This window comes from uncultured Parasphingorhabdus sp. (assembly GCF_963677535.2).
In the GTDB taxonomy this organism is placed as follows: Bacteria; Pseudomonadota; Alphaproteobacteria; order Sphingomonadales; family Sphingomonadaceae; genus Parasphingorhabdus.
Window position 1 is genome coordinate 1257722 of sequence record NZ_CAXXUT010000001.1, and the last position, 111236, is coordinate 1368957.

At 57.9% G+C, this 111236-nt stretch carries 118 protein-coding genes, 1 tRNA gene, 1 other RNA gene and 2 pseudogenes (2 of these 122 running past the window's edge); 36 read left to right on the top strand and 86 right to left on the bottom strand.

The annotated features are described in order from the left end of the window. Positions 1 to 1788, bottom strand: partial view of a bifunctional proline dehydrogenase/L-glutamate gamma-semialdehyde dehydrogenase PutA gene (gene putA / locus ACHZCJ_RS05980; protein WP_321324727.1) — the 5' portion only. The gene continues 1692 nt to the left of window position 1, outside the view; only the first 1788 of its 3480 coding nucleotides appear in the window; it begins with the start codon at positions 1786 to 1788; its stop codon lies off the left edge, out of view. Positions 1789 to 2340: 552 nt separating this feature from the next. Then, entirely contained in the window at positions 2341 to 3114 is a 774-nt protein-coding gene (locus ACHZCJ_RS05985; RefSeq protein WP_321324729.1) for an SDR family oxidoreductase, read from the bottom strand. Positions 3115 to 3197: 83 nt separating this feature from the next. Here ACHZCJ_RS05985 and ACHZCJ_RS05990 point away from each other — a divergent pair, with 83 nt between their 5' ends. Continuing rightward, positions 3198 to 3689, top strand: a complete 492-nt coding sequence (locus ACHZCJ_RS05990) for a nuclear transport factor 2 family protein (RefSeq protein ID WP_321324731.1) — start codon at positions 3198 to 3200, stop codon at positions 3687 to 3689. Between the two features lie 10 nt (positions 3690 to 3699). Here the strand turns inward: ACHZCJ_RS05990 and ACHZCJ_RS05995 are convergent, their stop codons facing one another. The 6 genes from ACHZCJ_RS05995 to ACHZCJ_RS06020 all read right to left on the bottom strand — a co-directional run bounded on the left by ACHZCJ_RS05995 (position 3700) and on the right by ACHZCJ_RS06020 (position 10554). After that, on the bottom strand, positions 3700 to 4692 hold the full coding sequence (locus tag ACHZCJ_RS05995; RefSeq protein WP_321324733.1) for a 5'/3'-nucleotidase SurE: 993 nt from the start codon (positions 4690 to 4692) through the stop codon (positions 3700 to 3702). A gap of 29 nt (positions 4693 to 4721) precedes the next feature. Beyond that, on the bottom strand, positions 4722 to 7346 hold the full coding sequence (locus tag ACHZCJ_RS06000) for a TonB-dependent receptor (RefSeq protein ID WP_321324736.1): 2625 nt from the start codon (positions 7344 to 7346) through the stop codon (positions 4722 to 4724). Positions 7347 to 7534: 188 nt separating this feature from the next. Further along, positions 7535 to 7957 carry a nucleoside-diphosphate kinase gene (gene ndk / locus ACHZCJ_RS06005; RefSeq protein ID WP_100095272.1) on the bottom strand — a complete coding sequence of 141 codons (423 nt, stop codon included), beginning with the start codon at positions 7955 to 7957 and terminating at the stop codon, positions 7535 to 7537. A gap of 85 nt (positions 7958 to 8042) precedes the next feature. Next, a complete protein-coding gene (locus ACHZCJ_RS06010) occupies positions 8043 to 8549 on the bottom strand; it encodes a hypothetical protein (protein WP_321324740.1) in 507 nt (168 codons plus the stop codon). A gap of 66 nt (positions 8550 to 8615) precedes the next feature. Next, positions 8616 to 9053: a DNA polymerase III subunit chi gene (locus tag ACHZCJ_RS06015; protein ID WP_321324742.1), complete on the bottom strand. Its 438-nt coding sequence runs from the start codon at positions 9051 to 9053 to the stop codon at positions 8616 to 8618. Positions 9054 to 9096: 43 nt separating this feature from the next. Beyond that, positions 9097 to 10554: a leucyl aminopeptidase gene (locus ACHZCJ_RS06020; RefSeq protein WP_321324744.1), complete on the bottom strand. Its 1458-nt coding sequence runs from the start codon at positions 10552 to 10554 to the stop codon at positions 9097 to 9099. A gap of 269 nt (positions 10555 to 10823) precedes the next feature. Here ACHZCJ_RS06020 and ACHZCJ_RS06025 point away from each other — a divergent pair, with 269 nt between their 5' ends. The 4 genes from ACHZCJ_RS06025 (at position 10824) to rsmA (ending at position 16331) form a co-directional block, all read left to right on the top strand. Beyond that, positions 10824 to 13037 carry an LPS assembly protein LptD gene (locus tag ACHZCJ_RS06025; RefSeq protein WP_321324746.1) on the top strand — a complete coding sequence of 738 codons (2214 nt, stop codon included), beginning with the start codon at positions 10824 to 10826 and terminating at the stop codon, positions 13035 to 13037. Between the two features lie 98 nt (positions 13038 to 13135). Then, positions 13136 to 14500, top strand: a complete 1365-nt coding sequence (locus ACHZCJ_RS06030) for a peptidylprolyl isomerase (protein ID WP_159640839.1) — start codon at positions 13136 to 13138, stop codon at positions 14498 to 14500. Beyond that, a complete protein-coding gene (pdxA, locus tag ACHZCJ_RS06035; protein ID WP_321324749.1) occupies positions 14500 to 15507 on the top strand; it encodes a 4-hydroxythreonine-4-phosphate dehydrogenase PdxA in 1008 nt (335 codons plus the stop codon). Before ACHZCJ_RS06030 ends, pdxA begins: the two co-directional genes overlap by 1 nt. Further along, positions 15504 to 16331, top strand: coding sequence for a 16S rRNA (adenine(1518)-N(6)/adenine(1519)-N(6))-dimethyltransferase RsmA (gene rsmA, locus ACHZCJ_RS06040; RefSeq protein WP_321324752.1), 828 nt, complete (start codon positions 15504 to 15506; stop codon positions 16329 to 16331). The genes pdxA and rsmA overlap by 4 nt, the downstream gene beginning before the upstream one ends. Here rsmA and ACHZCJ_RS06045 read toward each other — a convergent pair. Further along, the gene (locus tag ACHZCJ_RS06045) at positions 16328 to 18433 is read right to left on the bottom strand and encodes a malate synthase G (protein ID WP_321324753.1); all 2106 of its coding nucleotides are present in this window, start codon (positions 18431 to 18433) and stop codon (positions 16328 to 16330) included. The two genes, rsmA and ACHZCJ_RS06045, sit on opposite strands and share 4 nt — an antisense overlap. Before the next feature lie 456 nt (positions 18434 to 18889). Here ACHZCJ_RS06045 and ACHZCJ_RS06050 point away from each other — a divergent pair, with 456 nt between their 5' ends. The 4 genes from ACHZCJ_RS06050 to ACHZCJ_RS06065 all read left to right on the top strand — a co-directional run bounded on the left by ACHZCJ_RS06050 (position 18890) and on the right by ACHZCJ_RS06065 (position 22695). After that, entirely contained in the window at positions 18890 to 20098 is a 1209-nt protein-coding gene (locus ACHZCJ_RS06050; protein ID WP_321324755.1) for a hydrolase, read from the top strand. Continuing rightward, the gene (locus ACHZCJ_RS06055; protein WP_321324757.1) at positions 20095 to 21105 is read left to right on the top strand and encodes an arginine N-succinyltransferase; all 1011 of its coding nucleotides are present in this window, start codon (positions 20095 to 20097) and stop codon (positions 21103 to 21105) included. The genes ACHZCJ_RS06050 and ACHZCJ_RS06055 overlap by 4 nt, the downstream gene beginning before the upstream one ends. Then, positions 21102 to 22364: an N-succinylarginine dihydrolase gene (locus ACHZCJ_RS06060; RefSeq protein WP_321324759.1), complete on the top strand. Its 1263-nt coding sequence runs from the start codon at positions 21102 to 21104 to the stop codon at positions 22362 to 22364. The genes ACHZCJ_RS06055 and ACHZCJ_RS06060 overlap by 4 nt, the downstream gene beginning before the upstream one ends. A 100-nt stretch (positions 22365 to 22464) precedes the next feature. Further along, positions 22465 to 22695 carry a hypothetical protein gene (locus ACHZCJ_RS06065; protein ID WP_321324761.1) on the top strand — a complete coding sequence of 77 codons (231 nt, stop codon included), beginning with the start codon at positions 22465 to 22467 and terminating at the stop codon, positions 22693 to 22695. A gap of 70 nt (positions 22696 to 22765) precedes the next feature. On the opposite strand, the gene ssrA is transcribed toward ACHZCJ_RS06065, so the two are convergent. The 4 genes from ssrA to mscL form a co-directional block, all read right to left on the bottom strand. After that, positions 22766 to 23156: a transfer-messenger RNA gene (ssrA, locus tag ACHZCJ_RS06070) on the bottom strand. Positions 23157 to 23237: 81 nt separating this feature from the next. Beyond that, positions 23238 to 23504 carry a hypothetical protein gene (locus ACHZCJ_RS06075; protein WP_159640815.1) on the bottom strand — a complete coding sequence of 89 codons (267 nt, stop codon included), beginning with the start codon at positions 23502 to 23504 and terminating at the stop codon, positions 23238 to 23240. Positions 23505 to 23669: 165 nt separating this feature from the next. Beyond that, a complete protein-coding gene (locus ACHZCJ_RS06080; protein WP_159640812.1) occupies positions 23670 to 23900 on the bottom strand; it encodes a hypothetical protein in 231 nt (76 codons plus the stop codon). A 272-nt stretch (positions 23901 to 24172) separates the two neighbouring features. Then, a complete protein-coding gene (gene mscL, locus ACHZCJ_RS06085; RefSeq protein WP_159640809.1) occupies positions 24173 to 24598 on the bottom strand; it encodes a large conductance mechanosensitive channel protein MscL in 426 nt (141 codons plus the stop codon). Between the two features lie 145 nt (positions 24599 to 24743). Here mscL and ACHZCJ_RS06090 point away from each other — a divergent pair, with 145 nt between their 5' ends. The 4 genes from ACHZCJ_RS06090 to ACHZCJ_RS06105 all read left to right on the top strand — a co-directional run bounded on the left by ACHZCJ_RS06090 (position 24744) and on the right by ACHZCJ_RS06105 (position 27420). After that, positions 24744 to 25334: a LemA family protein gene (locus ACHZCJ_RS06090; RefSeq protein WP_159647838.1), complete on the top strand. Its 591-nt coding sequence runs from the start codon at positions 24744 to 24746 to the stop codon at positions 25332 to 25334. 65 nt (positions 25335 to 25399) lie between these two features. Continuing rightward, complete coding sequence (locus ACHZCJ_RS06095; RefSeq protein WP_321325014.1) at positions 25400 to 26149, top strand: TPM domain-containing protein; 750 nt, start codon at positions 25400 to 25402, stop codon at positions 26147 to 26149. Beyond that, entirely contained in the window at positions 26149 to 26826 is a 678-nt protein-coding gene (locus ACHZCJ_RS06100) for a TPM domain-containing protein (protein ID WP_159640806.1), read from the top strand. The genes ACHZCJ_RS06095 and ACHZCJ_RS06100 overlap by 1 nt, the downstream gene beginning before the upstream one ends. Before the next feature lie 81 nt (positions 26827 to 26907). Next, a complete protein-coding gene (locus ACHZCJ_RS06105) occupies positions 26908 to 27420 on the top strand; it encodes an NUDIX hydrolase (RefSeq protein ID WP_321324764.1) in 513 nt (170 codons plus the stop codon). A 40-nt stretch (positions 27421 to 27460) separates the two neighbouring features. Here the strand turns inward: ACHZCJ_RS06105 and ACHZCJ_RS06110 are convergent, their stop codons facing one another. After that, entirely contained in the window at positions 27461 to 27739 is a 279-nt protein-coding gene (locus ACHZCJ_RS06110) for an ETC complex I subunit (RefSeq protein WP_159640803.1), read from the bottom strand. 24 nt (positions 27740 to 27763) lie between these two features. Beyond that, a complete protein-coding gene (locus ACHZCJ_RS06115; RefSeq protein WP_159640800.1) occupies positions 27764 to 28777 on the bottom strand; it encodes a polyprenyl synthetase family protein in 1014 nt (337 codons plus the stop codon). A 116-nt stretch (positions 28778 to 28893) separates the two neighbouring features. Between ACHZCJ_RS06115 and ACHZCJ_RS06120 the strand changes: the two genes are divergently transcribed. Beyond that, positions 28894 to 29175 (top strand): chorismate mutase, encoded by a 282-nt coding sequence (locus tag ACHZCJ_RS06120; RefSeq protein ID WP_159640797.1) that lies wholly within the window; start codon positions 28894 to 28896, stop codon positions 29173 to 29175. On the opposite strand, the gene ACHZCJ_RS06125 is transcribed toward ACHZCJ_RS06120, so the two are convergent. The 5 genes from ACHZCJ_RS06125 to ACHZCJ_RS06145 form a co-directional block, all read right to left on the bottom strand. Next, on the bottom strand, positions 29172 to 30491 hold the full coding sequence (locus ACHZCJ_RS06125) for a HAMP domain-containing sensor histidine kinase (RefSeq protein ID WP_159640794.1): 1320 nt from the start codon (positions 30489 to 30491) through the stop codon (positions 29172 to 29174). The two genes, ACHZCJ_RS06120 and ACHZCJ_RS06125, sit on opposite strands and share 4 nt — an antisense overlap. Before the next feature lie 95 nt (positions 30492 to 30586). Beyond that, positions 30587 to 31252, bottom strand: a complete 666-nt coding sequence (locus ACHZCJ_RS06130; protein ID WP_159640791.1) for a response regulator transcription factor — start codon at positions 31250 to 31252, stop codon at positions 30587 to 30589. A 98-nt stretch (positions 31253 to 31350) separates the two neighbouring features. After that, a complete protein-coding gene (locus tag ACHZCJ_RS06135) occupies positions 31351 to 31656 on the bottom strand; it encodes a hypothetical protein (RefSeq protein ID WP_159640788.1) in 306 nt (101 codons plus the stop codon). A gap of 65 nt (positions 31657 to 31721) precedes the next feature. Further along, positions 31722 to 32435: an SIMPL domain-containing protein gene (locus tag ACHZCJ_RS06140; RefSeq protein ID WP_159640783.1), complete on the bottom strand. Its 714-nt coding sequence runs from the start codon at positions 32433 to 32435 to the stop codon at positions 31722 to 31724. A gap of 16 nt (positions 32436 to 32451) precedes the next feature. Then, positions 32452 to 33309 carry an aminotransferase class IV gene (locus ACHZCJ_RS06145; RefSeq protein ID WP_321324767.1) on the bottom strand — a complete coding sequence of 286 codons (858 nt, stop codon included), beginning with the start codon at positions 33307 to 33309 and terminating at the stop codon, positions 32452 to 32454. Between the two features lie 125 nt (positions 33310 to 33434). Between ACHZCJ_RS06145 and ACHZCJ_RS06150 the strand changes: the two genes are divergently transcribed. Further along, positions 33435 to 35249, top strand: coding sequence for an ABC-F family ATP-binding cassette domain-containing protein (locus ACHZCJ_RS06150; RefSeq protein WP_321324769.1), 1815 nt, complete (start codon positions 33435 to 33437; stop codon positions 35247 to 35249). On the opposite strand, the gene ACHZCJ_RS06155 is transcribed toward ACHZCJ_RS06150, so the two are convergent. Continuing rightward, complete coding sequence (locus tag ACHZCJ_RS06155; protein ID WP_321324771.1) at positions 35250 to 35780, bottom strand: DUF6456 domain-containing protein; 531 nt, start codon at positions 35778 to 35780, stop codon at positions 35250 to 35252. 85 nt (positions 35781 to 35865) lie between these two features. Between ACHZCJ_RS06155 and ACHZCJ_RS06160 the strand changes: the two genes are divergently transcribed. After that, positions 35866 to 36429: a helix-turn-helix domain-containing protein gene (locus ACHZCJ_RS06160; RefSeq protein ID WP_159640771.1), complete on the top strand. Its 564-nt coding sequence runs from the start codon at positions 35866 to 35868 to the stop codon at positions 36427 to 36429. 24 nt (positions 36430 to 36453) lie between these two features. After that, on the top strand, positions 36454 to 37632 hold the full coding sequence (locus ACHZCJ_RS06165) for a glycosyltransferase (protein WP_321324774.1): 1179 nt from the start codon (positions 36454 to 36456) through the stop codon (positions 37630 to 37632). Here the strand turns inward: ACHZCJ_RS06165 and ACHZCJ_RS06170 are convergent. The 4 genes from ACHZCJ_RS06170 to yajC are packed head-to-tail and all read right to left on the bottom strand — an operon-like array spanning position 37629 to position 40957. Then, positions 37629 to 38009, bottom strand: a complete 381-nt coding sequence (locus ACHZCJ_RS06170) for an Mth938-like domain-containing protein (RefSeq protein WP_236553764.1) — start codon at positions 38007 to 38009, stop codon at positions 37629 to 37631. The two genes, ACHZCJ_RS06165 and ACHZCJ_RS06170, sit on opposite strands and share 4 nt — an antisense overlap. A 3-nt stretch (positions 38010 to 38012) precedes the next feature. After that, a complete protein-coding gene (gene secF / locus ACHZCJ_RS06175) occupies positions 38013 to 38996 on the bottom strand; it encodes a protein translocase subunit SecF (RefSeq protein WP_321324777.1) in 984 nt (327 codons plus the stop codon). Continuing rightward, positions 38993 to 40597, bottom strand: coding sequence for a protein translocase subunit SecD (secD, locus tag ACHZCJ_RS06180; RefSeq protein WP_321324779.1), 1605 nt, complete (start codon positions 40595 to 40597; stop codon positions 38993 to 38995). Before secD ends, secF begins: the two co-directional genes overlap by 4 nt. A gap of 27 nt (positions 40598 to 40624) precedes the next feature. Continuing rightward, on the bottom strand, positions 40625 to 40957 hold the full coding sequence (gene yajC, locus ACHZCJ_RS06185) for a preprotein translocase subunit YajC (RefSeq protein ID WP_159640759.1): 333 nt from the start codon (positions 40955 to 40957) through the stop codon (positions 40625 to 40627). Positions 40958 to 41157: 200 nt separating this feature from the next. On the opposite strand from yajC, the gene ACHZCJ_RS06190 reads away from it, so the two are divergent. Together ACHZCJ_RS06190 and ACHZCJ_RS06195 are read left to right on the top strand one after the other, a co-directional pair. Further along, positions 41158 to 41234 (top strand) — tRNA-Pro (locus tag ACHZCJ_RS06190). A 453-nt stretch (positions 41235 to 41687) separates the two neighbouring features. Further along, positions 41688 to 42467 carry an SDR family oxidoreductase gene (locus ACHZCJ_RS06195; RefSeq protein ID WP_159640756.1) on the top strand — a complete coding sequence of 260 codons (780 nt, stop codon included), beginning with the start codon at positions 41688 to 41690 and terminating at the stop codon, positions 42465 to 42467. Positions 42468 to 42882: 415 nt separating this feature from the next. Here ACHZCJ_RS06195 and ACHZCJ_RS06200 read toward each other — a convergent pair whose 3' ends face one another. The 6 genes from ACHZCJ_RS06200 to ACHZCJ_RS06225 all read right to left on the bottom strand — a co-directional run bounded on the left by ACHZCJ_RS06200 (position 42883) and on the right by ACHZCJ_RS06225 (position 49871). Then, positions 42883 to 44784, bottom strand: a complete 1902-nt coding sequence (locus ACHZCJ_RS06200) for an EAL domain-containing protein (RefSeq protein WP_321324782.1) — start codon at positions 44782 to 44784, stop codon at positions 42883 to 42885. A gap of 186 nt (positions 44785 to 44970) precedes the next feature. Next, positions 44971 to 45417: a hypothetical protein gene (locus ACHZCJ_RS06205; RefSeq protein WP_321324784.1), complete on the bottom strand. Its 447-nt coding sequence runs from the start codon at positions 45415 to 45417 to the stop codon at positions 44971 to 44973. Between the two features lie 74 nt (positions 45418 to 45491). Further along, the gene (locus ACHZCJ_RS06210) at positions 45492 to 46652 is read right to left on the bottom strand and encodes a Xaa-Pro peptidase family protein (protein ID WP_321324786.1); all 1161 of its coding nucleotides are present in this window, start codon (positions 46650 to 46652) and stop codon (positions 45492 to 45494) included. Between the two features lie 75 nt (positions 46653 to 46727). After that, complete coding sequence (locus tag ACHZCJ_RS06215) at positions 46728 to 47879, bottom strand: serine hydrolase domain-containing protein (RefSeq protein WP_321324788.1); 1152 nt, start codon at positions 47877 to 47879, stop codon at positions 46728 to 46730. Positions 47880 to 47925: 46 nt separating this feature from the next. Then, a complete protein-coding gene (gene fghA, locus ACHZCJ_RS06220) occupies positions 47926 to 48762 on the bottom strand; it encodes an S-formylglutathione hydrolase (RefSeq protein WP_321324790.1) in 837 nt (278 codons plus the stop codon). After that, positions 48762 to 49871, bottom strand: coding sequence for an S-(hydroxymethyl)glutathione dehydrogenase/class III alcohol dehydrogenase (locus ACHZCJ_RS06225; RefSeq protein ID WP_321324793.1), 1110 nt, complete (start codon positions 49869 to 49871; stop codon positions 48762 to 48764). Before ACHZCJ_RS06225 ends, fghA begins: the two co-directional genes overlap by 1 nt. Before the next feature lie 301 nt (positions 49872 to 50172). Here ACHZCJ_RS06225 and purU point away from each other — a divergent pair, with 301 nt between their 5' ends. From purU to ACHZCJ_RS06240, 3 genes are all read left to right on the top strand, one after another. Continuing rightward, positions 50173 to 51033 (top strand): formyltetrahydrofolate deformylase, encoded by an 861-nt coding sequence (purU, locus tag ACHZCJ_RS06230; protein WP_321324795.1) that lies wholly within the window; start codon positions 50173 to 50175, stop codon positions 51031 to 51033. A gap of 260 nt (positions 51034 to 51293) precedes the next feature. Then, a complete protein-coding gene (locus ACHZCJ_RS06235) occupies positions 51294 to 52442 on the top strand; it encodes an acyl-CoA dehydrogenase family protein (RefSeq protein WP_321324798.1) in 1149 nt (382 codons plus the stop codon). Beyond that, positions 52442 to 53269: a MaoC family dehydratase N-terminal domain-containing protein gene (locus ACHZCJ_RS06240; protein WP_321324800.1), complete on the top strand. Its 828-nt coding sequence runs from the start codon at positions 52442 to 52444 to the stop codon at positions 53267 to 53269. Before ACHZCJ_RS06235 ends, ACHZCJ_RS06240 begins: the two co-directional genes overlap by 1 nt. Before the next feature lie 114 nt (positions 53270 to 53383). Here the strand turns inward: ACHZCJ_RS06240 and katG are convergent, their stop codons facing one another. Beyond that, positions 53384 to 55621, bottom strand: a complete 2238-nt coding sequence (gene katG, locus ACHZCJ_RS06245; RefSeq protein ID WP_321324802.1) for a catalase/peroxidase HPI — start codon at positions 55619 to 55621, stop codon at positions 53384 to 53386. A 1171-nt stretch (positions 55622 to 56792) separates the two neighbouring features. Here katG and ACHZCJ_RS06250 point away from each other — a divergent pair. Next, positions 56793 to 56999: a hypothetical protein gene (locus ACHZCJ_RS06250; RefSeq protein ID WP_321324804.1), complete on the top strand. Its 207-nt coding sequence runs from the start codon at positions 56793 to 56795 to the stop codon at positions 56997 to 56999. Between the two features lie 128 nt (positions 57000 to 57127). On the opposite strand, the gene ACHZCJ_RS06255 is transcribed toward ACHZCJ_RS06250, so the two are convergent. From ACHZCJ_RS06255 to ACHZCJ_RS06275, 5 genes are all read right to left on the bottom strand, one after another. After that, entirely contained in the window at positions 57128 to 57814 is a 687-nt protein-coding gene (locus ACHZCJ_RS06255; RefSeq protein ID WP_321324806.1) for a DUF4197 domain-containing protein, read from the bottom strand. A gap of 110 nt (positions 57815 to 57924) precedes the next feature. Further along, entirely contained in the window at positions 57925 to 58455 is a 531-nt protein-coding gene (locus ACHZCJ_RS06260; RefSeq protein ID WP_321324807.1) for a hypothetical protein, read from the bottom strand. A 68-nt stretch (positions 58456 to 58523) separates the two neighbouring features. Continuing rightward, entirely contained in the window at positions 58524 to 59315 is a 792-nt protein-coding gene (locus ACHZCJ_RS06265; RefSeq protein ID WP_159640721.1) for an SDR family oxidoreductase, read from the bottom strand. A gap of 11 nt (positions 59316 to 59326) precedes the next feature. Further along, positions 59327 to 60463, bottom strand: coding sequence for an acyl-CoA dehydrogenase family protein (locus ACHZCJ_RS06270; RefSeq protein WP_321324810.1), 1137 nt, complete (start codon positions 60461 to 60463; stop codon positions 59327 to 59329). A gap of 81 nt (positions 60464 to 60544) precedes the next feature. After that, positions 60545 to 61738: an acyl-CoA dehydrogenase family protein gene (locus ACHZCJ_RS06275; protein WP_321324813.1), complete on the bottom strand. Its 1194-nt coding sequence runs from the start codon at positions 61736 to 61738 to the stop codon at positions 60545 to 60547. Positions 61739 to 61969: 231 nt separating this feature from the next. Here ACHZCJ_RS06275 and ACHZCJ_RS06280 point away from each other — a divergent pair, with 231 nt between their 5' ends. The 6 genes from ACHZCJ_RS06280 to ACHZCJ_RS06305 all read left to right on the top strand — a co-directional run bounded on the left by ACHZCJ_RS06280 (position 61970) and on the right by ACHZCJ_RS06305 (position 68603). After that, entirely contained in the window at positions 61970 to 62806 is an 837-nt protein-coding gene (locus ACHZCJ_RS06280) for an SDR family NAD(P)-dependent oxidoreductase (RefSeq protein ID WP_159647832.1), read from the top strand. Further along, positions 62803 to 64233, top strand: a complete 1431-nt coding sequence (locus ACHZCJ_RS06285) for an MFS transporter (RefSeq protein ID WP_321324816.1) — start codon at positions 62803 to 62805, stop codon at positions 64231 to 64233. Before ACHZCJ_RS06280 ends, ACHZCJ_RS06285 begins: the two co-directional genes overlap by 4 nt. 102 nt (positions 64234 to 64335) lie before the next feature. Further along, positions 64336 to 65637, top strand: coding sequence for an acyl-CoA dehydrogenase family protein (locus ACHZCJ_RS06290; RefSeq protein WP_321324818.1), 1302 nt, complete (start codon positions 64336 to 64338; stop codon positions 65635 to 65637). 6 nt (positions 65638 to 65643) lie between these two features. Beyond that, positions 65644 to 66732, top strand: coding sequence for a Zn-dependent alcohol dehydrogenase (locus ACHZCJ_RS06295; RefSeq protein WP_321324821.1), 1089 nt, complete (start codon positions 65644 to 65646; stop codon positions 66730 to 66732). A 16-nt stretch (positions 66733 to 66748) separates the two neighbouring features. Then, positions 66749 to 67810: a phosphotransferase family protein gene (locus ACHZCJ_RS06300; RefSeq protein WP_321324823.1), complete on the top strand. Its 1062-nt coding sequence runs from the start codon at positions 66749 to 66751 to the stop codon at positions 67808 to 67810. Between the two features lies 1 nt (position 67811). Next, a complete protein-coding gene (locus ACHZCJ_RS06305; RefSeq protein ID WP_159640704.1) occupies positions 67812 to 68603 on the top strand; it encodes an SDR family NAD(P)-dependent oxidoreductase in 792 nt (263 codons plus the stop codon). 9 nt (positions 68604 to 68612) lie between these two features. On the opposite strand, the gene ACHZCJ_RS06310 is transcribed toward ACHZCJ_RS06305, so the two are convergent. From ACHZCJ_RS06310 to rpsM, 7 genes are all read right to left on the bottom strand, one after another. Further along, positions 68613 to 69230 carry a hypothetical protein gene (locus ACHZCJ_RS06310; protein ID WP_321324826.1) on the bottom strand — a complete coding sequence of 206 codons (618 nt, stop codon included), beginning with the start codon at positions 69228 to 69230 and terminating at the stop codon, positions 68613 to 68615. Positions 69231 to 69349: 119 nt separating this feature from the next. Continuing rightward, positions 69350 to 69850 carry a hypothetical protein gene (locus ACHZCJ_RS06315; RefSeq protein ID WP_321324828.1) on the bottom strand — a complete coding sequence of 167 codons (501 nt, stop codon included), beginning with the start codon at positions 69848 to 69850 and terminating at the stop codon, positions 69350 to 69352. A 131-nt stretch (positions 69851 to 69981) separates the two neighbouring features. Beyond that, on the bottom strand, positions 69982 to 72132 hold the full coding sequence (locus tag ACHZCJ_RS06320) for a prolyl oligopeptidase family serine peptidase (protein WP_321324830.1): 2151 nt from the start codon (positions 72130 to 72132) through the stop codon (positions 69982 to 69984). Between the two features lie 87 nt (positions 72133 to 72219). Continuing rightward, complete coding sequence (rplQ, locus tag ACHZCJ_RS06325; protein WP_159640695.1) at positions 72220 to 72642, bottom strand: 50S ribosomal protein L17; 423 nt, start codon at positions 72640 to 72642, stop codon at positions 72220 to 72222. A 116-nt stretch (positions 72643 to 72758) separates the two neighbouring features. Beyond that, positions 72759 to 73817 (bottom strand): DNA-directed RNA polymerase subunit alpha, encoded by a 1059-nt coding sequence (locus ACHZCJ_RS06330; RefSeq protein WP_159640692.1) that lies wholly within the window; start codon positions 73815 to 73817, stop codon positions 72759 to 72761. A 105-nt stretch (positions 73818 to 73922) separates the two neighbouring features. After that, positions 73923 to 74312 carry a 30S ribosomal protein S11 gene (rpsK, locus tag ACHZCJ_RS06335; protein WP_067198370.1) on the bottom strand — a complete coding sequence of 130 codons (390 nt, stop codon included), beginning with the start codon at positions 74310 to 74312 and terminating at the stop codon, positions 73923 to 73925. Between the two features lie 50 nt (positions 74313 to 74362). After that, complete coding sequence (gene rpsM / locus ACHZCJ_RS06340) at positions 74363 to 74731, bottom strand: 30S ribosomal protein S13 (protein ID WP_089132899.1); 369 nt, start codon at positions 74729 to 74731, stop codon at positions 74363 to 74365. A gap of 510 nt (positions 74732 to 75241) precedes the next feature. Here rpsM and ACHZCJ_RS06345 point away from each other — a divergent pair. After that, the gene (locus tag ACHZCJ_RS06345; RefSeq protein ID WP_236553758.1) at positions 75242 to 76294 is read left to right on the top strand and encodes a succinylglutamate desuccinylase/aspartoacylase family protein; all 1053 of its coding nucleotides are present in this window, start codon (positions 75242 to 75244) and stop codon (positions 76292 to 76294) included. 78 nt (positions 76295 to 76372) lie between these two features. On the opposite strand, the gene rimK is transcribed toward ACHZCJ_RS06345, so the two are convergent. The 36 genes and pseudogenes from rimK to ACHZCJ_RS06525 form a co-directional block, all read right to left on the bottom strand. After that, complete coding sequence (gene rimK / locus ACHZCJ_RS06350) at positions 76373 to 77278, bottom strand: 30S ribosomal protein S6--L-glutamate ligase (protein ID WP_159640686.1); 906 nt, start codon at positions 77276 to 77278, stop codon at positions 76373 to 76375. A gap of 3 nt (positions 77279 to 77281) precedes the next feature. Beyond that, positions 77282 to 77740: a RimK/LysX family protein gene (locus ACHZCJ_RS06355; protein WP_159640683.1), complete on the bottom strand. Its 459-nt coding sequence runs from the start codon at positions 77738 to 77740 to the stop codon at positions 77282 to 77284. Positions 77741 to 77810: 70 nt separating this feature from the next. Continuing rightward, positions 77811 to 79166, bottom strand: a complete 1356-nt coding sequence (gene gdhA, locus ACHZCJ_RS06360; protein ID WP_321324844.1) for an NADP-specific glutamate dehydrogenase — start codon at positions 79164 to 79166, stop codon at positions 77811 to 77813. Positions 79167 to 79297: 131 nt separating this feature from the next. Continuing rightward, positions 79298 to 79924, bottom strand: coding sequence for a hypothetical protein (locus ACHZCJ_RS06365; protein ID WP_321324845.1), 627 nt, complete (start codon positions 79922 to 79924; stop codon positions 79298 to 79300). A gap of 23 nt (positions 79925 to 79947) precedes the next feature. Beyond that, complete coding sequence (locus tag ACHZCJ_RS06370; protein ID WP_159640674.1) at positions 79948 to 80595, bottom strand: adenylate kinase; 648 nt, start codon at positions 80593 to 80595, stop codon at positions 79948 to 79950. A 44-nt stretch (positions 80596 to 80639) separates the two neighbouring features. Next, positions 80640 to 82013, bottom strand: coding sequence for a preprotein translocase subunit SecY (secY, locus tag ACHZCJ_RS06375; protein WP_159640671.1), 1374 nt, complete (start codon positions 82011 to 82013; stop codon positions 80640 to 80642). Between the two features lie 199 nt (positions 82014 to 82212). Next, complete coding sequence (gene rplO, locus ACHZCJ_RS06380) at positions 82213 to 82767, bottom strand: 50S ribosomal protein L15 (protein WP_089132906.1); 555 nt, start codon at positions 82765 to 82767, stop codon at positions 82213 to 82215. A gap of 67 nt (positions 82768 to 82834) precedes the next feature. Continuing rightward, the gene (rpmD, locus tag ACHZCJ_RS06385) at positions 82835 to 83011 is read right to left on the bottom strand and encodes a 50S ribosomal protein L30 (protein ID WP_089132907.1); all 177 of its coding nucleotides are present in this window, start codon (positions 83009 to 83011) and stop codon (positions 82835 to 82837) included. Between the two features lie 6 nt (positions 83012 to 83017). Further along, complete coding sequence (gene rpsE / locus ACHZCJ_RS06390; RefSeq protein WP_159640665.1) at positions 83018 to 83779, bottom strand: 30S ribosomal protein S5; 762 nt, start codon at positions 83777 to 83779, stop codon at positions 83018 to 83020. A gap of 1 nt (position 83780) precedes the next feature. Beyond that, positions 83781 to 84134, bottom strand: coding sequence for a 50S ribosomal protein L18 (rplR, locus tag ACHZCJ_RS06395; protein WP_159640662.1), 354 nt, complete (start codon positions 84132 to 84134; stop codon positions 83781 to 83783). Positions 84135 to 84137: 3 nt separating this feature from the next. Beyond that, on the bottom strand, positions 84138 to 84671 hold the full coding sequence (rplF, locus tag ACHZCJ_RS06400; RefSeq protein ID WP_089132909.1) for a 50S ribosomal protein L6: 534 nt from the start codon (positions 84669 to 84671) through the stop codon (positions 84138 to 84140). Positions 84672 to 84673: 2 nt separating this feature from the next. Further along, positions 84674 to 85069 carry a 30S ribosomal protein S8 gene (gene rpsH / locus ACHZCJ_RS06405; RefSeq protein ID WP_067198345.1) on the bottom strand — a complete coding sequence of 132 codons (396 nt, stop codon included), beginning with the start codon at positions 85067 to 85069 and terminating at the stop codon, positions 84674 to 84676. Positions 85070 to 85081: 12 nt separating this feature from the next. Continuing rightward, positions 85082 to 85387: a 30S ribosomal protein S14 gene (gene rpsN, locus ACHZCJ_RS06410; RefSeq protein ID WP_159640656.1), complete on the bottom strand. Its 306-nt coding sequence runs from the start codon at positions 85385 to 85387 to the stop codon at positions 85082 to 85084. A gap of 37 nt (positions 85388 to 85424) precedes the next feature. Continuing rightward, positions 85425 to 86012 (bottom strand): 50S ribosomal protein L5, encoded by a 588-nt coding sequence (rplE, locus tag ACHZCJ_RS06415; protein ID WP_159640653.1) that lies wholly within the window; start codon positions 86010 to 86012, stop codon positions 85425 to 85427. After that, the gene (gene rplX / locus ACHZCJ_RS06420) at positions 86005 to 86328 is read right to left on the bottom strand and encodes a 50S ribosomal protein L24 (RefSeq protein ID WP_089132912.1); all 324 of its coding nucleotides are present in this window, start codon (positions 86326 to 86328) and stop codon (positions 86005 to 86007) included. The genes rplE and rplX overlap by 8 nt, the downstream gene beginning before the upstream one ends. 2 nt (positions 86329 to 86330) lie before the next feature. Next, positions 86331 to 86699 (bottom strand): 50S ribosomal protein L14, encoded by a 369-nt coding sequence (gene rplN, locus ACHZCJ_RS06425; RefSeq protein ID WP_089132913.1) that lies wholly within the window; start codon positions 86697 to 86699, stop codon positions 86331 to 86333. A 185-nt stretch (positions 86700 to 86884) separates the two neighbouring features. Then, positions 86885 to 87127 (bottom strand): annotated as a pseudogene (rpsQ, locus tag ACHZCJ_RS06430) (30S ribosomal protein S17); the annotation flags it as partial. A gap of 9 nt (positions 87128 to 87136) precedes the next feature. Further along, positions 87137 to 87355, bottom strand: coding sequence for a 50S ribosomal protein L29 (rpmC, locus tag ACHZCJ_RS06435; protein ID WP_159640647.1), 219 nt, complete (start codon positions 87353 to 87355; stop codon positions 87137 to 87139). Positions 87356 to 87360: 5 nt separating this feature from the next. After that, positions 87361 to 87792 carry a 50S ribosomal protein L16 gene (rplP, locus tag ACHZCJ_RS06440; protein WP_159640644.1) on the bottom strand — a complete coding sequence of 144 codons (432 nt, stop codon included), beginning with the start codon at positions 87790 to 87792 and terminating at the stop codon, positions 87361 to 87363. Between the two features lie 24 nt (positions 87793 to 87816). Continuing rightward, positions 87817 to 88518 (bottom strand): 30S ribosomal protein S3, encoded by a 702-nt coding sequence (rpsC, locus tag ACHZCJ_RS06445; protein WP_159640641.1) that lies wholly within the window; start codon positions 88516 to 88518, stop codon positions 87817 to 87819. Between the two features lie 2 nt (positions 88519 to 88520). Then, a complete protein-coding gene (rplV, locus tag ACHZCJ_RS06450; RefSeq protein ID WP_159640638.1) occupies positions 88521 to 88904 on the bottom strand; it encodes a 50S ribosomal protein L22 in 384 nt (127 codons plus the stop codon). After that, a complete protein-coding gene (gene rpsS, locus ACHZCJ_RS06455; protein ID WP_089132919.1) occupies positions 88904 to 89179 on the bottom strand; it encodes a 30S ribosomal protein S19 in 276 nt (91 codons plus the stop codon). The genes rplV and rpsS overlap by 1 nt, the downstream gene beginning before the upstream one ends. A 2-nt stretch (positions 89180 to 89181) precedes the next feature. Further along, complete coding sequence (gene rplB, locus ACHZCJ_RS06460) at positions 89182 to 90018, bottom strand: 50S ribosomal protein L2 (protein WP_159640635.1); 837 nt, start codon at positions 90016 to 90018, stop codon at positions 89182 to 89184. Positions 90019 to 90024: 6 nt separating this feature from the next. Next, on the bottom strand, positions 90025 to 90333 hold the full coding sequence (locus tag ACHZCJ_RS06465; RefSeq protein ID WP_067198324.1) for a 50S ribosomal protein L23: 309 nt from the start codon (positions 90331 to 90333) through the stop codon (positions 90025 to 90027). Beyond that, complete coding sequence (gene rplD / locus ACHZCJ_RS06470; RefSeq protein WP_321324862.1) at positions 90326 to 90952, bottom strand: 50S ribosomal protein L4; 627 nt, start codon at positions 90950 to 90952, stop codon at positions 90326 to 90328. Before rplD ends, ACHZCJ_RS06465 begins: the two co-directional genes overlap by 8 nt. A gap of 3 nt (positions 90953 to 90955) precedes the next feature. Then, complete coding sequence (gene rplC, locus ACHZCJ_RS06475; RefSeq protein ID WP_321324864.1) at positions 90956 to 91807, bottom strand: 50S ribosomal protein L3; 852 nt, start codon at positions 91805 to 91807, stop codon at positions 90956 to 90958. A 194-nt stretch (positions 91808 to 92001) separates the two neighbouring features. Further along, positions 92002 to 92313, bottom strand: a complete 312-nt coding sequence (gene rpsJ, locus ACHZCJ_RS06480; RefSeq protein ID WP_066744965.1) for a 30S ribosomal protein S10 — start codon at positions 92311 to 92313, stop codon at positions 92002 to 92004. 122 nt (positions 92314 to 92435) lie between these two features. Then, entirely contained in the window at positions 92436 to 93626 is a 1191-nt protein-coding gene (gene tuf, locus ACHZCJ_RS06485) for an elongation factor Tu (protein ID WP_159640626.1), read from the bottom strand. Positions 93627 to 93778: 152 nt separating this feature from the next. Further along, positions 93779 to 95872, bottom strand: a complete 2094-nt coding sequence (gene fusA / locus ACHZCJ_RS06490; protein ID WP_159640623.1) for an elongation factor G — start codon at positions 95870 to 95872, stop codon at positions 93779 to 93781. A gap of 222 nt (positions 95873 to 96094) precedes the next feature. Continuing rightward, on the bottom strand, positions 96095 to 96565 hold the full coding sequence (gene rpsG, locus ACHZCJ_RS06495; protein ID WP_089132924.1) for a 30S ribosomal protein S7: 471 nt from the start codon (positions 96563 to 96565) through the stop codon (positions 96095 to 96097). A gap of 22 nt (positions 96566 to 96587) precedes the next feature. Next, positions 96588 to 96959, bottom strand: coding sequence for a 30S ribosomal protein S12 (gene rpsL / locus ACHZCJ_RS06500; RefSeq protein ID WP_067198316.1), 372 nt, complete (start codon positions 96957 to 96959; stop codon positions 96588 to 96590). A 490-nt stretch (positions 96960 to 97449) separates the two neighbouring features. After that, positions 97450 to 97818: a DCC1-like thiol-disulfide oxidoreductase family protein gene (locus ACHZCJ_RS06505; RefSeq protein ID WP_321324873.1), complete on the bottom strand. Its 369-nt coding sequence runs from the start codon at positions 97816 to 97818 to the stop codon at positions 97450 to 97452. Further along, the gene (locus ACHZCJ_RS06510) at positions 97815 to 98789 is read right to left on the bottom strand and encodes a hypothetical protein (RefSeq protein ID WP_321324876.1); all 975 of its coding nucleotides are present in this window, start codon (positions 98787 to 98789) and stop codon (positions 97815 to 97817) included. The genes ACHZCJ_RS06505 and ACHZCJ_RS06510 overlap by 4 nt, the downstream gene beginning before the upstream one ends. Then, positions 98776 to 99264, bottom strand: a complete 489-nt coding sequence (locus ACHZCJ_RS06515; protein ID WP_321324877.1) for a hypothetical protein — start codon at positions 99262 to 99264, stop codon at positions 98776 to 98778. The genes ACHZCJ_RS06510 and ACHZCJ_RS06515 overlap by 14 nt, the downstream gene beginning before the upstream one ends. A 287-nt stretch (positions 99265 to 99551) precedes the next feature. Beyond that, entirely contained in the window at positions 99552 to 99686 is a 135-nt protein-coding gene (locus ACHZCJ_RS06520) for a hypothetical protein (RefSeq protein ID WP_394700062.1), read from the bottom strand. 509 nt (positions 99687 to 100195) lie between these two features. After that, the gene (locus ACHZCJ_RS06525; protein WP_321324879.1) at positions 100196 to 100588 is read right to left on the bottom strand and encodes a host attachment family protein; all 393 of its coding nucleotides are present in this window, start codon (positions 100586 to 100588) and stop codon (positions 100196 to 100198) included. Between the two features lie 288 nt (positions 100589 to 100876). On the opposite strand from ACHZCJ_RS06525, the gene ACHZCJ_RS06530 reads away from it, so the two are divergent. The 3 genes from ACHZCJ_RS06530 (at position 100877) to ACHZCJ_RS06540 (ending at position 105504) form a co-directional block, all read left to right on the top strand. Further along, entirely contained in the window at positions 100877 to 103198 is a 2322-nt protein-coding gene (locus ACHZCJ_RS06530) for a TonB-dependent receptor domain-containing protein (protein ID WP_321325017.1), read from the top strand. A 226-nt stretch (positions 103199 to 103424) separates the two neighbouring features. Then, the gene (locus ACHZCJ_RS06535) at positions 103425 to 104603 is read left to right on the top strand and encodes a diguanylate cyclase domain-containing protein (RefSeq protein ID WP_321324881.1); all 1179 of its coding nucleotides are present in this window, start codon (positions 103425 to 103427) and stop codon (positions 104601 to 104603) included. Positions 104604 to 104769: 166 nt separating this feature from the next. Further along, complete coding sequence (locus ACHZCJ_RS06540) at positions 104770 to 105504, top strand: tryptophan-rich sensory protein (RefSeq protein ID WP_321324883.1); 735 nt, start codon at positions 104770 to 104772, stop codon at positions 105502 to 105504. 127 nt (positions 105505 to 105631) lie between these two features. Here the strand turns inward: ACHZCJ_RS06540 and ACHZCJ_RS06545 are convergent, their stop codons facing one another. From ACHZCJ_RS06545 to ACHZCJ_RS06560, 4 genes and pseudogenes are all read right to left on the bottom strand, one after another. Next, a complete protein-coding gene (locus tag ACHZCJ_RS06545) occupies positions 105632 to 106012 on the bottom strand; it encodes a DUF1304 domain-containing protein (protein WP_159640608.1) in 381 nt (126 codons plus the stop codon). Between the two features lie 346 nt (positions 106013 to 106358). Beyond that, a complete protein-coding gene (locus ACHZCJ_RS06550; protein WP_159640605.1) occupies positions 106359 to 106889 on the bottom strand; it encodes an isoprenylcysteine carboxyl methyltransferase family protein in 531 nt (176 codons plus the stop codon). Continuing rightward, on the bottom strand, positions 106886 to 107326 hold the full coding sequence (locus ACHZCJ_RS06555) for a hypothetical protein (RefSeq protein WP_321325019.1): 441 nt from the start codon (positions 107324 to 107326) through the stop codon (positions 106886 to 106888). Before ACHZCJ_RS06555 ends, ACHZCJ_RS06550 begins: the two co-directional genes overlap by 4 nt. A gap of 12 nt (positions 107327 to 107338) precedes the next feature. Further along, positions 107339 to 107944, bottom strand: a pseudogene (locus ACHZCJ_RS06560) (hypothetical protein); the annotation flags it as partial. A 247-nt stretch (positions 107945 to 108191) separates the two neighbouring features. On the opposite strand from ACHZCJ_RS06560, the gene ACHZCJ_RS06565 reads away from it, so the two are divergent. The 3 genes from ACHZCJ_RS06565 (at position 108192) to ACHZCJ_RS06575 (ending at position 110294) form a co-directional block, all read left to right on the top strand. Beyond that, entirely contained in the window at positions 108192 to 109055 is an 864-nt protein-coding gene (locus tag ACHZCJ_RS06565; protein WP_321324887.1) for a phasin family protein, read from the top strand. 220 nt (positions 109056 to 109275) lie between these two features. Continuing rightward, positions 109276 to 109614, top strand: a complete 339-nt coding sequence (gene clpS / locus ACHZCJ_RS06570) for an ATP-dependent Clp protease adapter ClpS (RefSeq protein ID WP_159640596.1) — start codon at positions 109276 to 109278, stop codon at positions 109612 to 109614. A 20-nt stretch (positions 109615 to 109634) separates the two neighbouring features. Further along, positions 109635 to 110294, top strand: a complete 660-nt coding sequence (locus tag ACHZCJ_RS06575) for a DsbA family oxidoreductase (protein ID WP_321324890.1) — start codon at positions 109635 to 109637, stop codon at positions 110292 to 110294. 3 nt (positions 110295 to 110297) lie between these two features. Here the strand turns inward: ACHZCJ_RS06575 and ACHZCJ_RS06580 are convergent, their stop codons facing one another. Together ACHZCJ_RS06580 and ACHZCJ_RS06585 are read right to left on the bottom strand one after the other, a co-directional pair. After that, positions 110298 to 110723, bottom strand: coding sequence for a VOC family protein (locus ACHZCJ_RS06580; protein WP_321324892.1), 426 nt, complete (start codon positions 110721 to 110723; stop codon positions 110298 to 110300). Continuing rightward, positions 110720 to 111236, bottom strand: the 3' portion of a protein-coding gene (locus ACHZCJ_RS06585) for a DUF1295 domain-containing protein (RefSeq protein ID WP_321324894.1). Its footprint extends 293 nt past the window's final position; 517 of the gene's 810 nt are visible here — the last part of the coding sequence; the start codon falls outside the window, past its right edge — the gene reads right to left on this strand; the stop codon is at positions 110720 to 110722. Before ACHZCJ_RS06585 ends, ACHZCJ_RS06580 begins: the two co-directional genes overlap by 4 nt.

Below are 111236 nucleotides of genomic sequence, written 5' to 3' on the forward strand. Positions count from 1 at the left end.
CACCGGAGCATCCCAGGACCGGGCGTCTTCTATCGCCTGTAGCGCCTGGCTCTCGTCCGCCTCGATCACTTCGCCGACCTGACTGTCCACACGCGCCGGATTGAATATCTTGCGCGTGGAGCCGCTGGTTACCGGGCGTACGGTGAGCGGCGAGGAGCGCCACAGTTTCTCGGCAAAGGGAGCGCGTTCGCCGACATATTCGTTCATATCGGTGCGATTGGCCAGATCCCAGCCGCGCGAGTTGACCCGTTCCGGCTGGTAGAGGTCGACCGGCTTGATGATTTTCGACCGGCTGGCCTGCTGATCGGCTTTCAGCGTCGCGAAAGGATCGGTGGCGATCATTTCGGCCGCCACCGCATGGTTGGCCAACTGGTTGACGAAAGACGAGTTCGCGCCATTCTCCAGCAACCGCCGCACGAGATAGGCGAGCAGTTCGCGATGCTTGCCGACAGGCGCATAGATTCGCGACCGCACTTTTTCATTGCGCAGCAGCGCATCGTGCAAGGTCTCGCCCATACCGTGAAGCCTCTGGAATTCGAAATTCTGCTGGTTCCCTGCCATTTCGAGAATGGCGGCGACGCTGTGCGCATTATGCGTGGCAAATTGCGGGTAGATTCGGTCGGTCATTTTCAGCAGCTGGGAGGCGCAGCAGATGTAGCTGATATCGGTCGCCGACTTGGTCGTGAACACCGGAAAATCGGGGACACCGTCCATCTGTGCGCGCTTAATCTCGCTGTCCCAATAGGCGCCCTTGACCAGGCGAACCATGATCTTGCGGTCCAGCTGCGTCGCCAGCGAATAGAGCCAGTCGATCACGAAGCTCGCGCGCTTGCCGAAAGCCTGAACGACAACGCCGAAGCCGTCCCAGCCGGTCAGGCGGGGATCGCTGAGCACCATTTCGATCATGTCGAGTGAGAGCCCCAGACGATAGGCTTCCTCGGCATCAATGTTCAGGCCGATATTGGCATCCCGTGCGGCCCGTGCCAGTTCACCGACACGATCGGCAAGCTCCGGAACTGCCTTGGCCTGCTGGCTCATCTCGTAGCGCGGATAAAGCGCTGACAATTTGATCGAAAGTCCCGGATTTTCCCGCAAGTCATCGGACACGGCTACCTTGGCAATTTCCTGAATCGCGTCGGCATAGGCGGCGAAATACTCATCCGCCCCTTCCTGCGTGATCGCGGCCTCTCCCAGCATATCATAAGAGTAAGTCGCACCCTTGGCTTTCCATTTCTCCGCCCGCTTCAGCGCCAGCTTCATGTCCTCGCCGAGCACGAACTGGTTGCCGAGTTCCTTCATCGCCTGGCGCACGGCCACCCGGATCACCGGTTCGCCGAGGCGTTTGATTGCGCCGCGCAGGGCGTCGAGCGGCCCGCGGCTTTCCGGCTTGTTGATCACGCTACGCGTCATCTCCAGCGCATAGGTCGATGCATTGACCAGCGAGCTTTCCGACTGGCCGACATGTTCGCGCCAGTTGGACGGCCCGATCTTGTCCTCGATCAGCGCGTCAATTGTCTGGTTGTCCGGTACCCGCAACAGAGCTTCTGCCAGTGTCATCAGCGCCAGACCCTCGTCGGTCGACAGCCCATATTCACCCAGAAAACTTTCCGTCAGCGTCGGCCCCGAAGCGCTCCGCACATCGCGTACGACCTGAATCGCCCGCTCCTGAATCCGCTTGCGGGTCTGCTCGTCTGGCGCATAGTTGGAAATCAGATAATCCAGCACCGCATCTTCATCGCTGCGGTGATGCGTACGGATCTTTTCCCGGTAGTCCATCAGGGTGTTCATGGGGCAACGGCTTCCTAATAAATGTGGCGACATGTTTTCGATCGGGGGAACAATGTCATTGTGAGGCCGGACAGCGAACGATCACATGATCGTGTTGATCGGTTCGGCCGGGTGGCACCGAATATCTCACTTCCGGTTGCAAACGCAACCTTTGTGAAATGGCCGGAGCGAACCTTACACAAACATCTACTTTTATTTTTTGCCAACCTTGTCCCGAAGCCCCAGATTTACTGGCTTCTCGCTCCAGCGATAGTACATCGACTGTAACCTTTCGATTTAGCGCGACAATCGGTCCCCTTCAATTCCGGGGGTGTGCGGAGGGGTTTTCGTCATATCCAGATTGTCAAAGAGCCCAGCCCGCATTTCGTGGAAAGCCGATGGAGAGGATAAACGATTGGCAAATGTGTAGGAAAGGTCTGCCTACTGCAAAACGCAAGATTGCATGGTGACAACGCGCTGGGTCCAGCCCTGAGGCACGCAGGCCGCTTGTCCGGTACGGCACAGATTCAGAAAATGCGCTTTTCGCTTAACATAAAAGCGCTCCCGAAACGGTCAGGGAACCACGCCCTCCACCACCGACTTCGCATTATCGACGCGGATGGCCGCACCGTTGATGAACTTGCTTTCGTCGGAGGCCAAGAACAGCACGGTGTTCGCAATATCATCCGGTTCGCCGAGCGCGCTTGGTGCCGGGCCTTCGCTGGAAGGGCGGAGATCGTCACGGCCCATGACCTTGGGGCCGATCCCCTCGACCATCGGTGTCAATATGCCGGCCGGATGGACGCTGTTGCAGCGGATGTTGTATTTGTTGTTTGCGCAGTGGACTGCGACGCTGCGCGTCAGACTTTCGATCGCGCCCTTGGCCATCGAATAGGCGACGACAATCGGTTCGCCGATGATCGAAGCGATAGAGCACATGTTGATGATCGCACCGCCGCCGGAAGCTTTCATCGCCGGCACCGCATATTTGCAGCCGTAGAAGGCACCGTCCGCGCTGACCGCCATCACGAAACTATATTCTTCCGCAGTCTGCGTCTCGATCGTGCCTGGTTCGACCACACCGGCGTTGTTGACCAGTATGTCAAGCCGGCCATGACGCGAGACGACATCGGCGATAAGGTCTTCCCAGCCCTGTTCATCGCGAACATCCTGCAACTGGAACTCCGCCGCGTCCCCGATTTCACCGGCAACCCGCTTTCCGTTTTCCTCGTCCATGTCGGTCAGGATGACGGTTGCGCCCTCGCGTGCGAATATTCGTGCATCGGCTTCACCCAGTCCCTTGGCCGCACCTGTTATTATTGCCACTTTGCCTTGCAGTCTGCCCATGCTTTATCTCCTCAACGACATTGCAAGGAAAGCTAGGGCCAGAGTCAAATTATAACGACTGGCAAAATTAGGAGATATCAGGAATGTACAATTTGGAACAGCTTTCGGCACGCGAAGAAATCCGGGATATCCTGCACCGCTATTGCAAGGGAATCGATCGTCGCGACTGGGCGCTGGTCCGCTCCTGCTTTGCTGATGACCATGTCCACAAACATGGTGATTATGAGGGGTCCCCGGACGAGTTTATCGGATTTGCCAGCGAGACGCTGAAAAATATTCCCGGCACCCATCATTCGATCTCGAATGTCCATATCACCCTGTCCGACGACGGCAAAAGCGCCACCACCGAAGCCAATTTTGTCGCCTATCACTATATCGAGCCCGGCAATCCGGACTTCCATGCATGCCACGGCAGCAGCAAAGCCATCGACTGGATCGTCGCCGGTCGCTATTGCGATACACTGGAAAAGCGCGATGGTGCCTGGATCATTGTCCGCCGGAGCGCGGTCCACGACTGGGAACGCTCGGAAGAGGCAACCGCCGCTGCGATCACCGAAGGGCATCACGCATTGTAATCCTAATGTCCTATTTTGCCGGTGTGGTCAGGCCTGTCAGATAGCCCGCCAGCCAGTCAGCTTTCGGGTGCGACCTATATTCATAGCCGGCCTGCATCGGGCTGACCGCAATGGCAGTCTTGTAGACAACCGATTCGTCCAACATCTGGTCCGGCGAAGGTTTGGCATCGTTGAACCCGAAAGAGATGCCCGGCAAGTCGGGCAATTCCATGCCGCGTGCCTTGGCCATCGCTGCCATCGTCGGGGACGCCTCTTTGACCATGCTCTGTACGAAGCCCATTTTGTAGGCGTTGTAGGTTCCGATCCGCGAAACTTTCCACACCGGATTGTCCAGATTGTCCGGAAAATTCACGTTGAGCGCAAAGCCGTCCGGCAGCATGGCTCCCCCGTCAGCCCGCTTGTCCAGCACCGATACCAGCTGCGCCGTCAGCGCGCCGACCTTGGCCGACTGCGGATTGTCCAGTTCATCGTCTTCCGTTGCTGGCCCGGCGCTGAGCGCGATGGCCGGCAAGCCGCTCACGGCGGCATATTGTGCCGCGCTCACCGTACCGGAACTGAGGATGATCGCGCCGACATTCTGTCCTTCATTGGGACCGGACAGCACCAGATCAGGCTCCTTGCCCCAGCGCTGTGCGGCGACGATATCCAGCCCGTAAACCAGCGCCATCACCGGTGTACCGTCGACATAGTAGAAATCCGCATCCATGCCCTTGCGAGTCATCGATCCGGCACCTGCATCACCCGCTTCGGCCGCTGCGTTCAGGCACGCATCGGCCAGCGGCGCGAGCGGACGAGCGATCAATATTGCCGCTCCCATGCCGCTCTGGTTCTTGCACGGCACAGACACGATCACGTCGTGACCGTCCTTTTTCAGCGCGTCGTAGAGCGCCACCACATTGCTGGTCAGCCCGTCATCATTGGTGATCACGATGTTGCGGGCCTGCGCGGCCGGAGCGATGCAGGTCAACGAAGCCGCGACAAGGGCGATGGTGAATCTACGCATGGAAATATCCTCTCTCAAAATCGTTGTGACTAGAAGTCGAAGCGAAGCCCGAACATGTAGCGCGCGCCAATCTGCTCAACCTCGACCGGGAAATCCGACGTGCCGTCAAAGGCGGTATAGATTTCATCGGTCAGGTTGGCCAGATCGGCATAGACGGTAAAATTGTCATTGATCTTGTACCGCAGGGTCACATCGAGATTTTCATAGGCGCCGCGGAACTCGCCATCGCCGATGCCGAGACCACCCACCGTATCGATATAGTCCGATCGCCATTGGTAGGATACCCGCGCCGATATGCCGTATTTCTCATAGAAAACCGAAGCATTCACGATCGTGTCGGAGAGGCCCGGGAAGTCTGATGTGACGACCATGCCGCCTGCATCCAGCGCGTCAAATTCGCCGTCGAGCAGGGTCAGTCCGCCCTGCACACCGAAGCCGCCCAGCGCACCCGGCAGGAAGTCGAACTGGTGCTGGACGTTGAACTCGACCCCGGATACAGTCCCACTCTGGCCATTGAAATTGGCGCTCAACAGATAGTTGGAGCGGTCTATGCCGTCACTGTCAAAGGCATCGCTGTTGACCCGCTGCGTGCCGGTATAGAGAACATCGTCAACCCAGCGGTGGAAAGCGGCAACCGAAAAGATGCCGTTGCCAGGCAGATACCATTCGAAACTGGCGTCCACGCCCCAGGTATATTCCGGCTTCAGCGCCGGATTGCCGGATTCGATCACTTCGCTTACATCGTTGATTGCCGAGCCAATCCGCACCGCCGCATAGGCCGGACGCGCCGTCCCGCGGAGGCCGGCAAGGCGCAACACGATATCGTCGCTGACATTATAGCGCAGATTTACGCTCGGGAAGAGATCGAAATAGTCATCCTCGAAGGTCAGCGGGGTCAAGATACCGCCGGTCGAGGCCGTGCCCGAATTGCGGACCTTGTAATATTCCGCCCGCGCGCCAGCGATGATCTGCAGATCACCCAGTTCGAATTCCCCCATCAGATAGGGTGCAAAAATCGTTTCCTTCTGATCGAAGAAATCCTGCGGCGGATTGAGATCGCTGAGATCAATCCCGCCCTGTTCGAGCAGGCGTTGCTGATCATCGTCGAGCGCTTCGTTATCGGTATAGGTGAACGAAACACCGAGCGGAAAGCCGGTGTCCCAAGGCGCGCTACCCGCATAATCATTCACATTCTGGCCGATAACGGCGAGCGGGACGATACCGGCGTCATTGAAAATGTTGCCGGAAATATCGCGCTGCTGGAACAGGCCGCCGAAACGAACGGTAAAATCATCCCATTGTTTGTACAGGTCGACCTTGGCCGTCATCGAATCCGATACAGTCTCGGTGACGATCGGCAGGATGAAGTTGAAACCGTTGAACGAGGTTGGGTCGAACCGGTCGATGGCGGTGCCCCGTCGAGGGTTGATCAGATCGCCGGTGATCGGGTCGACATCGAAGTCGGTCGCATACAGGCCGGTGATGACCGGGAAATTGGGATCGCTGCGGTCGTAGGTCAAGGAGACGTTATTGGCGCCGCCGGTGGTAGCAAGCGTCAACGGCAAATAGGTGCTGTTCTCGGTCCGCGTATAGCCCAATTGCGCACTCAAGCCCCAATCGTCAAATTCCAGATCCGCTCCGGTGGACAGGATCAGGTTACGGTTGCGATATTTGGCGTCATTGAAGGCACCATCAACCGGTACGTTGACCAGGTCTCCGCCGGTAGATGTGCGGGTTCCTGACGAAGCTTCGTCAAGTTCGAACTGATAGGCATTGCGCTGCTCGTCGTCCTTGAACTCGGTATAGATTCCGCGAACATGGAACACTTGGCCGTCCACCGGCTGAAACTCGATATTGCCGTACAGACCGTTGGTTTCGCGGTCGAGCAGATAGCTACGCACGTCGATATCGGTGGGCGCGATTGTGCCGTCGGTGCCGGTCGAATAGCCATATTCCCGGTTATCCGTGACCTGCTCACGCTTGTAATGCGATCCGCCGAGTACGATACCCCAAGTACCATCCGACCAGCCAAGGCGAAGCGAGCCCTGACGCTGCTCGCCATCTCCGAGATCCATCATGCCGTAGCCGACGTCACCGCTCGCGGTAAAGCCTTCGTTGCCGAGCGCGGAATAGGTCAGCAGGTCAACATTGGCGGTCACCGCCTCGGCGGTGATATTCGGGGTCAGCGACTTGTTGACGCGCAATTCCGACAAGAGCACGGCGGGGACAGCGTCGAAACGATAGGCGCGGCCAGCGCTGCCTTCGTCGGTCCCGGTCTGCGGGATGCCGTTGATGCTGACCGAGGTCCAGCGGTTGGGTGCGCCGCGCACCTGAATGTAGCGCGCCTGCCCCTGGTCGCGCTGCACCGCGACACCGGGCAGTCGGGTCAGTGCGGCTGCAATATTTTCATCGGGAAAACGGCCAACAGAATCGGCGGAAGCGACGTCGACGACATTTTTTGCTTCGCGTTTCTCTGCAATCGCGGCCTGCTGGGCTTCGAGAATGGAGCCGGTCACGACGATCACATCCCCTTCTTCGATATCATCTGTACCGGTCTGGGCAGAAGCCGGGCCCGCCAGCATCGCAGGCGATAGCAGCGCCGTTCCGATGATCAACTTGTGTTTGAAGGATAGGCCAGCAGAATTTCTTGTCATTTTCAGTCCCCGTTTCGATGCGTTGGTCGCCCCGATAGGAGTGGTCCGCGTCACCTGTCCTTCGGCTTGGTGACTGCTTTGAGAATCTTATAAAAACCTTTTGTGACAGGGCTCGGCCAAGCCAATGAAAAACGCCCGGCTGCATTTCTGCAACCGGGCGTTTGAAACGCTAGAACCAGACGAGAGGCCTAGCCGACGATTTCGTCTTCGTTGAAGAAATAGGCGATTTCAATCGCTGCATTTTCTTCGCTGTCCGAACCGTGGACGGTGTTGGCTTCGAGGCTTTCGGCCAGTTCCTTGCGGATCGTGCCCGGAGCGGCGTCTGCAGGATTGGTCGCGCCCATGATGTCGCGGTTCGCCTGCATCGCATTTTCGCCTTCGAGCACCTGGACGACGCACGGGCCGCTGATCATGAAATCGACCAGCTCGCCGAAGAAGGGACGGTCCTTGTGCACCGCGTAAAAGCCTTCGGCCTGTTCGCGAGTCATGTGGATGCGCTTGGACGCGACGACGCGCAGACCGGCTTCTTCCAGCATCTTGGTGACAGCGCCGGTGATGTTGCGACGGGTCGCATCGGGTTTGATGATCGAGAATGTCCGTGTCACGGCCATGATAAAGCTCCATAAATGTAGGGATAGTCAAAAGTTGCGCCGCCCTTAGCCGCTGCACTGCACCATGGCAAGTTTTCGATTCGGCCTAGTTTTGCGCACCCGCCACAATCGTACCGGTGACGCCGCCGTCCGGCGATTTTGTGACGGAAACATGCAAGCCCTCGCCTTTCGCCCGTTCGCCGCCAATCATCTGCATATCGCCGGACTTGATCTCTGTTTTCACCGCGATTCCCCGGGCCTCCATCTGCTTGCGATAGAATTCTATCACTTCATCCGCACTGTCCCCGGTCCGGAACACAAGCATCGCACCCGATTTGCCCTCACCCATTCCGGACATGCTGGTCTGGATATCGGCACCGGGATAAAGTTTAATATCAAAAGGCAGGTCGTTGGCTGCCTTGTCGCCCGTGGCGATGCGCACCTCATCCTCGCCAGACCTGATCACAGTCTCGCTATTTTCCTCGTCGCCACGGATCGAATAGCTGCCCTTGTTGCCATCGCCATCGTCGAAGGAACTGGCGGCTCTTTCGTTCTCATTGCTGCCGCAGGCGGCAAGAACAAGGGTCACGGACAGAATCAGAAATCTACACATGGGACAGGCTCCGGTTTGCTGGTGCGACCGGTCCGCAAAATAGCGAAGATCCATGCTATTGGCAAATCACGGCCCTTCGACCCAGCGCCCTCCGTACTGTTTCCAGTAGCGCGGGGTGACCTCTTCCCGAGCCTTCAGCTCCCGCCAGACGGTTCGGGCATGATCAATCTGATCGGGGACAAACAGGAAGAAGGCCCGCTCGAAATCCAGCGCACCGTCCCGCCACAAGCCGTCCGACAGAATGATATAGGATGCGCCGTTCGCTGCCGCGCACTGATCGGAAATCAGAATCGGTTGCTCGGCCTCCCTCCCGGAGCCGGCAAAGTCGTGCGCAAGAAAGCTGGCCGGGTCGGTGCTCCAAAGCGCATCGCTGAGCGCGCTACGACGGCTTTCGTCCTGCGCCAGCAACAGCAGCCTTTTGCCCACGTCCAGCGACTTGCTCGCCAGCATCGGTACCAGCTTGTCCGCCGGATCGCGGGTCAGGTGATAGAAATCAACCTGCACCGCGCGCCTTTCCAGCCTGGGCTTGTCGCATGGCTAAACCGCATCAGTCTTCGAAATTGTCGGCGACATACTGGTTCAGCAGCCGCACGCCGTAACCGGTCGCGCCCTTGTCCCAGACCGGGCTCGGCTTGTCCGCCCAGACCATGCCGGCAATATCGAGATGCGCCCATTTCACGCCATCCTTGACGAACCGCTTGAGGAATTGCGCCGCCGTGATCGAGCCGGCACCGCGCGGCCCGACGTTTTTCATGTCGGCGATCGGCGAGTTGATCAGCTTGTCATAGGCCGGACCAACCGGAAGCCGCCACAGCGGATCACCGGCATCCTTGCCCGCATCGATCAGATCTTCTGCGAGATCATCATCATTGCTGAAACAACCGGCATGTTCATTGCCGAGCGCGATTATCATCGCACCGGTCAGGGTCGCCAGATCGATCAGCACGTCCGGTTTGAACATTTCCTGGGTCCAGTGCATTGCGTCGCACAGCACCAGCCGCCCTTCGGCGTCGGTGTTGATCACTTCGATGGTCTGGCCGTTCATACTGGTGACAACATCACCGGGACGCTGCGCCTTGCCATCCGGCATATTCTCGACCAGTCCGCAAACACCGACGACATGCGCCTTGGCCTTGCGACCCGCCAGGGCCTTCATGGTTCCGGCCACGGCGCCAGCGCCGCCCATGTCCCATTTCATCTCTTCCATGCCGGCACCCGGTTTTAGCGAAATCCCGCCGGTGTCAAAGGTAACGCCCTTACCCACCAGCGCGAGCGGTTTCTCCTGTTCGCCATTGGTACCGTCCCAACGCATGGCCAAAAGCCGTGGAGGACGTTCGGACCCCTGCGAAACCCCGAGCAGCGCGCCCATGCCGAGCTTTTCCATTTCTTCCCAGCCGAGCACGGTGAATTCGACACCCAGTTCTTTCAGTTCTTCGCAACGAGCGACGAAACTTTCGGGGTAGATAGCGTTGGCCGGTTCGGCGACCAGTTCGCGGGTCAGCGCGACACCGTCAGCAACCGCGGACAAGTCCGTCCAGGTTTTGGCGGTCTCCAGATCCCGGTCGAGCACAGTGATTGTCTGCAGTGTAACCTTCTGCTTTTCCGGCATGGTTGTGCGGTATTTGTCATGCCGCCAGCTGCGCAATTTCGCGCCGAAGAGCAATTTGGCGAGCCGCTCCTGATCGAGACCCGACGGTTCGATGACCGCATGTTTCGCGCCGGATGTCAGGATTTTGGCAATGGCCGAACCACCGGCCGATTCGGCATTATTGGCCTTGCCCTTGCCCAGTCCGGTCAAGATGATCCGCTGGACGGTGCCCGCCTCGGTAACGAAAATCTCGAAAACCTCGCCCAGCTTGCCGGAAAATCGGGCGGCTTCTGCCCCCGCCTTGACGGTATTTGCTTGTTCAAGCCTGAGCTCGAAATCGTTCAGTCCATTCTCGGCGATAGCAAAGATAATCGCATCAGCATTCGCGGGGCGCTCGTTGGCAAAGTTGAAATTCATTGGAAAACTGTCCCTATTTTCAAGTTTTAAGGAGTGAAGCGTCTGATTGGCTCACTCGTCGATCCGACTCAAAGACGAATGGACCGACATTTATCCTGTCGTGAGCCGTTGCTGCACCGTCTGGGTTTTCCGGTCAAGCATCTGTTCATCAGATTATGGCAAAGAAAATTTGCAGACAAGGCAAACTGGTGCAATAGGCGTTCGGAAGGTGGACAGTGCAATATTCAATGCCGTCCGAAATGGGGCTAAAAAGCAGGTTGAGCCAGTCGATGAAATCTTCATTCGCCCTTGTCACCCTGGGTCTGGCTGCTGCAATTCCGTCTGCTGCCATAGGGCAGTCGCAAAATGACGAAGCGGTTGCCTCTGACCAGCAAACCAATGAAATCGCATTTAGCGCCGACAGCATCGACTATGATTTCGAGAATGATCTGGTCACGGCCAAGGGCAATGTCCTGCTCAACCGGGACGGATATCAACTGCGTGCCGATCAGGTTCTGTGGAACCGGAAGACCGGCGCCGTCGTAGCTGAGGGAAGTATAAAGTCGACCAGCCCCGATGGCGACGTCGCCTATGGCGACCGTATCGAGCTGACCGACAGCCTGCGGGATGGTGCGATCGACAATCTTCTGCTCGTTCTGGAAGACGGCAGCCGTCTGGCGGCGCAGCGCAGCGAACGGTTCACCGACGGCTCGATTGCGCTGCACAGCGCTGCCTACACCGCATGCGCCGTGACAACCGAAGAAGGATGTCCGAAAAATCCAAGCTGGCAGATCAAGGCCGTCAAGGTGCTCTACGACCCGGTTAGGAAGCGGGTCAGGTATCAGGGCGCCCGGATCGAGATTTTCGGACTGCCGGTCATTCCCCTGCCCGGTCTTTCCCATCCGGTTAGCGATGAAAACCGCAGCGGCCTTCTTGTACCGGACATTAAGTTCGACACGGTCAACGGCGTGGGAATTACCGTGCCCTATTATTTCAGCATCGCGCCCAATCAGGATGCAACGGTTACCGCCCAGGTCTTTACCGATGTAGCCCCGCTGGTCAGCGGCACTTTTCGCAGTCTGGATGACAAGGGCGCTTTCCAACTCACCGGATATGCCACCTATGGCTCCCGTATTCCGACCGGTGCAACCCAGGCGGTGCCGAACGCCGAAAAGGATTTCCGCGGCTATTTCGCGACCAGCGGCCGGTTCCGGCTGGATGACGAATGGACGATTTCGCAATCCGCCCGCATCGTGTCCGATCGTACCTTTCTGCGGCGCTATGACATTAGCGATGACGATAGCCTGCGCTCGACGATCAATGTCGAACGGATCAGCGACAGCAGCTATTTCTCTCTGGCTGGCTGGGCCTTCCAGACGTTGCGGGTGAATGACCCGCAAAATCGGGTTCCAGTGGCCCTGCCGGTAATCGATTATCGCAAGCGTTTCGACGATCCCGTTCTTGGCGGCCGGCTTGAAGTGCAGGCCAACAGCCTGGCAATCGGGCGCTCCGAGGGTCAGGACACACAGCGCGCCTTTGGTTCTGCCCGCTGGGACATGCGAAAACTGACCGACTGGGGACAGGAAATCACCTTCACCGGTCTTGTTCGTGGAGATGTCTATCATAGTGACGACAATGCCCTCAACGACACCGATATCTATCGGGGCCAGAGTGGTTGGCAGACCCGTGCCATTGCAACGGCGGCGATCGATGTAAAATGGCCACTGATCGGGGAAGCTTTTGGCGGCACCCAGACGATCACGCCAAGATTCCAGATTGTAGCGACACCTGGTCTTTCCAATCTCTCGGTTCCCAACGAGGATTCCCGCGCCGTTGATCTGGAAGATACCAATCTTTTCTCGCTCAACCGTTTCCCCGGCTATGATCGCTACGAAGATAATGTCCGCGCGACTTACGGAATGGAATGGGAAGTCAATCGGCCCAATCTACAGGTAAATATGATCGTCGGTCAGAGCTACCGGCTCGAAAACAACAATAATATCGTGCCAGAAGGTACCGGCCTGTCAGACCGTTTTTCCGATATTGTCGGACGCACCAGCGTGCGGTTCAAGGATATCGTCAAGTTCACCCACCGTTACCGGCTCGACAAGGATAATCTGGCGATCCGGCGAAACGAGATCGATGCTACCATCGGTTCAAAAGAAACTTATGCTCAGATCGGCTATCTGCGCCTGAACCGGAATATCGGCCTTGAGCTGGAAGATTTGCGGGACCGCGAGGAAGTGCGCGTCGGCGGACGCTATCAGATTGACAATTACTGGTCGGTTTTCGGGTCGGCGATCATCGACCTGACCGATCGCAGCGAAGACCCGGTCTCGGTAGCCGATGGCTTTGATCCTGTTCGGCACCGGCTCGGCATCGCCTATGACGACGGCTGCCTTTCGATGGGCGTGACATGGCGCTATGACTATGAAGATACCGGAGACGCGCGAAGTGGCAGTACCTTCCTGTTCCAGCTAGCCTTGCGCAATCTGGGTGTGTAGAGGTCTTTCCGGCGGGTCGGTCCACTCATATTCGGTTCAGCAGATATTTGCTATTTGCTTCGTAAAATTTACTCTGTGTAGTTGAGAAGAAACAAAAGATGAATGTATTGAGCATGAAAATCCAGGGCTTGAAGACCAAGGCTATCCTGACCGCAGCGCTTGTCGTCGCAGGAGCGTCTCCATCCGTCAGCCAGACGGTCGCAGATACATCGCTACCACAGAGCGGACTGGATATTCCGGACGAACTGACAATATTCGGCAATAATGATCCGAATGTTCGCCGCGCTACCGCGATCGTCAACGGAGACATCATCACCGGTACCGATGTTGGCCATCGTCTCGCCCTGATCGTTGCAGCCAATGGCGGCGAAGTTGCGGAAGAAGAAAAACAGCGGCTGCGGCTCCAGGTATTGCGTAATCTGATCGATGAAACGCTGCAGATCCAGGAAGCAGAAGCCAATGAAATCGTCATCGCGCCCGAGGAAGTGGAAGCCACGTTCCGCCAGGTTGCACAGCAGAATTTCAAACAGGATCTCGGTGCATTCGACCAGTATCTGCGCTCGCAGGGTTCGTCTTCGGACACATTGAAACGCCAGATCAAGGGCGAGCTGGCCTGGAGCCGTCTGCTACGGCGCAATATCCAGCCGTTCATCAATGTCGGCGATGAAGAGGTCAACGCCATTATCGAACGGCTGAATGCTTCAAAAGGCACCAGCGAGTTTCGCATCGGTGAAATCTACATGTCGGCAAATCAGGAAACCGCCGAGCAGGTCGCTGGCAATATGCTCAAGATTCTGGAACAGATCCGCGCCGGGGGTTCCTTCGTTGCCTATGCACGCCAGTTCTCGGAAGCTTCAACCGCTGCAACAGGCGGCGATCTGGGCTGGGTGAGGCCGGCGCAATTGCCACCGACCCTTGCCCAGGCAGCAGAGCAGATGCAGGTGGGACAGGTTGTCGGTCCGATCGAAGTCCCGGGCGGCTTCTCCATCCTTTACCTGATTGATTCGCGGCAAGTACTAACCGCGGACCCGCGCAACGCGCTGCTCAGCCTCAAACAGCTGGCGATCGAATTCCCGCCGGGCATTACCGAAGAACAGGCGTCTGCGCGAGCCGCAAAATTTGCTTCGGAGACGCAGGCGATCAAGGGCTGCGGCGCGGCCAACGAAGTGGCTGCCAAGCTCGGCGCCAGCGTGGTCGATAATGACCAGGTAAGGCTCCGCGATCTTCCGGCTGCCTTGCAGGGCACCATCGGACAGCTGCAAATCGGTCAAGCAAGCCAGCCATTCGGCTCGGTCGAAGACGGTGTCCGTGTGCTCATCCTCTGCGGACGCGATGACCCGCAGAGCGCGGCTGCACCATCCTTTGATGCAATCATGTCCCGACTGGAAAATGACCGGGTCAACAAACGCGCGCAGATTTATCTGCGCGACTTGCGACGCGACGCCATTATCGAATATAATTAATGGCAGAGTGGAACGCCAAGCCTTTCGCCGTTTCCTGCGGAGATCCGGCTGGCGTCGGTCCCGAAATTATCGGGAAGAGCTGGCAACGGCGATCGGAAGCGGGTCTCAAGCCGTTTTTTGCAATCGGAAATATCGCCGACTTTGAGAAACTTGCCGGCATTCCGGTCCGGAAAATTGAACAACCGTCGGAAACAATTGGCACATTCGGAGAAGCCTTGCCGGTGTTTCATATCCATGACGCCGCCGCCGCCATTCCGGGCAAGGCGACTTTGGACAGCGCGCAATGTTCGCTGCACGCGCTCGAGATTGCCTGCGGACTGGCGCGCTCGGGCGATGCCGGCGCGGTCATCACCGCTCCTGTATCCAAGACGCAGTTGTACGAGGTGGGCTTCCGCTATCCCGGCCAGACCGAATTTGTCTCGGAGCGTTGCGGCATCGCAAGAGAGAATGCCGTGATGATGCTGGCTGGCCCCAGCTTGCGGGTGATTCCAATGACGACCCATATCGCCCTGAAAGACGTGCCGGAGCAGTTGACGGGCCCGCTGATCATCGCCCGCGCCCGGGCGGCCGAGAAAGCGCTGATCCGCAATTTCGGCATCGAAAAACCCCGCCTCGCGGTGGCAGGACTCAATCCGCACGCTGGCGAAAACGGCAATCTCGGCGACGAAGAACAACGGATCATGCAACCGGCAATCGATACGCTGCGCAACGACGGCATGGATATCAGCGATCCTATGCCGGCCGACACGATGTTCCACGAGGAAGCGCGCCAGCAATATGATGTCGCTCTGTGCCCCTATCATGACCAGGCCCTGATACCGCTGAAGACCCTGCATTTTTTCGACGGCGTCAATATCACGCTCGGCCTTCCGATTGTCCGCACCTCGCCTGACCATGGCACAGCCTTTAACATCGCCGGCCAGGATATTGCCGACCCGCGTTCGATGATCGCGGCGATCCAGATGGCCGCAACCGCGGTTGCCAACCGACAGATGCACGACCATTGAACCAGCCTGCTGCCCTGCCCCCGCTGCGGGAGGTGATCAGGAAGCACGGCCTGACCGCGAGCAAAGCGCTGGGCCAGAATTTCCTGTTCGACATGCAGCTTCTCGACCGGATCGCTGCGGTCCCGGGCAGTCTGGACGGCCAGTCCGTCTTTGAAGTCGGCCCCGGTCCCGGCGGCCTGACCCGCGCCCTCTTGCAAGCCGGTGCCCAGGTGACCGCGGTGGAACGGGACGAACGCTGCCTGCCCGCCCTGTCCGAACTGTCCGGTCATTTCCCGGACAAGCTGACGCTGATCAACGACGATGCGCTCGCGCTGGACCATGGCAGCCTGTTCGAGGGTCCGTTCCATATCCTGTCCAATCTGCCTTATAATGTCGGTTCGGCGCTGCTCGTGAAATGGCTCTCCGCGCCGCAATGGCCACCGCAATGGCAGTCGCTGACCCTGATGTTCCAGCGCGAGGTCGCCGACCGAATCGTCGCAGAACCCGGCTCAAGCGCCTATGGCCGCCTGTCGATCCTCGCCCAGTGGCGCAGCACGGCCAAGCTCGCCATGACCGTCCACCGCTCGGCCTTCACGCCGCCGCCCAAGGTCATGTCGGCGGTCGTCCATATCACGCCCGCGGCGCAGCCCGAAGGCGTCGACTTCGCCAAGCTGGAAGTCCTGACGCAGACCGCCTTCAGCCAGCGGCGCAAGATGCTGCGGCAAAGCCTGAAGAAACTGCCCGGCGGCCTCGAAGCGCTCGAACAGGCCGGGATCGACAGCCAGCGCCGCCCCGAGACCCTTGCCGTCTCCGAGTTCGTCGAACTCGCCCGGCGGCTCTCCTAGCCCGCCGCTTTCAGCTTCCGCCGATAGGAGTGCAGCAGCGGTTCGGTATAGCCGCTCGGCTGCTCGACACCCTTGAACACCAGATCGCGCGCCGCCTGGAACGCCAGACTGTCGTCCGGATTGGGCGCCATCGGCCGGTACAGAGGATCGCCCGCATTCTGCCCGTCGACCTTGGCCGCCATGCGCAGCAGCGCGGCATCGACCTGCTCGGGCGAACAGACGCCGTGCAGCATCCAGTTGGCCATATGCTGTGAGGAAATCCGCAGCGTCGCGCGGTCTTCCATCAACCCGACATCATTGATGTCGGGAACCTTGGAGCAGCCGATGCCCTGATCGATCCAGCGGACCACATAGCCCAAAATGCCCTGCGCATTATTGTCCAGCTCATGCTCGATTTCTGCATCCGACCAGTTGTGGCCGTCGGCCAACGGAATGGTCAGCAACTTGTCGAGCGGCGCAATGCCGTCAGCCGCCACTTCTTTCTGCCGGTCGAAAACATTGACCCGGTGATAGTGGATCGCGTGCAGCGTCGCCGCCGTCGGGCTGGGCACCCAGGCGGTGTTGGCGCCGGTCATCGGATGGCCGATTTTCTGTTCCATCATGTCGGCCATCATGTCGGGCGCGGCCCACATGCCCTTGCCGATCTGCGCCTTGCCGGACATGCCGCAAGCCAGGCCGATGGCGACGTTTCGCTGTTCATAGGCGGTGATCCAGTCGCTTGTCTTGATATCGCCCTTGGCCAGCATCGCGCCCGCCTGCATCGAGGTGTGGATTTCGTCGCCGGTCCGGTCGAGGAATCCGGTGTTGATGAACACGACCCGGTCCTTCACCGCATGGATGCAGGCGGCGAGATTGGCGGATGTCCGGCGTTCTTCGTCCATCACGCCGACCTTGATCGTGTGACGGTCGAGGCCGAGCAGATCTTCGACCGCATCAAAGAGATCGTTGGTGAAGGCGCATTCTTCCGGTCCGTGCATCTTCGGCTTCACGATATAGATGGATCCGGCGCGGCTGTTGCGCAGTTCGCCCAGTCCCTTGAGATCGTGCATCGCGATCAGGCTGGTGAACACGCCGTCGAGCAGACCTTCCGGCGCTTCCGATCCGTCGGCCAGCAGGACCGCGGGGTTGCTCATCAGATGCCCGACATTGCGGACAAACATCAGGCTGCGACCCGGCAGGGTGAAAGCCTTGCCCTCGGGATCGACATAGTCGCGATCCGGATTGGCCTTGCGCTCGACCGTCTTGCCGCCCTTTTCGAAGGACGCATCGAGATCGCCGCGCATCAGGCCGAGCCAGTTTGTATAGGCCAGAACCTTGTCCTCTGCGTCGACAGCCGCGACCGAATCTTCCATGTCGATGATCGTGGTCAGCGCCGCTTCCATGAGAACATCGGCGATATGGGCCGGGTCATCCTTGCCGATCGGGTGCGCCGGATCGATGACGATTTCGGCGTGCAGCCCGTTATGCTTGAGCAGCAGCGACTGGCCGTTACGGCCAACCAGCTGCGACGGATCGGCCAAGGCAGGCTCGCCACCGGCATAATCGGTCCATGATCCGCTCGACAGAGGGAAAGCTTCATCGAGAAAGGCTTTTGCCGCCTTGATAACCGCAGCGCCGCGCTCCGGATCATAGCCGCCGGGCTTGGCCGGTGGCGCGTCGAGCGCGTCAGTGCCGTAGAAAGCGTCATAAAGGCTGCCCCAGCGCGCGTTGGCGGCATTCAGAACGAAGCGATCGTTGAGCGAAGGTACCACCAGTTGCGGTCCGGCCATGGTCGCGATTTCGGGATCGACATTTTCCGTCGTGATGGAAAAAGCCGCCGGTTCTTCAACCAGATAGCCGATGTCCTTCAGAAAGTTCTGATATTCAATCTGATCAATCGGCTGGCCCTTGTGGTCGATATGCCAAGCATCGATCTGCGCCTGCAGCGTCTCGCGCTTCGCCAGAAGCTCCGCACTGCGCGGCGCGAATTTTCCGAGGAGATCGGCAAATCCGGCCCAGAATTTAGCCCCGTCCACCCCGGTTCCCGGCAGCGCGCGATCGTTGATAAAATCGAGCAGTTCCTGCGCGATCTGGATATTGTTCTGGCTGATATATTCGGACATGATAATTCCTCGTTCACATGCATTTTCCCGCAGCATAGAAACTACACCAGGGGCGTTCAAATTGTTCCGGGGAGGACTCGCTGCCGTCTATGACGGCTCTTTTTCGCCCTGTAAATGGGATGGCCCATCGGAGCTGCGAAAAAGGATAATGCCGGAGATGAACTTGACAAACTTTACACTGTTATGAAAATTTTTCCTTTTCCTGCGATTGCTCATTAGAGGCCATTGCAAACCAACTGAATTTCCGTCCATTTTTTGCCATTGACGGAATTTGTGACAAAGGAGGAAAAGGACGAACGGGCGAGATTAAACATGGGAAAATCCTTTTGAAACGGCACGGCAAGGCCTCTGCGGACTTCGGATTGCAACCATAACGGTGCCCCGCACTGTAGGACAGCGTTTTTCCCCGTGACAGAGCGACTGGCATGGACTCACGACAAATGCTATCGGTTTCAAATGAAAGCAGATTCCTCCTCCGAGATGACAATATTGGAAAAGGCCAACGACCTGCCGCTTTTGCCGCGCACGCTCGAATGGGCGAAGGTCAATAGCGGCACCACCAATCTCGATGGCCTGGCGACCGTCGCAGCCATGCTCGCGGACGCATTTTCTGTGTTGCCGGGAGAGACCAGCCTGATCGATCCCGAACCGGTCGAGGCGGTGCGCGCGGACGGCACGGTCGACCAGATAAGGCGCGGCCGGCATCTGGTCACTTCGGTGCGACCCGAAGCGCCGGTGCGTCTGCTGCTGACCGGCCATATGGACACGGTTTTTGCGGCGGATCACCCGTTCCAGCAGATCGTCGAGCTGGAAAGCGGCATTTTGAACGGCCCGGGCCTCGCCGACATGAAGGGCGGTCTTTCCGTCATGCTCGGCGCGCTGCAATTGCTCGAGCAAAGCGAATATGCCAGCCGGATCGGCTATGACGTGATGATCAACAGCGACGAGGAAGTGGGTTCCGGATCTTCGGCAGCGCTGATCAGGCGACTGGCCAAGGGCAAGACCGCCGCCCTCACCTACGAACCCGCCCTGCCCGACGGTACGCTGGCCGGAGAACGCGGCGGCAGCGGCAATTTTTCTATCATCTTCACCGGCAAGAGCGCGCATGCCGGACGCAATCCCGACGAGGGCCGCAACGCACTGGTCGCGGCAGCGGACATGGCGGTGCGGCTGAAAGCGCTGCACCGCGAGGGGTTGAGCGTCAATCCGGCGAAGATCGACGGTGGCGGACCGAATAATTCGGTTCCCGACCATGCCATATTGCGCGTCAACTTCCGGCCGAAGACGCTGGAAGATCAGGCTGTAGCGCAAAAGGCTCTCGACCAGATGGTCTCAGATATCGCGAAACTGCATGATGTCGGCGTTCATTGCCACGGCGGCTTTGGCCGCCCGCCCAAGCCGATTGACCCGCAGGCGGAAAGGCTGTTCGGCCTTGTGAAGCAATGCGGCGCAGAGTTGGGTCTGGATATCCGCTGGCGCGGCACCGGCGGGGTTTGCGACGGCAATAATATCGCAGCCTGCGGTATCCCGGTGGTGGATACGATGGGCGTGCGCGGCGGGGCGATCCACAGCGCCGACGAATATCTGATCACGGACAGTCTGGTCGAACGGACACAATTATCGGCGCTGACGATCATGCGGATCGCCGAAAAAGGAGGATTATGAGTTTCCGGATACGCGCGGCGCGGGTCGATGATCTGCAGCATCTCTACGAAATGGCGAAACTGACCGGCGGCGGCTTTACCAACCTGCCGGCCGACCGGGATTCGCTGACCCAGAAACTGGAACGATCCGAACGCGCCTATCAGAATGACAGCAATGAACAAGGTGATGACCTGTTTGTCATGGTGCTGGAAAATGTCGAAACCGGCGCGGTGCGCGGCACCTCGCAGCTGTTCACCAAGGTCGGGCAGACCTGGCCCTTCTATTCCTATCGCCTGAGCACCCTGTCGCAGACCAGCAAGGAGCTGGACCGGACGTTCAGCGCCCAGATGCTGAGCCTGGTCACCGATCTGGAAGGCGCGAGCGAAGTCGGCGGTCTGTTCCTCCATCCCGGCGAGCGCGCCGGCGGTCTCGGCATGTTGCTGGCCCGCAGCCGCTATCTGTTCATCAAGGAACATCGCGCGCGCTTCGGTGACAAGATTTTTGCCGAACTGCGCGGGATCATCGACGAGGCGGGCGGCTCGCCCTTCTGGGACGGCCTGGCCGGCCGCTTCTTTGGCATGAGTTTTCAGGAAGCGGATTATTTCAACGCCATCCACGGCAACCAGTTCATTGCCGACCTGATGCCCAAACATCCGATCTATACCGCCATGCTGAGCGATTCCGCGCGCGCCGCGATCGGCGTGCCCCATCCCAATGGCCGGGCAGCCATGCGGATGCTGGAGAACGAGAATTTCTCCTATGACGGCTATGTCGATATTTTTGACGGTGGCCCGACAATGATCGCCCGGACCGATGATGTCACCAGCGTTCGCAAAGCAAAATCGGCAAAAATCAGCGCGCTCGGCGAAGGCGAGACGAAAGCGATCATTTCGCACGGCAAGCTCAGCGATTTTCAGGCGACCTATGCGATGCTGGGCGAGACTGACGACGGCGTGATGATCGACGAGCAGGCCGCCGCCAATATCGGCCTCTCGGTCGGCGATGAAATCCGGTATATTCCGCGATGAGCAGGCTCGTAGAAATCAATTTCGACGGGATTATCGGGCCGAGTCACAATTATGCCGGGCTGAGCCTCGGCAACATCGCCTCTTCGACCAATGCCGGCGCGACCGCCTATCCCCGTGAAGCGGCGCTGCAGGGTATCGCCAAGATGCGGCACAATCTGGAGCTGGGGCTGGCGCAGGGCTTTTTCATGCCGCTGGGCCGGCCGAACAGCGGCTGGCTGGAGTCACTCGGGACGACGATTGCGGACGCAGAGCCGCATTTGCGGGCGGCGGCTTTCTCCGCCTCCTCGATGTGGGCGGCCAATGCCGCGACCGTGTCCCCCGCACCGGATGCGCCCGACGGCAAATGCCATCTCACCGTCGCCAATCTGCAGACGATGCCGCACCGCTGCCATGAATGGCCGGGCACGTTGGCGCAATTGCAGCTGGCCTTTGCCGATCCTGAGCATTTCGCGGTGCACGCGCCCGTTCCCTCGCCATTCGGCGACGAGGGCGCGGCCAACCATATGCGGCTCTGTTCCGGGCATGACGCGCCGGGCCTCGAGATATTTGTCTATGGCAAGAGCGGCGGCCCCTTCCCCGCCCGCCAGCATATCGAGGCGAGCAAGGCGGTGGCGCGCAAGCACGGACTGGACGCGCAGCGCGTGATTTTCGCGCAGCAGGCGGAAATGGCTATCGCTGCGGGGGCCTTCCATAATGACGTCGTCGCGGTGGCCAACGAGCGGGTGCTGTTCACCCACGAACAGGCGTTCGAACAGCCCGATGCGCTTTATGAGGCGATCCGGGCCAAGCTGCCGGAGGCGGAGATCATCATCGTACCGGCCGACCGGGTCAGTCTGGCCGACGCGATAACATCCTATCTGTTCAACGCCCAGCTGGTGAGCCTGCCGGACGGCGGCGGCATGGCGCTGATCCTGCCGAGCGAGGCGCGCGAAAATGCGGCCGTCTGGACCTATCTGACCAACCTGGTGGCGGGCAATGGCCCGATCCGCCGGCTCTGCCCGGTCGATGTCCGGCAGTCGATGGCCAATGGCGGCGGCCCCGCCTGTCTGCGGCTCCGGGTGGTTGCGGATCCGGCTACGGTCGATCCGCGCTTCATGGCAACGCCGGAGAAGCTGGATATGATCGCGCGGGTGGTGAGCGAATATTGGCCGGAAGCGATCGATCCCGATCAATTGCGAGATCCGGCGCTGACCGAAAAGATCAGGCAGGCCAGAAGCCGCCTACTCGACGCTTGCCGTCGGGCCGAACTCGAAGACTGATCTTACCGCGCGACTGTCGGGTTAACTTACAGTTTACCATATTTCACAATAGAAAGCGCCGGTTTTCTGGGCTTGGCACAATGTTTGCTATACAATCGTCATGTGGAAAAAATTCAGACGGCTGTTCATTATCAAGACCAAGTTCGAGGCTTTCCTGATCATCTATGCGCTTGCGACCGGTGCGGTCCAGCGCGGCCAGCATTATCTGGTTGAATATCCCGGATGGGGCGGCAAGTTGCTGTTTCTGGCGGTGACCGGAGCGGTGTTCATGGCCGGGGCCAAGATGATCGAGGCCATCGACCTCAACCGGATCTACAGCTCCGAATATTGAATGCGCCGCGCAGCAGAGCCGTTTTCGCGGCGCCACTGGACTGAGGCTATGCTTCCATCTTTGCGAATGAAGTGGAAGGCTTCTGTTGCCCGGTGCCTTCCAAACCGCTGAATTCCCTTCTGTTGCCCGGTGGGTTCAACCGCGCGTAGCTTTCTAACTTATGACCGTGAGGTCAATGGGTTAGGCAGCAATAGCGAGTGCTTCGTTATCGTTTGCACTTATAGGTTTTGAGCAATCACGGCATACTCAGGCCGGGTAAAAATAACGCCTTTGAACACCCGTCGATCCTGGTTCGGCCCCATCAGCAAAAGCGCTTCGCATCGCTGCAAATCGCCTGAAATGGTGGAGCCGCCGGGTACTGCCCCCGGGTCCGTAGTGTCTATTACACATCACAATTTATCACCATAGTCCGTCGAAACGGACGCTTCCTATATAGGGATATAATTCTGAATGAACAGTGCACAGACAAGAAAAAGGGCCAACCGGCCTCCCGGTTGACCCTCCTCTAGTTCCCCAAGGGGAATTCGTAATGGCTGGGCGAATTACTGGGCGAGAACGCCTTCTTCGGCATCAGCCTTGTCTTCCAGCACATCAGCCTTGTCTTCCATCGCGTCCGCCTTGTTTTCCAGCGATTCTTCAGCCGACTCGGTCATCGCATTGTCAGCAGCTTCGTCGAGACGGTCTGCTTCCATTTCGGCTTCCTGAGCCTGCACTTCGGTTTCGGTTTCCGCACCGCTAGTGTCTTCCTGTGCACAGGCGCTGAGTGCCAGAGCTGCAGTAGAAGCGGTCAAAATCATCAATTTACGCATATTAATCCCTCGTCAATTGGAAGGAGCGAAAAAGGCTCCTCGGTCCCATCAACCCGTCGACCATCAATTGGTTCCCGCGTTTCAAAAAAATATAAAAAAAGGGCCAACCGGTTGCCCGGTTGACCCTTCTCTAGTTCCCCAGAGGGAATTTCGGTTGTTGCGAGCTTACTCGGCAACAGCTTCTTCAGCTGGTGCAGCAGCTTCGTCTGCAGGAGCAGCTTCAGCGGTTGCTTCTTCAGCGACCGGAGCAACTTCTTCAGCAGCCATGGCATCTTCAGCAGGTGCTACTTCTTCGGTAGCAACTTCGTCGGTGACAACAGCATCTTCAGCTGGAGCATTGCAAGCAGACAAAGCGAATACAGCTGCGGATGCAGCCAAAACAGCGAATTTACGCATAATAATTAGTCCCCATATCGTCGTTCAAATTGGCTGAGAATCAATCCAGCCGAGCGAGCCTATAGGATTGAAAATTCCGAATGTATCTCAAAAAATGCAGATGCCCATTATAACATTGTAATATAACGACTATTATTACAAATTTGCGGCATTTCGAATGATTTCAACCGGCCGTTTTCCGGCTACAGACATAAAAATCGTCCCTTTTGCCATGCCTGTTGTGCATCGCACAAACCAAGCTGCAAAAGGGACGATATCGCCAATCGCGAGCGTTACTTCTTCAGGCTGTCCCGGATTTCCTTCAGCAGGTCAATTTCGCTCGGACCCGGATCTGCCGCTTCTTCTTCGGCCTTCTTCATCACCTTGTTGGCGTAGCGGACAATCATGAAGATGATGAACGCCAATATGACAAAGTTGATCACCACGGTCAGGAACTGGCCCCAGCCGAGCATCGGTACGCCGGCTTCCTTCAGCGCTGCATAGTCGGTCATCGCACCGCTATAATCGGCAGGCGGCGAGCCGAGCAGGATGAACATTCCCGAGAAATCAGGCATCCCGAACAGGGCGCTGACAACCGGCATGATCACATCTTCGGTCAATGACGTGGTAATCGTTGCAAAGGCGGCGCCAATGATGACAGCGACCGCCAGATCGAGCACATTGCCCTTCAGAATAAATGCCTTGAACTCGTTTAACATAAAAATTCCCTTCCCGTTTCTAAAGCCGTGTAAATGTATGAAAAATCCAAAATTGTCGAGGGAAGTCGTTGCAAAGGCGACCATTGATACCTATTTTTACAACGTGGTGCGGCGTTTCGCCGTGTGGATGGAGGGTTTCAAAAAAATGCTGAACAAGTTGATCAAAATTCTGGTGGTGCCGGCCGTGGCCCTGTCGCTGAGCGCCTGTGGAATCAACAGCGTGCCGACAGCGGAAGAAAATGCCAAAGCCAAATGGGCTGATGTTGAAAGCACCTATCAGCGCCGCGCCGATCTTATCCCCAATCTCGTTGAGACCGTCAAAGGCTTTGCTACGCAGGAACAGGACACGCTGACCGCCGTGGTGGAAGCCCGGGCTAAAGCAACCTCGATTCAGCTCAGCGCCGATGATCTCGGCGATGCCGCGAAGGTTCAGGAATTTGCCGCCGCACAGGGTGCCCTCTCGCAAGGGCTTGGACGTTTGATGGCAACGGTGGAAGCCTATCCCGAGCTCAAATCCAACCAGAATTTCCTTGCCCTGCAAAGCCAGCTCGAAGGCACGGAAAACCGCATCAACGTAGCGCGGCGCGATTATAATGAAGCGGTCCGCGAATATAATACGACGATCCGCACCTTCCCCGATATCATCGGTGCAAAAATCATCCATGGTGCCGAACCGATGGAGCCCTTTGCTGCCACGACAGAAGGCGCGGACGAAGCGCCTGAAGTCAGCTTTTAAGAGTGACAGCTCTTCGGCCCCTTTCGCCGCTAAAGACTATCATCTTCGGCTTGGTTATCGCCTTCATGGCGGTAACCAGCCCGGCTTTTTCCCAGAGCTTTCCCGAACTCACCGGCCGCGTTGTCGATCAGGCGGATCTGCTCAATCCTGCGCAGGAAGCCGAGCTCACAGCGAAACTTGCGGCGCTGGAAAGCCAGTCCAATCGCCAGCTGGTTGTTGCGACGGTCAACAGTCTCGAAGGCTATGATATCGCCGACTATGGCTATCAGCTTGGCCGGACATGGGGTATCGGACAGGATGGAGAAGGCGAAGCGGAAAAGGATAACGGCCTGATCCTGCTGGTCGCGCCCAATGAGCGCAAGGTGCGCGTCGAAGTCGGCTATGGCCTTGAAGGCATCATGACCGACGCCCTGTCGAGCATCATCATCCAGAATGATATCCTTCCCCAGTTCCGTAATGGCGATATGGCCGGCGGCATCATTGCCGGCGTCGACCGTATTTCGAACCAACTGGTGCTGCCGGAGGAAGAAGCGCTCGCGGTCGTGCAGCAGGCCAGTCAGCAAGCCAGCAAAGGCGATGGCGAGAATATTGGCCTGATCATTTTCTGGATATTCGTCCTGATTTTCTTCGTCATCATCCCGATGTTTTCGAACCGTGGCGGCAAACGCTACCGGCGTGGTGCCGGCCCGGTCGTTATCTGGGGCGGCGGAGGCGGCTGGGGTGGCGGCAGCGGCGGTTCCGGCTTCGGCGGAGGCGGCGGCTTTAGCGGAGGCGGCGGCAGCTTTGGCGGCGGCGGCGCTTCGGGAGGATGGTGATGGCCAAAGTCAATCAGTTCACCCCGGACGATCACAAGATCGTCACGTCCGCAGTCTCGCAGGCGGAGAAATCGACCGATGGCGAAATCGTCACCATCGTCACCGGCGAGTCCGATCATTATGGAGACGTTGCCTGGGCGATATCCGGTCTGGTGGCGCTGACCGCCCTGCTGGTGATCAGCCTGTTTCCGGAAATCTATCTGGGCATCGTCGACTGGCTGGCCGGCGGCTGGAGCGGTATCACCGCCCTGCCCTATTGGGCGCTGTTCATCTTTGCGGCGCTGAAATTTTTCGGTACGCGGCTGATCCTGATCTGGAAGCCTCTGCTTTTCCTGCTCATTCCGCCACCGATCAAGAAATCACGGGTGCGCAAGCGGGCGATATCCCTGTTCCGTGTGTCCACGGATCATCGTACGGTCGGACGGACCGGCATCCTGCTCTATCTGTCGATGCGTGAACATCGCGCGGAAATCGTGGCTGATGAGGCTATTGTCGCCAAGGTGGAACCGGACGTCTGGGGCAACGCAATGGTCGGCATGATCGACCTGGTACGCGCGGGCACGCCGGGCGAAGGCATGGCCGAAGCGGTCCGCCAGATGGGCATCGTCCTGGCCGAACATTTTCCCAAATCCGACCAGAATCCCAACGAATTGCCCGACCGGCTGATTGAACTTTGACTTTCCCTTCGCCCTGAGCTTGCCGACCGGCCGTTTTTGCGGCAGGCACATGTCCAGACGCACAACAGGCACAGGATCAATATGTCCGACAATATCGAGATCATGTGGGAAGGCCGTTTCATCACGGCCAAGCGCGAGGGCAAATGGGAATATGTCTCCCGCAGCCGCGGCATCAAGGCCGCGGTCATTCTCGCCGTCGACGATGGCCATGTGCTGCTGGTCGAGCAATTTCGCGTACCGCTGGGCAAAAACTGTATCGAACTGCCCGCCGGACTGGTCGGCGATCATGATGATAATGCCGAGGAAAACAGCGCTATCGCGGCGATCCGCGAACTGGAGGAAGAAACCGGATATCGCGCGGAAGTGATGACGGATCTTGGCGAATTTTATTCATCTCCCGGCATGGTTTCCGAAAGCTTCTCGCTGTTCAGAGCCGAAGGATTGACCAGGACCGGCGTAGGCGGTGGCGTGGATGGAGAGGATATCACCGTTCATCGTGTCGCATTGCACGCGTTGAGTGATTTCATCGACAGGAAGCGACAAGAGGGCGCCGGCATCGACGTCAGGCTGATGATGTTTCTAAAGCTGGCCTGAACAGCCGCCTGCACCGGTAGCCGTCGGCGGGGCCAGAATATTAGCGAAAATTATCCGCGTAAGCCTGGATCTTCAGGGTTTTGTGCGGTGTTGGAATGACCGCATAGGCAATACCATATTTTTCGGCATAGGCCTTTGCCGCATCGCAGCTGTCAAAGGTCAGCTTTACCTGCCGCTGGGTATCGCCGGATCCGGCCCAGCCGGTCAGGGGGTCGGGTTTTCGGGCTTCTGCCGGTTCGAATTCCAATACCCATTTGTCGGTCAGTGCCCTGCCCGACTGCATCGCATTTCTGGGCGTTTGATAAATTCGTGCGGCCATATTCTGTTCCTGTGTTGAACCGGTTCAATAAGCGCGCGAAATGGCAAATTCAACCGCTTCGGTCATCGCCTCCTTCGCTTTGCCCGCAGCGAATATACCGAGTGCGTCAATTGCCCGCTGACCATAGTGGCGGGCCCGCGACATCGTGTCGTCCATGGCTCCGGTTGCGTGGATCAACGCAGTCGCCCGGGCGAGATCGTCATCGGACGATTTATGCCCGATGATCGCGTCTTTCCAGAATTTGCGCTCTTCGTCATTGCCGCGGGCATAGGCCAGTATGACCGGCAGCGTCACCTTGCCTTCGCGGAAATCGTCGCCGGCATCCTTGCCCATGGTTTCGCGATCGGATGAATAGTCGATCGCGTCATCGACCAGCTGAAAGGCTATGCCCAGATTGCGGCCATAGCTGTCCAGCGCCAGTTCGACTTCGTCGTCGCATTCCGCGACCACGGCGGAAATCCGGCTGGCCGCTGCGAACAGGGCAGCTGTCTTGGCGCCAATGATATCGAGATAGCGGTCTTCATTGGTTTCGATCTTGCGCTGCGCGGTCAACTGGTTGACTTCGCCTTCGGCGATGACAGCAGAAGCATTGGACAATATCTTCAGCACTTTGAGCGAGCCGTCCTCGACCATCAGCTCGAACGAGCGGCTGAACAGGAAGTCACCGACCAGAACGGTCGCCGGATTACCGAAAATGAGATTGGCGGCGGTTTTTCCGCGCCGCATATCGGAGCCGTCGACCACATCATCATGCAACAGGGTCGCCGTGTGAATGAACTCGACCGCTGCCGCGAGCTTGAAATGGCGGTCTCCAGGATAGCCGATCAGCTTCGCCGCGGCCAGCGTCAGCATCGGCCGCATCCGCTTGCCGCCACCGGCGATCAGATGCCCCGCCAGTTCGGGAATAAGCGGAATTTCCGACTGCATCCGGTCCAGAATCACGCTGTTGACTTGGTTCATGTCGCTGGCGACCAGAGACATGATGGGTTCTAGTGAAGGCGCGTTATCCCGCCCGATATGATGGACCGTTGCTGACATGTTGCACCGGATGTGGCAATTCACTAGGGATAAGGCAAGTGAAATCAGGCCATATTCGGTTGCACCTCGTGCATGAGATGCCGAAATCGAAACAGGTGCAATTGGGGCAGCGTAAAATGGACGAAAAGCTTAAGCAATATCGCGAAAGCATCAACAATATCGACGCGGCGCTGGTGTTCATGCTGGCCGAACGGTTCAAGGTGACCCAGGCCGTCGGTGAATATAAAGCGAAAAACAGCCTGCCGCCTGCCGATGGCGCCCGCGAAAAGGAACAGATCGCCCGGCTCCGCCAGCTCGCCATCGACGCCAATCTCGATCCGGAATTTTCGGAAAAATTCCTGCGTTTCATCATCGACGAAGTGATTCGGCACCACGAGCGAATCCGCAGCGAGGCTTAGGACTCGACAATCTCGCTCTTCGGCAGTCTGAGCCGCACCAGCAGACCGCCCAGATCCTCGCTTTCTTCCAGCGATACCGAGCCTTCGTAGATTTCCGCGACGTCACGGACAATGGCAAGCCCCAGACCGGTGCCCGGCTTGCCGCTGTCGAGCCGGACGCCGCGGTCGAATATCCGCTGGCGCTCTGCTTCGGGAATGCCGCGACCGTCATCCTCGATCAGCAGTTCCACAAAGTCGCCGTCGCTTTCGACCGTGATGAAGACGCTGCCGCCGCCATATTTAGCGGCATTTTCAACCAGATTGCCGATCATTTCATCGAGATCCTGGCGCTCGACCGAAGCGACCGCATCCTTGTCGCCGTCAATATCGATCCGGACATGCGGATAAAGCCGGCCGACCGCCCGTTCGACCGCCTGCAGGCTTTGCCACACTCTCGCCCGGCTGTGCGCGTTGCCGCGCCGGCCGACGGCCCGGGCGCGGGCGAGATGATGGTCAACCTGCCGTCGCATCACGCCGGCCTCGCGAATCACCGTATCGGCGAGATCGTCGGCCTTGGCGGTGGCGCTGTTCATGATGACGGTAAGCGGGGTTTTCAGCGCATGGGCGAGATTGCCCGCATGGCGGCGCGCTTCCTCTGCCTGCTTCTCATTATGGTCGAGCAAGGCATTGAGTTCGTCAACCATCGGCGTGACCTCGATCGGCATCGGTTCGACCACCCGGCGCTGCTGGCCGGTCCGCATCGCGGCGATGGCGCTGCGGATCTTGCGCAATGGCCAGAGACCGTAAAGCGTTTGCAGCGCCGCCATGCCGATCAGACCAAGCGCGAGTATCAGGAAACTGTTGATCAATATCGAACGGATCGTGGCGATCTGGGCATCGAGACCGTCGCGGCTTTGCGCCACCTGAAACAGCCATCTGGTGTCGCTATCGGGCAGAATGATCGTACGCTCGAGCACCCGCAGCGGTTCGTCCTCAAACTGGTTGCTGTCGTAAATATGGATTTCACGGTCGTCATGGGTGATGTTGGAGACCAGCGTCCGGTCCCACAGCGATCGTGAGGGGAAATCGTCATGCCCCTTGCCGCTGATTTGCCAGTAGAGACCGCTGTTTGGCTCGAGAAAGCGCTGGTCGCCAAGCGGCCGGTTCAGGAACACCTCGCCATCCGGACCGATTTCCGCCGACGCGATCATCGCGGTCAGCACATATTCCAGCTGATTGTCGAAATTGCGGGTAACCGCATCGTTGAGCACCCGGTCCAGCGCAAAGCCGCCACCGAACAGCAGGATCATGATCCACGCCGCAGCAATACCGATCATCCGGCGACTGAGCGATCCGGTGGTCTGCGTGCCTAGCCGAGATTGGGTTGCCGGTGCCTTTTCTTCGAGCGGACGATCTATCTGGGCCGGTTCATTCAGGCTTCGGGATCCTCTAGACTATAGCCAAGTCCCCGGATGGTGGAAATGACATCGGCCCCCAATTTCTTGCGGATGCGAGTGACAAAGACTTCGATCGTGTTGGAATCGCGGTCGAAATCCTGATCGTAAATATGCTCGATCAATTCGGTCCGCGACACGACTTTGCCCTTGTGGTGCATCAGATAGGACAGAAGCTTATATTCCTGGGCGGTGAGCTTGACCGGACTGCCGTCGAGCGTGACCTTGCCCGATCTTGTATCTAGACGCACATTGCCGGCGGTCAGCTCCGACGAGGCATTGCCCGAGGCACGGCGGATGAGCGCGCGCAACCGGGCAATCAGTTCTTCGGTCTGGAACGGCTTGGCCAGATAGTCATCGGCACCGGCGTCGAGCCCGGCAACCTTGTCGGACCAGCTGTCCCGGGCGGTCAGCACCAGCACCGGAAAATTGCGCTCTTCCTTGCGCCAGCGATCGAGCACGGTCAGGCCGTCGATTTCGGGCAGGCCGAGATCCAGGATGACCGCGTCATAATCTTCGGTCGAGCCCATGAAATGGCCATCTTCACCGTCGGTCGACAGGTCGATCGCATAGCCATTGGCCTCCAGTGTCGATTTGAGCTGCTGACCCAGCGTAGGTTCGTCTTCAACGATCAAGACGCGCATGCTTGTCCTCCGAAATAAAGCCTGATTTTCTGGAACAGCCTATATCACCATCCCCCACAGGCACAATGCTATTAGAAAATCGCGACAAGTGCAGTGAATCAGCGGGACTGGCGCAGGATCGAGCCGGTGCGGCCATCGACATCGACAAATATTACCCGGCCATCGCGAATGAACTTCAGCCGGTAGACCTGCGCACCGGGATCGAATTCGGGGCCGATATATTCGCTGTCCCTCATGCGCGGCAGAATCCGGTTCTCGATCGAACGGATCGATTTCACCTTGCCCGCCATCATCTGGGCCCTCGCCTCATTCTGCTCACCGCGACGGTCCGCAGCCGAAGCCTGCGGTGCGACAACGGACACACCGAGCACCAGGAGGGGGAAAAAGGCTGTTAATTTCAACATCAATACCCTCCTAGCCCCGGTGGTTTTAACATCACGTGAATAAGATTTCAGCGAACATGCAGTGATTATCGCGTCATTTCATAGGTAATATTGAGCGAAACGACGGTTCCGACCTGTCCCGGCGCTACCGGAGGCGCTGAGGGGGATGCCGATGCTTCCATCCGCATCATTGGCGCTTCGGACTGACGGGACATGCCCTCGCTGATCGAAAGCACCCGGACGCCGCTATATCCCTCGGCCCGGGCATAGCTCATGGCGCGCGCCTTGGCGTTGGCCAGCGCCCGCTCGCGCGCAACATCCTTCAGCTTGCTGTCATCGCTGATCGAGAATGACGGGCCGTTCAGATTGGTTGCGCCGCTGCTGACAATCGCATCGAGAATTTCGCCAAGCTTTGATATCTCGTTCACGGTCGCCGAGACCTGATTGGACACCACATAACCGACGAAGCGGTTCTGCCGGCTTTCCTGATCATAGTCATAATCCGCCCGCAGGTTGATGCCGCTGGTCTGGATATCCTTCTCGGCGATCCCGAGCGATTTGAGCCGGTCCATGACCGCCCGGGCCTGCACCGAATTCTGGCGCAACGCTTCGGTTGCGGTTTTTGCCCGCGTCTCGACACCCGTGCTGAAAGTGGCTGTGTCCGGCGCGCTATCGACCTGCTCCGATACACTCAGCTCGATCACGGGGTTTTGCGCGACAATTTCTACATTTGCGGCTTGCGCGATATTGATCGGGCTCAGAGCCAGGGCCGCACCGGCCAGTATAACTGGGAATTTCATAATCTTCTCCATTGATTCAGTTCGCTGTAGACGAAGCACTCTGAACGGCGGTTAAATAGTTCTGCCGGATTATTTCCGTTCTTGCCCCCGGCTGTCCGTTTCCGATCTTGTGGCCATCAATCTCCACGACCGGCATGACCAGCAGGGTAGAAGACGTCACAAAGGCTTCCGCCGCCCGCTTCGCTTCGTCTATGGAAAAAGCGCGCTCTTCGATCGTTAGTTCCATCGCCTTTGCCTGTTCGAGCATTTCAATTCGGGTGACGCCGGGTAAAATGCGCCGGTCAAGCTGGTGCGAGACCAGAGTGCCGTCCCGAGTGATGATATGGGCATTTTGCGATGTGCCTTCGGTGATCATATCATCGCGCGCCATCCAGACATCGTCGACACCAGCTGCCATGGCCTCCATTTTCATCAGCGATGCATAGAGCAGCTGGGTGGTCTTGATGTCGCATCTTTGCCAACGCAGATCGGGTCGTGTGATGATCTTCATACCGCGACCGGCCAACGGATTGGCGATCAATGCGCGAGACTGGGCAAAGGCAAATATTGTCGGGGCGGTATCGGGAGCAGGCCAGCGATAGTCCCGCTCTTCCATCACTCCACGCGACACTTGCAGATAGACCATGCCTTCCTGCAAATCATTTTCCGCCACCAGATTCTGCGCTATTGTCGACCAATCGGCAAAAGCGTTGATCGAAAGTTCGCCCAGGGATCGCTCCAGCCTGGCAACATGGCGCTGCATGTCGATCAACCGGCCGTCGATCACCGAAATTACCTCATATACCGCATCGGAAAACAGCAACCCCCGGTCAAATACGGAAATTCTGGCAGAGGGTCTGGAAACATATTCGCCGTTCAGATAGACTGTGTTCACGCTGTTACCGATCTCCAAAATGCCATATCCGTCCCTACAATCCGATATGGCGCGACAGGTCAATGGCCTTTGACCTGAAGAGAAGGCTTGAGCCGGAGGCCGCTTGGCCCTAACGCCCGGGAACCATGGCTCAACCCCCGATCTTTGCATATGAGAATCTCTCGCTCCATCAGGGCGAAGGCTGGCTTTTCGAAAATCTCGATCTCCACGTCGGTCCGCGTGACCGGCTGGCCCTGATCGGCCGCAATGGCGCTGGCAAAACCACACTATTGCGCCTGATCGCCGACCAGATCGAAGCGGACAAGGGCCAGCGAATGATCCAGCCCGGGACCAATATCGTCTATCTGGAACAGGAACCGGATTTTACCCGGTTCGAAACCCTGCGCGATTTTGCCGTATCGGGCGAGCAAGGCCCTGCCCTGCACGAAGTGGAGGCCATAGCGGATCAACTGGGCACCGATCTTTCCAAGGGGGCTGCGAAAGCCAGCGGTGGCGAGAAACGCCGCGCGGCGATCTGCCGCGCACTGGCGTCCGATCCCGACCTCTTGCTGCTGGATGAGCCGACCAACCATCTCGATCTCGGCGCGATTGACTGGCTGGAAGACTGGCTGGGGCGATACAAGGGCGCATTCATTACGATTTCGCACGACAGGACCTTTCTGACCCGTCTGACCAAACAGACAATCTGGCTGGATCGCGGCGCCTTGCGGCGGCAGGAAGTCGGATTCGGCGGCTATGATGCGTGGATGGAGAAAATTCACGCGGATGAAGCCCAGGCCGCCAGCAAGATCGACGCCAAGCTGAAGCTCGAAGCGCGCTGGCTCGAACGCGGCGTGACCGCACGCCGCAAGCGCAATCAGGGACGGCTTGAGAAACTGTGGGAAATGCGTGCCGCGCGCGCCGCGATGATCGGCCCTGCGGGCACCGCCAATCTCAAGATCCAGAATGACGACAGCCGGACAAAATCGGTCATCACCGCAGAGCATATTTCGAAATCCTTTGGCGACGGCGAAAACAAACGCCAGATCATCCGCGACTTCTCTCTGCGCATCCAGCGCGGGGACCGGATCGGTATCGTTGGCGCCAATGGTGCGGGCAAGACGACATTGCTGAAGATGCTGACCGGAGAACTGGAGCCGGATAGCGGCACCGTCACTCTCGCCAAGACACTCAACGGCGTGTTCATTGACCAGCAACGCAGCCTCCTCGAAGGCAACAAGTCTGTCCGCGACGTGCTCGCCGACGGCAGCGACTGGGTAGATGTGCGCGGCGACAAGAAACATGTGCAGGGCTATCTCAAGGAATTTCTCTTTGCGCCGTCACTGATCGACGCCAAAGTCGGCACCTTGTCGGGCGGCGAACAGTCGCGGCTACTGCTGGCGCGGGAATTTGCGCGAATGTCCAACCTGCTGGTGCTCGACGAACCGACCAACGATCTCGACCTCGAAACGCTCGATCTCCTGCAGGAAGTGATCGCCGATTATGAAGGCACAGTGCTGCTGGTCAGCCATGACCGCGATTTTCTCGATCGGACGGTGACCGTGACACTCGGCCTGGATGGCAGCGGAACCGTCGACATTGTCGCCGGCGGCTATGCCGAATGGGAAGCCCGGCGCAAACCCCCAACCCGGACCCCGAAATCGGCGCCGAAACCGGTCCAGAAAAGCAGCAGCGACAACGCCAGAAACGCGAGTTCCAGCAAAAAGCTGAGCTACAAGGACCAGCGGGACTATGACCTTCTGCCAGCGCGAATCGAAGCGATAGACAAACGCATGGGAGAAATTGAACAGCTGCTTGCCGATCCCGACCTCTACACCCGGGATTTTCCGCGTTTCGAGGCGTTAACCAAAGAGAATAGCGCCCTGATCGAGGAAAAAGACGAGGCCGAAATGCGGTGGCTGGAACTGGCGGAAGAAGTCGAGCGTCTGGCGGGCAACTGATCACCCCGGCAACCGATAATATCCTGCCAGCCGGTCCAGCGCGATTCTCAGCACCAGTTTGCCGGACCGCGCCGGCCAGCCGAGACGTTTCTCCGCCACCGGCACCCCCTCGCCGCCACAGATGATCCGCCAGGCGATGTCCGACAGGTCGCTTCCCAGATCGTTCATGGCCTTTTCGAAGCGCAATCTGGCTGCGAGCTGGGCTTCGGTCTCGTTCAATATTTGCGGTGCCCCACGCTTGCCGCCGGCAACCGGCGCGGCATCCCAGCGCATCGTCACGCTCGGTGCCAAATTGGCGCGTTCCCAGTCGGCCCGCAGCTTTTCTCCCGCGTCGAACTGGCGGTCGGACAAATGGCCTCTCGCGTGCAGCCAGCCCAGAGGCGATTCAGCGAGATTGACCGTGACACTTCGCACCCGCCTGCGCGGCGCTTCGAGTCCCTGTCGTTCCTCGCCATCCTGCGGCAGCGCCCGTTCGGCAAGCAGACGCGGACCGGATAATGATTTGTCTCTTCTGGTTCTGCTAGCGGACATATAATCTCCTCTTTGGCTTGCAACCTTCTTGCCATTTTGGCAATATTGTAGGAAAGGATAAAACCATATAGGTTTGGAGATTTATATGATCAGCCGTATCAGAGAGGTTCGCAAGGCCAAGGGACTGACGCTGGACGATGTTGCTGGCAGGTGTGAACCGCCGACCACGGCGCAGACCATCGGCCGGCTCGAGACCGGCACGCGGACCCTGTCGCTCGGCTGGCTGAACCGGATAGCCGATGCGCTGGGCGTCGACAGCGCCACGCTTCTGTCCCTGCCCGATCAGGAGGAACTGCCGGTGGCTGCTGTTCTGGACCACAAGGGCGCGCACGCTCTGGGCAAGGTCGAACATATCTATCAGCCCGCGATCGAACCGGCGATGGTGGCGCTGCGGGTCAAGAGCAGCGTCGGCGACTATCGCACCGGCGACGATGTCTGGCTGTCGCGACGCAGCCCGGACCAGTTTGGCGGTGCGCTCAACCGCGATGTGCTGGTCCCTCGCCCCGCCGGGCGCTATCTCTTCGGCCGTCTGATCGGTCGCCAGGACAACAAGTTGCAAATCCTGCCTCTCGGCAGCGGCGCGCGTCAGCAGATTGTCAGCGATCCGGAATGGATCGGCGTCGCGGTACGGCTGGTAAGAGAGCTTTAGGAACCGGGTGCGAGAATATTTGCCATGACCGAACCGCTCCGCATTCTGACCCTGTCGACATTATTCCCGAACGCGGCAGCACCGAATTTCGGAATATTTGTCGAACGGCAGACGGCAGAACTGGCGCGCCGACCGGAAGCCAGCGTGACGGTTGTCAATCCGGTCGGGATACCGCCATGGCCGCTGAACAGGCTTGCCCAATATCGGTCGCTGGAAAAATTGCCGGATCATGAAATGTGGCGCGGACTCGACGTGCATCGCCCCCGCTTCCGGCTGATTCCGAAGATAGGCGGCCGCTATAATCCGGGCCGTATCACCAAGGCAGTCCTGCCGCTGGTAAAAAAGCTGCACGAAAAAACCCCGTTTGACATCGTTGACGCCGAGTTTTTCTATCCCGACGGACCAGCGGCCATGCGCATTGCCCAGGCGCTCGGCATTCCCTTCACAATCAAGGCGCGCGGCGCGGATATCCACCACTGGGGAAGCGATCCGAAATGCCGCGTTCAGCTATTGCAGGCAGCGGAAAAGGCCAGCGCCTTGCTGGCGGTATCCGGGGCACTGAAGCAGGATATGCTCGCCCTTGGAATGGCTGGAGGCAAGATTTCTGTCCATTACACCGGACTGGATCAGGACAAGTTTGTACCGGTCGACAGGGTTGCTGCGAAGCGGCAGCTTGGTGTTAACGGGCCACTGTTCATCTCCACCGGCGCTCTGATCAAGCGCAAGAGCCAGGATCTGGTAATCCGCGCCCTGCGTCATATTCCCGATGCAGAGCTGCTGCTCGCCGGAGCAGGCGAAGAAGAACAAAATTACCGCGCCCTTGCCGATCAGCTCGGCGTCACCGGCCGCGTCCGTTTTCTCGGCAGCGTGCCGCACGAACAGCTGCCACAACTGACCGCCGCTGCCGATATCGCTATTCTGGTGTCAAAGTCCGAAGGGCTCGCCAATGCCTGGGTTGAGGCACTGGCCTGCGGTACGCCTGTTATCATCAGTGAAGCCGGCGGCGCGCGTGAACTGGTGACCAGCCCGGAATCCGGCCGGATCGTCGACCAGAGTGTCGAGGCCATTGTAGCGGCCGCCAGGGCCGTTCTCGCCGCTCCGCCGGCGCAGGACATCGTCCGTTCGTCGGTCAGCCGGTTCAGCTGGCAGAATAACGGCGATCAATTGCTGGAAATCCTGGGTCAGGCGGCGGGCAGGACCTAGGCGAGCGGAAGAAGCGCGCCGATGATCCAGCGTTCCTCGGCCCGCAATACGCCCCAGGTCCGCGCCGCAGCGCGGCTGTCCATGACCTCCAGCCCCATGCCGGCGGCTTCCACTTCCCGCCGGAACGCAGCCGGCGGTTGCAGCATGGCAGGGCCACTGCCCAGCAACAGGAATTCCGGTCGCGGCGACAGGTTGAGACTGGACAATATCTCTGCGAGATTGAGGCTATCGAGCGCCGATCCTTCCCAGCCAATGACCTGTTCGGGCGAGATCAGCAGGCCCTGTTCAAACCGCCGGTCACCGCTCTTGAAACCACTGGCCGTAAAGCCAGTGATGATCGGGCCGGCAAACTCGACATCCTTGCGCAGCTCTACCAAGGATCAGCCAATCTGTTCCGGACCGCGCACTTTTTCCGCTGCCGGATTATCCTGCTCGGCCGGGACAAATGTATCCGGGCCAACCTTGAGCCAGATCAGGATCGGGGCTGCCATATAGATCGAGCTGTATGTGCCGACGAACACGCCGAAGAACATCGCCACGGAAAAGCCGAAGATCACATCCGGACCCGACAGGATCAGGGCACCCAGCGCGATCAGCATGGTCAAGCTGGTCATCACGGTCCGGGCCAAGGTTTCGTTCACCGACAGGTCAAGCAGGCCGATGATGTCCATCTTGCGATATTTCTTCAGATTCTCGCGGATACGGTCGAACACCACGATCGTGTCGTTGAGCGAATAGCCGATGATTGTCAGCAGCGCGGCAACGATATTGAGGTTGAACTCCATCTGCGTCAGCGCGAACAGACCGAAGGTGAGCGCGACATCGTGCACCAGTGCAAAGAGCGCACCGACACCGAACTGCCATTCGAACCGGATCCAGATATAGATGGAAATTGCGATAATCGCGAAAAGCAGGGAATAGGCCCCGGTTTCAAACAGTTCCGACGACACCTTGCCGGACACGGACTCGACACCATCGATGCGGACATCGGGATGATCCGCCTTGATCGCAGCAACGATCTTTTCGGTCATTTCATTGGCCGCTTCCGGGCGCGATTCGGCTTCAGCGGGCAGACGCATGCGGATCGACACTTCATTGGCATCGCCAAAGCGCTGGATCGTCGCTTCGCCATAGCCAAGCGCGCCGACGTTTTCCCGCAATTCGGTGATCGGTGCCGTTTCGGTCTCGGTAAAGGTTGCCTGGATCATCTGGCCGCCGATAAAGTCGACGCCAAAGTTGAGGCCCTTGGCCGCGACCAGGCCAATCGAGGCGATGATCGTCAAAATGCTGAACGCCATCGCGATATTGCGCCATTTCAGAAACCTGAAATTGGTGTCGTCAGGTACGAGTTTCAGCAATTTCATATGACCAACTCCTGCGGCCGGGCTCTTCTGGCCCAGAGCGCCACGAACATGCGGGTGACCACCACGGCAGTGAATACGGACGAGATGATGCCGATCATCAGCACAACCGCAAAGCCTTTCACCGGTCCGGAGCCGAACATGAACAGCAGCACACCGGCAATGACGTTGGTCACGTTAGCGTCCAGAATGGCCCGCGAGGCTTCCTTGTAGCCGACTTCAATCGCCTGGATGACACGCCTGCCCCGTTTTCGCTCTTCGCGTATTCGTTCATTGATCAGCACATTCGCGTCCACCGCCGAACCGACGGTCAGCACGAAGCCGGCAATACCCGGCAGCGTCAACGTCGCGTTGAACATCGCCATAACGCCGATGATGATGAACAGGTTCAATGCCAGCGCGATATTGGCATACATGCCAAAGCGGCCATAGGTGACCACCATGAAGGTCAGCACAGCGACCGTACCGATAATCGCGGCAATCGTGCCCTTGTCGATCGAATCCTTGCCGAGGTCGGGACCGACGGTGCGCTCCTCGACGATCTTCAGCTCGACCGGCAGCGCACCGGAGCGCAGTGCAATCGCCAGCTGGTTTGCACTCTCGACTGAAAAATTGCCTGAAATCTGGGCCGAACCGCCAAGGATCGGTTCATTGATATTGGGGGCGGACAGCACCTGTCCGTCCAGAATGATGGCAAAGGGGCGGCCAACATTATTCTGCGTCAGCCGGGCAAATTTGGCGCCGCCCTCGCTGTCGAAGGTGATATTGACCACCGGCGCGTTGGTCTGCTGGTCAAAGCCCTGCCCCGCATCGGTGAGCTTGTCGCCACTGATCCCGCCGAGACGCTTGACTGCGATATTGGGCAATCCGGATGGATTATCGGGATAGGGGAAAATCTGGCTGCCAACGGGCGCGCGGCCGGCGGCGACCATATTGGGATCGGCCTCGAAATCGACCAGTTTGAATTCCAGCTTTGCCGTCTGTCCGAGCAAGGCTTTCAGCGCTTCGGGATCATCGAGACCCGGTACCTGCACCACGATCCGGTTATCACCCTGGCGAATGATCGTCGGCTCGCGCGTACCCATTTCATCGATCCGGCGGCGGATCACGTCGGTTGCCGTTTCCATCGCATTCTCGACGGCGCTTTCCAGACCCGCAGCGGTCGGCGTCAGGACAAAGCGAGTGTCGTCGCGCACCTCGATATCCCAGTCGCGCTGGCCGGTCAGACCGGCACCGGTGGTAAGCGGAACAATCGCGTCGCGCGCGGCATCGACCTGGGTGCTGTCGCGCACCATGAAGCTCAACACGCCATCGCGCCGGGAAATATCGCCGATACCGATCCGCGGCTCGGCGCGGCGCATTTCCGCGCGCACCGATTCTTCCATCGTTTCAAGCCTCGCGGTCGCGACATCGGCCGGGTCCGCTTCCAGCAGAATATGGCTGCCGCCCTGAAGATCCAGTCCCAGGTTGATCGTTTCATTCGGCAGAAAGCTCGGCCAATATTGCCGGCCATTTTCACCCAGCAGGCTGGGAATGGACATCAGCACGCCAAAGGCCAGCAACAGGGAAATGGAAATGACTTTCCAGCGCGGGAAATCGAGCATCGAAACTAACTTTCTATATCACCGCGATCAGTCGTTCGCAGGTTTGGCGCCGCCGCGTGGCATAACATCCGTCAGAGTGGCCTTGATCGCCTTGACGCGGACGCCATTGGCAATTTCGACTTCAACATATTCATCGTCAACCTTGACCGCTTTGCCGACCAGTCCGCCGCCGGTCACGACTTCGTCATTCTTCTTGACCGAACCAACCTTTTCCTGATGCTCTTTCATCTTCTTCTGCTGCGGACGAATGAGCAGAAAATAGAAAACCGCAAAAATAAGCACCAGCGGCATGATCGATATCAGAAATCCTCCGGCCCCGCCGGCGCCAGCTGCTGCAGATAATATAGTGATTGATGTCATGAATTCGTCCCGGTTGTTGCAATGTTCATGTGTGATGCCCGGGTTCTTGTTTCAAGTCCCGGAACAGCCGCCCCAGATGTTGCGCGCGCCTATCACGGGCTTGTCACAGGTGCAACGAAATCTGTAATCCGGAAAGGTGGCACGCATGACGCAAACGACTTGCCAAGCACCGCCGACCTCCATATATGCGCAGCCTCGGTCGGGACGTAGCGCAGCCTGGTAGCGCATCACACTGGGGGTGTGGGGGTCGGAGGTTCGAATCCTCTCGTCCCGACCAATTAAACATTTCTCCCAACCAATAACCACGGTCTTCCTCGACTTTGAGGACATTCCAACATGCGGTTGAGAAACCAGAATCCCCCATTGGGTCCCTACCTGCGCATTTTGATGTGCGCATTTTCCAGACACATGCGTTGCTGCCCAGGCTCGGGCGATCGGCCGCGATTGTTTGTCGGCGGGACCCAACCTGCTGGTCTTGGTGTAGCTCATGAAAATTGGACCGAGGCTGTTTCAGCGGGAATTATATTGAACGATGGCACATCGGTCCGGCTCGAAGATATCCACATTTATTGCAGGAAAAATCTCGCAGGCTATAAGCCCCCGCGAAATAGATATTTTCGCCGAAAGCCTGGTAAAAAATGCTAGCGGCAAAATTCTGAAGCGAGAATCGCGGGAAAGCTAAGAGGATACGGCTTGATCGGCATGGGCTTGCAAAGCTGGAGATTATAATATGGATATGGGAATAAAGGGCAAACGCGCCCTCGTTTGTGCATCGTCAAAAGGATTGGGCCGCGGCTGTGCAGAGGCTCTGGCGACTGAAGGCGTTGACCTGATCATCAATGCCCGGAGCGCGGACGTGCTCGGGGAAACCGCGCAAGCCATTCGCGAGACTTATGGCGTCGAGGTGGAGGCTATAGCCGCGGACGTTACAACCGAGGCAGGGCAGCAGACGTTACTGTCAGCCGCCCAAGGCGTCGATATTCTGGTGAACAATGCCGGCGGCCCCCCGCCCGGCATGTGGAGCGACTGGAACCGTGAGGACTTTATTGCAGCCCTGGACGCGAATATGCTCGCGCCCATCGCGCTGATCAAGGCTCTGTTGCCCGCGATGATCGACAAGGGCTGGGGCAGAGTGGTCAATATCACCAGCGTCAGTGTGAAATCGCCGATTCCGATTCTCGGCCTTTCCAACTCGGCCCGTGCGGGTCTCACCGGCTATGTCGCCGGCACGGCGCGCCAGGTGGCCGGTTCTGGCGTAACCATCAACAACCTGTTGCCGGGCCTGCACGCGACGGACCGTACAATCTCGCTCGACAACATGGCGGCTCAGGCACAGAACAAGGGCCTGGATGACATCCGTCAGGACCGTTTCCGGGACATCCCCGCCGGTCGCTATGGCACGTCGGAGGAATTCGGAGCAGCCTGCGCCTGGCTATGTTCGCAGCATGCCGGTTTTGTCGTCGGCCAGAATATTCTGCTTGATGGCGGCGCATTCAACAGCACCTTCTGAATCGGTCACGACATCCGGACGACAATCTTTCCTTCGACCTTGCCTTTCGCGATGTGCGTTACGGCTTTGTGCGCGGCGTCACCCCGGTGCCTGAGCTCTCCCACGGCCGCCTTCCGGAAATCTTTTTCGGTTTTGTGGTGATAGTGAATGCTCGCCTGCTTGAAACCGGGCTCAATTCTCGAAGGGCCCCATCCAAGAGCCGGCGCCGGTAAAGCAGCCAAGGAAGCGGACGACGCACTCCATGCAGCTATGCCCGGATTGTGGGAAAGGCGTATAGGCCGATTGCACAAGCGTAGAATATTGCAGCGTGAAACAGGTCAGGGATTCAGACGCAATGTCGGTTCCGAGAGCGATTCAAGGAATATCGTTGCAATTCAGGCTGTTCAGCAGCCGGCTTCTAATGTCCGCGACTGTCTCAGGAAACGGCCCTCAGCCCCTTCTTCACCTTGAGCGAATGATCCTCCCTATCCTGCCCAGCGACGGTGCGTTTTGGCATGCCAAATATCGGCGCTGGTTTCGCCCCCGCGATCTGCTGTGCATGTTCCAGCAGCAATGCGGTCGCGCTTTCGCGCGGAACGGCGGCAGAATATAGATAGCCCTGCCCCAGTGCGCAGCCGATTTCCTGCAGAAGTTCGGCCTGGCCTTCGGTCTCGATCCCTTCTGCGATCACCTTTATGTCAAGCTTTCGCGCAATATTGAGCAGCCCTTCGATGATCGCCATTCCCCTGTCCGCCAAGCGCAACTGACTGACAAAGGACCTGTCGATCTTGATGATATCGACCGGCACCGTCAGCAAATGCGTGAGCGAGGCGAAGCCGGTGCCGAAATCATCCAGTGCTATACGCAGACCATGGGCGCGCAGCGCCTTGATCTCCTGCGCGACAACCGGTTCATTCTGTCCGAGATAGACCGATTCTGTCACTTCCAGCACGACATGTTTCAATGGCACATTCTCACGACCGAAAGCCGTCTTGATGCGTTCGTAAAGCGTGCCGCTATGGAAATCGGCTGAAGAGATATTGATCCCGACATGCTGGAAGGGAATCCCGCATTCCAGCCATGTACGGACATCGGCAGCTACCAGCGCCAGCATGCCCTCGGTCAGCTTGGCGGCGACGTCGACATCCGTTGTTGCCTGATGAAAAGACCCCGCGGAAACGATATTGCCGCCGGGCCTGCGTAGCCGGCAAAGCGCTTCCATACCGACGATCTCGCCGGTGTCGATCCGGACTACCGGCTGATAATAGGCCTCGATCCGCCCTTCATCCAGCGCGACATCGACATCCTGGATTACCTCGATCCTTCGCTTGATCGCCGTACCGATACCGGGCCAGTAGCGGACAAAGCCGCCCCGCCCCGTTTCCTTGGCATGATAGAGTGCGAAATCGGCGTGGCGGTGCACTGTTTCCGCATCCTGGTCGCCGGGAGAAAGCGCCGCGCCGCCGATTGTCGCTCGCGGCTGGATCATATGTCCACTGCAGCTGGTAACAACACCTACCGCATCGAGAATGTGCGAAGCAGTTCCGCTAAGGTCAGCGACCGCCCCGGCTTCCTGCAGAATGACGGCAAATTCGTCGCCGCCCAGCCGGAATGCGTGATCGGGCAGGACACTGGTGCGGATCCGCTCTGCGACTCTTTGCAGCAACTCGTCGCCGGCCTGATGGCCGAACGTATCATTGATCATCTTGAGATTATCGACATCGACCACCAGCAAAGCCCAGCTACCCGGTTTCTCACAGGACAGGCGGCTCAGTGCCGCGTCAAATCCCGATCTGTTTGGCAACTGGGTAAGTGCGTCAATCGACGCTCGCCGTTCCCGCTCCAGCACCCGATAATGCCCTTCGAGCGCGATGGCGCAAAGGTGGATGCTGGCGCTGACCAGCTGTTTCTCGCGGGCGCGCGGCATCCGCCTTTGCCTGAAATATAATGCAAAAGTCCCGAATACCACGCCTTCGGCGTTGAAGATCGGCACCGACCAGCAAGCCTTGAAACCGTGTGGCAGAACATGTTCCCGAAACGCTGCCCACCGGGGATCATTGTCAATATCGGTTACCACCACCGCTTCGCCCAGATAGGCTGCGCTGCCACAGGAACCGACATTCGGGCCGATCATCAAGCCGTCGATCTCTTTCGACAGCTTTTCCGGCAGGCTGGGTGCGGCTAGCGGATAGAGCGTTCCGTTATCCTCTACCCGCAAGACGGAACATGCCACGCCTGGCAATAGAAGCTCGAGTTCCAGACACAACCGCTCCACCGTTACATCCAGCGAGACGCCCGTAGCTATCATCTCGAGAATCTTGTTTTGGAACAGCAGCAACCCGCAATATCCTTTTCGCTCGAGCCAAATTTCGTTCAGATTTACCTGACCCGAGTAAACAGAAGATGAAATATTTCCGAAACGGGCCTTCACAGGGACGTTTACGGCAGGAGAGCCGGCGGATTAAGATGGAGCTGCCTTTACACGCCACTGGGTGGCAGATATCCGCCGGCGGATTCCGGAAAGCTAGATCGCCCGTCGTTCTTCATAGGCGAGCACGTCGGCGCGCAGCCGCACCGCATCCTCCAGGGCATTGTGCGGCACCGCGCTGGTTTCGCCGGAGCTGACAAGTTCGGCATCAACCAATAGAAACCGAATGTTGCGCACCGGTTTCATCAGGCCCGGGCCGATGACCAGCAGCCGCGCCGCGTGGGAAATATCTTCAGGCCAGTCTGCGACCAGGACCGGTTCGGGATCATCGCCCAGATAGTCCGCGAACAGGTCCGAGACACGGTCACGCGGCACCGGTTCTATATCCAGAACCGGGATGACATGTTCGACAACCCATTGGGTCGGGTTGGTACATTCGACTGCCGCATAGAAGGCAGCCCGACCTTTCTCTTCGGGGACCAGGGCAATGGAAATGAGGTCACCGCAAAAGCCGTTGAACTCCGTATCCAGAAAATAGCGCATCTGCGATCATCCCTCCATGTTGATAGACGACACTGTCGCTCCCGCATCGCAAGGCCGGTCGCGAACCTGTCACCCTAGCCGAACGGCCGATAAACATCCGCTTGCGGCCGGGTAAACCATTGCGGCCCGGACGGCGTCATATAGAAATGGTCTTCCAGCCGTATGCCATATTGCCCGGGCACAACGATCATCGGTTCGTTGGAAAAGCACATGCCCGCCGCCAGCGGAGTCTGGTCGCCCTTCACCAGATAGGGGCCTTCGTGGATGTCCAGCCCGATGCCGTGGCCGGTGCGGTGGGGAAGCCCCGGCAGGTCATAGTCGGGGCCGAGGCCATGGCTGACCAGCATATCGCGGGCGGCCTTGTCGACGTCTTCGCAGGGCGTGCCGATGGCGGCGCGGTCGAAGGCGGCCTGCTGCGCCTCTTTCTCCACGTGCCAGAGCCGTTCGATCTCGCTGTCCAGTTTCGACAGGGCATAGGTGCGGGTGATGTCGCTATTATAGCCGTGAATCGTGCAGCCGGTGTCGATCAGGATCAGCTCGCCCTCCTGCAGCGCCGGGTCGCCCGGGACGCCGTGCGGGTGGGAGGTCGCTTCGCCGAACTGGACCGCGCAAAAGCTGTTGCCGCCATCGGCGCCGCCAGCGCGGTGCAGACGGTCGATTTCGGCGATCACTTCGCTCGCCTTCATGCCCGGTCTGATCCATTCAAAAATCTTTTGATGCACCGACAGCGTGAGCTGCATCGCATGGATCATCAGGTCGATCTCGGCCTGTGATTTTATCGCGCGCAGCGGCGCGATGACATCAGCTGCAGAGCCACAGAGGACCGGCCTTTCCAGCTGCACCAGCGCATCGAACAGGCGCGCGGCGTGGCCGTAGGAACATTCCGGATCGAGCGCGCATTGCTGGTATCCCGTTTCCGCCAATAGGGACGCGATCAGCGCGAAAGGGCATTCATGCTCCTCCCAGAAGGCCATGTCCGAAGCCATCGGAAATTTGGCGCGGATCGCGGATTCCTCGAATTTCGGGCAGATGAAGATAGTGCGGTCCGCCGTGAGCAATATCCCGACAAAGCGTTCGCTTTCATAGAAGGCCTCGGCGAAGAAATAGCGCATGTTGCTGCCCGGGGTGATCAGGATCGCATCAAGGCCGTTTGCGGACATGGTCTGGCGCAGAGTGTCCAGCCGCTGCTTGCGTTCGGCATTGCCGATCGATGGCGGTCGCGATGCTGTGGTCATGGTCAAATCTCCAAATGGGGCGGGCCGCCTCCACTATAGCGGAATTGACCGACCATCAAACCAAAGCGGAAGATATTATGTCCGCTGATAAGCCGCCGATTCCACTGCCGCCAGAACACGCAAGGCGTCCGGGTCCGCAAACGGGAGAAACTGCATCAGCACCAGGCCTGCGATATTGCTCGCGGGATCGATCCAGTAATAGCAGTTGGTCAGCCCGGCCCAGGTCAGGCTCCCGGCCGCACGGCCATTCGGCCCCTCTTCCGGGTTGATCAGAAAGCCGAGGCCCCACCCGCAATGCATGTCGGGGAAAGCGTCGAAGGAATTGGCGAGCAACGGCACCACGCTCTCCATCTGTCCGGCTTTCATCTGGCCAATCTGGTTTTGCGACATGGCCGCCACGGTCTCGGCGCTGATAATCCGGGCACCGTCGAGCGAGCCACGGTTCAGGATCATCCGCATGAAACGCATATAGTCCGCCGCCGTCGAATAGAGCCCGCCGCCGCCGGACTGATATTCCGCCGCATCACCGCCACCGATTTCGAGGGGAAAGGGAACCAGACCACCGGCCTGGCGGGAGAGCAGCGGTACCCGGCGCTCGATCTTGTCCGGCGCGACGGCAAAGCCTGTGTCCTGCATCGCCAGGGGCGCGAAAATATGCTCCTCCATATAGGCGCCGAGCGTCTGGCCGCTGGCGGCCTCGACCGCGCGACCGACCCAGTCGGTACTCACGCCGTAGAGCCAGTCGGTTCCCGGTTCGAACATCAGCGGCGTCGTAATACTGGCGATGCTGGCGGGAGCGACCTTGCCCTGCGCTTTCGCCATATCCGCTCTGGTGAACGCATAGCCCATACCGGATGTATGGGTGAGCAGATGCCGGAGCGTGATCGCGGTTTTCGCGGGTTCCACTATCGCCTTGCCGTCCCCGTCAAAGCCGGTCAGCACATCGGGATTGGCCAGTTCGGGCAGAACCGGGCCGATGGGATCGTCGAGAGACAGCAGGCCGCGTTCGACCAGTTGCATCGCAGCCACCGATGTGATCGCCTTGGTCATCGACGCGATCTGGAAGATACCATCCAGCGCCATCGGCTTGCCGGTAGCGGGGTCAGAAAAACCCGCTTCGGCCGATGCAAGCACCGTATCGGCATTGCCAATCATGGCAACCGCGCCAGCCACCTGCTGGTCGGCCAGCGCCTGATCCAGGGTTTTTTGTAATTCCAGCTGCTGCAATTCAATCATCCTTTTGTGAGAATATTTTTATGTTGGAAGGCTGCGGCTATCGGGCACCCAGCCGTTCGGCGTGCCAGCGCAGATGGCCTTCCATAAAGGTGGAGATGAAATAATAGCTGTGGTCATAGCCTTCGCGCATATTCAGGCTGAGCTTTATGCCCGCTTTGTCGCAGGCTTCCGCCAAGAGTTGCGGCTTCAGCTGTTCCGCTAGGAAATTGTCGCTCGTTCCCTGATCGACCAGGATGTCGGCAACGCGCGCACCATCTTCGATCAGGGCGCAGGCGTCATATTCGCGCCATGTCTGTTGATCGCTGCCCAGATAGCCGCCCAGCGCTTTTTCACCCCAGGGGCAGTTTAGCGGCGAAACAATCGGCGAGAAAGCGGACACGCTTTTGTAACGATCCGGATTGCGCAGCGCGATGGTCAACGCGCCATGACCGCCCATGCTGTGCCCGAATATGGCCTGGCGCTCCATGTCGACCGGAAATTCCTTGGCGATCAAGGCAGGCAATTCCGTCTCGATATAGCTGCGCATCCGGAAATGTTTCGCCCATGGCTCTTCGGTGGCGTCGACGTAGAAGCCAGCGCCCTGCCCCATGTCATAGGCCTCGTCATCGGGCACGTCTTCGCCGCGCGGCGACGTGTCCGGCGCGACGATGATCAGGCCCAGTTCGCTGGCCGCCCGGCGATATTCGCCCTTTTCCATGACATTGGCGTGGGTGCAGGTCAGGCCGGACAAATACCAGACAACCGGCAGTTTCGCGCCTTGTTCATGATCGGGAACATAGACCGCGAAGGTCATCTCCGTGCCCGTTTCGGCGGACGCATGGGTGTAAACCCCCTGCGTTCCGGCGAAACTTCTGTTGGTGGAAACGGTCTCCATCAAAAGACCACCACGCTGCGGATGCTTTCGCCGGCGTGCATCAGGTCGAAGCCCTTGTTGATCTCTTCCAGCGACAGCGTGTGGGTGATCATCGGATCGATTTCGATCTTGCCGTTCACATACCAGTCGACGATTTTCGGAACGTCGGTCCGGCCCCGCGCGCCGCCAAAGGCCGTGCCTTTCCAGACCCGTCCGGTGACCAGCTGGAACGGCCGGGTGGAGATTTCCTTGCCGGCTTCCGCGACGCCGATGATGATGCTTTCGCCCCAGCCGCGGTGGCAGGCTTCCAGCGCCTGACGCATCACGTCGGTATTGCCGGTGCAGTCGAACGTATAGTCCGCACCGCCGTCGGTCAGCGTCACCAGATGTTCGACGATGTCGCCCTTGATCTTGGTCGGGTTGACGAAATGGGTCATGCCGAATTTCTTGCCCCATTCCTCGCGGTCGTCGTTGATGTCGACGCCGATAATCTTGTCCGCGCCGACCATCCGCGCGCCCTGCAGCACGTTGAGGCCGATACCGCCGAGACCGAAGACGATGACATTGGAGCCCGGCTCCACCTTGGCCGTATTGGTCACCGCGCCGACACCGGTGGTGACGCCGCAACCGATGTAGCAGCTGGTGTTGAAAGGCGCGTCGGTGCGGATTTTCGCAACCGCGATTTCCGGCACGACGATGAAGTTGGAGAAGGTCGAGCAGCCCATATAGTGATAGATCGCTTCGCCCTTGTAGGACATGCGGCTGGTGCCGTCCGGCATCAGGCCCTGCCCCTGGGTTGCGCGGATCGCGGTGCACAGGTTGGTCTTTCCCGACAGGCAGCTTTTGCACTGGCGGCATTCCGGCGTGTAGAGCGGGATCACGTGATCGTCGGGCGCGACCGAGGTAACGCCAGCACCGACTTCGCGGACGATACCGGCGCCTTCATGGCCGAGCACGCTGGGGAATTTTCCCTCGCTGTCCAGTCCGTCGAGCGTATAGGCATCGGTGTGACAAATGCCCGTTGCCATGATCTCGACCAGCACTTCGCCCGCCTTCGGACCCTCCAGATCAAGCTCGACGATCTCGAGTCGCTTTTTGGCTTCAAAGGCTACGGCTGCGCGGGTTTTCATATATTCATTTCCTCATTATCGACCTGTTGATCACAATTGTAGTCCCCACCCGTGGCTGTTCGCAAGACAAAGCTCCCGGCAACTGGCAATTGCTGGACAGATAAAGCTTCTGGATCGGAGGGGCGCTATTTCTGGCCCTTTGCCAGAAGGAAATCACCGATTGGTCATTGGCATTTTTACCGTTGTCCGGACGCACCACGGCTGGCTAGAGGCAGTTACCATCCTTTTTCAATAAATGTCTGGCAACACCCAGCCATAAATCGCATGTACCCCGCCCAGCCCCGGGATTGAAAGAAACGCTATGTCGACCGAAAAACAGATTTTGACTTTATCCTGCCCGGACCAGCCCGGTCTCGTGGCGAGTGTCGCCAAGATACTGGCCGACAACGGCGGCAATATAGTCGATTCGCAACAGTTCAATGATAGCGAGACCGCCCATTTCTTCATGCGCGTTGTCTTTGACCTGGCCGAAGGTCCGGCGCTCGGCGCCATCTCCAACGCGATGCAGGCGTTTGCCGCGGAAAAACAGGTAGAGTGGAAACTGCGGAACAGCATGGTACGGACCAAAGTCATCGTGATGGTGTCCAAATTCGACCATTGCCTGATCGACCTGCTCTACCGGTACCGGATCGGGGAATTGCCGATGGAGATTGTAGGCATTGTCTGCAATCATCCGCGCGACGCGCTGAAAATTTCGCTGATCGAGGATGTACCCTTCTATCATCTCCCGGTCACGAAAGACACCAAGCTGGAACAAGAAGCGCAGATCAAGCAACTGGTCATCGACAGCGGAGCGGAACTGGTTGTCCTGGCGCGCTATATGCAGATTCTCTCCGATGATCTTGCCGGCTTTCTCTCCGGACGCTGCATCAATATCCACCACAGTTTCCTGCCCGGGTTCAAGGGTGCCAAGCCTTATCATCAGGCCCATGCCCGCGGCGTCAAAATGATCGGCGCCACTGCCCATTACGTAACCGCAGATCTCGATGAAGGGCCGATCATCCACCAGGATGTAGAAGCGATAAGCCATGCCGATACGCCCGAACAGCTGGTGAGCAAAGGACGCGACATCGAACGCCGGGTCCTCTCGCAAGCGGTGCATTACCATCTGGCCGACCGGGTATTCCTGAACGGTCACAAGACTGTGGTGTTCAAAAACTGAGCATCGTCACTGCTGTGACTCGCCGCATGACATGGCAGTAGGATGGAAGCGGGCGGTAATGCGCCAAGCTTGCAGACAATGGTTAGGCCGCGATGACGGATTCGACCATGCCATGATTGGCAGTTGATTCCCCAGCCAAGTTCGTTTCAATCATAACGCAAGACCGCAGCCAGAACGCTGTCCGGTGCCGCTGTCTTTTGCAGGCGCTGCCGAAGCAAAGCAGGGTTGCCATGGGGGACGAGAACTAAGGATAGAAATGCATGCAGGATTATAGTGACATAAGGGACGAAGTCGCCAAGCTTTGCCAGAAGTTTTCCGGCGAATATTGGCGCGCACGGGACAAGGCGCGCGAATATCCGAGCGATTTTGTCGCTGCTCTCGGCGAGGCCGGCTATCTGGCCGCCCTGATCCCCGAAGAATTTGGCGGCGCCGGATTGCCGATTTCGGCAGCCGCAGCAATCCTCGAGGAAATCCAGGCGCAGGGTTGCAATGGCGGCGCCGTGCACGCGCAAATGTATATCATGGGCACAATGTTGCGGCATGGATCGGACGAACAAAAGTCTCAATATCTGCCAAAGATCGCCACTGGTGAATTGCGGCTGCAGGCCTTCGGCGTGACCGAGCCGACCAGCGGCACCGATACGCTGGCCCTGAAGACCACCGCCAAGCGGGACGGCGATGATTATGTCATCAACGGGCAGAAGCTGTGGACCAGTCGCGCCGAGCATAGCGACCTGATGCTATTGCTGGCGCGCACCACACCGCGCGACCAGGTCGCCAAGCGCACCGATGGCCTGTCGGTCTTTCTCGTCGACATGAACGCGGCGCTGGGCAACGGCCTGACGATCCGGCCGATCGACACGATGATGAACCACAGCACCACCGAATTGTTCTTCGACAATATGCGCGTGCCCGCTGCCAATCTGATCGGCGAGGAGGGCAATGGTTTTCGCTATATCCTCTCCGGCATGAACGCCGAGCGGCTGCTGATCGCGGCGGAATGTATCGGCGATGCCAAATGGTTTATCGAAAAGGCGACGGCTTATGCCAAGGAGCGGGTCCTGTTCGGCCGCCCGATTGGCCAGAACCAGGGCGTGCAATTCCCGATCGCCCGCGCCTATGCGCAGATGCGCGCGGCCGAACTGCTGGTCCACGAGGGCCTGCGCAAATATGAAGCGGGCGAAAATTGCGGTGAGGAAGCCAATATGGCCAAGATGCTCGCCGCCGATGCCAGCTGGGCTGCGGGAGAGGCCTGCGTCCAGACGCACGGCGGTTTCGGCTTTGCCGCCGAATATGATGTCGAGCGCAAGTTCCGCGAGACAAGGCTCTATCAGGTTGCCCCGATCAGCACCAATATGATCCTCTCCTATGTCGCCGAACATGTGCTGGGTTTGCCGAGGAGCTATTGATGGCCGACTGGGCAGACTGGATCGGCAAGAGCGAGACGCGCCATGATGTGATCACGCCGGGACTTCTTCAACGATTCTGCGCGACCATTGACCAGCCGGTTACGGACGACATTCCACAGGGATTGCACTGGTGCCTTTGCCTGCCCGATACGCCGACTGCGGAACTGGCAGAAGATGGTCATCCCGCAAAGGGTGGTTTTCTCCCGCCCATTCCCCTACCCCGCCGGATGTGGGCTTCAAGCAGCGTCTCGTTCGACCACCCTCTGCAACGGGGCGACGAAATCACGCGCGTGTCGACCGTGGCCAGCATAGACGAGAAATCGGGCAAGTCGGGCGATCTGGTGTTCGTCGCTGTCGATCATGAAACCCGCGTTGGCGACGTTGTGGCGATCAGGGAGCGACAGAATATCGTCTATCGCGAGCCAGCTACGACCGCAGCACCGGCCAGTTTGCCCAGCAACGAAACGCCAGACCTCAGCGGCTGGGCCTGGCAGCAGACAATCCTGCCAACCGAGCCGCTGCTGTTCCGCTATTCCGCCCTGACCTTCAACAGCCACCGCATCCATTATGATCGCCCCTATGCGATGCAGGACGAAGGCTATCCCGGGCTGGTCGTGCAAGGTCCGCTGATGGCGACATTGTTGCTCAATTTCGCCGCAAGCGAACTGGGCGCAAACAGGCTCTCCAGCTTTTCCTTCCGGGGACAGGCGCCCGCTTTTGCCAATGCCGCGATCTATCTCGTCGGCAAACCGGAAGGCGAGACTATGACTCTCGCCGTGATTGGCCATGACGGCAAAGAGGTCATGAGCGCGCAGGCCCGGATATAGACGTCACATCATATTCCGTTCGCGCTGAGCCTGTCGAAACATGATCGCACCAAAAAGAAAAGCCCGGCGGCTGCGGGTCACGCGGCCACCGGGCTTGTCAGCATTGAAAGCGATCTAGAACCGGTCGGCGTTCATCACCTTGGTCCAGGCCGCAGCGAAATCTTCGACAAATTGCTGGTCGGCATCATCGGAAGCGTATACTTCCGAAACCGCCCGCAATTCCGAATTGGATCCGAAAATCAGATCCACCGGGGTCGCGGTCCAGGTCAGTTCGCCCGTCTCGCGGTCGCGGCCCTCGTACAATCCGGGATTTTTGCCCGACTTCGACCATTTGGTCTTCATGTCGAGCAGATTGACGAAAAAGTCGTTGCTCAGCTGGCCGGGACTATCGGTGAACACGCCGTGGGACGACTTGCCCGCGTTGGCGTTCAGCGTCCGCAGCCCGCCGACCAGCACCGTCATTTCCGGTACCGTCAGATTGAGCGCGTCGGCCTTGTCGACCAAAGCCGCCGCTGGCGCCAGATCCGCTCCGTCCGCATAATAGTTGCGAAAGCCGTCGGCCTTGGGCTCGAGATAGGCGAAGGACGCCGCATCGGTCTGAGCCTGCGTGGCATCGACCCGGCCTGGCGTGAACGGCAGGCTGACCTTGTGGCCAGCCTTGCTGGCCGCCTGCTCGACCGCAGCATTGCCGCCAAGAACGATCAGGTCAGCCAGCGAGACCTGCTTGCCGCCCGAAGCGCTGCGGTTGAAATCCTTCTGGATCGCTTCCAGCTTGCCCAGCACCTTGGTCAGTTCCGCCTTGTCGTTGACGGCCCAGCCGCGCTGCGGATCCAGCCGCAGCCGCGCACCATTGGCCCCGCCGCGCATATCGCTGCCCCGGAAGGTCGAGGCCGAGGCCCAGGCCGTCCGCACCAGTTCGGGCGTGGTCAGACCGGAGGCCAGAATTTTCGATTTCAGCTGCGCGACATCCGCGTCACCGATCATCGCATAGTCAGCCGCCGGCAACGGATCCTGCCAGACGAAGCTCTGGCTCGGCGCATCGGCACCGAGATAGCGGGCCGAGGGCCCGAGATCGCGATGGGTCAGCTTGAACCAGGCGCGGGCGAAGGCCGCCGCGAATTCATCAGGGTTCTGGTGCCAATGCTCGGCGATCTTGCGGAAACCGGGGTCTTCCTTGATCGCGATATCGGTCGTGAACATGATCGGCGCATGGGTCTTGCCCGGAATATGCGCGTCGGGAACCATATTGGCGGCGTTCGGATCGCTCGGGATCCACTGCGTGGCACCGGCCGGGCTCTTGGCCTTGACCCATTCGAACCCGAACAGATTGTCGAGATACTGGTTGGTAAACGCGATCGGATTGGCCGACCATGCGCCTTCGAGACCGCTGGTGATGGTATCCTCGGCATTGCCCTTGCCGCATTTGTTGGCCCAGCCGAGACCCTGCGCTTCGATACCGGCGGCAGAGGGTTCCGCATCCATGCATTCCTCGGGCTTGTGCGCGCCATGTGCCTTGCCGAACGTGTGGCCACCGGCGATCAGCGCCAGCGTTTCTTCGTCATTCATCGCCATATTGCCGAATGCGCGCCGGATATCGGCAGCGGCCGAGATCGGATCATGATTGCCGTTTGGCCCTTCCGGATTGACGTAGATCAGGCCCATCTGGGTGGCGGCAAGCGAGCCTTTGAGATCGCCTTTGCCGTCGCGACGATTGTCCTCCAGCATCTTCGCCTCGGGGCCCCAGAACACCAGATCGGGCTGCCAGGCGTCGACACGGCCGCCGGCGAAACCGATGGTCTTGAAGCCCATATCCTCGAGCGAGACATTGCCGGTCAGCACCATCAGGTCGCCCCAGGACAGTTTCCGGCCATATTTCTGCTTGATCGGCCAGACCAGACGCCGCGCCTTGTCGAGGCTGACATTGTCGGGCCAGCTGTTCAGCGGCTCGAAACGCTGTTCGCCGCCATCCGAGCCGCCGCGCCCGTCACCGACGCGATAGGTACCGGCGCTGTGCCAGGCCATGCGGATGAAGAACGGGCCATAATGGCCGTAATCTGCCGGCCACCAGTCCTGAGACGTGGTCAGGACCTTGCGGATATCTTCCTTGACCGAAGCGAGATCGAGCGTGGCGAACTCGGCCGCATAGTCAAAGTCCGGTCCATAGGGATTGGATTGCGCCTCATGCTGGCGAAGCGCCGCGAGGTCCAGACTCTGTGGCCACCAGTCCTTGTTGGACATGGCACCCGGCGGATCCTGAACGACCGTTTTTTGCGCCTGTGCCGGGCTCGCGATGGCCAGCGGCGTCATCGACGCGGCGAGCAAGGCAAAAAGTGAAACCTGTGACTTGAACATCTCTCTCTCCTGTTTTTGTCTCATCGTGACGCGGGAATTTTACGTCCAACCGGACAAATGGCGAAACCGGTAAATTTCCTGAGAGTAATTGAGGATATCGATCAAATGCGCAAAGCGAGAGGCCCGGGCCATTTGCCCGACCATCGGCAGGGATCCGAAGCATAGGGCGGCGCGGTGCTTTTCGCGCACAGCAAAAGAAGCCCGACGGCCGGGTCGCTAAACCGCCGGACTTCTCCTGTTTACCCTAAAAGGGTGGGATACGGCATCAGCTTCGTATTGAGTGAAATAGTTCATCAGATCGATGCCGCAGGATCTTGTTAACCGAGTCTTTTCATGAGCGCTGTGATCGCCATCACGGGCAACAGGAAAAGCGAAGGCTTTTTTGCCTTGCCCGTCCAGAGAATGCGTTCGCCCTTCCCTTCATCAGGCCGTCTCGGAACAGAATTTTCGCCAATGTCGAGATGACCCTGTCGGATCGTTTTCCTTGCGATTCAGGCGATTTGCGCCGCCATATCCAGATCTACGATAAGGAGACAGCGGATGAGTTATCTGACGGGACAAGAAGGCGGGGCGGGATTCCCCCGCTCATCGAACAGCCGCAACCGCCCATAAAAAACGGGAGCTTACCCGAAGATAAGCTCCCGCTGCGCCTCTGTTGGGGCAACCTTCCTCTTGCGATTCCGGTCGCCGCTTGTTTGGCGTCCGGTTTCCGGTCCAGTGCGTTAATGGTCAGTGATTATCCACGAATATGCTTGCGCTTATCCGCTTCAGTTGCCGACCCGCAATTGGTCCAGTCACCTGATGATCCTCGTCAGACTGATCCGTTCCGGCTTGCGCCTTCCCTTTTCGGACTGTCTCCGATCATCGACCGAGAGATCATTTTCCTCTTCTTGCGAAAAACAAACTGCTCGTCTCGACCATCTTCCGGTTTCCGGGCTGTCCTGCGGGTCATTGCTGACTGATCGCTGGTTCGTCCGGTTGCCTTCCGATGACCTATATATGACTCTCCAGGCCGAGTCGCACCTAGAGCATAATCACAAGTTATCCACAGCACAGGCATTCAGTGGTGGAAAACTCCTGCCGGAATGGTGGATAAAAGTGGAAAGCGGGATTTTCGCCTGTTCAGCGGAGAAATCGTCCGCTGGTCCGGCCTTTCACTCGGGAGGGGGTGGTGAAAGGACCGGACCGTTGGACCAATCCCGACGCCTTTTTGGGAGGAGGATGCGGCAGCCGGGATTGTAACTTTTTTGCCTCAGACCTGAACCGTCGAGAACAGCACGATGCTGCTGACGGAGAGGGCGGCGACAATATTGAAAAGCGTTTTCATGGATTTTCTCCTTATTACAAACGCCTATCAAACATCTCTTTTCCTGCGTAACTTACAGGCTGCAAATGGTCGCATGGCCATTAGGTTTCAATTGAAAATGGAGTAATTTCAGTTGCGCGTTTTGCAACTGACTAACCGGCTTGCATTGTCGCAAAATACCAGACAACTACCTGATTTCCTTAAAAAATACCCTTGAGCAAAGTCTTGCCCTTGTCGAGCGGATCGCTGCGGAACTTGGCTTCCTCATTGCCGATATAGGTGAATATGCCATCCATTGCCTGGTCGGTGACGCTATCGGTGAGACCATCGCGCGAAATATCAGCCCCGCCAAGTCTGGCCAGCGACGAGATCGATCCGAGCTTTTCAACCTGCTGGTACGCGCCAAGCTCCGTCAGCGCTTTTTCGACCAGCGGACGGACCTTTACCGCCAGCTCTTCGCCGGACGTGCGTCGCAAATAGTCCGAGCCAGCCTCATTGCCCCCTGTTACAATCCCGACTCCGTCCTGCAACGTGAGATTGTCGATCGCCGAACGGAACAGCGGTTTGGCTTCGAGAGCCGCCCGACCGGCCGCCTCGTTGAGCGTCTTGGTAATGTCCTTGGTCAGCCCCGCCTTGCTGGTGAAGCGCAGGATGCTCGTTGCCTTTTCCAGCGGACCGGGCAACAGCACCCGCACCGCCTTGTCGGCATAGAAAGCGCCCGGCTGCGACAGTTTGTCGAGCGCGCTGTCCGACGCATCGGCCAATAGGCTTTTCACGCCGATGGACTGCGCCATAGCCGGTGTGGCCGTAAAGGAAGCGATTGCCAGCGGCGCTGCCGCCAGCGCAAGCGCGGCGATTATTTTTGCCGAAGTTTTTCCGTGACGCATGACCATGTCTCCTGTTTTCACTCAGGCGATCATAGCATATTCCGGTGGCCGGCCCCTGAACAATCAGGACGATCGGGTAAAATCATGCAAATCCGCAGTTGTACGCTGACCTATTTCTGTTCGGAAAACTCCAGAACGCCCTTGGTCTCCTTGCCTGACAATCCGGTAAGCGCCAGCGCGAACGGATCGCCTTCGTCGGTCTGCCCCGACAGGCTGGTTCCCTCTCGTGCCACCTTGAAATCATTGCCGGTCAATTGCTTCTCATACCAGTCGGCCAGTTCGTCCGCTCCTATGGGGGATTTGAAACCGATCCTGACCTTGCCACCTTGCTCGTCCTTGTCTTCTATATCGAAGCTGGTGATGCTGCTGCCGGGATAAAGATCGACATCATTCATGTCGAAATTATCGCTGTCCAGCGTGATCGACGGCAAGTCGATCTCCATCGAGAACCCTTCCGCCTTGATCGACAATTTGCTGTCTTCGCCGTCGCCGCCGATGTTGATTTTTTCGCTGTCTGACTTGTTTTCGTCGCTGAAGTCGATCGAAACCGAGGATCCGTCAGATGATTCGTCCTCAACCTTGCTGCAGGCAGTCAGACCAAGCGGCAGGGCCGCCACCAAGATCAGATATTTCATCGACACGGGCTTTCTCCATACTGTATTAGTCGATCAATACAGTATGGAGGTTATCCGGTCAAGCGAAAGCCCGATCAGCCGTCTATAGACGCTCCGGGATTGGCGGCATTGACGATGCCGCCATCAACGGGGATGGTGGTCCCGATGACATAGTCACCGGCGGCACTCGCCAGATAGACAGCGGCGGAAGCCATGTCCTCGGGTCGTCCTATGCGCTTCGCCGGAATGCCTTTTTCGACCGCGTCTTCGTGGTCGCGGGCCGCCTTGTTCATGGTCGAGGCGAAGGCACCGGGTGCGATGCCGGTCATGATGATATCTTCCTGCACCAGCTTGGAAGCCATTTTGCGGGTCAGATGGATGACCGCCGCTTTCGAAGCCTGATAGCTATAGGTCTCCCAGGGGTTGACCTTCATACCGTCAATCGATGCGATATTGATAACCTTGGCCGGGCGCTCGAAACTCGCCGCCGCCTTCAGCTGCGGGTGCAGCGCCTGGGTCAGGAAGAACAGGCCTTTGACATTGGTGTCCATGACCTTGTCCCAGCCGGATTCGGGGAAATCGACATATTCCGCGCCCCAGGCGACGCCGGCATTGTTGACCAATATGTCCAGCTTTTCTTCGCGCGCAGCGATTTCTGCGGCCAGCGCCTTGCAGCCCTCATAGGTCGAAATATCGCCCTGGATATAGGTGCAATTTTCGCCGAATTCGGCGGCGGCCGCTTCGCCCTGATCCGCCTTGCGACCGGAAATATAGACTTTAGCGCCCTGTGCCAGAAAGCCTTCGGTAATCATTGCGCCAATACCGCGCTGTCCGCCGGTAACGAGGGCAACGCGGCCTTCGAGCGAGAAGAGTTTGTTAAAATCCATAATCCTGTCCTTTAATAGCCGTGCATTTCGGCAACGAGATTGGTGTGATAATTCGCGTCACCCATGAATTCCTGCAGCGCGCGGTCCCGCTTCATGTAGAGGCCGATGTCATATTCATCGGTCATGCCGACTCCACCATGCATCTGCACGCCTTCCTTGACCGAAAGCGCAGTTGCCCGGCCCGCCTTGGCCTTGGCCACCGACACCATCAGCTCCGCCTGGGATGATCCTTCGTCGAGCATTTGCTGGGCTTTCAAAACGGCAGCGCGGGCTATTTCCATCTCGCTGTACAGATGCGCCATGCGATGCTGCAGCGCCTGGAACGAGCCGATCAGTTCGCCGAACTGTTTGCGACCCTTGATATAATCGACGGTGATATCCATCGATCCCGCGCCCACGCCAAGTGTTTCGGCGGCGGCGCCAGCGCGGCCGGCGTTCAGCAAACGGCGCAGCACAGTGTCACCATCGTCCACCTCGCCGATCACCGCGTCGGCATCAACCGTCACGCCGTCAAATTGGACATGGGCCGCCATCGCGCTGTCGACCAGCCGCGCGCTGTCCCGTGAAACACCCGCCGCATTGGCATCAACCGCGAACAGGGTCAGGCCTTTGTCGTCACCGGCCGCGCCGCTGGTCCGTGCAGCAACGATCAGCATATCCGCAGAGCCTCCCTGCACAACAAATTGCTTTTTGCCGTCCAGCTTGAAGCCATTGCCCTCGCGGGTTGCGGCCATGCCGATCTGGTCCGGGCGATGCTTCGCACCTTCGTCAATCGCCAGACCGAGAACGGTTTCGCCTGCCAGAATGCCCGGAAAATATTTGTCGCGCAGCGCCTTGCCGCCAGCATTGAGCGCTTCCACGCCGGCAACCGCAGTGGTCAGAAAGGGCGATGGCGTCAGATTGCGACCGATTTCCTCGAGCACGGTTCCCGCTTCGATATGGCCGAGACCGAGCCCCCCCTCGTCTTCGCCAATCATTATGCCGGTAAAGCCCATTTCCGCGAACTGCTTCCACAGGGCGTGCGAGAATCCGTCCTTGCACTGCTTGTCCCGAAATTCGCGAAGATGCGCTACCGGCGCCTCGCCCTTCATGAATTCGGCTGCGCTGTCGTGGAGCATCTGCTGGTCTTCGTTCAAATAAAGCGGCATGTTCTAGTCCTTGTCTGAGATTGTACGCGGCGGGGTCGGGCACGGGCCGGGTCCGCCATCATCGCTATGGGATATGGCCTGTCAGGCGCCGGGCAGTCGCAATATCTGCTTGGATATGACGTTCAGCATCACTTCGCTGGTGCCGCCTTCGATGCTGTTCGCCTTGGTCCGCAGCCAGCTGCGTGCGGTCATCCCGCCATTGCTCGCGTCGCTTTCCCACTCCAGCACGTCGCTGCCGCCGGCCGCCATGATCAGCTCGTGGCGGCGCTTGTTGATTTCGGTGCCGGCATATTTCATCATATTGGGCTGCGCCGGGTGGCAAAGCCCCGCCTTGAACGTATCGCCAAAGCGCTCGGCCATGGCACGGAAAGCCAGGACTTCAATGTCCATTTCGGCCATTTGCGCGCGCAGCATCGGATCGTCGAGACGACCCATTTCATCGCGTCCGACCTGGTCGGCAAATTTGGCGCCCAGCGATGTCGCGCCTTCCGAACCGCCGCCGGAAATCATGCTGCGCTCGTGACCCAGCAGATATTTGGCAACGTCCCAGCCCTTGTTGACTTCATAGACGACCGAGGAAACGCCCTCGCCATATTCCTTCGGCACCTTCACATCATCGAAAAATGTTTCGCAGAAGGCCGACTGGCCGGAGATCAGAACGATTGGCTTGGTCGTCACGCCCTCGCTGGCCATGTCGAACAGCATGAAGGAAATGCCCTTGTGCTTTTCATTCTTGTCGGTCCGCGTCAGACAGAAGATCCAGTCGGCCTTGTCGGCATAGCTGGTCCAGATTTTCTGGCCGTTGATCAAAAAATGATCGCCCTTGTCGACCGCGCTGGTTTGCAGCGAGGCCAGATCGGAACCGGAACCCGGTTCGGAATAGCCCTGGCACCAGCGGATTTCGCCGCGCGCAATCGGCGGCAGAAAATGTTTCTTCTGCGCTTCGGTACCGAAATGCAGCAGAGCGGGGCCAAGCATCCAGATGCCGAAGCTCGACAACGGCGACCGGCATTTGAGCCGCGCCATTTCCTGGCCGAGGATTTTGGTTTCGGCCCGCGACAATCCGCCACCGCCATATTCTTTCGGCCAGTCCGGAACCGTCCAGCCTTTCGCCGCCATGACATCCAGCCATTCCTTCTGCCCCGGTTTGAAGGTCGCATTGCGTCCGCCCCAGACGGCATCTTCTTCGCCTGTCATCGGCTCGCGCATCTCCGGCGGGCAATTGGCTTCGAGCCATGCTGCGGTCTCCGCGCGGAATGTTTCCAGATCGGACATCACGATTTTCCTTTTAATTGAGCAATTAAAGTTGGACTATCATATTTGCGCAGATCGATTCAATGATTCCCTTGGCCTGACGGCGAAAAAAATCGGAGAATGCGGCGCAGCATTTGACACGAATAATCCGGCCTCGTGATTTCCGTAACGGAAACGGAGGGTGGCGGCACTGGCGATTGACGCTGACGGGCTTCGCAGCTTTAATGCCGGAAAAAACAGGAGCGGATGAAGATGAGATTCAAGGGCAAGACCGCCGTAATTACCGGCGGTTCGTCGGGTATAGGGCGCGCCAGCGTTGAACTGTTCCTCCGCGAAGGCGCCACCGTCATCATGGGTGATATTGACGAAGCGGAAGGCACCGCAATGATGTCGTCCCTTGGCGAGGGCTTTTTCTTCAAGACATGCGATGTCACCCGGGAAGAAGAAATCCGGGCCTTGATGGATTATGCTGCCGAAGAGACCGGCGGCATCGATATCGTCTTCAACAATGCCGGCGCCGGTGGCCCCCGTGCTCCGATAGACGAAATCAGCGGTGACGAGTGGGACTTCGCCATGGCGCTGTTGTTGAAATCGGTCGCCATGGGCATTCGCCACGCCGCACCCCATCTCAAAGAGCGCGGCGGTGGAGCGATCGTCAATACTGCGTCCATCTGTTCGTTTCAGGCAGGCTACGGCCCGATCGCCTATTCCACCGCGAAAGCGGGCGTATTGCATTTAACCAAGGTTGCGGCAGCCGAGCTGGCCCAATATAAAATCCGGGTAAACGCAATCTGCCCCGGGTTCATCCAGACCAATATTTTTGCGGCGACCGTCGGGGCCAACAAGGAAGAAACGCAGGCAATAAACACGGTGCTTGGTCAAGCCGCTGCCAGTGCGCAACCGGTAGCGCGTCCCGGCGTGCCCGACGATATTGCCGAAGCGGCAGCCTATCTCGCGTCCGACGCAGCGGGCTTTGTCACCGGCACCCATATACTGGTTGACGGCGGCATGCTGGTCGGCACCGAAGGCAGCTGGAATCCCGAGAAACCAGGCATGCTGGACGCTATTCTGCCGGAGCATTTGCGTTGATCGAAACGTCCGACGAGCTGCCGCTCCGAACCAAGATCCTCTATGGCTTCGGTGCCTCCGCCTACGGCATCAAGGATAATGGTTTCTCCGTTTTCCTGCTCTATTATTATAATCAGGTCGTCGGCATGCGCGCCGACGTCGTCAGTCTCGCGATTGCCATTGCCCTGTTCGTCGATGCCTTTATCGACCCGCTGATCGGCCAGATGACCGACCGGACCCGAACCCCGATCGGGCGTCGTCATCCCTGGCTCTACGGCGCCGCCATTCCGATCGCCATTGCCTGGCTGTTGTTATGGCACCCGCCGGAGACCAGCGCCACGCTGCAATTCTTCTATCTGCTGACCATGGCGATGCTCGTCCGGATCACCTTGTCCGCCTACGAAGTCCCCTCGCTGGCGCTGCTGCCGGAACTCAGCCGCGACTATCATGACCGCACCAGCACCCTGCGCTATCGCACCCTGTTCGGCTGGGCCAGCGGCCTTGGCATCATGGTCTTTGCTTATGGCGTATTGCTGGTGCCGAGCGAGACATATCCCGTCGGCATGCTCAACGTCGACGGCTATTCGACATTTGCCATGGTCGGTGCCTGCATCATGGCCATGGCCGTTCTGGTGTCTTCTGCCAGCACCCATAAACGGATCGTCGGGCGCTACAAGGCAGAGAGCAGCCCGCCAAAGACGGCCGAAGGCTTCGCCGAAATGCTCGCCACATATCGCTTTTCACCCTTTCTGTTGCTGATGTTCGCCGGTGTTTTCGCCTTCACCAACCAAGGCCTGCTATTTTCGATGACGCCGTATCTGCTCACGCATGTCTGGGAATTCGGCTCGGCCGAAATGACCCTCTATTCGGCCGTGCTTTTCATCGGCGTCATATTGGCATTTCTGCTGGTCACTCCAATCTCCAAGCGTACCGGCAAGCCAAAAGGCGCTGCCTTGCTGACGTTTTTTGCAGTGCTCATGGGCACGGCGCCGTACTGGCTGCGGATGATCGATCTGTTTCCGGCGCCCGGCTCACCGAATCTGATACCGCTGCTGTTCTTCTTTCTCGTCATCGGCATAGCCGCCAGCATCTCGGCAATGATCCTGACCATGTCGATGATGGCCGATGTTACCGACGCTTATGCCTTTGAAGTTGGCAAGCGCACGGAGGGCCTGTTCTCCTCCGGCATGTGGTTCATGCAGAAAATGGTCGGCGGCATGGGCATTTTGCTGTCCGGCCTGATCATTTCCTCCATCCAGTTGCCTGCACAGGCGGTACCCGGCACGGTCGACCCCGCGATTGTCGATAATCTGGCGCTGATCTTCGTCGCGATGGTGACCGTGATCGGTCTGGCCGGCACATGGGCCTATACCCTGTTCCCGCTCGGTGAGCAGGACCATAGCGACCGCATCGCGAAGCTTTCCGCTACAATGCCGAAAGTGAAATGAAGCCACATGAATAAAACTCCGCCGGCTGGTTGTTTTCACGGTGGCAAAGCCAGACGGCCTCTGATACGTTAATCGCATAGTTAAAAAGAAAAGGATTTGGGCATGGATTTCGATCTCACAGAAAAGCAGGAATATTGGCGCAACCGGGTCCGCGACCATATCGAGACTCACCTCCGTCCCCGCATGGCCGACTATCACGAGGAAGAATCGACCGGCGAGCGCTGGAAGGTTCTGCAGGTAATCGAGGAAGAGAAGAAAAAGGCCAAGGAAGCCGGCATCTGGAATCTGTTCATGCCGCCAGCCAATCCCAATCTGACCCATATTGACGACGTCTTCGAATTCGAAGGCCCCGGTCTCACCAATCTCGAATATGCGCTCTGCGCCGAAGAAATGGGCCGCGTCGGTTTTGCCTCCGAAGTGTTCAACTGCTCGGCTCCCGACACCGGCAATATGGAAGTGTTCCACCGCTACGGCACGCTGGAGCAGAAAGAACAATATCTCCGCCCGCTGATGAACGGCGAAATCCGCTCGGCGTTCCTGATGACCGAGCCAGCCGTGGCATCATCCGATGCGACCAATATCGAAACCGCGATTGTCCGCAATGGCGATGAATATGTGATCAACGGCCGCAAATGGTGGTCTTCGGGCCTCGGCGATCCGCGCTGCAAAATCGCCATCGTCATGGGCAAGACCTCGTTCGAGGGCAGCCGATACACACAGCAGTCGCAGATTCTCATGCCGACCGACGCACCGGGTGTGAACATCATCCGCCATCTGCCCGTGTTCGGTTATGACGATGCCCCGCACGGTCATATGGAAGTCGAGATGAAGGATGTCCGCGTTCCGGCATCAAACATCATTCTCGGCGAAGGCCGCGGCTTTGAAATTGCCCAGGGTCGCCTCGGGCCTGGTCGTATCCATCACTGCATGCGCACCATCGGCGTGGCCGAAGAAGCGCTTGAAAAAATGGTCAAGCGGCTGCAATCGCGTGTGGCCTTTGGCAAGCGCATCTCCGAACATAGTGTCTGGGATGAACGCGTCGCCCGCGCCCGTATCGACATCGACATGAGCCGCCTGCTCTGCCTGAAAGCGGCGGACATGATGGACAAGGTCGGCAACAAATATGCCAAGGCGGAAATTGCCATGATCAAGGTGCAGGCTCCGACCATGGCGCTGAAGATTATCGATGACGCGATCCAGGCGCATGGCGGCGGCGGTGTCACCACCGACTTTGGTCTTGCCCAGGCCTATGCCCATCAGCGGACCCTGCGCCTTGCCGACGGACCAGACGAAGTGCACAATCGCACGATCGCCAAAATGGAATATGGCAAATATGCCGAATCCGCCGATGGCAGCAAGATGAAGGAAGATTTTTCATCCGGTGATCTTGCCGTCACCCGCTAGGAGAATATGATGAAAGCCGCTGTTCTGGTCGAAGCGGGGAAACCGCTTGAAATTGAAGATGTGGTCATTTCCAAACCGGGACCGCACGAAGTGCTGATCCGGACGGCCGCCTGCGGGCTTTGCCATTCGGATCTGCATTTTATCGAAGGCGCCTATCCACACCCCCTGCCCGCCATTCCGGGACACGAGGCGGCGGGCATTGTCGAGGCTGTTGGTAGCGAGGTGCGTACCGTGGCCGTCGGCGATGCGGTGATATCCTGCCTTTCGGCTTATTGCGGACATTGCGAATTTTGCGTGTCCGGCCGGATGTCCCTGTGCCTCGGCGCAGATACAAGGCGCGGCGAAGGTGAAGCACCGCGGATCACCCGGCCAGATGGATCGGCCGTGGGCCAGATGCTCAACCTGTCGGCTTTTGCCGAACAGATGCTGATCCACGAACATGCCTGCGTTCGGATTGATCCGGACATGCCGCTGGACCGTGCTGCCGTGATCGGCTGTGCGGTGACGACCGGAGCGGGGACGATCTTCAATTCATGCAAGCTGACACCAGGCGAAACCGTTGCCGTCGTCGGTTGCGGCGGGGTCGGCCTAGCCACTATCAACGCGGCAAAAATAGCTGGCGCAGGTCGGATTATCGCCGCCGATCCGATCAAGGAAAAACGCGATCTGGCGATCAAGCTGGGCGCGACCGATGTGGTTGACGCCATGGCCGAAGATGCCGCCGGGCAGATTGTCGAAATGACCAAGGGCGGCGTCGACCATGCCATCGAAGCTGTAGGCCGTCCGGCCTCCGGCGATCTCGCGGTCGGATCGCTGAAACGCGGCGGCACCGCAACGATCCTCGGCATGATGCCGCTCGATCACAAAGTGGGGCTGAGCGCGATCGATTTGCTGTCCGGCAAGAAACTGCAGGGCGTGCTGATGGGCGAGAACCGCTTCCCGATCGATATCCCTCGGCTGGTGGATTTCTACCTGCGCGGGATGCTCGATTTGGATAGCATTGTCGCGGAAACCATTCCGCTAGAGCAGATCAACGATGGTTTTGAAAAAATGAAAAAAGGCGATGCGGCGCGGTCTGTCATCACGTTTAACTAAAGGAATAGAAACTTCGATGAATCCACAGGACGATATGACCGGCACGATGGAAGTGCCCGAGAAAGACAAGCTGGACGAAGCAAGCCTCGCCCGCTGGATGAAAGCCAATGTGGAAGGTTTCGCCGGTCCGCTGACCCTGACCAAGTTCAAGGGCGGACAATCCAACCCGACCTACAAGATCGACACGCCGACGACATCTTATGTGCTGCGCAAGAAGCCGTTCGGCAAGCTCCTGCCCTCGGCGCACGCCGTGGATCGTGAATTCCGGGTCATCGCGGGTCTCTATCCGGCCGGCTTCCCGGTCGCCAAGCCTTATGGCCTGTGCGATGACGACAGCGTCATCGGTACGATGTTCTATATCATGGGCATGGCCGATGGCCGGACACTCTGGGACGGCACCCTGCCCGACAGCGATCCCGCCGAGCGCAAGGCCATCTATCACGAGATGATCGACACGCTGGCCATGCTGCACAGCTATGACCCGGCTGAACTGGGCCTGGAAAAGCACGGCAAGCCCGGCAATTATTGCGAGCGGCAGATTTCGCGCTGGACCCAGCAATATCGCCTGTCCGAGCTGCAGGAAATTCCCGAGATGGACAAGCTGATCGAATGGCTGACCAAAACCATTCCGGAACAAAAAGGTTTCGCGATTGTCCACGGTGACTACCGGCTCGACAATATGATTTTCGCCCATGACGAACCCAAGGTGATCGCCGTTCTCGACTGGGAGCTTTCGACCCTCGGCGACCCGATTGCCGATTTCGCCTATTGGCTGATGGCCTATGAAATGGAGCCCGAAGGCCGCAGCGGCATCAAGGGCGTCGATCTGGACGCCTTGGGCATTCCCTCTCGTGAAGAAGCCATTGCCCGCTATTGCGAAAAATCGGGCATGGCGGAGCTACCACCGATGGACTGGTATCTGGCCTATAATCTCTTCCGGATTGCTGCTATTCTGCAGGGCATACAGAAGCGTGTTGTCGATGGCACCGCAAATAGTGCCACAGCCGCCGAAATGTCGGACCGCGTAACGCCATTGGCACAAGCAGGGTGGGCAGTCGCACAAAGAGCAGGAGCCTGAAATGGATCTCAAGGACAAAGTCGCCATCATTACCGGTGCCGGAAGCGGAATTGGCCGTGCCGCGGCTTTGCTCTTTGCCGAACATGGTGCCAAAGTCATCGCTAGCGATGTCACCGATGCGGTGGAAGACACCGCCAAGGGATCCGAAGGCAATATCATCGCGATCAAGGCCGATGCCGGATCGGAAGGCGATGTCGAAATGCTGGTGGAAGCCGCTGAACAGCGCTTTGGCGATCTGCATGTCTTCTTTGCCAATGCCGGTATCGGTGGCGGCTTTGAAGGCATTTTCGACAGCAGCGTTGCCGAATGGCAGGAAGTTTTGCGGGTCAATCTGATCGGGCCGTTTCTCGCCTGCAAATATGCCGGCAAGGTGATTGCGGAAAGCAAGCACGGCGGCTCCATCATCTGCACCGCCAGCGTCGCTGGCATCCGGTCGGGCGCCGGTGGTCCAGCCTATTCCGCGTCCAAGGCCGGCGTCATCAATCTGGTAAAGGTCGCCTCACAGCAATTCGCGACATCCAATGTCCGCTGCAACGCCATTTGTCCCGGCATCACCGAAACCGGCATGACCCAGTTCATTTACGACAAGGCCCGCGAAAAGGGCAAGGAAGACCGGCTTGGCTATCTCAATCCGCTGCGCCGTGGCGCGGCGCCTTCAGAGATGGCAGAAGTGGCGCTGTTTCTGGCTTCCGACCGCTCCTCCTATGTCAACGGACAGGCGATTGCGGTCGACGGTGGCCTGAGCGCATCGCACCCGGTCACCCGTCAGGATTTTGGCAGGACTGCTGTCTAGGATCGGCCGCTAGTTCGCAAAGGCCAGGTCGCCGTTGCCCAGCTGCACGAAATCGACGCGCCCCTGACTGGCACCACATAAAAAGGTGCGCTGATTGCTGTTGGTCAACGTGCCTTCGACACGCCAGCCGGCACCATCACGCGACACCGCCTGAATTTCGGAAACGCGCGTATCGCGGCCGGCTTGCCGCTCTGCCGCATCGGAACAGGCGCTGATGGCCTGGTCCATATCGCCGGTGCTGCTGTCATATCGATTGTCGGAGCGGTGGTCATCATAGCGCGGGGCGGTATCGCGATAATCGCGATCGTCATAGCGGCGGTCGCGATTGCTCTGAGAGGCTGCGCTGGCGATCGCAGCGATACCGCCAATCACCAATATGCCGGCCAGAACATCGCCGCCATCAATCCCGCTGCGATGGCGCCGGTGTCCTCGATAGCCCCGATAACCACGATAGCTGCGCCAGCCTTCTACCTTGTCATTTTCGGCACTCCAGCCGAGCGGACCGGTATCTAGCGGGGTGGCAACAGCCGCAACGCTAGACATTGGCGCAGCCATGGCTGGCGCAAATCCGGTAAAAATCAATGCAGTGGAAGCCGCAATCGCGGAAATTCTGGTCATCTTGGTCATGTCGTCACCCCGTTTTGTGCAAATCCCGCACATGGAGATCCGCCGTTCCCTCATTCATAGTTGGCCCAGCCTGTCGCCAGGCTGAACCATCATTGCCGGTCTGGACTTGCGCGCCGGTTCTAGCGGCGGGCATATTTGAGCCCGCTATATCGAATGTCGCTCACCCGGTTGCCTTCGACATAACACGTAAACTTCCCGCTATCGGAATAGCCGTTCCGGTTATAGCGACCGCGATTCTGCTCGACCAGGATCTTGCCCTTGACGCGATAGCCATTGCGGGTCCGGTCGACATCGCGAATATCGGTTACCGACGCACGGCCCCGATAGGTCGCGCCATTTTCGGCGGCGCGGACGCAGCGGTTTACGGCCTGGCGCTGGTTGATCTGGCGATAGCGGTTATTGGCATATCGGTCGCCGCGATAATCCGTATCACGATAGTACCGATCCTTGTTGCTTGAACTCGCAATCGCGGCGATCGCGCCGATGATCGCGACACCGGCGATGACCTCACCGGCACTCGGTCCGCCATTGCCGTTATCCTTGGCCATTGCGGGGGTAGCAGAAACGGCCATTGCAGCAGCAGCAGCGGTTCCGACAAGAGCCTTGTTCAACTTGTTCATGTCCACTTTCCTTTCTCACTGCCCGAAACCTTTTCCCGAGCTTGCAATGCCCTTTTAGGAGATTCGGCTTGAGTGAAGGCTGAACTGGCCTGACAGGCCTTGTTCATATAAAGTGGTATTTTTATGAACGATTATTTATCGAGATGCAATCCGGTCGCGTGCGCCAGAAACCCATATATATCCGAATATTCCTCGATCACCTTGTCGGTCGGCTTGCCGCTGCCGTGCCCCGCCCGGGTCTCGATCCGGATCAGATGCGGAGCATCCCCCGTATCCAGAGCCTGCAAGCGCGCGGTATATTTGAAGCTGTGGCCCGGCACCACCCGGTCATCGGTATCGGCGGTCGAAACGATCAGCGCAGGGTAATCGACCCCGTTTCTGATATTGTGATAAGGCGAATAGCCAAGCAGGGTCCTGAAATCCTGTTCCTTGTCCGGATAGCCATAATCATCCACCCAGTAACGGCCGGCAGTAAACCGGTCGAAGCGGAGCATATCCATCACGCCGACCGCGGCATGACCAGCGGTGAACAGATCCGGCCGCTGGTTCATCACGGCGCCGACCAGCAAGCCGCCATTGGAGCGGCCTTCTATGGCCAGTCCGTCTTCCGGTGTGATGCCTTCGGCAATCAGATATTCGCCGGCGGCGATAAAATCATCAAAGACATTCTGCTTGTTTTGCAAGCGGCCGCCATCGTGCCACAACTTGCCATATTCTCCGCCACCCCGCAGATTGGCCGAGGCGAACACGCCGCCCGCCTTGATCCATGCCATCCAGGCCGGTTTATATTGCGGCAGGACCGAGATATTGAAGCCGCCATAGCCGTAGAGCAAAGTTGGCGCGCCCTGCGAGAGATCCTGACCCTTCATATGGACAAGGAACATCGGGATTTTCGTGCCGTCTTTGCTTTCGTAGAAGCGCTGCGTCACTTCAACCGTTTCGGGATCAAAAGGCAACGACGGTTCAGCCCAGATCGTTGGCGCTGAAGCCGGCTCATAGCGGAAAACCGTGGTTGGCCGATTGAAGCTTCCGAAGGTGAAAAAGCCTTCATCACTCTTCATCGAACCACTGAGGCCCTCCACCTGGCCCGGCCCGGGCAGATCGAGCTTACCATATCCTTTGCCCTCGAGATCGAATATCGAAAGCTGGCTCTTGGCGTCCACCAGATAGCTGATGACCAGCCGGCCACCGACAATCGTCGCGCCGTCAATGACGGCATCGTTTTCCGGGACCAGTTCGGTAAATTCCGGATCTTCCGCGCCCAGATCGATTTTCACCACGCGCAGTCGCGGCGCGTCCTTGTTGGTCGTAAAATAGAGCGTGTCACCGGCACCATCGATCAGCCGCCAGTCATGTTCGAATCCGCTGACCAGCTTGCGTGTTTCCAGTTTCGGCGCATCCACCTTGATCAAGGTGATTTCATAACGATCGTCGGTACCGGAGGAGGAGGTAATTACCACCCACTCCTTGTCCGAGGTCAGTTCTGCAGAATGATTCAGTTCCGGCTGATCGGGCGTTGCAAAGACCTTTATGTCCTTGGCCTGATCCACACCGATGGGGTGGAGATAGATTGCATGATTCTCGTTCAGCGACTGGAACGCCTCGCCTTCCTCCGGTTCGGGAAAACGGGAGTATAGAAATCCGACATTATCCGGCATCCACGCCAGGTCGGTGAACTTCGCCCATTCTATTGTATCCGCTTTGACCTCGCCGGTGGCGACATCGAGCACTTTCAACGTCCGCCAGTCCGAGCCACCATCCTGCACAGCATAAACGAGCAGGCTGCCGTCGCCGGATGGTTTCCAGCCGGCCAGAGCGGTAGCGCCATCATCCGACCAGCCGGCCGGGTCGATCAGCACCCGCTCTTCACCGTCCGCGCCATCGCGGACATAAAGAATCGCCTGGTTCTGACCACCACTTTTGCGCTCGTAAAAATATTGTCCGCCCGCTTCGACCGGGATGCCGAGATCGTCAAAATCGAACAGCCCTTCCATCGACTGGGCAAGAACGAAGCGGCCATCCAACTGTTTCAGATAGGCGTCGGTGACGTGGTTCTGCGCCTTCACCCAGGCGGCGACCTCGGCATCCTCGCGCACATCATTTTCCAGCCAGCGATAGGGGTCGGAAATATATTCGCCAAATTGCTCTTCGACGACATCAACGGTTCTGGTTTCGGGATAGGTCAGCGGGATTTCCTTGTTTTCTTGCTGGACTGCCAGCGCGGGGGAAGTTGCGGCCAATCCCATGGCCAATGTCAAGATCTTCAAATTCAAACTGCGCATCGCTACCCCGGACAAAAAGAAAGAGGCCGCAAGCTTATCGCTCACGGCCTCTCATATCAATTGAAACTGTATCCCGGATGAAGGAACTTAAGCGTCCTCGTATTCATCCTGTGCGCTCTGGTCCGGACCACTGTCCTGCCCCTTCGCATCCACGTCACGGTCGACCAGTTCGATCACCGCCATTGCGGCAGCGTCCGATGCACGGAAACCGGCGCGAACGATACGGGTATAACCGCCGTTGCGATCGCTGTAGCGATCAGCCAGAACATCGAACAATTTCTTTTCCTGGGTCTCGTCCATCAAACGCGCATGCGCAAGACGGCGGTTGGACAGGCCACCCCGTTTGCCGAGCGTGATCAGTTTTTCAACATAAGGACGCAATTCTTTGGCCTTGGGCAAAGTTGTCATGATCTGCTCATGCTTGATCAGTGCAGCCGCGAGGTTCTTCAGCAGAGCCTGACGGTGAGCACCGGTCCGCTGCATACGGCGGCCCTTCATTCTATGACGCATAGATATTTCCTTCGTTCGTTAGGGGGCCGTATGAGGTACCCCGCAGCAGGTGATTTATCGGGGGCATCACCAGTGAACCCCTTGTCATTCCGGACTGTGCCGGGATGACGAATGATTTACCCGAGCAGTTCCTGCTCAAGCTTCTTGGCCATTTCCTCGATATTTTCAGGCGGCCATCCGGGGATGTCCATGCCGAGACGCAGACCCATGCTGGACAGCACTTCCTTGATTTCGTTCAGGGACTTGCGGCCAAAATTCGGGGTGCGCAGCATTTCGGCTTCGGTCTTCTGCACGAGATCGCCAATATAGATGATATTGTCGTTCTTGAGGCAGTTGGCGGAGCGGACGCTGAGTTCCAGTTCGTCGACCTTCTTGAGAAGATAGCGGTTGAGCTGGTTGGCATCGCTTTCGGCCTGGCTCTGCTGGGCGGCCATGCCGATGGGCGAGGACACCTGTTCCAGAGCTTCTTCGAAATGCACGAAAAGCTGCAGCTGGTCCTGCAAAATGCGGGCTGCGTAGGCAATCGCATCTTCCGGGGTAACCGTGCCATCGGTTTCGATGGTGAGGTTCAGCTTGTCGAAATCCAGTTCCTGGCCAACGCGGGCATTGTCGACCTTGTAGGACACCTGACGGATCGGCGAATAGAGCGAGTCGATCGGAATCAGGCCAATGGGTGCATCGGCTGGACGGTTGGCAACAGCAGGAACATAGCCCTTGCCGACATTGACGGTCAATTCCATGTTCAGCGAAGCACCTTCGTCGAGATGGCAGATCACCATATCGGGATTCATGATTTCGATGTCGCCGGAGACAGCGATATCGCCCGCTTTGACTTCGGCCGGACCGGTTGCGGAGAGCTGCAGACGCTTGGCGTCTTCGCTTTCCATTTTCAGAGCGATCTGCTTGACGTTGAGAACAATGTCGGTCACATCTTCACGAACACCTGGCAGCGAGGAAAACTCGTGCAGGGCGTTTTCGATCTTGATCGAGGTAACTGCCGCACCCTGAAGCGAAGACAGAAGGACGCGGCGCAATGCGTTGCCCATGGTAAGACCAAAACCACGTTCCAGAGGTTCTGCAATGAAAGTCGCCTTGCGCTTCGGATCTCCGCCGGGCTTGATGTCGAGGACGTTGGGCTTCTTCAGTTCTTGCCAGTTCTTCATATTGACAGTCATGGACTTCCCCTAGTGGTTCAAAGAGCGGGTGTGGACGTCATTACCGCTCTGAATTTTAAAAAAGTGGGACCGGCCCATCGACCTGTCCCAGAAACGCACGCGGTTTTAGACGCGGCGCCGTTTCGATGGGCGAACACCGTTGTGCGGGATCGGAGTAACGTCACGGATCGAGGTGATCGTGAAGCCAACAGCCTGAAGGGCGCGAAGAGCGGATTCACGACCGGAGCCGGGTCCTTTCACTTCGACTTCCAGCGTCCGTACGCCGTGGTCGGCGGCTTTCTTGCCAGCGTCTTCCGCTGCAACCTGAGCGGCATAAGGTGTCGACTTGCGAGAGCCCTTGAAACCCATCATGCCGGCCGAGGACCAGCTGATTGCATTGCCCTGGGCATCGGTGATGGTGACCATCGTATTGTTGAAAGTGGCGTTGACGTGCGCTACGCCTGCCGAAATGTTTTTGCGCGCACTTTTCTTTATGCGCTGCGGTTCGCGTGCCATGTGATCAATTCCTACCTAATATCTTGAAGATACTTGTCAGACGACAAGTCTTATTTCTTTTTGCCAGCAATCGCCTTGGGCTTGCCTTTGCGGGTGCGCGCATTGGTATGCGTACGCTGTCCGCGAACGGGAAGGCCCTTACGGTGACGCAGGCCGCGATAGCAGGCCAGATCCATCAAACGCTTGATGTTCATTGCAACTTCACGACGCAGATCGCCTTCCACCGTATGTTCGGCGTCGATCGTTTCGCGAATGTGCAAAATTTCCTGATCGGTGAGGTCCTGAACCCGGCGGGTCGGATCAATCTTCAATTTTTCAACAATTTCAGCCGCAGCGGTGCGTCCGATACCGTGAATGTAGGTAAGCGCAATGATTACGCGCTTGTTAGTGGGGATATTTACCCCAGCAATACGTGCCAATATATTTCTCCATGCTCCACAGGGACCGATTCGCCGGGACCTATCTCATAGCCAAGTCGTTAAAAACACACCCGAAACGCACAAAACCAGCGCGCACCACAAAGGGTGTTGCCGGTTCAAATTGGTTTCGAATGAAGCCGAAATAGGGAGAATAGCCGCCGCTGTCAACACTGGAATAGCCGGCAAACCAGCTCATCCCTGCCGACGCGAACCGGTGCCTCATTCAAGCAGAATATTGGCAGGGTCAATTGATCGACCCTCTTTATCGGGCACAGCGACGCATATGTCGGCTGGCCCGTTCCTGCTCGATCTGCAATCATCCCGAGAGTGGCTAAGGGATCGGAGACAGCATCTCGATGATAGACGCAATATGGCCGCCCGAGGCCTGCTGCCCCTTTCGTCCGGGCCCGGCACCAGTGCAGGCTGAATGGCGGATCCGTGGCATGCGTGTTCATGCTTCGCTTTCCCGTCAAAATGCCCTAGCATTCGCCGCATTGCATGGGGGACCAATTGACCAATAGAGATAAAGATGACCTGTTCGAAATCGGTGGACAGGCGATTGCACCGGGCCGGACCGGGGACATTGCCATCCCGGTGAGCGACCTCTCCGCCGGTATGCAGGCCAATATGGAAGTCCGCGTATTTCATGGCAAACGGGCCGGGCCGACAATCTTTGTCAGCGCGGCGATCCACGGCGACGAAATTATCGGTACCGAAGTCATCCGCCGGTTAATGAAAAAGCTCAACCCGGCGCGGATGGCGGGAACCGTGATCTTCGTGCCGGTAGTCAATATGTTCGGGTTCATCAACCACAGCCGCTATCTGCCCGACCGCCGCGATCTCAACCGGTCTTTCCCGGGTACCGAGCGCGGCTCGCTGGCCTCGCAGCTGGCAAATATCTTTTCGACCGAGGTCATCGACCGCTGCTCGCTGGGCATTGATATCCACAGCGCGGCCCAGCACCGCTACAATCTGCCGCAGATCCGCATCGCTTCCGGCAATCCGAAACTCAAGGAGCTGGCGCTCGAATTCGGACCGCCGGTTGTTATCGAGGCAGACCTGCGCCCCGGCTCGCTGCGCGCGCTGGCCCGGGAAGCCGGTGTCGATATGCTGCTCATGGAAGCCGGCGAAGCCCTGCGCTTTGACGAATTTTCCGTCCTCGCCGGCGTCAACGGCATCTTGCGGGTGCTGAAGAAACTGGGGATGATCGATAGCAAAAGGCTCGGCAAACGCGGGACGCCCCCTGCCCAGACCACCCGCACGGTCTGGCTGCGCTCGACCAGAGGCGGAATCTGCCGGCTGATGTCACCCTCGGGCAGCAAGGTCCACAAAGGCGACACGGTCGCCTGTATCAGCGATATTTTCGGCGATGGCGAGGAAGCGATACTCTCTCCGGTCGACGGCATCGTCATCGGCCACAGTAATCTGCCGGTAGTCAACCAGGGCGACGCGCTGCTCCATATCGCCGAAGTCAGGGTTTTCGATACGGTGGAAGAGCGGCTCGGACAGATCGAGGATGCAATCACGAGCAATCAGCTGCTGGATGAGGACGAGGTGATCTAGGCAGGCTGAAGCTTGGCGTTCGTTGGTCCGCCGGGTCTTGCCCCGGCTCCGGCGGACTGATCGACGGCGGCGCCAGGCCTAGCCCTTTCCCCGCGTCTTGGTTTTTCCGGGCCTGGCATTTTTCTCGACAAACTCGATGATCAGCCCCGCGACATCCTTGCCGGTGGCATTTTCGATGCCTTCGAGCCCGGGCGAGCTGTTCACTTCCATGATCACGGGGCCGTGATTGGAGCGCAACATATCGACACCGCACACATTCAGCCCCATATGCTTGGCCGCGCGCAGCGCGGTCGAGCGCTCCTCCGGTGTGATTTTTACGATCTGGGCGCTGCCGCCGCGATGCAGGTTGGAGCGGAAATCGTCCGGTGCACCGGTGCGCTTCATGGCGGCGACCACCTTGCCGCCCACGACCAGCGCGCGGATGTCGGTGCCGCCGGCTTCCTTGATGAATTCCTGCACCAATATATTCACATTGGCACCGCGAAAGGCCTCGATCACCGACTTGGCGCTCGACATGGTCTCGGCAAGAACGACACCGATGCCCTGGGTGCCCTCCAGCAGCTTGATCACCACCGGCGGACCGTTCACCGCCCGGATAATCTCTTCGGCCTGTTTCGGGTCGTTGGCATAAGCCGTCAGCGGTAGCCCGAGGCCATATTTGGACAATATCTGCATCGAGCGCAGCTTGTCACGGCTGCGGCCGATGGCCACGCTTTCGTTGAGCGGCCAGACGCCGGCCATTTCAAACTGGCGCAGCACCGCGGTGCCGTAATTGGTGATCGACGCTCCGATCCGCGGGATGACCGCCTCATAACCCTGCAGCGTATGCCCGTCATAGGTGATCGTCGGCCGGTGGCTGGCGATATTCACCGTACAGCGGGTCGTGTTCAGGATATCCAGTGAATGTCCCCGTTCTTCTGCTGCCTGCACCAGCCTTTTGTGCGAGTAGAGATTCGGGTTTCGCGCGAGCATGGCGATCTTCATATCTTATCTTTCCTGGTGCCGGCCCAGCATCCAGCGCTTGGCACTGTTGACGAGAAACCCTCTCTTCAGCGCCCGGCGACCGATCAGGACCGGAAAAATCATCGATTGCCGGTTGGCAAGGGTCATATGCCCGACCCAAGTCAGCGGCCCGAGCTTCATCACGGTTTCTATCACATAACGGGTCTGCATGACACCATTGCTGCTCTTTATTCTGCGCTGTCCGTAAACCAGAGCTTCGCAATGATAGTCGGCAACCCCCTGCCCCATCGGGATCGTAAAACGGACAAACGGCTGCCCGTCCTTGGCAAACGGCTTGATATGGGTAGCATGTAGCGAGGAGGTCGCGGCCCCCGTATCGATCTTGGCGTGGAGATTACTGACCCCGAGCCCCGGGATGTCCACCAGTTCGCACCAGCCTATTTCGCACGGCTCTACAAGCTTCTTCGGGAGCGGCTGAACCATCGAATTATTTGCTTGCGCCATCGACCGGATATCTGGCCGATGACGCATTTTTGCGCAAGATAATTATAATCTAGACGACGCCATAAGCGAGCATCGCATCGGCGACTTTCTTGAAACCGGCGATATTGGCGCCTTTCACATAGTCGACATAGCCATCCCCCTGATCGCCATATTCGACACATTTGCCGTGGATGCCTTCCATCAGCTCGGTCAGCATCTGGCCGAGCCGCTCGTGGTTCCAGCTGATCCGCTCGGCATTCTGGCTCATTTCCAAACCGGATACCGCGACGCCGCCGGCATTGGCCGCCTTGCCCGGACCATACATGATCTTCGCCTCGTGGAAGACGTGGACGCCGTCCAGTGTGGTCGGCATATTCGCGCCTTCCGATACGGCGATCACACCATTGGCGACAAGCTCCTTGGCTTCGGCTTCATTGAGCTCGTTCTGGGTCGCACAGGGCAAAGCCAGGTCGCAGGGCACGCTCCATGGACGGGCGCCTTCGTGATAGGATGCGCCGGTGAAATGATCGGCATATTCGCTGATCCGGCCCCGCGTATGGGTCTTGTGATGTTTGACCCAGTCAATCTTCTCCTGATTGATTCCCTCGGGATCATGGATGAAGCCGCCGCTGTCCGACAGCGTCAGGACCTTGCCGCCCTGTTTGGTAATCTGCTCGGCTGCGTGGGTAGCCACATTGCCGGAACCGGAAATGACCGCCGTCTTGCCATCAATCGCATCGTTGCGATGCCTGAGCATATTTTCCATAAAATAGACCGCGCCATAGCCGGTTGCCTCGGGGCGCATCTGCGAACCGCCATATTCCATGCCCTTGCCGGTCAGCACGCCTTCCCAGCGGTTGGTGATCCGCTTGTACTGTCCGAACATATAGCCGATCTCGCGGCCGCCGACGCCGATATCACCGGCGGGCACATCCGTGTCCGGGCCGATGTGACGGTATAGTTCGGTCATGAACGACTGGCAGAAGCGCATGACTTCAGCGTCGGACTTGCCCTTGGGATTGAAATTCGCCCCGCCTTTGCCGCCGCCCATCGGCAGTCCGGTCAGCGCATTTTTGAAAGTCTGCTCGAAGGCCAGAAATTTCAGCACGCTTTCGGTAACGCTGGGGTGAAATCGGATGCCACCTTTATAAGGACCAATGGCATTGTTGTTCTGCACGCGGAAGCCACGCTGAACCCGTATGCAGTGGTTGTCATCTTCCCAGCAAACCCGGAAGGATACCACCCGGTCAGGCTCGGCGATCCGGCGCAAGATCTGCGCGCTGTGATAGGCTTCCTTGTCCTCGATGAAATCGAAAATATCCATCGCGACTTCCTGGACCGCCTGAACAAATTCAGGTTGGCCCGGATTGCGTTTTTTGACGCCCTCCATAAATGTCGAAAAATCCACATGATCGGAAACGGCCATAGTCTACCCCCTCTAAAATTCGATATCGGTACGACCCGTTCCCCGCTGACGACGCCTCGAGTCGACAACAAGTAGGAACGTACAATAGAACTATTGGACGGGCTTGGTAAAGTTTTGAGATTGAGCCGGAATCAGGGAGACTCTTCCGCTTCGGCAGCAACCGGCGCGTCGGTATCCACGGATGTCTCATTTCCAGCTTCGGCAGGATCGGCGAATATTGCCGACAGTCGTGCCAGCTGCTCGCCGATCACGCTATCCACTGCCGGTGCGATCTCGTCGACGGGAAATTCCATATAGCCGCCCACTTTATAGGTAAAACGGACAACGGTGCTGTCACCCTGCGGCTGCAACAACATGGTCAGCGTGCCGGTTACAGCCTCGCCCTGAAGCGGACCGAGAGCGCCGGAGAGCCGGAGCATCTTGTTGTTTCGCGCATAAATCACGCGCATATGCTGGACACTGCCCTCGGAACTTTTGATATTATCATCCGACGTTGACCGGATCAGCTCGCAGAAGCAGCCGCCGGCCTGCGGCACGAGATAGAAATTCTCGGCATCACCCGACCAGCTATGATCGGGGTTCCAGTATCGGGATGGCGCGATCATAGCTTTCCACACGGCTTCGGTATCGCCGGCAATCACACTTTGATGCTGTACGGTAAAGCCATTGTCGGCGGTGTTGGTCACTTCCGCCTGCACCGCGGACACGCTGCACAGCGCTGCCATTCCCGATATTGCGTGAAATGCCAGCTTCGCCATGCCCTGTCTCCCGTATGTTCAGTTCAAAGCGACAGCGCCGCCTCTATCGCTTCGTTTACTTCCGCCATACTGCCCATGCCATCGACTTTCCGGACGATGCCTCGCTTTTCGTAGATCGGCAGAATCGGTGCTGTTTTTGCGCGATATTCCTGCATCCGGGTACGCACGGTTTCCTCATTGTCGTCCGGACGCCGCTTGAAGTCGGTGGAACCGCAGACATCGCAGACACCTTCCTGAGCAGGTTTCTTGAACTTATCATGATAGCCCTCACCGCATTTGCCGCAAGTGAAGCGACCAACGATCCGCTCGACCAGCGCGTCTTCATCGACCACCAGTTCGATGACATGGGAGAGCGTCCGGCCTCTCTCGGCCAATATCTCGTCCAGTGATTCCGCTTGCGCAGCAGTCCGGGGATAGCCATCAAAGATAACCCCCTTGTCGGGACCGAGTTCATCCAGCTTGTCGCCGATAATGCCGGAAACAACTTCGTCGGGAACCAGCGCGCCGGCATCCATCAATGCCTTGGCTTTCTTGCCGACTTCGGTGCCGGCTTTCACCGCTGCACGAAGCATGTCACCGGTGGACAGTTGGACCATGCCATGCTCATCTTCAAGACGACTGGCCTGGGTCCCCTTCCCGGCACCCGGAGGTCCCAACAAAATAATGTCCATGATTGTCCCCTGAAAATTATGATGAGTCAGATTAACCGGCCTGTCTAGCGTTTTCGCCGGCCACCCTTGAGCTTGGCCTTCTTCAGCAGATCACCATATTGCAACGCCAGCAAATGGCTCTGGATCTGCGTCACCGTATCGACGGTCACATTGACAACAATCAACAGACTTGTGCCGCCGAGAAAGAAGATCGGAAGGCTGGTCTGGGCCATGACATATTCCGGCAGCACACAGACGAAGGCGAGATAGGCCGCACCGACCACGGTAATCCGGGTCAGCACATAATCGAGATAGTCGGCGGTGTTTTTGCCGGGCCGGATGCCGGGAACGAAACCGCCATTCTTTTTCAGATTTTCTGCGGTTTCTTCCGGATTGAATACAACCGCGGTGTAGAAGAAGCAGAAGAAGATGATGCCGGCGGCATAGAGCGCCATATAGAGCGGCTGACCATGGGCCAGATACTGGTTCAAAGTGATGACAAAATCACCAAACCAGGTTTCCCCTGCAGTCGCGTTTCCGGCAAACTGGCTGACCGTCAGCGGCATCAGCAGAAGCGAGGAAGCGAAGATCGGCGGGATCACGCCTGCGGTATTCACCTTGAGTGGCAAATGGCTCCGGTCGGCCTGCATGACACCATGCTGGGTAGCCCGCTTCGGATATTGAATCAGCACCCGTCGCTGGGCGCGTTCCATGAAGCTGATGAACAGGATCAATCCGACAACCATGGTAATCAGGCCGACGATCGTCAGCGCGCTGATCGAGCCGGTGCGACTGCCTTCCATAAGATTGGCAACAAAAGTTGGCATCTGGGCAACGATGCCGGCCATGATGATCAGCGAAATGCCGTTGCCGATACCGCGGCTGGTAATCTGTTCGCCCAGCCACATCAGGAAGAGCGTGCCGCCCACCAGACTGATAACCGCGCCAATGCGGAACATATAGCCCGGTTCGACCACCGCCTGCAGACCGGACTGGGAAGCGAAGCTCTCGAGCCCGACAGCAATGAAATAGCCCTGCACCGCGGTCAGGCCGACCGTACCATAGCGGGTATATTGGTTGAGTTTCTTGCGCCCGGCTTCGCCCTCTTTCTTGACCGCAGCGAGAGTCGGCGAAAGCGCCGCCGCCAGCTGGACCACAATCGACGCGGTAATATAGGGCATGACGCCCAGGGCGATAAGGCTCATCCGCTCGAGCGAGCCACCGGAAAATGTATTGAAAATGTCGAGCACGCCGCCGCGGGTCTGATCATAGAGATCCGCCAGTACAACCGGATCGACACCGGGCAACGGAACGAAGCTGAGCAGCCGGAAAATGACCAGCGCCCCCAGGGTAAACCAGATACGCTTGCGCAGCTCGGTGGCTTCGCCGAATTTTGATAGGCTTAGATTAGCTGCGACCTGATCGGCTCTTGATGCCATGCTTGACTTCCCTGCCCCAATATTAGTTTGCAACGCGCCCCTGCGGAGGCAGAGGCCCATCCCCAACTATTGCGCCTGTTGCAATCTTCGGAGATGAACAGCTGCCGGTGCAGCTATGCAACCCGCCCCATATCGGATGTTCGCGCATCAAAAACAAGGGGCCAGAAAAAGAGGCGCTAAAACTAGCGCCTCTTGAAGATCAATCTTTGTTTTTCGCCCTGTTGGCGGCTTTTTTCTCGCGGGCAGGTTTGGAAGGCACCGCTTTTTTCTCGCCCTTCGGACGACGCTCGCCACCGGCAGCAAGAATTTCTACCTTGCCGCCTGCTTTTTCCACCGCTGCGACCGCTGCCTTGGAAGCACCGGCAACCGCAATCGTGATTTTCGCTGTCAATTCACCCTTGGCAAGCAGACGAACGCCGTCCTTGCCGCCACGGGCCAGGCCAGCGGCCTTCAGCGTTGCATGGTCGATGGTGCCTTTTGCATCGAGGCTTTTGTTGTCGATGAACTTCTGGATCATGCCCAGGTTCACTTCCGCATAGTCGGTACCGAACGGGTTGTTGAAACCACGCTTCGGCAGACGCATGTGGAGCGGCATCTGGCCGCCTTCAAATCCGTTGATCGAAACACCGGAACGGGATTTCTGGCCTTTTTGACCGCGTCCGCCGGTTTTGCCTTTGCCCGAGCCAATGCCGCGGCCAATACGCAAGCGCGACTTGCGCGCGCCTTCGTTGTCTTTGATTTCGTTGAGTTTCATATCGGGTACTCGCTTTCGCTTTTATTCGCACTGTCATTACCGCCCCGCGACGCGAGACGGAGACGGGTTAATCCAGAACTTCTACAAGATGATGGACTTTGCCGATCATGCCGCGAACTTCTGGGGTATCTTCCAGTTCGGATACGCGGTGCATCTTGTTGAGACCCAGACCGATCAGCGTTTTGCGCTGAACTTCAGGACGACGGATCGGTGAACCAATCTGCTTGATCTTAATTTTCGCCATCAGAGATTACTCCGTAACTGCAGCGGCATCGGCTGCCACTTCAGCGGCCGAGCCACCAGCACGCGCCAACAGGTCAGTAACCTTCTTGCCACGTCGCTGGGACACGGCTTTCGGGCTGGACTGATCGGCCAGTGCGGCAAAGGTTGCGCGGATCATGTTATAAGGATTGGCGGTGCCGTTGGACTTGGTCACAACGTCGGAAACGCCAAGGCTTTCGAATACGGCACGCATAGGACCGCCGGCAATGATACCGGTTCCCGGAGGCGCCGAGCGCACGGTCACGTTACCGGCACCGAAGTGGCCAGTACCGTCATGGTGCAGTGTCCGGCCTTCGCGCAGCGGCACACGAACCATCGACTTTTTCGCAGCAGCGGTTGCCTTGGTAATGGCTTCCGGCACTTCGCGCGCCTTGCCCTTACCGAAGCCGGCGCGGCCCTTGCCGTCGCCAACCACAACCAGCGCAGCAAAGCCAAAGCGTTTACCGCCCTTGACCGTTTTCGAAACGCGGTTGATGTGAACCAGTTTCTCGATCAGCTCTTCGCCGCCGTCATTGTCACGTCCACCACGACCACCACGGCCACGGCCGCCGCCACGATTGTCACGTCCGCCACCGCGGTTATCGCGACCGCCGCCACGGTTTCCGCCGCGCGACTGACGCTCCGGACCACCGGTTTTGGCTTCGGGTGCTACAGCTGCTTCAGGCTGATTGCCTTCGCCAGTTGTACCCGGCTGCGCCGCGCCTTCTGGTGTTGTTTTGTCATCAGCCATATTAAAACTCCAATCCGCCTTCACGTGCTGCGTCGGCCAGAGCCTTCACACGTCCGTGAAACAGAAACCCGCCACGGTCAAAAATTACTTCTTTAACGCCCGCCTTCTGGGCAGCTTCGGCAACACGCTTGCCGACATCGGCCGCGGCTTTGCTATCCGCGCCGGTTTTGACTTTGGACGCCTTGTCGATGGTCGAAGCGGAAGCCAGCGTTTTGCCCTCGGCATCGTCGATAACCTGAGCATAGATATGCCGGCTCGTGCGATGCACGGACAAACGAGGCTTTGAGAGCCCGCGCTTGCGCAATTTGCTGCGTACGCGTTGCTGGCGCCGTTTGAACTGAGAAATATTCGCCATGGCTTATTTCTTCTTCCCTTCTTTGCGGAAAATATATTCGCCGCGATATTTGATGCCTTTGCCTTTATACGGCTCGGGCTTGCGCCAGCGCCGGATTTCGGCTGCGACCTGGCCAACCTGCTGCTTGTCCATGCCGGAGATCTCGATCGTCGTCTGATCCGGTGTCTTAACCGTGATACCGTCCGGGATCGCGAAGTTCACGTCATGGCTGTAGCCAAGCTGCAGGTTCAGGGTCTTGCCCTGGACCGCGGCCCGATAACCAACGCCGTTGATTTCCAGCACCTTGGTAAAGCCGTCGGTAACGCCTTCGACCAGGTTCTGGACCAGAGTGCGCTGCATGCCCCAGAAAGCGCGTGCGCTTTTCGACTTGTTCGCCGGCATAACCTGCAAACCACCATCGCTCAATTCATAGGTCAGGTCATCAACCATCGGGGTCGAAAGCTCGCCCTTCGGACCTTTGACCTTGACCAGACCATCTTCCATGACAGCGGTGACGCCGTCCGGAATAGCCACTGATTTTTTGCCAATACGGGACATGATTAGAATACCTCAGCCAGTACTTCGCCGCCGACCTTCGCCTGTCGCGCTTCCGCGTCAGAGAGAACACCTTGTGGCGTCGATACGATTGTTATGCCCAAGCCGTTGCGCACCCGTGGCAGATCTTCCGAACCGCTATAGACACGACGACCAGGCTTTGAAACGCGAGCCACGTGGCGAATTGCCGGCTGGCCTTCAAAATATTTCAGTTCAATCCGCAGACCGGGGTGCTTGTTGACCTCTTCTTCGCTGTATCCGCGAATATAGCCTTCGCGCTGCAACACTTCGAGGACGGCACCGCGCAATTTGGACGCAGGCGTAACAACGCTGTCCTTGCGAGCCTGTTGTCCGTTACGGATACGGGTGAGCATATCACCCAAGGGATCGGTAAAAGCCATATTATCTCTCCCTTACCAGCTTGATTTCGTTACGCCGGGAATCAGACCTTTATTGGCCATGTCTCTCAGCTCGATGCGGCACAGGCGGAACTTGCGATAGTAACCGCGCGGACGTCCTGTGGTTTCACAGCGGTTGCGTACGCGGGTTGGATTCGCGTTCCGCGGTATTTCCGCCATCTTGAGGCGCGCCATCAGACGATCGGTCTCGTCGAGAGACTCGTCTGCTGCCATCGCTTTCAGTTTCGCATAACGGCCGGCGTATTTCTTCACCATCCGCTTGCGTTTTTCGTTTCTGTTAATGGAACTCAGTTTCGCCATGACTTAAGTTCTCGTCCTTCCGTATAATGAAGCACGCTTACGCGGCTTCTTTTTCTTCCGATTGTTCCTCTTTGGGGAACGGGAAACCAAACAATGCCAGAAGCGCACGCGCCTCGTCGTCTGTTTTTGCTGTAGTCGTCACAATCACGTCCATGCCGCGAACAACATCAATGTTGTCATAGGCGATCTCGGGGAAAATGATCTGCTCTTTCAGGCCCATGGCAAAATTGCCACGTCCGTCGAAGCTCTTCGGATTCAGACCCCTGAAATCCCGGATGCGAGGCATGGCAACGGTTACCAGACGATCGAGAAATTCGTACATCCGTTCCCGACGCAGATTGACCTTGCAGCCGATCGGCATACCTTCACGCAATTTGAACGTTGCGATCGAGTTTTTCGCCTTGGTGATTACCGGCTTCTGGCCGGCAATCAGTTCCATTTCGGCTGCAGCACTGGCAACCTTCTTCTTGTCCTGACTACCTTCGCCAACACCCATGTTGATGGTGACCATGGTAATCCGGGGGACTTCCATAGGGTTGGTGTAGTTGAACTTTTCCTGCATCGCCTTGACGATTTCATCGTCATATTTCTTGCGCATGCGGGGGATATATTTTTTATCAGCCATCGACTTTCTCCCCGGACTTTACAGCGATACGCTGCATCTTGCCGTCTTCTGTCTTTTCAAATCTGACGCGGGTCGGCTTGCCGTCTTTCGGATCCGCCACAGCCACTTTGCTGATGTGCATCGCTGCTTCGCGTCGCTCGAGGCCACCCTGGGGATTAGCCTGGGTTGGCTTGCGGTGACGAACAGCGATGTTCACACCGGAAACGATGACCTTGTCATCTTTCGGCATCACTTTGGTGACTTCGCCCGACTTGCCCTTGTCCTTGCCGGACAGAACAACGACGGTATCGCCTTTTTTGATTTTTGCATTGGCCATGATTAAAGTACCTCCGGCGCAAGGCTGATGATTTTCATATGCTTTTTCGCACGCAGTTCACGAACCACGGGGCCAAAAATACGGGTGCCGATTGGCTCCTGGTTGTTGTTCACCAAAACCGCAGCATTGCTGTCGAACCGAATGACAGAACCATCCTTACGACGGATGTCCTTCTTGGTGCGGACGATCACCGCGCGGTGAACGTCGCCCTTCTTGACCTTGCCACGCGGCGCTGCTTCCTTGATCGACACGACAATGATGTCGCCGACGCCGGCAAAGCGACGCTTCGAGCCGCCCAGCACCTTGATGCACTGCACGCGTTTGGCGCCACTATTGTCAGCGACCTCCAGGTTCGATTGCATCTGGATCATGGATCCAATTCCTTCTTCATATACCCGGCTAGCCAGGCGTTTCCTACTTCGTCACCCCGGCAGATCCGGGATATTCTAAATTATTCGCCCGCGGCCGCTTCAGCTTCCGGCTTTTCCGGAGCCTTGACTTTCTCGTCCTTGGGATCTCCGGCCGTAATTTCGCTCACGGTCGGCGTTGCGACGCCGGCTGCTGCGCCGACCCGCTCCAGTACTTTCCAGGTCTTCAACTTGGAAATCGGACGGGTTTCCTCAATGCGCACGGTTTCCCCCATGCTCATCTCGTTGTTCTCGTCATGGGCGTGATATTTCTTCGAACGCCGGATGATTTTCCCGTAAAGCGGGTGCTTCACCTTGCGCTCGACATTAACGACAACGGTTTTGTCGCCCTTGTCTGACACGACCGTGCCGGTGAGAATACGTTTTGGCATATCGGTTCCTTACGCCTTAGCTTCTGCAGCAGCCGCGTTTGCACGCTCGGTCTGCAATGTTTTGATCCGGGCAATCGTGCGACGCACTTCCCGCGTCCGGCTTGGTTTTTCGAGCTGATTGGTCGCAGCCTGAAAGCGCAGGTTAAAGGCCTCACGCTTCAGTTCGCCCAGTTCGGTCTCGAGCTGATCGTCGGTTTTGGTCCGCAAATCTTCAGTTTTCATGCTCATCTAGCTTAACCTTCCAGATGTGACGTATCGCCGAGGCGAGCCACAACCTTTGTCTTGATCGGGAGCTTCATCGCCGCCCGCTCGAAAGCAATTGCTGCAATCGGTCCGGGAACGCCGTCCAGTTCGAACAGAATCCGGCCTGGTTTTACCCGAGCAGCCCAATATTCAACCGAGCCCTTACCCTTACCCTGACGAACTTCGGCAGGCTTCTTGGACACTGGCACATCCGGAAATACCCGGATCCACAACCGGCCCTGACGCTTGATGTGACGCGTGATCGCACGGCGAGCCGCCTCGATCTGACGCGCGGTAATCCGGTCAGGCTCCATGGCTTTCAGGCCATAGCTACCGAAGTTCAGGCTGGTGCCACCAGGGGCCTTGCCTTTAATCCGGCCTTTGAAAGCCTTGCGGAACTTATGTTTCTTGGGTTGCAGCATGATGCTCTACCTATTCCTCAAAAATCAACGTTGGTGCTGCGGACGGACGCCGGACGTCTGTGCTTCAACATTCAACCGGTCCTGAGCCATCGGGTCGTGACCCAATATCTCGCCTTTGAAAATCCAGACCTTGATACCGATGATGCCGTAAGCGGTGAGCGCTTCATATTCAGCATAGTCGATATTGGCGCGCAGCGTATGCAGCGGCACGCGGCCTTCACGATACCATTCAACGCGGGCAATTTCTGCTCCGCCAAGACGACCACCGCAAACGATCTTGATACCTTCGGCGCCGAGACGCAGAGCCGACTGAACCGCGCGCTTCATGGCACGACGGAAAGCAACGCGGCGGATCAGCTGATCACCAATGCCCTGCGCTACCAGCTTCGCGTCAACTTCCGGCTTGCGGATTTCAACGATGTTCAGGGAAACGTCGCCAGACGACATTTCGCTCAGCTTGCGGCGCAGCTTTTCAATATCCGCGCCTTTTTTGCCGATGATGACACCGGGACGGGCAGCATAGATGGAAACGCGGCAGGTTTTGGCCGGACGCTCGATCACAACCTTCGAGATCGCTGCCTGAGGCAGGGTTTCGAAGATATATTTGCGCATCTTGATGTCTTCCATCAAGAGGTCGCCATAATTGGAACCTTCCGCGTACCAGCGGCTGTCCCAGGTCCGGTTGATCTGCAGGCGAAGCCCGATAGGATTGCTCTTTTGACCCATGGTTACGCCTCTTCCTCTTCATGCTCGCGGACAACGATGCGAACGCGGCTAAATGGCTTGATAATCTTGGCTGAACGGCCACGTGCCCGCGCTTTCCAGCGCTTCATCGTGATCGACTTGCCAACGCTTGCTTCGTGAACGATCAAAGCGTCGACATCCAGATTGTGATTATTCTCGGCATTGGCGATAGCTGAAGCGAGAACCTTGCTGACATCCTTGGCCATCGCCTTTTTGGAGAAGGACAGAATGTTCAGTGCGTCTTCCGCTTTCTTGCCACGGATCAGTTGCGCAACCAAGTTGAGCTTCTGGGCAGAACCACGGATGGAATTGCCTACAGCCAAAGCTTCATTGTCGCCAACACGGCGGGGTGATGATGCCTTACCCATTATTTCTTGCCTTTTTTGTCAGCGCCGTGGCCGTAGTAGTTCCGCGTTGGAGCGAACTCGCCAAGCTTGTGACCGACCATGTCTTCATTGACCGATACCGGAATGAATTTCTGACCGTTGTAAACGCTGAAGGTCAAGCCGACGAAGTCAGGCAAAACGGTTGAACGACGCGACCAGGTCTTGATCGGCGCACGTGCGTTGTTTTCCTGCGCAGTCTGCGCTTTTTTCAGCAGGTGGAGGTCAACAAACGGACCTTTTTTGATGGAACGAGCCATGCTTACCTCTTCTTCTTCGCGTGACGCGACCGGATGATCATCTTGTCAGTCGACTTGTTGCTACGGGTACGAGCACCCTTGGTTGGCTTGCCCCATGGGGTAACCGGATGACGACCACCGGAAGTCCGGCCTTCACCACCACCATGCGGGTGATCGACTGGGTTTTTCGCAACACCGCGGGTAAGAGGACGACGTCCCTTCCAGCGGGTACGGCCTGCCTTGCCGAAATTCTGGTTCGAATTGTCCGGGTTGGAAACCGCACCAACGGTCGCCATGCAGTCGGAACGAAGATAGCGCTGCTCGCCGCTTTTCAGCCGAACGATAACCATACCGCGGTCACGACCGACGATCTGGACATAGGCACCAGCCGAGCGGGCAATCTGCCCACCCTTGCCTGGCTTCATTTCGACATTGTGAACGATCGTGCCAACCGGCATCTGCGACAGCAACATGGCGTTGCCGGGCTTCACGTCGGTTTTCTTGCCGGCCACCACGCTGTCACCAACGTCAAGACGCTGTGGCGCGAGAATATAGGCCAGTTCGCCGTCGTCATATTTGATCAGCGCGATAAAGGCGGTGCGGTTGGGATCATATTCAATCCGCTCTACCGTCGCAGCCATATCCCATTTGCGCCGCTTGAAATCGACGAGACGATATTTCTGCTTATGACCACCGGCGATGCCGCGCGAGGTGACATGACCCTTATTGTTCCGGCCACCCGTCTTGTTCTTGCCTTCAACAAGCTTCTTGACAGGCTTGCCTTTCCACAGGCCGCTCTTGTCGACCAGGATAAGACCACGCCGGGCGGGGCTTGTCGGTTTATAGGATTTTAATGCCATGTGCCCTTAAACTCCCGTGGTGATGTCAATGGTCTGGCCTTCAGCCAGGGTGACAACAGCCTTCTTGATGTCGTTGCGAGTGTAGGGACGCCCCTTCCACTTCTTGGTCTTGCCCTTTTGCACCAGCGTATTGACGTTCTTGACTTTGACATCAAACAACGCCTCGATGGCTGCCTTGATCTGCGGCTTGGTTGCGGTATTCGCAACCTTGAACACCACAGCATTATGTTCGCTGAGCAAGGTCGATTTCTCGGTGATGTGCGGGCCGACAATTACGTCATAATGACGGATATCGACAGCTTCTTTTTTAGCCATTGAAGCGCGCCTCCAGCTTTTCTACCGCTGCGCGCGTCAGCACCAGGGTTTCATGGTTCAGAATGTCATAAACATTGGCACCGGCAGCAGGCATCACATTGACACGGGGAATGTTGTTCGAAGCTTTCGAGAAAGCGTCGTTAACAGTGTCACCATCCATGATCAGGGCCGACTTGCCGAAACCGAGCTTTGCGATATTGGCCAGGAGCGCCTGTGTCTTGGCTTCCTTCAGCTCGATATTTTCAAGCACGATCAGATTGTCGTTCTTCAGCTTGTCGCTCAGCGCCATTTTCAGACCCAGCGCGCGAACTTTCTTGTTCAGCGAAGGATTGAAGTCACGCTTGCGCGCACCGTGAGCCTTACCACCACCGATGAAGATAGGGGCGCGACGATCGCCGTGACGAGCGGTACCGCCGCCCTTCTGATTGCCGAACTTCTTGCCGGTACGGGCAATGTCCGAACGCTCGCGGGTCGGACGAGCCGTTCCGCGCGCTTTCTCACGCTGCCAGTTGACGACACGGTGAAGAATATCTGCACGCGCTTCGATGCCGAATACGTCATCGTTCAATTCGATGTCGCCCTTGGCTTTCGCGTCGAGGGTTTTCACTTTCAATTTCATGGCTTAGCCCTCCTTCCCTGCATCATCTGCGGCATCGGATTTCTCCTCAGCAGGCTTTTCCGCGGGAGCGTCGGCTGCCGCCGCTACTTCTGCATCGGTTGGACCAGCAGGCGTTTCAATCGCTGCATCCGCCTCGATCATGCCGGCAGGCGCATCTTCGGTCGCCGTTTCATCCGCATTGCGGCGCATGGCACCGGGGAATGGAACGCCTTCGGGAAGAGCAACCTTGACGGCGTCCTTGACCAGCAGCCAGCCACCCTTTGAACCGGGGACGCTGCCGCGCACAAAGATCAGGCCGCGATCAGCGTCTGTCCGGACGATTTCCAGATTCTGTTGCGTGCGATTGCGCGCACCCATGTGACCGGCCATCTTCTTGCCCTTGAACACCTTGCCCGGATCCTGGTTCTGACCAGTAGAACCGTGCGCACGGTGAGAGATGGAAACACCGTGAGTTGCACGCATACCGCCGAAACCCCAGCGCTTCATCGCACCGGCAAAGCCCTTGCCCTGGGTAACACCCTGGATATCGACCATCTGGCCGGCAATGAAATGGTCAGCAGTTACGGTAGCACCGATGGGGAGCAAAGCGTCTTCGCTATCGACCCGGAATTCGGCAACCCGCGCCTTTGGCTCGACTTCCGCCTTGGCGAAAGCTTCACGCTGTGGCTTGTTTACATTTTTCGCTTTACGGGCACCGGCACCAAGCTGAACGGCAAAATAGCCATCACGTTCCTGATTGCGGGCTCCAACAACCTGACATTCTTCCAGGGAAAGAACGGTAACCGGCACATGCCGACCATCTTCCTGAAACAAGCGGGTCATCCCCATTTTCTTCGCGATCACGCCTGTACGCACGATCAATCTCCTTCACAGAGGCCGAACGAACCATTTCGTCCGGCTTGCCAGCCCAAATTGTCATGCGTCACCCCGTCCGGGCTGTAATTGTTCCGGAAAGTCCGGAACGAGACGGAGGACGCTGCCCGGTTAAATCCGGCGGTATCCTGTCGTTGTCCATTCTCCGCCTGGGCGGAGATGCCAGATCAGCTGGCTCAGGCCAGTTTGATCTCGACGTTTACACCAGCAGCGAGGTCAAGCTTCATCAAAGCATCGACCGTCTGCGGCGTGGGCTGCACGATGTCGAGCAGCCGTTTATAGGTCCGCACCTCGAACTGCTCACGCGACTTTTTATCGACGTGCGGCCCGCGGTTAACGGTGAACTTTTCAATGTGCGTTGGCAAAGGTATCGGTCCACGGATGAGCGCGCCAGTGCGGCGAGCGGTGTCAGCGATATCGCCGGTCGCTTGATCGAGAACCCGATGATCGAATGCCTTCAAGCGAATGCGAATATTTTGCGTTTCCATGTACCTGTTACCAATGTCAAAGAGCCAAAAATAAACCGCTCCGATTTTCTACTGAAAACGGCCGGAGCGGCGAAAAAACTGGCTGCCCGAATCACCGATCCGGGCAGCGAGGCGTTCCTATATTACTTTGTTACGTTGCTGACAACCCCTGATCCAACGGTGCGTCCACCTTCGCGAATAGCGAAGCGGAGACCTGGATCCATGGCGATTGGAGCAATGAGCTTCACGCCGATGGTGACATTGTCACCAGGCATGACCATTTCGGTGCCTTCGGGAAGGATCACTTCGCCGGTCACGTCGGTCGTGCGGAAGTAGAACTGCGGACGATAGTTGGCGAAGAAAGGCGTATGACGACCACCCTCGTCTTTCGACAGCACGTAAACTTCAGCCGAGAACTCGGTGTGCGGGGTAATCGAACCCGGCTTGCAGAGAACCTGGCCACGCTCAACCGCATCACGGTCAACACCACGGATCAAAGCACCAATATTGTCGCCAGCCTGACCGGAGTCGAGCAGCTTGCGGAACATTTCAACACCGGTAACAGTGGTCTTCGTGGTATCCTTGATACCGACGATTTCACACTCGTCGCCAACATTCACAATGCCGGTTTCGACACGGCCGGTAACAACCGTACCACGACCCGAGATCGAGAACACGTCTTCGATTGGCATCAGGAAGTCCTGGTCAACCGGACGCTCTGGCTGAGGAATGAATTCATCAACGGCCTTCATCAGTTCAAGGATTTTTTCCTTGCCGATATTGTCGTCGCGGCCTTCCAGCGCAGCCAGTGCAGAACCAGCAACGATTGGAATATTGTCGCCGTCAAAATCGTAAGACGAAAGCAATTCGCGGATTTCCATTTCAACCAGCTCGAGCAACTCTTCGTCGTCGACCTGATCAACCTTGTTCATGAAAACAACCAGCGCCGGAACACCAACCTGACGAGCAAGCAGGATGTGCTCGCGGGTCTGTGGCATCGGGCCGTCGGCAGCGTTAACCACGAGAATGGCGCCGTCCATCTGCGCCGCGCCGGTGATCATGTTTTTAACATAGTCAGCATGGCCTGGGCAATCGACGTGCGCATAGTGGCGAGCTTCGGTTTCATATTCGACGTGCGCGGTCGAAATGGTGATGCCGCGCTCACGCTCTTCAGGAGCTTTGTCGATATTTGCGAAGTCCACTGCTGCACCGCCGGTGGTTTCAGCAAGAACCTTGGTGATCGCCGCGGTCAACGTCGTTTTACCGTGGTCAACATGACCGATGGTGCCGATGTTGCAGTGCGGCTTGTTGCGCTCAAACTTCTCTTTAGCCATTTTATATTACCTCTGATTTTCTATCGTCTTGATAGTCTGCGCCGCGCTTTGGCGAGACTCTCTAATTCTGTCAACACCCTTTTGCCGGTCGGGGGAATTTCCAGCCAGACCGGAGCAAAAGGAAAGCGCGTTACCTCGAAAAGGAGTGGCGGTTAAGCCATTTTCTCCTTGATCTCTTCAGCCACGTTGCTCGGCACTTCTTCATAATGCGAGAATTGCATCGAATATTGCGCCCGGCCCTGCGTGAAAGAACGCAGCTCGTTCACATAACCGAACATATTGGCCAGCGGCACCATGGCGTCCACAGCCTGGGCGATACCGCGCGTGTCCGTACCCTGGATCTGGCCACGGCGGGAGTTGAGATCGCCGATAACGTCACCAAGATATTCTTCCGGCGTAATGACTTCAACCTTCATGATCGGTTCGAGCAGCCGGATGCCGGACTTCTGCGCCGCTTCGCGCATTGCTGCACGGGCCGCGATTTCAAAAGCCAGCGCCGAGCTGTCGACGTCATGATAGGCGCCGTCATAGACACGGATGTTGAAGTCGATGATCGGGAAGCCGATCAGCGAACCGGTTTCAGCGGTTTCGCGCATGCCTTTTTCAACCGAAGGGATATATTCTTTCGGAATATTACCGCCCTTGATTTCGTCTTCAAAGGTAATGCCCGATCCACGCTCGCCTGGCGTGACTTCAAACTTGATACGCGCGAACTGGCCGGAACCACCGGACTGTTTCTTATGCGTATAATCGATGTCGACAGCCTTGCCGAGCGATTCGCGATAGGCCACCTGCGGCGCACCGACATTCGCTTCGACCTTGAATTCGCGCTTCATGCGATCGACGAGAATGTCGAGGTGAAGCTCGCCCATGCCCTTGATGATCGTCTGGCCCGATTCGTGGTCCGTCGAAACACGGAAGCTTGGATCTTCAGCCGCCAGACGGTTCAGGGCAACGCCCATTTTTTCCTGGTCGGCCTTGGTCTTCGGTTCCACCGAAAGCTCGATCACCGGCTCGGGGAATTCCATCCGCTCCAGAATGATCGGGTGCGCAGCATCACACAGCGTGTCACCGGTGGTGGTCGTTTTCATACCCGCCAGAGCGACGATGTCGCCGGCGAATGCCTCTTCAATGTCCTTACGGTCATTGGAGTGCATTTCGAGGATACGGCCGACTTTTTCCTTCTTGTCCTTGACCGAGTTCAGCAAGGTGCCCTTTTCCAGCTTGCCGGAATAGATGCGGCAGAAGGTCAGCGTGCCCACGAACGGATCGTTCATGACCTTGAACGCCAGCGCCGAGAATGGCTCGTCATCGGACGATGGCCGTGTATCTTCGGTCTCGCCGTCGAGCTTCACGCCCTTGATGGCCGGAACGTCGAGCGGGCTTGGCATATAGTCGACAACCGCGTCGAGCAGAGGCTGGACGCCCTTGTTCTTGAACGCGGAGCCGCACAGCACAGGCACGAAGCTCTGGTTCAGCGTACCCTTGCGGATCAGCGCCTTCAGGGTCGCGACATCAGGCTCGTTGCCTTCGAGATATTGCTCCATGACATCATCGTCCTGCTCGACAGCAAGCTCGATCAGCTTCTCGCGATATTCAGCCGCTTCGTCGGCCATGTCCGCAGGAATGTCGCCATAGGTATATTCGGCACCCAGATCTTCGTTCTTCCAGGTGATCGAACGCTGGTTGACGAGGTCGACCAGGCCAACCAGATCCGCCTCGATGCCGATCGGAAGATAGAGAACAGCCGGAGTCGCGCCGAGACGCTCAACAATCGAATCGACGCAGAACTTGAAGTTGGCGCCGGTGCGGTCGAGCTTGTTGATGAAGCACATCCGCGGCACTTTATATTTGTCAGCCTGCCGCCATACGGTTTCGGACTGTGGTTCGACGCCGGCAACACCGTCGAAGCAGGCAACCGCGCCATCGAGCACACGCAGCGAACGCTCGACCTCAATGGTAAAGTCAACGTGGCCCGGGGTGTCGATGATGTTGATCCGGTGCTCTGGCCCCTTGCGGTCTTCGGCATTCCAGAAACAGGTGGTCGCAGCGGAGGTAATGGTGATACCACGCTCCTGCTCTTGCTCCATCCAGTCCATCGTCGCCGCGCCATCATGCACTTCGCCGATCTTGTAGGACTTGCCCGTATAATAGAGAATACGTTCGGTGGTCGTTGTCTTGCCAGCGTCAATATGGGCCATAATGCCGATATTGCGATATCGTTCGAGCGGATGGCTGCGTGCCATAGTCTTTACTCCAGTATGTGGGGAACCAAATTCTGGCCGCCCTATAGTGAAATGGGCTGAACAATGCCAGCCCTGTTTAATTCGTAACCAGTTTTAAAATCCGTTCGTACCGGGCCTGCCGAAGCGCCCGTTGGGGAAAGAAACTTTCCGGCGGGGAGCGCCCTTTGTCAGACCCGGTACAAACGGTTTAAATTATCTACCAGCGCGAGTTACCAGCGCCAATTACCAGCGGTAGTGAGCAAAGGCACGGTTGGCTTCCGCCATCTTGTGCGCATCTTCCCGCTTCTTCACCGCGTTGCCACGATTGTTGGAAGCGTCCAGAATTTCACCCGACAGACGCGCTGCCATTGTGGTTTCGCTGCGACCGCGAGCGGCGGCAATCATCCAGCGGATGGCCAGAGCCTGCGCACGTTCGGGACGCACTTCGACGGGAACCTGATAGGTCGCACCACCGACACGGCGGCTGCGGACTTCAATACCCGGCTTGATGTTGTTGAGCGCATCATGGAACAGCTGAAGCGGGTCTTTCTTGGCCTTGGCTTCAACGCTGTCAAATGCACCATAAACAATCCGTTCTGCGGTGGATTTCTTACCATCCATCATCAGGTTGTTCATGAATTTCGAAAGCACCAGATCCTTGAATTTCGGATCGGGCAGGATCACCCGTTTTTCGGGACGACGACGACGTGACATATCTTATAACTCCGAAACTGGATTATTTAGGACGCTTGGCGCCATATTTCGAACGGCTCTGCTTCCGGTCCTTGACACCCTGGGTATCGAGAACGCCGCGCAGGACGTGATAACGCACACCGGGAAGATCGCGAACACGACCGCCGCGGATCAGGACAACACTATGTTCCTGAAGGTTGTGGCCTTCACCGGGAATATAGCTGATGACCTCGCGCTGGTTGGTCAGGCGAACCTTGGCAACCTTACGCAGAGCGGAGTTTGGTTTCTTTGGAGTCGTTGTGTAGACACGGGTGCAAACGCCACGTTTCTGTGGGTTGGCTTCCATGGCCGGCACCTTGGACTTCGTCTTCTGGGGCACCCGCCCTTTACGGACGAGCTGGTTAATCGTTGGCATAAAGTCTTCACCTTATAGTAGAAATGGTCCTGCATGATGCAGGGGTTACTCTCACCGCCCAATGTGGCGGCAAGTGTTTTGCCTATGTAAGTTTTCTGCGGCGTCGAGCGGAGCCCGAAGAAGCGGAAGCGCGGCCCTTAGACGGGATTCGGGTTGGGGTCAAGGGTGTTGGCGTGGGTTTCTGGGGACCTTGTACGCGAATACGATCCTGAACAGAAACTCGTACCGCGTACCACTCCGACAATGTCCCCAGCGTCATGCCGACATCGGGTCTCGGAGACCGATGCCAAATGGATAATAGCCCCTGCCAATCGATCTTTCGTGTCGCTGGTTATCAGATTTGATCGACACACTGACCGAAAATGTTACACTCCCTCTCGCGATCCTGAACTAGGTTCAGGGCCTCCGGCGGCGATGCACAATATCTCGGCGCCCGAAAACACTGCAGGGTCGCGAAGCGAAGTTCACTCCGATGATGCGGCTAATCTGCTCAATAGCCCATTTTCTTGCGGCCTAATAATTTCAAGACCGCCGATCTGCCCATGGACAATATCGGATAGAGAAAACCGGCGCGTTCTTGCGATTTGAAAATCCACCAGTTTATTCTGCCAAAGACCGAACTAGACGGACGCGCAAGGGAATGGATGGCGGCGGCGCCATAGAAGATATTGTCGCCATCGATCAGCGCCATCCCTTCATCGACTACATAGCCCGCCTGCAATATTTTCTGCACCGCGTCATGATCCCTATTCATCCGGGCGTCGACAAGATCGATGTCGGGAAATTGCTCCCGCAACCGCAGCAGTTCGACATAATTGGCGCAAAAGGGGCAGTCCCCGTCATAGACCAGCCAGCTCATGCCGTCTGTCCCACAAGGGATGGGGCATGCGGTTCCGCTTTTCTGATCCGGAACAGGCCGCCGAACAGCGGCAGGTCGCCCAGCGTTTCCCAGCTCCGCCAATCTTTGGCAAAGGGCGACATCACCATCAGTATGATCAGCACCATCAGATGCTGCACATTGGAAATTTCCATCAGCAGCCATGTACCGGTATGGAACCCTACCAGGATCAGCCCCCAGATCACATGGAGGCGCGGCCGGAAGACAATGACCACGGCAACAAATTGCGCATAGATCAGCCCGAGAAACAGTCCCCAGGAAATATAATAATCGTCAATCACCAATCGCGCCAGCAACGGCTCGGTGCCGGTCTGGACCATACGGTCGGCAAGTGTCAGGGCTAGGCCGCGCGGAGAGAAATTGCCTTCGCGACCATCCAGCAGCATCACGACACCGCTGCCGATTTTCCAGAAGCCGGCGAGACTGTAGAAGAACAGAACTAGGCCCTGCGCGAGGGCGAAGGTAAGGCAATAGGCCAGTCGGCCAACCCGGTCCGCCGCCCGGGGCAGGAAGACAAAGACAACCGATACCCAAATCCAGATATGGTAGACATGGTTTATCCCGCCGAACGATCCGTGCAGGGCGCCGGCCAGCAGCAGGAATAGCGCGAAGGCCATTCTGGCGACTAGCAGACTGGGCTTCCAGCAGGCCAGTAATGCGCTGGCGAAACAGCCAAAAGTCAGGAGGTCGACTACGAAGCGAAGATTATAGGGTGCGATCCAGAATACCGGCCAGAGCAGATCGAGATCCTGTGCGCCTTCCACCTCGCTGCGCAGCATCGGCATCATAGTGAAGGCGATGACGATTGAAACCAGATAGAAAAGCTTCACGCAGGTCTGGCAGTGGAGAAAATTCTCCTGCAGCGCGGCAAAAGGCCGTTCATTTTGCGGCCCGCGTCGTAACGCCAGGCGCAACCTTCTAGCGATTGTCATAGCTACCCTTTTCATATGTCGCGATTGGCAGGGTCGAGATCAGTTTGCCAGTCGCCAGCCGGTCGATCGGATCAAATGTGATTTGCGCGAGATCATATTGCATATGCTTTGCTTCGCGCATGAATTTTGCTTCGATGGATTTGCGCAAATCCTGTTCCGCCGGGGACTTATCGACATGCGCCTTTGCCAGACGGTCGAGCGACTTGGCAAAGCGGCTGTCTCGGCTACGCGCGGAAGCGAACACATCCGTTAGCGCATAAAAATATTGTGCTTCGGGCAGGGTCTTGCCGTTGATCGAGCGAACGATCACTACGATATCGGCGCGCGGGTTGGAAGATGTCGAGAACAGGCTCCAGTTGAAAAAGGGGAAAAGCTCTGCCTTGGAGTCGGGCTTGCCGAGGATCGCGATGAAAATATAGGCGAATATCAGTATTGGCCCAAGCGTCTGTCGCAGATAATATCGCTTCAGAGACATTTTGTAGCTATCCATCCAGAACCAGAGAAATCAACGATCACCGGCCTAGATAAAGATAGTTAATATTTTCTTGCAGCCCGGCCGCCCTTCTCCTCTTCGCAGCCGAAAGATGGTGGCAGGAGTGACGATGTCCTGAGCCGCCGGAATTACGGTAAATACGGTGACAGTTTGCTAAATATATTGATCACCCACTAACCGGCAACCGCATCCCCCATCGCGCGCAGCACCCCCACCAAGGTCTCCAGCGTGTTATTGCCATTCGGGCCCAGCGCCCAAAACCAAATGGCTTAGAGCGCCTGCCGCGTGATCTTGCTCTCCGCTGCCACCGCCGTCATGCCCATGGCGCGCGCGACATCATTCGGCGCGGTGCGGATCAGCGCCGCGTCATTTTCATCAAAGGCTACTTTCAGATGGCGTGCGATCGCTGGCGACTATCGAGATATTTGGCGGCGGCGCGGACGACGGAATCAAATGCGCCCTGACCGGCACGTCGAAAATTGCCATTTGCCGGCATATATTTGCCATTTTCGGACGTAAATCCGTCACGCCTCGGGTATTTTCCGCCGAAATTTGGCACAATTTTGCCCCACCTTCCGGCCGGCAACCCCCACGCCAAAGACCATCACCGCCTCCCCTCGCGGATGCGTCTGCCCCTCCACGGGAAACATGCTTCCAATTCTTCCAATTGGGCATTCTGACAGGTTTGGATTTTGGGAGACCGTTGCCGTGGTACCGGGGGAGGGTCGCGGGCGGGATGGTGGGTTGGCGGAGAGCGCCCTTACAGGTCCGTCATCACAGGTTCGTCATCCTGAACTAGTTTACCTTGCGGTGGCCTTCGGCTCAGGATCCCTTTGGATAGGGCGCGTGCGGAGGGAGGTCCTGAACCAGGTTCAGGATGACGAGGGCTCCCTCCGGTGAACTATTGCGCGCCTTATTGGGCGAGCGATTTCTCGATATCCGCGACCGGGCTGTTGGTCAGCGTCTTGGCCTGTTCCAGCACGATCTTGTCGCTCACTTCCTGATGCAGCAGCGGGCGGATTTCGCCCAGCGTGTCGGGATCGGCGACCAGGATCAGCCGCTTATAGGCGCCCTGGTGGGCCAGGTTATAGAGCTGCTCGGCGATGATCTTGGAAAAGGTGGCCTCCATGCTTTCCCGGTCGGACTGCTCGGGCGGCGATTTGCCGGAGGGCCCCTGATCGGCGAGATCTCCGGGCGTCCAGTCGCCGTCATGCTCCAGCGATCCGCTGCGCACATAGAAGGTCTTGGCCTCCCGGCCCGTGGCGACGACGACAAATGTTTCTTCCGGAAAATTCAGCTTGCCCATATGCATGTCCTTTTTTAGGTTTTTTCAGGTTCGGACAATCAACGCGGCACAGCGGGAAAGGTTGCTTGCGGGGGCGGATGGCGGAGCGGTAATCCCCTCCCCCTAGTGATCCTGAACTGGGTGCAGGATCACGGATTTTGCTCCGCGCCATCGCGCCCTTGTCACAATGGTGTCGCGCAATATTCTCCAAATTGCCATCCAGTCTCCGTCAGCCTGTCACAGCCTTGCTGCACTGCAGCATCCGTTCCTGTGTCGCACCGAAAAAGGCTGAAAAACTCCGTGAAAAATATGTCTGTTGCCCTCGTCCGCCCGTCCCTGAGCGCTCTTTCAGCCGCGCTGTTTATCGCCGCTGCCAGCCCGGCCGTGGCGCAGACCAGCACCGATGATATCGCCGATGACAGCGACGGCGACGTCATCATCGTCACCGCCCAGAAGATCGAGCAGAAATCCACCGATGTGCCGATCACCATCTCTGCCAACAGCGGCGAACGGATGAAAGAGCTCGGCGTGTCCGATCTGGACGAACTGTCCAACTATGTCCCCGGCCTCAATATCCAGGAGCAGAGCGCCAACAATCCCGGCGTCGTGATCCGCGGCATCACCTCGGACAGCGGCTCGGCGCAGCAGGCCGCCCGCGTCACGCTCTACTATAATGGCGTCGACATCTCCCGCTCGCGCGGTTCCTATCAGGATATCTATGACGTCGACCGGATCGAGGTGATCAAGGGGCCGCAGGCAACGCTGTTCGGCACCGCTTCCGCGGTGGGCGCGATCAGCATTATTTCGGCGCGTCCCGAACCGGGCTTTTCCGGCGAGATAAGCGCGAGCTATGGCAATTATGACGCCTATACGCTGAGCGGCCATCTCAACACCGGCAATGACACAGTCGCCCTGCGGCTGGCCGGGGCTTACAAGAAGCGCGATGGCTATGTCACCAACCTAGCCCCGAACCAGGAGGATCTCTACGCGCAGGACCAGCTGGGCGCCCGCGCGTCCTTCCGCTTCACACCGAGCAGCAATTTCACAGCAGACCTGATCCTGACCTATGACCGGCAGCGCAACTCGGGCACGCCGTTTATTTCCGGCACCCTGCCGACCAGCGCCGGACCGGCCGATCCTTTTGGTTTCGCCGACCTGCGCGGTTCACCCTTCTCCGCCGCCGTGCTCGGCGATGCGGACCTTGGCCTGACCCGCGATGTCTATGATGCCAATCTGACGATGAGCTGGGACTTTGCCGACGACTGGAACATCACCATGGTCAACGGTTTCCGCAAATTCAATTCCAACGAAGTGTTCGACGCCGACGGTTCCGCCGCCTTCTATCTCGAATTCGGGGAGGAAGCCAATGGCGAACAGGGCAGTCACGAAACCCGCTTCACCTATAATGATGGCAGCACGTTCCGCGGCAGTTTTGGCTGGAACCTGTTTCGCGAGGACAGCAACCAGCGGGTGCCCTTCTCGACCGACGAAGTCACCTATTTCCAGTGTGTCGCCGGAATCGTCCTCGCCGGTGTCGATTGCGTGAATAGCGCAGGCATACCGGCCGGTGAAGCGATCGCGGCGCTGACCGGCGGCGCGGTCGGGACGATTCCCTACCAGGCTGACTTCGAGAATCTCGGCAAGAATGACAGCTATTCGGTCTTTGCCGACGGCACCTGGATACCGTCCCCCAGTCTCGAGCTGACCGCCGGTGTCCGTTTCCTGATCGAGAAACGCCGTTCGGGCTATCGGGCGACCGCGCCGAGCTCCGTTCTCAATCCGGGCAACACGCCCTTTCCGATTACCGACACTGCGGGACAGACATTCCGCACCGAGGACAGCTTCTCGGCCGTCTTGCCGCGCTTCAACATTCTCTACCGCTTTTCTGACGCGATCAACGGCTTTGCCACGGTATCGAAGGGCCGTCGCTCGGCCACTGTGAACGCCGGTGCAACCAGCACCGCGACCGGACCGGTCGGCGATTTCACCGATATCGCGCCGGAGATTGTGTGGAATTACGAAGTCGGCCTGAAAGGCGCCGCTGGCCCGCTATCCGGGTCGCTGGGCGTCTATTACCAGACCTATGACAATTTCCAGGTCACGATCAACGATCCGGCCAATCCGGGCACGACGACAACGCTCAGCGCCGGCAGCGCCACCAATTTCGGGGTCGAGGCCGAAGTCGCCATACGCGCGGCGGACTGGCTGAACCTGTTCGCCAATATCGGCTATATTGACGGCGGCATTGACGACAAGCCGGGCAACGGAAATCTGGCCGGCTCGCGCTTTCGCCTCCAGCCGGAGGTGCAGGCAGCCGGCGGTTTCACCATCGATTACCCGGTCAATGACAGCACCAGAATTTTTGCAACGCCCAGCGTCACCTTCCGCAGCCGGGTTTATTTCGAAGCCCCGAACAATATCCTGACCAGTCAGGCAGCGGTAACACTGGTCAATCTGCGCGCCGGCATGTCCTTTGCGGACGAACGGTTCGAAATTGCCGGTTTTGTTCGCAACCTGACCAATAAGGATTATCTGCTCGACGCCGGCAACACCGGGGGCGCTTTCGGCATCCCGACCTTCATCCCGGCCGAACCGCGTTTCTACGGTATCCAGGCCAGCGCCAAATTCTAGATTCCGTCAGATGAAACAGGATCCTGTTCCCGGCTAAACCTCGGTTTTCACCGGGCACGGGCCAAGCATCAACTGTCTTCGCGGGGCAGCGCATCGGCCGTCCGCGAACCGGCTGATAACCGCCGGCTTGCCCGCCGGGCGCAAAGATTTGTTAACCATATTTTTACATCAGCCATCTAGGCGGGCCGTCATATTTTCACCCGCGACTGCAGGATGGCCCGACGACATGGATCTAGCGCCGCTATCAGAAAAAAACTGGCAGGCATCCTGGCAAGCCCCGTGGCGGTCGCCCAAAATTCCGGCAAAAATCCGTCCTTCGGTCGAGGCGATGCAATTGCACCGGGCGATGACCCATGTGCCGATGATCTATCTGGTCGCGATATTCAATCTGATCGCGGTGATGGTCCTGTCGGCCCACGAAGGGGTCGAGCCGATCTATTATAGCTGGATGGGGCTGTTGGCGGTTGGTTGCATCGGGCGGATGGTCATGTGGATCCGCTATCCGAGAGATCCGGACTCCCTGACCCACACGAAGAAGATACTCAGGAACCTGTCCCTGCTCTCGGTCGGCATCGTATCGTTTCTCAGCATCTGGTCCGTATTCATCATAACCACCGGCATGTTTGCCAACCAGATGTTCATTCCGATGTCGCTGGTATTCGGGTCGACCTGCATCGCCCATTGTCTGGCCTGCATCAAAAAAGCAGCCGTAACGATCGTGTTTGTCGGCATCATTCCCTCGGCACTGGCAATGATCCTCGTGGGCGAATTCGACGACATGATCATGGGATGGAGCATGATCACCATAGCGCTGCTGATGATCCGGTTCATCATCGACAGCTATAACCAGATCATTTCCGGTCTGATCATGCGCCACACCATCTGGAAGCAGGCGCATAGCGATCCCCTTACCGGACTTGCCAACCGCCGGGCGATGATGAACTATCTGGCACTGGCCGAACAATCTTTTGCCAGAAACGGGCGCGGCTTTGCCGTCGCCCTGATCGATCTGAACCGCTTCAAACTGGTCAACGACAATCTGGGTCATGATATCGGTGATCATCTGCTGGTCGAGGTTGCCAACCGGCTAAAACATAGCTGCACGGAAGAAGAAATTGTCGGTCGCCTTGGCGGTGATGAATTTCTGATTCTGATGCCCGATGTTTCCGATCACGAGCAGGCACTGGCGAGAGCGACTGCCTTTCTTGCCGGTCTCGCCGCGCCAGCCGAAATCGACAGCCATGCCCTGACTCCTTCGGCATGTGTCGGCATCGCCGTCCAGGCGCTCGACGGAAACGGCACCGAGCAATTGCTCAAGGCCGCCGACAGCGCGCTCTACAAGATGAAACGCAGCGGCAAAAATGCGAACCGGTCAGGAAAACCGGTATCGCGCAATATTGCCTGACACGCGCGATCCGGTTGACGGCAAAGACCGTTTGTCATCTTCCGTGCGATATCGCGAGATTTGCAACCAATATCGGCCTGCCATGTTTTTCCCTGACATGATCATGCGCAATCGGACAGTCCCACCTGTCTGAAAACACGTACTGTGTGAGGCGGGCGATCATCATATGCTCCGCTGGAAAAAAAGTCAGGAACAGGAAACCATGAAAGCCATTATCGTCCTTGTCGTTGCGCTGGCCTTTGCCATGGCGCCGTTTCTGTCGCCCGAATTTGGCGGAATCGATCCGGACCGCTACCCGGTGCCACAGAACAATCCGCCGGTTCAGCCGGTCGGCTGGGCGTTCAGCATCTGGGGCCCAATCTATCTGTGGCTGGTTGCCCACGCCGCAGTCGGCACATTCAAGTTTAGCCAGGATGCGGAATGGGACAAGGGACGGATCGCTCTGGCGCTGTCGCTGGCGGTCGGTACGATCTGGCTTCCGGTCGCGCTGGTCTCGCCGATCTGGGCAACAATCCTGATATGGATCATGCTGATCGCCGCCTTGATAGCAACCTATCGGTCGGAACAGGCCTCGCCCGCCTGGATCGCCAAATGGCCGCTTGCGCTCTATGCGGGCTGGCTCTCCGTAGCATCCTTCCTGTCCATCGGACTCCTGCTAGCGGGATATGGGTTTGTCGGTGAATTCATGGCTGCGGTGATTGCTCTTCTGCTGGCAGTCCTCTTCACCGGCTATAATGCCGTCCGCCTGAAATCCTGGCCTTACGCCCTCGCCGTGTCCTGGGGGTTTTTCGGCATCGTGGTGACCAATATGGGTTCCACGATGCCATTAGCGGTTGCGGCCGTGTTGGCCGCGGTCGCGATCCCGGGTCTGACGGCCCTGACCAGACAATCTCTGGGCTAGCGCGGCTCTACCAGCAACCACTCGTCATCCTGAACTCGGTTCAAGCCCCCTTGAGGTTGGGCACCGCTGCCGGTGGTCCTGAGCCATGGCCACCGGGGGTAAACGCGTTCGGAACGACGGAAAGCGCTCATTGCCGCGTCTGGCTCAACGGTAAGCACAGCAACAACAGCCCGATGACAGCAGGCCCGGCCTGCACCAATGCGATATCCGGTGACACGCGCCAGGCACCGAAAATACCCGCCGTGGCGACGAACAGCAAGAAGCCGCTGGCAACCTTCCGCTGCCATTCGGCATTGCGGATGAACAGCGACCAGATCAGGCCGGCCGCCACACAGAGATTGTAGACGCCCTGATTGGCGGCCATCGCGGTTGTCGGTTCGAACAGGCTGGCGGGGAGATCGGGAAAGGTTGCCGGCCCCTGCGCCTGCCAGGCAAATATCCCGAACCAGGCGATATAGAGATGGAGTATGGCAACCAGCGCGATCATGATCCTGGCAAATATAGACATGCAACGACTCCCGGCTTTTCCGGTTCTTATAGGCGGTAAATCTGCAGGCTCAACACGGCTTGCCCGTGGGCATCATCTGGTTACAATCGCAAATTGCTTTCCTACATCGCCGGATTTTGATAAATGGCGCTCAGCTTTTTGGCATTTTGCGCGGCCTTGTTTTCGGCCGCTGGATATGCAGCGACACCAGCCGCAGGCCCCGGATTTTCTAAGGCCTTAACACTGTAAAGTTTGTAAAGTTCGATCCGTGCGACGGGATTGCTTTTTTCCTTGGCGGGGCCAGTTCAGACATAGTCTAAAGTCCTGACAAAACCCGCTCTTGGCCCGAATTTTCACGAACTTTGGGCTAGCCGCGCTCGCCGAGCACCGCATTTTCGATGCGGATGCGGTGGCGCAGCAGGATCGCGTTGAGGACAGAGAAGACCAGAGCCACCCACGGCAGGCCGAGCATCAGCGGTACGATCGCGATCTCCAGGACCACGACGAGATAATTGGGGTGGCTGAAATATTTATACGGCCCGCGTTTGACCCGGTCAAAATGCGGCGCAGAGATGATTCTGGTCGTCCACCAGCGGCCGATGCTCGCCAGCGTCCAGATGCGCAAAAATTGCGTACCGACGAATAATGTCAGCATCACCGGGTGGATCATGCGCAACGGATCGACCAGCAAGGCGATGACCGCGATCCAGGCGCTGTGGAGGAAGATGAAATAGTGATAATGATCCGCACCATGTTCCTGACCCCCTTCGCCGAGCAATCGTCTGGTGTTGCGGTTAGCATGGACCAGCTCGCCCAGTCGCTGGATCACAATATAGACCAGCACCCAGGTCACCAGCGTCGGACTGGCCGTGAAAATCGCGCCGAGTGGATCGTTCATGCTGCACCCTGCGGATCAAGGATAGCAAGCGCTGCGGTAAAGCCGGGGCCGAGCGCGGTCAGCAATATCGGTTTGTCGGGCTTTTCCGCCAGCAACTTTTCGAGCACGAACAACACCGTTGGCGAGGACATATTGCCATGTTGACGCAGCACGTCGCGGGTTGCCGGAATGCCCGCTATACTGGGCGCAAAATATGCTTCCAATGCTTCCACCACCCTGCCCCCGCCCGGATGACAGGCGGGTTCGGAGAGATCGGGCATGCGCAGATCCTGAGCCGCCAGAAAGGAGTCGCAAAAAGGCGCAAAATCCCTGGCGACAAATGTGGGAATATCGCGCGCCAGCACCAGATCAAAACCGGTCGTGCCGATCTCCCAACCCATCATGTCGCGCGTGTCCGGCCAGGTCTTCTGATCAAAAGCGCGGAAGGAGGGAGCCATTGCCCGGTCTGGCTTGCCGCTGATTATTGCCGCCGCGCAGCCATCGGCGAACAAGGCGGTGGCGATCATGTTCTTCTTGTCAAACTGGCTATAGTCGTAAGACAGGCTGCACAATTCGAGCGAAACCAGCAGGATATTCTGCCCGCCCGCTGTGGATGCCAGATCATTCGCCAGCCGCAAGCCGAGGACACCGCCAGCGCAGCCATTGCCGAACACCGGTATTGTCTGGGTCGAGGGATTGAAGCCCATCATCTCGATCATCCGGCTGGGCAAGGAAGGTGTCATTGTCCCGGTGGTCGAAATCAACACAATCGCGTCGATGTCGGAAGCATCCAGTGCGGCCTTCTCGAGCGCCTCCGCAGCAGCCTTCCGCGCAAGGCCGGTCCCGACCCGGTCATAAATCGCCGCCCGGCCGGTCCAGCTGCGCGGTTCCAGATAATAGGCTGCCTCGCAGGCAAGATAGCGTTGCTCGATCCCGCTATTGCCGAGTATCTGTTCCAGCCGGGCCGGAAGCGCCGCTCCCCTCGCCTTGGCCAATATGGCCAGCACTTCCGCCTGCGTTATTTGGTGCTCGGGTAGCGCAGTGGCGATGGATATCAGGGCTGCCATAGGGAGATTTCTGTCATCATTCTGCTTCTGTTACAGCAGATACGGCATCGACACAGGAAAAACTGGCGCATCGCATCATTACCCGGCAGTTTTTGCCAAGAACTTTCCGGAAGGGAAGAAAAAGATCGGCTGATAAATACTTTGATTTCCGTTAGTTGCCGTGCTTCTACCGCGTTATTGTGCACTGCACCATTTTTCTTGACATCAGCCGTCAGATACCTTATTTGTGCGCTGCAACATAGAGGTAAGACAACCGATGGCTGATACGAAGAACGATACATCCTCTGCTCCGGCAGAAAAAGTGACTGGCTCGCTTTCCGCGGAGGCGGCCTATTCTGCAGCCGCATCTGCAGTCAGCGTTTCTGATAAAACGGCATCGGCAACCGTACCTGCCGAGAAAGCTGTCGCCGACAAGGCGCCAGCAGCAACCGAAACCAAGAAGCCGGTGGCTCCCGCTGCTAAACCGGCAACAGCGGCAAAGTCTGCTGTCAAGAAAACCGCAGCGTCCAAACCGGCAGCGAAGAAGCCCGTAGCAAAGCGTAAAGTTGCTGCGAAGCCGGCTGCCAAGACCACATCGAACAAAACGACCAAAGGAACCAAGAAAATGGCTACCACCAAAACCACCGCAACCAAGCGCGTTGTGAAGAACACCAAGGCCGCCAACACCAAGGCTGCCAACACCGCCAAGAAAACCGCTGACAAATTGGGTTCGCGCTTTGAAAAGCTGACCGCCGATGCGCAGGCTCGCGCCAAGGAAGCGGCTGATCGCGCCGTCGCCCTGTCGAAAAACGCTGTCGAGTTCAACCGCGAGAACATCGAAACCCTGCTCGAAAGCGGCAAGATTGCTGCCAAGGGCGCACAGGAAATCGGCCAGACCAACGTCAAATACACCCGCGAGAATTTCGTTGAAGCCAGCCGCGCCCTGCAAGGCCTGTTCAGCGTTGCAACCCCCAAGGACATGTTTGCTAAGCAGGCTGACTATGTCCGGAGCGGTCTGGACCGGGTGATGGACCAGACTTCGAACAATGCTGACGCTGTGGTCAAGCTGGCTGGCAAAGCCTATCAGCCGATTGCAGATCGCGTCACCGAAATCCGCAAGGAGCTGAAAGCCGCTGCTTAAGGCGAATTTTCAGTCGATCATAAAAGGGCCGTTCCGCTGGAGCGGCCCTTTCTATTTGGGCTATATTACCACCTATCGACGCAAAAGCATGCGAAACTATCAATCCGCCACTTGCCCTTCAGGGTAAAAATACCATATCTTGAGACTGATGATAAAAGAGCAGATTCTTTCTCCCTTTCCCACCTTCCCTCGGCGACCTTCCGCCGGCAGCCGTCCATTAATGGCTGATGATCCGGACAATGGCTCCGGCGATGATGGCGACGACACTAATCTTGGCATTGCCACCAAGACCAGAGCCAAGACAAAGAAACCCAGTCCGTATAAGGTGCTCATTCTCAACGACGACTATACGCCGATGGAATTCGTCGTCCTGGTGCTGAAACGATTTTTCAATATGGATATTGATGAAGCGACGCGCGTCATGCTGCACGTTCACCAGAAAGGCGTCGGTGTCTGTGGTACATTCAGCTACGAAGTCGCTGAAACCAAGGTTACCCAGGTGATGGATTTCGCACGCAAGAACGAACATCCGTTACAATGTACGCTTGAGAAAGCCTGAGCTATAACAAGGAAAACGCCATGACCGAGACGCCAGTGATCACCGTGGATATCGTCTCCGATGTCGTATGCCCTTGGTGCATCATCGGCTACAAGAAGCTTGAGAAGGCCATGGAACAGTTTGAAGGCCAGGCGCGCTTTGAACTGTCTTGGCATGCCTTCGAACTGAACCCGTCGATGCCACCGGAAGGTCAGGATATCGGTGAACATATGGCGCAGAAATATGGCGCCACTCCTGAGCAGAGCAAGGCCAACCGGGACCGGCTGCGCAGCGCTGGCAGTGCGCTCGACTTCGAGTTCAACCATGGCGAGAAGATGCGCATGGTGAATACATTCGATGCCCATAGATTGCTGCACTGGGCCGGAGAGACAGGCAAGCAAACTGCGCTAAAGCTGGCCTTGTTCAAGGCACATTTTACCGATGGCCGGAATGTCAGCGATCGTGAAACGCTGGTCGAGATCGCGACATCCGTGGGCCTGGACCAAAAACGTGCCTGTGACCTGCTGGCCACGGATATGTTCGCCGCCGAGGTGCGGGCCGTTGAAGCAGAATGGCAGGACCGGTTCATTACCGGCGTGCCGGCTTTTATTTTCAACAAGAAATTCATGGTTCCTGGCGCGCAGGAGGTAGATGTCTTCGCCAATATTATCGAGAACAAGCTACTTAAAAAAGCCGCCTGAAGATCATGCCTCCTCGAGCAGTTCGATAATATTGCCAAACGGGTCCCGGCCATAGATCGCCTTTTGCGATCCGATATCGACTGGCGGTCCGACAAAGGTCATCCCCGCCGCAGAAAGACGGCTATGTTCGGCTTCGATATCCTCGACAGCCAACGCCATATGCGGATAGCCAAGGTCGGACGGATCACTGCACATGTCCCGCGGTTCGGGTCTACTATATTGCCATAGCTCCAGCCTGATATTGGCACCTTTCAGCATCGCCATTCTGGCCTCGAAGCCGGGGAGCCCGACAACCGCACCCGCCTTGACATTGTCCGACGGTATATCACTGCGCCAGTCCAGATCGAAGCCGATCACGTCACGATAGAAGGCAAGGCCCTTCTCGATATCGGGAACACCGATAGCGATATGGTGGACACCCTTGATCAATTGCTAGCGTGTTTCTTTGGCGGCATCGGGAAAAATCCGGAAGTGCGCTTGATATAGTCCGCATAATCCGGCCGGTTCTGTTTCAGACTTTTTTCCAGCAGCGGCGCACCACTCCATTTCATCAGGGTGAAGCTCAAAAACAGAGGGCCGATGACAGCCAGCCATACCGGCCAGCCAAGCGGCGCTGCCGCCAGCCAGATGCCCCACCACGCACAAAAATCGCCGAAATAGTTGGGATGACGGGTAAATTTCCACAACCCGCTATCCAGCACCTTCCCTTTGTTCGCGGGATTCGCCTTGAAGGCCTTGAGTTGCATATCCCCAATGGTTTCAAAACCAATACCGACAAGAGCTATTATGGCTCCGACGATCGACACAAGGGAAAGACCATTGGCACCGGCGAGCAATATCCCGAGCTGTGCGGGCAGGCAGACGAGGAACAATAGCGGAATTTGCAACGCCCAGGCTTTGAGCAAAGCCGCTTTCGCGAAGCTCATCCCCTGCTTCTCCATC

Coding starts and splice junctions, on each gene's coding strand:
- rpsH (WP_067198345.1), bottom strand. CDS start 85,069: ATGGCTTTTACCGATCCCTTGGGTGATATGCTCACCCGTATCCGTAAC.
- ACHZCJ_RS05990 (WP_321324731.1), top strand. CDS start 3,198: ATGTACAATTTGGAACAGCTTTCGGCACGCGAAGAAATCCGGGATATC.
- yajC (WP_159640759.1), bottom strand. CDS start 40,957: ATGACATCAATCACTATATTATCTGCAGCAGCTGGCGCCGGCGGGGCC.
- ACHZCJ_RS06195 (WP_159640756.1), top strand. CDS start 41,688: ATGGATATGGGAATAAAGGGCAAACGCGCCCTCGTTTGTGCATCGTCA.
- ACHZCJ_RS06105 (WP_321324764.1), top strand. CDS start 26,908: ATGTCCGACAATATCGAGATCATGTGGGAAGGCCGTTTCATCACGGCC.
- ACHZCJ_RS06120 (WP_159640797.1), top strand. CDS start 28,894: ATGGACGAAAAGCTTAAGCAATATCGCGAAAGCATCAACAATATCGAC.
- rpsL (WP_067198316.1), bottom strand. CDS start 96,959: ATGCCAACGATTAACCAGCTCGTCCGTAAAGGGCGGGTGCCCCAGAAG.
- rplV (WP_159640638.1), bottom strand. CDS start 88,904: ATGGGTAAGGCATCATCACCCCGCCGTGTTGGCGACAATGAAGCTTTG.
- ACHZCJ_RS06300 (WP_321324823.1), top strand. CDS start 66,749: ATGAATCCACAGGACGATATGACCGGCACGATGGAAGTGCCCGAGAAA.
- ACHZCJ_RS06205 (WP_321324784.1), bottom strand. CDS start 45,417: ATGCGCTATTTTCTGGATACGGAGTTCAACGGCTTTTGCGGTGACCTC.
- pdxA (WP_321324749.1), top strand. CDS start 14,500: ATGGCAGAGTGGAACGCCAAGCCTTTCGCCGTTTCCTGCGGAGATCCG.
- rpsK (WP_067198370.1), bottom strand. CDS start 74,312: ATGGCACGCGAACCGCAGCGCATAAAGAAAAGTGCGCGCAAAAACATT.
- ACHZCJ_RS06050 (WP_321324755.1), top strand. CDS start 18,890: ATGAAAGCAGATTCCTCCTCCGAGATGACAATATTGGAAAAGGCCAAC.
- rpsG (WP_089132924.1), bottom strand. CDS start 96,565: ATGTCACGTCGTCGTCGTCCCGAAAAACGGGTGATCCTGCCCGATCCG.
- ACHZCJ_RS06165 (WP_321324774.1), top strand. CDS start 36,454: ATGACCGAACCGCTCCGCATTCTGACCCTGTCGACATTATTCCCGAAC.
- rplP (WP_159640644.1), bottom strand. CDS start 87,792: ATGCTGCAACCCAAGAAACATAAGTTCCGCAAGGCTTTCAAAGGCCGG.
- ACHZCJ_RS06515 (WP_321324877.1), bottom strand. CDS start 99,264: ATGTCTCTGAAGCGATATTATCTGCGACAGACGCTTGGGCCAATACTG.
- ACHZCJ_RS06305 (WP_159640704.1), top strand. CDS start 67,812: ATGGATCTCAAGGACAAAGTCGCCATCATTACCGGTGCCGGAAGCGGA.
- rplB (WP_159640635.1), bottom strand. CDS start 90,018: ATGGCATTAAAATCCTATAAACCGACAAGCCCCGCCCGGCGTGGTCTT.
- ACHZCJ_RS06155 (WP_321324771.1), bottom strand. CDS start 35,780: ATGTCCGCTAGCAGAACCAGAAGAGACAAATCATTATCCGGTCCGCGT.
- ACHZCJ_RS06565 (WP_321324887.1), top strand. CDS start 108,192: ATGGCTGATACGAAGAACGATACATCCTCTGCTCCGGCAGAAAAAGTG.
- ACHZCJ_RS06125 (WP_159640794.1), bottom strand. CDS start 30,491: ATGATCGGTATTGCTGCGGCGTGGATCATGATCCTGCTGTTCGGTGGC.
- ACHZCJ_RS06290 (WP_321324818.1), top strand. CDS start 64,336: ATGGATTTCGATCTCACAGAAAAGCAGGAATATTGGCGCAACCGGGTC.
- rplX (WP_089132912.1), bottom strand. CDS start 86,328: ATGGCCAATGCAAAAATCAAAAAAGGCGATACCGTCGTTGTTCTGTCC.
- ACHZCJ_RS06160 (WP_159640771.1), top strand. CDS start 35,866: ATGATCAGCCGTATCAGAGAGGTTCGCAAGGCCAAGGGACTGACGCTG.
- ACHZCJ_RS06370 (WP_159640674.1), bottom strand. CDS start 80,595: ATGGACATTATTTTGTTGGGACCTCCGGGTGCCGGGAAGGGGACCCAG.
- secY (WP_159640671.1), bottom strand. CDS start 82,013: ATGGCATCAAGAGCCGATCAGGTCGCAGCTAATCTAAGCCTATCAAAA.
- rimK (WP_159640686.1), bottom strand. CDS start 77,278: ATGAAGATCGCCATGCTCGCGCGAAACCCGAATCTCTACTCGCACAAA.
- rpsJ (WP_066744965.1), bottom strand. CDS start 92,313: ATGGAAACGCAAAATATTCGCATTCGCTTGAAGGCATTCGATCATCGG.
- ACHZCJ_RS06095 (WP_321325014.1), top strand. CDS start 25,400: ATGGCGGTAACCAGCCCGGCTTTTTCCCAGAGCTTTCCCGAACTCACC.
- ACHZCJ_RS06330 (WP_159640692.1), bottom strand. CDS start 73,817: ATGACTGTCAATATGAAGAACTGGCAAGAACTGAAGAAGCCCAACGTC.
- ACHZCJ_RS06025 (WP_321324746.1), top strand. CDS start 10,824: ATGAAATCTTCATTCGCCCTTGTCACCCTGGGTCTGGCTGCTGCAATT.
- ACHZCJ_RS06270 (WP_321324810.1), bottom strand. CDS start 60,463: ATGCCGCTTTATTTGAACGAAGACCAGCAGATGCTCCACGACAGCGCA.
- rpmC (WP_159640647.1), bottom strand. CDS start 87,355: ATGAGCATGAAAACTGAAGATTTGCGGACCAAAACCGACGATCAGCTC.
- ACHZCJ_RS06530 (WP_321325017.1), top strand. CDS start 100,877: ATGTCTGTTGCCCTCGTCCGCCCGTCCCTGAGCGCTCTTTCAGCCGCG.
- rplF (WP_089132909.1), bottom strand. CDS start 84,671: ATGTCCCGTATTGGCAAAAAATCAGTGGCTATTCCGGACGGCGTCACC.
- ACHZCJ_RS06240 (WP_321324800.1), top strand. CDS start 52,442: ATGGCCGACTGGGCAGACTGGATCGGCAAGAGCGAGACGCGCCATGAT.
- ACHZCJ_RS06090 (WP_159647838.1), top strand. CDS start 24,744: ATGCTGAACAAGTTGATCAAAATTCTGGTGGTGCCGGCCGTGGCCCTG.
- ACHZCJ_RS06020 (WP_321324744.1), bottom strand. CDS start 10,554: ATGAATTTCAACTTTGCCAACGAGCGCCCCGCGAATGCTGATGCGATT.
- ACHZCJ_RS06505 (WP_321324873.1), bottom strand. CDS start 97,818: ATGAGCTGGCTGGTCTATGACGGGGACTGCCCCTTTTGCGCCAATTAT.
- ACHZCJ_RS06310 (WP_321324826.1), bottom strand. CDS start 69,230: ATGACCAAGATGACCAGAATTTCCGCGATTGCGGCTTCCACTGCATTG.
- rpmD (WP_089132907.1), bottom strand. CDS start 83,011: ATGGCGAAAATTAAGATCAAGCAGATTGGTTCACCGATCCGTCGTCCT.
- ACHZCJ_RS06225 (WP_321324793.1), bottom strand. CDS start 49,871: ATGAAAACCCGCGCAGCCGTAGCCTTTGAAGCCAAAAAGCGACTCGAG.
- ACHZCJ_RS06265 (WP_159640721.1), bottom strand. CDS start 59,315: ATGGATTTTAACAAACTCTTCTCGCTCGAAGGCCGCGTTGCCCTCGTT.
- rplN (WP_089132913.1), bottom strand. CDS start 86,699: ATGATCCAGATGCAATCGAACCTGGAGGTCGCTGACAATAGTGGCGCC.
- clpS (WP_159640596.1), top strand. CDS start 109,276: ATGGCTGATGATCCGGACAATGGCTCCGGCGATGATGGCGACGACACT.
- ACHZCJ_RS06210 (WP_321324786.1), bottom strand. CDS start 46,652: ATGACCACAGCATCGCGACCGCCATCGATCGGCAATGCCGAACGCAAG.
- ACHZCJ_RS06510 (WP_321324876.1), bottom strand. CDS start 98,789: ATGACAATCGCTAGAAGGTTGCGCCTGGCGTTACGACGCGGGCCGCAA.
- gdhA (WP_321324844.1), bottom strand. CDS start 79,166: ATGGCCGTTTCCGATCATGTGGATTTTTCGACATTTATGGAGGGCGTC.
- rpsE (WP_159640665.1), bottom strand. CDS start 83,779: ATGGCTGATGACAAAACAACACCAGAAGGCGCGGCGCAGCCGGGTACA.
- ACHZCJ_RS06100 (WP_159640806.1), top strand. CDS start 26,149: ATGGCCAAAGTCAATCAGTTCACCCCGGACGATCACAAGATCGTCACG.
- ACHZCJ_RS06465 (WP_067198324.1), bottom strand. CDS start 90,333: ATGGCTAAAAAAGAAGCTGTCGATATCCGTCATTATGACGTAATTGTC.
- rpsS (WP_089132919.1), bottom strand. CDS start 89,179: ATGGCTCGTTCCATCAAAAAAGGTCCGTTTGTTGACCTCCACCTGCTG.
- ACHZCJ_RS06080 (WP_159640812.1), bottom strand. CDS start 23,900: ATGCGTAAATTCGCTGTTTTGGCTGCATCCGCAGCTGTATTCGCTTTG.
- purU (WP_321324795.1), top strand. CDS start 50,173: ATGTCGACCGAAAAACAGATTTTGACTTTATCCTGCCCGGACCAGCCC.
- rplR (WP_159640662.1), bottom strand. CDS start 84,134: ATGGCGAATATTTCTCAGTTCAAACGGCGCCAGCAACGCGTACGCAGC.
- ACHZCJ_RS06540 (WP_321324883.1), top strand. CDS start 104,770: ATGCTCCGCTGGAAAAAAAGTCAGGAACAGGAAACCATGAAAGCCATT.
- fusA (WP_159640623.1), bottom strand. CDS start 95,872: ATGGCACGCAGCCATCCGCTCGAACGATATCGCAATATCGGCATTATG.
- secF (WP_321324777.1), bottom strand. CDS start 38,996: ATGAAATTGCTGAAACTCGTACCTGACGACACCAATTTCAGGTTTCTG.
- ACHZCJ_RS06235 (WP_321324798.1), top strand. CDS start 51,294: ATGCAGGATTATAGTGACATAAGGGACGAAGTCGCCAAGCTTTGCCAG.
- rplQ (WP_159640695.1), bottom strand. CDS start 72,642: ATGCGTCATAGAATGAAGGGCCGCCGTATGCAGCGGACCGGTGCTCAC.
- ACHZCJ_RS06545 (WP_159640608.1), bottom strand. CDS start 106,012: ATGTCTATATTTGCCAGGATCATGATCGCGCTGGTTGCCATACTCCAT.
- ACHZCJ_RS06115 (WP_159640800.1), bottom strand. CDS start 28,777: ATGTCAGCAACGGTCCATCATATCGGGCGGGATAACGCGCCTTCACTA.
- ACHZCJ_RS06575 (WP_321324890.1), top strand. CDS start 109,635: ATGACCGAGACGCCAGTGATCACCGTGGATATCGTCTCCGATGTCGTA.
- ACHZCJ_RS06550 (WP_159640605.1), bottom strand. CDS start 106,889: ATGAACGATCCACTCGGCGCGATTTTCACGGCCAGTCCGACGCTGGTG.
- ACHZCJ_RS06000 (WP_321324736.1), bottom strand. CDS start 7,346: ATGACAAGAAATTCTGCTGGCCTATCCTTCAAACACAAGTTGATCATC.
- ACHZCJ_RS06355 (WP_159640683.1), bottom strand. CDS start 77,740: ATGGTTCAGCCGCTCCCGAAGAAGCTTGTAGAGCCGTGCGAAATAGGC.
- ACHZCJ_RS06055 (WP_321324757.1), top strand. CDS start 20,095: ATGAGTTTCCGGATACGCGCGGCGCGGGTCGATGATCTGCAGCATCTC.
- secD (WP_321324779.1), bottom strand. CDS start 40,597: ATGCTCGATTTCCCGCGCTGGAAAGTCATTTCCATTTCCCTGTTGCTG.
- ACHZCJ_RS05985 (WP_321324729.1), bottom strand. CDS start 3,114: ATGGGCAGACTGCAAGGCAAAGTGGCAATAATAACAGGTGCGGCCAAG.
- ACHZCJ_RS06135 (WP_159640788.1), bottom strand. CDS start 31,656: ATGTTGAAATTAACAGCCTTTTTCCCCCTCCTGGTGCTCGGTGTGTCC.
- ACHZCJ_RS06060 (WP_321324759.1), top strand. CDS start 21,102: ATGAGCAGGCTCGTAGAAATCAATTTCGACGGGATTATCGGGCCGAGT.
- ACHZCJ_RS06315 (WP_321324828.1), bottom strand. CDS start 69,850: ATGAACAAGTTGAACAAGGCTCTTGTCGGAACCGCTGCTGCTGCTGCA.
- ACHZCJ_RS05995 (WP_321324733.1), bottom strand. CDS start 4,692: ATGCGTAGATTCACCATCGCCCTTGTCGCGGCTTCGTTGACCTGCATC.
- ACHZCJ_RS06065 (WP_321324761.1), top strand. CDS start 22,465: ATGTGGAAAAAATTCAGACGGCTGTTCATTATCAAGACCAAGTTCGAG.
- tuf (WP_159640626.1), bottom strand. CDS start 93,626: ATGGCTAAAGAGAAGTTTGAGCGCAACAAGCCGCACTGCAACATCGGC.
- ACHZCJ_RS06110 (WP_159640803.1), bottom strand. CDS start 27,739: ATGGCCGCACGAATTTATCAAACGCCCAGAAATGCGATGCAGTCGGGC.
- ACHZCJ_RS06140 (WP_159640783.1), bottom strand. CDS start 32,435: ATGAAATTCCCAGTTATACTGGCCGGTGCGGCCCTGGCTCTGAGCCCG.
- mscL (WP_159640809.1), bottom strand. CDS start 24,598: ATGTTAAACGAGTTCAAGGCATTTATTCTGAAGGGCAATGTGCTCGAT.
- rpsC (WP_159640641.1), bottom strand. CDS start 88,518: ATGGGTCAAAAGAGCAATCCTATCGGGCTTCGCCTGCAGATCAACCGG.
- ACHZCJ_RS06365 (WP_321324845.1), bottom strand. CDS start 79,924: ATGGCGAAGCTGGCATTTCACGCAATATCGGGAATGGCAGCGCTGTGC.
- ACHZCJ_RS06295 (WP_321324821.1), top strand. CDS start 65,644: ATGATGAAAGCCGCTGTTCTGGTCGAAGCGGGGAAACCGCTTGAAATT.
- ndk (WP_100095272.1), bottom strand. CDS start 7,957: ATGGCCGTGACACGGACATTCTCGATCATCAAACCCGATGCGACCCGT.
- ACHZCJ_RS06275 (WP_321324813.1), bottom strand. CDS start 61,738: ATGTCCGATCTGGAAACATTCCGCGCGGAGACCGCAGCATGGCTCGAA.
- ACHZCJ_RS06525 (WP_321324879.1), bottom strand. CDS start 100,588: ATGGGCAAGCTGAATTTTCCGGAAGAAACATTTGTCGTCGTCGCCACG.
- rplD (WP_321324862.1), bottom strand. CDS start 90,952: ATGAAATTGAAAGTGAAAACCCTCGACGCGAAAGCCAAGGGCGACATC.
- rplO (WP_089132906.1), bottom strand. CDS start 82,767: ATGAAACTCAACGAAATCAAAGACAACGAAGGCGCGCGCAAGTCGCGC.
- ACHZCJ_RS06150 (WP_321324769.1), top strand. CDS start 33,435: ATGGCTCAACCCCCGATCTTTGCATATGAGAATCTCTCGCTCCATCAG.
- ACHZCJ_RS06075 (WP_159640815.1), bottom strand. CDS start 23,504: ATGCGTAAATTGATGATTTTGACCGCTTCTACTGCAGCTCTGGCACTC.
- ACHZCJ_RS06255 (WP_321324806.1), bottom strand. CDS start 57,814: ATGCGTCACGGAAAAACTTCGGCAAAAATAATCGCCGCGCTTGCGCTG.
- ACHZCJ_RS06030 (WP_159640839.1), top strand. CDS start 13,136: ATGAATGTATTGAGCATGAAAATCCAGGGCTTGAAGACCAAGGCTATC.
- ACHZCJ_RS06535 (WP_321324881.1), top strand. CDS start 103,425: ATGGATCTAGCGCCGCTATCAGAAAAAAACTGGCAGGCATCCTGGCAA.
- fghA (WP_321324790.1), bottom strand. CDS start 48,762: ATGGAGACCGTTTCCACCAACAGAAGTTTCGCCGGAACGCAGGGGGTT.
- ACHZCJ_RS06320 (WP_321324830.1), bottom strand. CDS start 72,132: ATGCGCAGTTTGAATTTGAAGATCTTGACATTGGCCATGGGATTGGCC.
- ACHZCJ_RS06280 (WP_159647832.1), top strand. CDS start 61,970: ATGAGATTCAAGGGCAAGACCGCCGTAATTACCGGCGGTTCGTCGGGT.
- rpsN (WP_159640656.1), bottom strand. CDS start 85,387: ATGGCGAAACTGAGTTCCATTAACAGAAACGAAAAACGCAAGCGGATG.
- ACHZCJ_RS06130 (WP_159640791.1), bottom strand. CDS start 31,252: ATGCGCGTCTTGATCGTTGAAGACGAACCTACGCTGGGTCAGCAGCTC.
- katG (WP_321324802.1), bottom strand. CDS start 55,621: ATGTTCAAGTCACAGGTTTCACTTTTTGCCTTGCTCGCCGCGTCGATG.
- ACHZCJ_RS06045 (WP_321324753.1), bottom strand. CDS start 18,433: ATGTCCGAATATATCAGCCAGAACAATATCCAGATCGCGCAGGAACTG.
- ACHZCJ_RS06555 (WP_321325019.1), bottom strand. CDS start 107,326: ATGGCTCCCTCCTTCCGCGCTTTTGATCAGAAGACCTGGCCGGACACG.
- ACHZCJ_RS06010 (WP_321324740.1), bottom strand. CDS start 8,549: ATGTGTAGATTTCTGATTCTGTCCGTGACCCTTGTTCTTGCCGCCTGC.
- rplE (WP_159640653.1), bottom strand. CDS start 86,012: ATGGCTGATAAAAAATATATCCCCCGCATGCGCAAGAAATATGACGAT.